Origin of the sequence: Arthrobacter sp. UYEF3, assembly GCF_040546245.1 — a bacterium.
GTDB lineage: Bacteria > Actinomycetota > Actinomycetes > Actinomycetales > Micrococcaceae > Arthrobacter.
Genome location: NZ_JBEPNK010000007.1, coordinates 57,672 through 170,045, shown reverse-complemented (window position 1 = coordinate 170,045; position 112,374 = coordinate 57,672). Strand labels below are relative to the sequence as shown.

Below are 112,374 nucleotides of genomic sequence, written 5' to 3'. Positions count from 1 at the left end.
CTCGGAGCATTCGAACTGGCCGCCGAACTTCGGCGCCTGGTACGCCGCGAACGTTTTGGACATCCTGACGTCCAACCCGGATGTCTGGAGCAAGACGGCAGTGCTGTTCATGTACGACGAAAACGACGGCTTCTTCGACCACATCGTCCCGCCCCACCCGAACACCCCGCAGATCCCGGGCGCCTCCACGGTCTCCACGGCAGGGGAGTGGTACGACGGTACCCCGACGTTCTACGGCAGCAAGGACGTTCCGGGACATTTCGGCCTTGGCGTCCGCGTGCCGATGATCGTGGCCTCGCCGTGGAGCATGGGCGGCTTCGTCTGCTCCGAGACCTTCGACCACACCTCCATCATCCGGTTCCTCGAGGCCCGCTTCGGCGTCGCGTCCCCGAACATCACGCCGTGGCGCCGCGCGGTCAGCGGCGACCTCACCAGCGCCTTCGACTTTTCCGACCGCGGCGGCGAGGCGCCGTCCCTGCCGGCCACCACGGCCTATAAGCCGGCTGACCATAACCGGCACCCGAGCTACGTTCCGACGCCCCCGGCGACGAATACGATGCCCGAACAGGAGAAGGGCACGCGTCCGTCCCGCCCGCTCGGCTACGCCCTCGACGTCGAGACGAAAGTCGACGGCGGTAAGCTCACCGCCCACTGGGCGAACCGGGGCACCCTCGGCGCGCACGTACAGGTCCGCTCCAACATGCTTCCGCAGGCCCCGTACTCCTACACCATCGGGGCAGCTTCCGCACTCGACGCGTCCTGGGCGCTCGGCACGGAGTACGACGTGCACATGCACGGCCCGGCCGGCTGGTACCGGCGCCTGGCCGGAACCACGGCCGAAACGGACCTCCGCGTCACCGTCACCACCGACGGCAAATCCCCGCACGCGAAGTTCCGGATCGAGAACACCGGCCCCGCGGCCTTAGCCGTGACCCTCAAGGACGCCTACGGCGCCGGCTCCCAGTCGCTCTCGCTCAACCCGGGCCAGGGCAAGGCCGTTGTCATCCCGACCCACGGCGGCTGGTATGACCTGATCATCACCTCGGCCGCCGACCCGAAGCTCATCCGCGTCCTGGCCGGCCGGCTCGAAAACGGGCGCCAGCTCACGAGCGATCCCCAACTGGGCCGGGGCGCGAACGAGCGTCAGAGCGAGGACTGAAAGCTTTCGTTTACTCAGCCGATACCTCGGCCCTACTTTGCTGCACTACCCGAGAAAAAGGTGCCCCGTCCGGGGCGTAACCCGAAAGGATTATTTAATGCTCAACATGCTGAAGAGCCGGAGGGCAGGCGCAACAGCGCTTGCTGCCACCGTCGCGTTCACCGGATTCGCAGCCGTCGGTGCGGCTGCGCCCGCGGACGCGCAGTCGACGTCGGGTGCTGTCGCCCAGGCCAACAAGCAGGGGGACGGGCAGTCCAGCGGGCAGGGGGAGAACGGTCCTGACCACGTTTTCGTCATCATGATGGAGAACCACGGCTACGACCAGGTCATCGGCAACACCGCCGACGCGCCGTACATCAATTCCCTTGCCCGGCGCTACAACACTGCGACGAACTATCACGGTGTGACCCACCCGAGCCTGCCCAACTACCTGGCCACCATTTCGGGAAGCTCGCAGGGCATCTGGGATGACTGCAAAGCCGGCGCAGATGTTACGTGTGCCCCCGAAGAGTTCGTCCCGGGCTCCAGCGACACGGCTGTCACCGGGAGCCTCACCCCTGCCCAGGTCGCCGGCGCTTCGTCCACTGCGCACATGTTCTCGGGCAAGAATATTGTTGACCAGCTCGAGAACAAGGGCCTGAGCTGGAAGGCATACATGGAGAGCCTCCCCAGGACCGGTTCCCAGGTCGAGTACGCGCCCACGATCGGCTCCTCAACGGTCAAGCTGTATGCACAGAAGCACAACCCGTTCATGTACTTCTCGGACGTCAACTACCCGGGCAGCCCGCGCCTTCAGAACATTGTGCCCCAGGAGAACAACCTCAAGGCCGACCTGGCCAGCAGCAAGGTGCCGAACTTCGTCTGGATCAGCCCGAACCAGTGCCACGACATGCACGGAATGTCCGCCTCCGGCGCTGCCCTCGTCGGGATGCCTAAGTGCGGTTACCCGGACTCCGGCCTGGACCACGGCGTGATCCAGCTCGGCGACGCCTACGTCAAGCAAACGGTCCAGCAGATCATGGACTCACCGACGTGGAAGACGACCAAGTCCAGCATTGTCCTGGCCTGGGACGAGAACGACTACTCCGGATCCGACGGCGGCCCGGGGAGCCCGGTCGGGCAGAACGGCGCCGTCCTCGGCGGCGGGCACGCACCCGCGATCGTGATTAACTCAGCGGAAGGCCCGCACAAGACGACCAACCAGGTCTCCGATCACTACACCCTGCTCTCCACCATCGAGCACATGTGGCACCTCGGCTGCCTGGCCAACACCTGCTCACCCACCACCTCGGGCACCTTCGAAGAACTCTTCAGCCAGACGGAGAACAACAACTCAGACACCAACACCGAGCGTCACAACGACAACGGACACGAAAGCAAGGACGGCCGGGACTCCGGGAACTAACCCCCAGCAGTCCTGCGAGCTCTGAGCACAGCCCGAGAGCGCTCAGGGAAATGCCACCCGGCTAAGGTGCCGGGTGGCATTTCTGTTCCCGCCTCAATAACTCAAAACCCAGGGGCAGGACCTGCAGAGATCCCGATCAAGTGCGTCAGGACGGCCGCATGCTGGGGGACCTTTACGGGTCAACCCTTTACTTCATATTCTGACGGTGTAAGAAGTGTTGGGCGGCCAGGTCGCCGAGGGTGACGTGCAGGGTTTGGGAGGTCTTGCCGCGCTGCACGTCGATGTCGACCTGCTGGCCGGGATCTTGTTTCCTGAGGGCGGCAAGCAGGTCTGTCACATTTGTCACCGGTGTCCCGGCGAACTTGGTGATGATGTCTCCGGCCTGCATGCCCGCCTGCTCGGCGGCGCCGCCTTGGGAGACATTGATGACCAGTGCTCCGGAGGATGCGGGAACGGAGAAGCGTTGGGCCAGCTGCGGGGTGATGTCGGTGGGGACTACGCCGAGGGCGGCGTGCTTGACGGTGCCGCTCTTGAGCAGCTGGTCGGCGACCTCGGTGACGGTGGTCGATGGGGTCACGAAGCCTATTGCCACCGCTCCGGAACTTGGTGGCAGGTATGCCTCGGAGAGTCCGATGATTTGCCCGCTGGAGTCGGCCACGGCCCCGCCGGAGTTTCCGGGGGAGATGGGCGCATCGGTCTGGAGCAGGTCGATAGCGCCGTGGGGGGATTCCTTGGAGGGCGGCATGTTCCGGTGCAGGCCAGAGACAATTCCGGAGGTGACGGTTTCCTCCAGCCCCAGCGGGCTGCCGATGACCACGGTCATCGAGCCCACCTCCGGGGTCGATTTGGCGAACTTCGCGGCGGGAAGGTCCGTGCGGTTGATTTTCAGGACGGCGACGTCGGTGACGTCGTCGACGCCGACGACGGTGGCCTGGGTCTGGGAGCCGTCCGCGAACTGGACTTGCACGTTTTTGAAGGGCTGTTTTTGTTGATCTTCGACGACGTGGGCGTCGGTGACGATTGCTCCGTCGCTGTGATAGACGACGCCGCTGCCCAGGCCCGCGGCGGTCCGGATCGTGACGACGGACGGCTCGACGTCTTTGACCAACCCGGTGATCGCGGGCAGGCCGGCCCCGGCGGCCAAAGCTGTCGCGGAAGAATCGCTTGGGGATGGCGCCGGCGAAAAAGAACCGTTCGTGGCGCTAGCCACAGGGTTACCGGTGTAACCGGTCAGCGTGAGCGCCGCTGCCGTCGCGCCGGCCGCCGGGCAGCCACCGCCGCTCAGTTTCGCCTCAGGAAGCAGCTCAGACCCAGGAATTCGACCTTGTTACCGGACGCAGAAGGACCCGCGAAGCCGGGGTTGCTTCGCGGGTCTTTCTATGTCGGCGGCGCCTGGGCTCAGCGCCACAGGCCGGTCTTTGCTTGGTCCGGCTGTGCGGCGGTGTTACCGGGAGCCGGGGGCGTCGCCGGGATCGGTGTGGTCACCGGTCTGTTCGACATTCGGCCCGGTATCACCGGGGGTTTCCGGAGCGTCTGCCTTTTCGGTGCCCTCGGCAGCGTCGGGGGCATCCGGCGTGTCACCGGGGGTTGGGGTGTCGACCGCGCCCGGTGCGTCTGCGACGTCGCCGGGGGTGGGCGTGTCCGCTGTGACGGACTGGGTGGTGGTCGGTGACGGGGTTGCTGCGTTCGCGGCCCCGAGGCCGAGCCCGGCCAGGCCGAGGACTCCTGCGCTGACGATGACGATTTTTGTCCTGGTTTTCAGGTCCTTGACGTTCATGTCCGGCTCCTTTCGTGGCGGCCTCTGAGCTCCGCCGGTGCCTCCCGGTGCGGGTGGCGATGGTTCAAGTGTTGCCTGCGGGACCTGAGAGGAGACTTAGCGTCCTTGAGGTCCGGCTGAGACAGGATAGCGGGACGGAGTTTGTTTCTCCCCGGTCCCCGGCCCATCCTTGGAACATGGATGCTGACCGGGTTCCGCCACTTCCCCGCCGTGCGCGCTGGGGTGTGCGCAAGCGTGCCACCGCAACCGCGGTCCTGGTCGTCGCGGCGGCACTGGTCGTCGGTGGCCTGGTCCTGCTCGTCCTGCTCCAGACCTCCCTTGTAGCCTCAACGGAAACATCAGCCCGGCGGCAGGCCGCGGACGTCATCGCACAGATTTCGGGACAGGACGTCGCAGAGGCCGGCCAGTACATTGCCTCGACCGCCCACACCGGCCAGTACGTCCAAATTCTGGCGCCAAGCGGGACGGTTTTCGCCGCTTCCGTGCCGGCAGCGAAGACCGTTGCACTCACCGCCCTGCGCCCGGGACCGGGAGAGACACTGACTCAGGACGTGTCCGGGCTGCCCAGCCTGCGTGACGGCGATGATTTCTTGATCGTGGCGACAGGCGTCGACGTTGGCGGCCGGCTCTACACGGTCGTCGTGGCCGCGACGGTGCAGGTCCAGGCTGACACGGTTTCCACGGTTGCCTGGTTCATCCTCGGGGCCACGCCGGCGCTGCTGGCTGTCGTGGGCGGTTCCGTCTGGGTGCTGGTGGGCCGGTCCTTGCGGCAGGTTGAACGGATCCGCGGTCAAGTCGCGGGCATCAGTGCCCGGAGTCTGGACGGGCGCGTGGATGTGCCGCCCACCGACGATGAGATCCAGGCGCTGGCTGAGACGATGAACATGATGCTGGGCAGGTTGCAGGCCTCAGACCAGGAGCAGCGCCGCTTCGTCTCGGACGCCAGCCATGAACTGCGCAGCCCGCTTGCGACCCTCAGTGCCGGAGTGGAGATTGCCGCCGCTGACGCCTCCGGCGCGACCTGGGAGCAGATGAAAACCGTTTTGGCAGGGGAAACAGCCCGGATGCGTTACCTGGTCGAGGACCTGCTGACCCTGGCCAAAACCAACGACGGGGGCCTGCGGCTCGAGACCACGGACGTGGACCTCGACGATGTGCTGAATGAGGAAGTGCTCCGGTTGCGTTCCACCAGTACCCGGAGGATCGAGGTCAGCCTTGAGCCCGTCAGGGTCGCCGGGGACCCGCGGCGCCTGGGCCAGGTCGTGCGTAACGTCCTGGACAACGCCGACAGGCACGCAGCTTCCCGGATCAGCATCCGGCTGCGCAACACCAACGAAGGGGCGCTCATCACGATCGACAACGACGGGGCGCCGGTGCCGGTGGTCGACCGGGAACGGATTTTTGAGCGGTTCGTCCGGCTGGATCAAAGCCGGTCTCGTGAAAGCGGTGGGAGCGGACTGGGCCTGGCGATCGCCGCAGGCATCATGGCAGCCCACCGCGGCTGGATCCGCACCGGCGAAGCCCCCGGTGGGGGATGCCGGTTCGAGCTGGGCATCAGGCAGGCCCACGCCACCGCCCGGCCACAAGTGGTGCCGGACCAGGCGGGGGACCCGCGGCACACCGACGTGCCGTGAAGGCGCCGTTTCCGGCTTCGCATGGCTCCGAATGCCTCCGGCACAGATCAACTGAGGCCTCGTCGGGCAAAAACGGGAGCGTTCTGCGGGGTGGGACGCGCACAGCGGTTCCTCAGGTGCAGTGCGGAAGAGTGGTCGGTATGAATCTTGGAAGCGCAACCCGCACCGCATTGGCGGCCGGCGTCGCGCTGACGCTCGGCATGGGTTCGGCGTCGGCCGCGGAGCACGGCAGTAGGTCGGTGACCGCCGCCAGTCCGGTCCGGACCGCGGGCCCGGTTTCGGCAGCGGCAGGCCGTGGTGGTGCGGATATGGATTTTCTCACCGGGTACCCCCGCGAGGTCCACACTGATGAGCGCATGATTGAGGAGAGGCTCGAATTCGGGGAAGCCGCCCCGCACACGCTAAGGCGGTTCCACGCCGGCAGCGCGTAACGCCCCGACCGGCCGGCCCGCGCGCCGACAATGCGTTTCAGGCGGCAGCTTACGCCGGGGTAGCGCTGCGGGAGGTTTCGGAGGGCCCCGGAGTTCCGCTTATTCCGGCCGGTCGGCGGTCAGCATGTATCCCATTCCCCGTACTGTTGTCAGGGTCTGCAGACCGAAGGGACTATCGATCTTGCGCCGCAGATACCCGATGTAGACTTCCACCACGTTGTCTCCGCCCTCGAAGGCCGGGTCCCACACGTTGTCGAGGATCTGGGATTTGGACACGACCTGGTCATGGCTGCGCATCAGGTAATGCAGCAAGCCATACTCCCTGGCTGTCAATGCAATCCTGGAATCGCCTCGGCGGACGCTGCGACTGGCGGGGTTCAGTGCCAGTGTCCCCAGGGTGAGGGTGACGGGCCGTTCGGGGGCCCCTCGGCGGATCAGGGCACGGATCCTGGCGACGAGGACGATGAAGCTGAAGGGTTTCGTCAGGTAGTCATCGGCTCCAAGATCGAACGCGTCCGTCTGGTCGTATTCTCCGTCCTTGGCAGTCAGCATCAGCACGGGGGTCCAAACCAGCCGCTCCCGGAGTTCTTTTAGGACGTCATACCCGTTTTTGAGCGGCAGCATCAGATCAAGCAGGATCACGTCATACGGGTTCTCCGTAGCGGCCCAGAGGCCGCTGACCCCGTCATGGGTTACGTCGACCACAAAGCCCTGGTTGATGAGTCCGCGCCGGACCGTCTCGGCCAGCACTTTTTCGTCCTCGACCAGCAGCACCCGCATGCCCGGCTCCCCTTTCGTTGGTACATGCAGTATCCCTCACACCCGTTGAGGGGAACCTGAGGAACGGCGGGGCAGCTCTCAGGTTTCTCTCAGCGCAGGTGCCGCAAGCTGGTGGCAAGCCCCGCGCGTCAGCGCTCATACCGTCAGGACTGCACCATGGATTCCTCCCTCGCCCGCCGGACCACAATTTTCCCGGGGCTGCAGTCCTGGTGGTGGGTCACCGCGGCCGCGTCTGTGTTCGCGGCCACGGCAGCGGCGGGGATGGCAGCGAAGTCTTTCGGACCGCTATCACCGGAGCTGGGCTTGGTAATTTCCCTCAGCCACGGCCGAAACAGTGCCCTGGTCGGATTGAGCGAGGGCATTCATTACGGACTGGGCCCGGTGGGAGCGGTGACGCTGGTGCTGGCCATCTGCCTGTATCTGCTGTGGTTCCGCCGCCGCCCGGTGCAGGCGGTCGCGTTCGGCTCCGTCGTGGCGGCAGGCTGGCTGGCCTCGTCCGCGGGCAAAGCGCTGGTGGGCCGCTCCCGGCCGCCGGGGGACGTGACGGCGGCTCTGATCGTCGAAACAGGCCACAACAGCTTTCCTTCCGGCCATACCGCCTTCGCGGTCTCTTTGGTGCTGGCGTCCGTGCTGGTTCTTGCCCGCAGCAAGGGCCAACGGCTGGCACTTCTGGCCGCAGGGTCTTTTTTCGTAGCGGTTGTGGCGTTCTCCCGGATGTACCTGGGGGTGCACTACCTCAGTGATGTGGCCGGTTCCGTGTGTATCAGCGCGGCCGCGGTCCTGGCCTGGTTGCCGGTCTGGAACAACCTCATTGCACCCCGGATTTCCAGGGTGCACCTGATTCAGAAGTTCGAAACCACGGCACCGAACCCGCGGTGAGCCGGCCCGGATCCTCCAAACGCTGAAAGGACCTTGTGTCTGCGCCGCGTCCGGACCCCGGAAAGCCGGTCTTCTCGAGTGCGCTGGCCTCCACGCTCCCGCGGCTGCGCCGAGCCCCCGTCAGACTGGGCTTGGTCCTCATCTTTTGGACCGCCGGAGTGTTGACTTCCGGCCTCATTAACGGCCCGGCCGGGCACCTGCGGTAGCACGGGGCGGCGACGGCCCAGTCTGTGCCCAGCAACTGGTGGGTGCTGCCGACTTCCGGGTTCTGGGCCCAGAACCTGGCAGGGTACCTACTGGGAAGTTCGGTCATCCTGGCCGCCGGGCTGGTCCTGGAACCCCGGATGGGGAGTGTGTGGTTCGCTGCGGCAGCCCTGGGCGCCCAGGCACTCGGAACTACCACTGCCCTCGGATTCCTCACCATCGCACGGCAGGTGATGCGGTCCTGGACCCGGAAAATGAGCGGGCACCTCTTACTCGGTCCCAGTGCACCCCTCACCGGTGACATCATGGCTGGCACTGCCGCAGCGCCTATCCCGTGGGGGCGCCGGATCCGCCTTGTTATCTTCGCACTGCTGATTCTTCTGGCCCTCTATAATGGCGTGTTCGTGGACCTGGTCCGGCTCGGCTCGGCGGGTGCCGGCGCCCTTCTGGGCCGGCCACGTACGGCAGAGCCCCCGGGTCGGACTTCCTGTCAGCTCCAGGCACGAAGGACGGGTTCTGATCGCGCTCCTGGTGGCCGTATCGGCCGTCGGTCCTGTCGTCGACGGCCTGGCCCCGCACGCCGTCGGGGCCTTATCGGTCGTGTAAAGCCTGCGTCGTTGCAGGGGGGCACCGCAGAAGTCCAGCCTCAGGAAACCGACCCGCGCTGGGCTACCTGCAGCACGTGACCTAGGATCTACCCATGACAACTCTTCAGGGTGCGGTTGTTCTGGTAGTCGGCGCCACCGGCGGGCTCGGTTCGCGCATCGCCGCCCAGCTGGAGAGTAACGGCGCCATTGTCGCCCGGTCGTCAAAATCTGCTGGGCACGATCTGCGCGCACCCTCTGTGATCCGGGAGGTGCTGGATGCCACGAATGCGCAGCACGGACGTCTCGACGGGCTAGTGGTTGCGTCCGGGGTCGTCGCCTTCGGCGCCGCATCAGACCTTGAACCCGCCACGGTGGACGAACTATTCGCTGTGAACACGACCAGTGCAATCCATCTGATTACCCAGAGCCGGCCCTACCTCGCGGCCTCGGCACATGACGGCCGGGAGCCCTTCGTGGTAACACTGAGCGGCGTTGTCGCTGAGGCACCCGTCGCCGGTCTGGCAGCATACTCGGCGTCGAAAGCTGGGCTCGCGGCCTTCGTTGTCGCAGCGGCGCGCGAGTATCGTCGCGCGGGCATCCGAATCGTGGACGCCCGCCCAGGCCACACTGGCACCGCGCTGTCCGAGCACCCGATCGCCGGGTCAGCGCCGCGATTCGGAGCGGCGCTGGATCCAGACCTGGTTGCAGCGCGGATCATCACCGCGATCGTCGATGGCGAGAAGGATCTGCCCAGCACCGCCTTCTAGGCTCGGCCGAGATGATGCAACTGAGGGCTAAGGAGTCTAATGGATTCCGAAGTGGGTTCATTGCTGAGAGCCGGGGCATCGAAGCCACCGTGCTCCGGCTCGGAACCGACCTGAAGCGTCGGACGTTCATTGCCTGCCGCTCGGGCATCAGCCACAGTGCTTGAGTAGATCGTGTTGTCAGCAGAGTCTAGGTCGACCGTGGCGCCGCCTCGCAGCGCTGGTGCACCGTCCCGATTTCGTCCACAACACCAGGTCCTGACCCATGGTCGAAACAACGAAGCGAAATGGAGCCCGCGGGCGGCACGCATATTCGGCGACGGGACGTGGTGGCGTTTAGATTCAATGTGTAGTTCCTGAGCTTCCTTGGGCCTATTGCGATAGCCGCTAAGTACAAGTGTTCTTGGCAGCTATCCCCTTTGCGATCGGCTCCTGCGGTGTCGCCGTAGCTGGCGTCCAAGGCCATGAGGGAGAGAATGCCTGAGGCGTCCACGGCTTCGTCCTCGTTGCTTCCGGCCAGGGCAATCGTGACGTCAATGTCGAATTAAGCGGCCGCTTCGGTGAAGAGGCTTGTACCTCTTAAGTACCCCCTGTTGAGGGTGGTGGCTGTCGGTTTGCGGTGGCATTGGGAGGGGCTGGGGTGGTTCCGGTTTTCGGCTGGGCGTCATGGCCCGTGAAAGAGATCGTCGCCCCCGGCCTGTCTTCCAAGCAGACCCGATTGAGGGAATTGGTGGCCGGGAGAGAACGGTGCGCAGCACCGGTTTTCGTCCCGGGCAGGCACCGGATGACGTACAAGCGCCGGAGCCGTATCCGAAGCTTCCTCAGCAGTTGCGGGCGTGTGAGGGAGGTCGCCGCCGTGCTCAAGTCAGCGCATGACGGTTCTCGCCAGGGGTGGACAACGCTGGCCTGGTGACTCGGCTGGTGGACCGGCAATGACGGGTTGTTCCATCGCGCGTATTCGATGCGAGGAGGAGAACCATCATGCAGTATCAGGATAAACCCGCGGGGATCGTGCGGGCAGTGGCAGGTATCGACGCGGCCATCGGCACCACATCGCAGTGCGGGAGTTTTTCGACGACGGAACAGAACATCTGGGCCGCTTCACTGTCGACCCGACACTCGCAGGGCTGGAAAGACCCTCACAGTGGCTGGCCGCAGTTCCAGCGCCGCTGACCGCGGTCGTGGAACGAACATTCGCGCTGCGAGCTGCTCCGGGTTTAGGGGTCCGTGAGCCAGCCCCTGAAGAGCGATGACGGTAGCGGGGGTCAGGCCGAGGCCCGCAATGGCTTTGTCCTGGCTGTCGAGAAGCTGGTGGGTCGTCCATAGGCCGGCGCCTGGATTGGAGGCCATCAGCGCACCCTTCTTACTTTGCTGACCGCCGGAGGCGGTCCGGAGGCAGGAAACCACACTAGAGGGGACGAAGGCAGGGCGCCCTCGTCCCCTCCGGTCGTTGCTGCAACGCGGGGATTGGTTAGCGGCGGGTGTCGTCGATGCCGTCGGTGTCGATGCGTTCCTTGCGGACTTCCTCCTCAACGGTGGCCTCGCCGCTGACGGTTTCCTTGCCGAGGCGGACCCGCTCGACCGGGACGGTTTCCTTTTCGACCACGGGGCGTTCCTCGTGGAGGATGACCTCGTGTTCTTCCTCGCTGATGTCGTGGCCGGACATCGCCTGGTCCCGGTTCGCATCGGTGATCGGTTCCCGTTCCAGTCTCACTTCTTCACGCTTCACCGGGACGGTCTGGGTGACGTTTTCCGTGGTTACGTACTTGCGCAACCGCACCCGGGAGGCTTCCTGCTTCTCGGTGCCCACGTTGAGGCGTTCCTCCGAACGGGTCATCGCATCATCCGTGGTGGGCCCGGAGGTGTCGTGGCCGACGGTGTCGGTCCTCTCCGGGTCCTCGTATCGGCCGGTGCCGGTGCCGGCCGTACGGGTATCCCGGTCAGTGGTGGCGTCCGTGTGGGTCCGGTCGCCGCCGCTGAGCTGGTAGTGCTGGTAGAGCCGGTCTTCCTCGGAGGGCTCCAAATGCCCGTCAACGTCCACGCGGGGGGCGTCCTTGACCTGGTCCTTGGTGTACGGAACTACGAGGTCGTCCCCCTGGATCTGGGCTCCCTCTAGCGGGACGAACGTCTCCGAGGTGCCAAACAGGCCGGTTTTGGCCGTGACCCAGGTGGGCTGGCCGTTGTCGTCGTCGGCGTAGACCTGTCCGATGGAGCCGATTTTGTTCCCGTCGGTGGAAAGGATGTTGCCGTTGCGGTTGAGCAGGTCATCGATGTGTTCTTTGGCGATCATGGTCACTCCTAAGGTGTTGAATCGGTTGTGGTGGGTTTTTCGTCATCAGGTCTTGCGGGGTCGACCGGCGGACTGGCGGCGGGTCAGGATCCGTTCCGGCCGGTGTTTAGCGCTGTTAGTACTGGTGTGAGCCCCGGGTCTGCTGCGGTTCTTCCGCTGGCACGTACTGGCCGGCGGCGTCCTTGATCTGTTCCGTCGCCGGGGGTGCCGCCTGGGCATGGGCCTTGATCTTCGGGGCTTCTTCTTCGGCGCGGTTCAGGTACTGCTCCCAGCGGGCGGACATCGGCTTGATCAGCCCGCCGCCCACTCCGACGACAACGACGCCGACGATGGCCGCCAGGACTGCGATCAGGATCGGGGTCGTTACCGTGGTGGCGATGTCGACCTGGTTCAGGGCCGCGATGATGCCTATGCCCAGGATGAAGATACTGGCGATATTGGCCAGGACCTTGCCGTAGGACAGCCCGCCAAGGGATCCCTGGATCAGGGTCTTCACGGCTGCGGCGATCGCGGCGCTGATGATCACGATGATGATCGCGACGACGACCTTGGGCAGGAATCCGATAATCGCAGCCAGCAGGACGCTCACCGGGTTCGGTCCGAAGACCCCGAACGCGAATTGCAGCACGAACAGGACCAGGGCGTAATAGACGATTTTGGCAATGATGTCACTGGCATCCAGTGAGGATTTCGCCAGCGCCTTTTTGATGCCGCCGCGTTCGACCAGCCGGTCAAAACCGACTTTGTGCAGCAGTTTGGACAGGGCCTTGGAGATTGCCTTGGCGATCAGCAGCCCCACAATCAGGATAACCAGGAACAGCAGGAACAGGGGTAGGAACGTTGCCACCACAGTCAGCCCTGCTTTGAGCGAGTCAAGAATGTCCAAGGGGAGCGCCTTTCGGGTCTGGGAGCCGGGAAGCAGTGCCCTCCGGACGGTCAAGGGCTTCCTGCGTGGCCTTCATCACAACTAACTAAGCATGCTTACTATCTGCTTGGCAAGGTGCTGCTCAAATTATTTTTCTCTCGGGGTCCGGCGTGGGATCCGGTCTTCTTGCTTGAGATCTGCCGGCCCAGGTTCTCTATAACGTGCTCAACCTTGTCCCGCTTGGCAGCTTCCCGTGCCGTCGCTGACCTGCACGGGCCACCCTTTTGGACGTCCAACTGAACCTGCCGGACGAACCCGATTGCGCTCCCGCCGGTGGACCGGACGACGAAGCTGCCCGTGGTGATGGTCTCGATGTCCTCGGTGCTGATCATTGGTCCTCCTTACGGTTGGTCCGGCGCGCTATTGGAGGACGGTGCCGGTGGAGTGCACCACGGTTCCAGTGGTCTGCGCATGCCCGCTGACGTCGATCTGCAAACGGCGCCGCTGCAGGGGAGCCTCTAAGGCTGTGGAAAGGTCCGGCAGTGCGGACCTATCCAACCGACGAAGCAGGTTTTGGATATCGGCCCGGTCATTGACGGTGACTTTCAGGGTCAAGTCCGGATCGTCAGCGGTGCCCCGCAACAGGGCTGAGGACGTCACGACGCCGGGGAGGGTGTTGACCTGGTTCTCTACCGCGCGGGCCAGAACGGACGGGTCACACAGGGTGCGGCCTGCGGCGCTCTCCGAATGTAACCGGTAAGTGTCGGCGGCGTTCGAACGGGGAATCTGCGCGATTATCCATGTCAGCGCGAGCACACTGATCAGGACTCCGAGAACCAGAAGGAGTCCTATCACCCATGGCTGCACGAAGAATGGATGCAGGTCACCTGGAATAACCTTGTCCCCCGCTTGGTGGGTAGCGGCGAGTGGGGGCAGGATGCCGGCTGCCTGTAGGAGCAAGACGATGCCGGCGGCCAGGAGGAGGATGCCGAGGATTGTCAGCCACGTGCGGTTCAGAGTTCCGGCTGTTTGTCGCATCGGAATCCTTCCTTTGATCGATGGAGCGTGAAAACGAACGGATGCTTCATCCCTTGGATTCGACGTTTGCGGTGATCCGGGGGAGCGGGTCAAGCCCGATTTCGTTCAGGCGGTCCAGGACACCGTCGGTGACGCGGGTACGCAGATCTCCGGTGTCCCGCAGGGTTGTCTTCACCTTGAGGTGCACACGCTTGCTGGTGGCTGTCGCTGTTGCCGTGCTGACGCCATCGATTTGGTCGCAGCACGCTTTCGCCAGGTGGGCGACGCCGCGGCGTGTCATCACGGTCTCCTGTTCCTCTACATCTGCTGGCCCGTGTGCGGCATCACGTTCAGCGTCGTTCCGGATGGTCAAGGCGGTGAATTCGCCGGGGATGAGGGCGCATAGCAGCAAGACCAGCCCGATGACGGTGGCGGCGACCCCGACCTCCCACGCAGCGGGACTGTTCCACGTCAGCGCGGTGAGCCACTCCCGGGGTCCTTGTAGGAGCGCGGGCCATGTGCCATCGATGAGGCGGGCAATGGTCAACCACACCAGGGCGACGCCGGCAGCCAACAGCAGGATCCCCACGATCAAGGCCGGAACCGTCCGGCTGGGGCGGCGCCGTAGGGGGGTGGAGCGTCCATTGTTGCGGCTCATAACAGCCTCCTGCGGCCGCCGGCGTCGCCGCCGGTGCTGGTCAGCCAGGAAACCTTGATGTCGACCTGGCGGACTTCAACGCCGGTCAGCTCCGTCACTCTGGTCCGGATCCGGCGCCGTAATGCCTCCGTCGCCTGCCGCAAGGGGACAGGGTAGAGCATGCCGACTTCGACGCTGAGGGTCGCGATGTTCCCGCTCAGCTCCACTGAGGCCTTGGGCCGGACGGACAGGTCCGCGTGGGTTCCGATGCCCAGGAAGCCCCCGGAGGAGCCACCGGCGACCGATTCCTCACTGACGACCTGGCTGGCAATCTTCTCGATCACTTTGTCCGCCAGCACGGTCTGCCCCCGTGAGTCGATGTCGGGTTCAAGGCGATCATCGACGTCGGTAGTGGGCAGCGCGTGAACTCCTGGCGGGGTCATCGGCTCGATGCTTTACCGAACAGGGCCGCCATGTCCAGCTTTCCCTCGGCGACCCGGCCGACCACCAACCCGAGGAAGCCCAGGACTACCGCGGACACCAGCGCCCACCAGCCGCCGAAAGCCAGAACAATTCCGAGTACCAGGCCTATCGCCAGGCACCACCGTGTAGTAGACATAGCCATCCTTTTTCTTTTCGGCCTTACTCGCGCACCGGTCGGGGGTTGCCGCCCGGTGCTGTGGAGTTACTGAAGTTCGGTCTTTTGGTCCTGTTGGCCTTGCTGGTCCTGCTTGTCGTCATCGGGCAGGTGCACGTCGGTGACGTTGACGTTCACTTCCAGCACCTCCAGACCGGTGGCGTGCTCGACGGACTGGATGACGTTGCGGCGGATGCCCTGGCTGACATCCACGATCGAGATGCCGTAATCCACGACGATCGAGACGTCGATGGCTGTCTGGCGTTCACCTTTTTCAACGCTGACGCCGCCGCTGACGTTGGTCTGCGATCCCGGGATGCGTTCGGCCAGGGCGCTGAAAGCCCGCCGCCCTGCACTGCCCATGGCGTATACGCCCGGGACTTCGCGGGTGGCCATGCCGGCCAGCTTCTGCACCACGGTTTCTTCAATTGTGGTGTCGCCTCGGTCCGTGTGCAGCGCATCGTGCCGTTTCGGCTGCTCCACCGATGCGTTACGTTTCTGCTCCTCGGGGGTGGCCACAACGCCGCTGGAAGCGCCGGGGGTATTGGGTGACTCTGCCATGAAAAACAGCTCCTTCTCGAAGATCGTGATCGTGCTTACATAGATAAAGACGAAGCCGATCCTGAAACGTCATGCCGTGGCGCGAAGTATTTTTCTCCAGAGATGACGTACCGGGGACGGTTCCCAGCTGATGCCCGGCTATGGCATATTGGGGCCAAGCGCCGGTACAGCACCGGACGGGACGGAAGCGCATGGATGATCAAGAACCCGCCTTCGACGCCGAACCCGACCTGGATGAAGGAAGCATCGTCGCGCGCGCCCAAGACGGCGACCTGGCGGCATTCGAACACCTGGTGATCACCTATCAGGACAGACTTTTCCGGCTGGCGTACCGGATGCTCAACGACCGCGGACAAGCCGAAGACATTGTGCAGGAGACCCTGACAACGTGCTGGCGCGGCCTGCACATGCTCGCTGACGTCAACGCTTTTGGCGGCTGGATCTACCGGCTGGCGACCAACAAATGCCTGGACCTCCTGCGCAAACGATCCACCCGTGCCGAGAACCTCACCAACCCGGAGGACATCCGCACGATCACCGAAACCGGCACCAACCGGGCGCCCGCCGGGACGGACCCGGCTCATGAGACGGAGTGGTCCGCGCAACAAAACGGCCTGACCGTTGTGCTGAACACGCTCCCCCCAACACAACGGGCCTGCTGGCTGTTACGGGAAATGCACGGCCGCACTTACGCCGAAATTGGTGCCACACTGAAGATCAGCCCGACAGCGGTCCGCGGCACACTCGCCCGGGCACGGCACCAGATAGCAGAAGGGATGAGCCAATGGAGTTAGGAGACATCCCCCGCCTGGGCTGCGGGCGCAGCATCGACGGGATCTGGGACACCATCAACGAGCCCCCCACCGCGCACGAGGCGCAGTGCGATCAATGCCGAACCGCCAGGACCCGGCTCAAAGGACTCCGTGAGGCAACGAGTGCACTACGCGAAGGCGACCTGGACAACCCCGCTCTCAAACCCCGCCCCGGACTCACGGACGCCATCATGGACGTCGCCCGCGCCGAGATCCGCCGCAGCAAAAGAATACTCCTGCACAGCACAGACAACGGCACAACCGAGATCAGTGAGCAAGCCCTGAGCTCCCTCATCCGCTTCGCGGCAACGACGATTCCGGGAATTCACTCGAGGCGCTGCCGCATCGAAATACGCTCCGCCGCCGATAGCCTGTCCGCTGAGGACCACCCGACCGGAAGCATCCGGACGAGCACCACTGCCGGCCCTCACCTCATAGTCAATCTCAGGGTTGCCGCTGCCGCGGGCATCGACATCCCCCTAACTGTTGATGCGCTGCGGCACGAGATCGGCAACGCCATTCCGGCCGGTGTCGGCATCGGTGCAGGAACCATCAACATCACAGTCGAGGACCTCTACGATGTCTGACGAAACCCTCCACGGCCAAGTAATCACCAGCCAGCTGATCGCCTCCCTCGCCGCCCGCACCGCCCTGGAAACGCGCGGAGTCCTCAGACTCGAACCCACCATCAAAGGTTTCCTGGCCCGACTGGGCCCCGCCGCACTGCAAAACCTCCGCAACTCCGGAAGCCAAAACGGCACCTACCGACACGACGGCGTCGCCGCCACGATCAGCGAAGGCACCGCGCACGTCCACCTCGACATTGCTACCGACATCGCCTGGACCGCCCTCACCGTCGCCGAAGCAGTACAACAACGCGTGCGTGAAAGGATCAGCCACACCGGCCTGACCCCAGGCCGCGTCGATATCTGCATTCTCGCAATTGAACCTCAATCGTTGAAAACGCCCGTATAACTGCGGTTCAAGAATGGAACCCGTCCGCTCGGCGGGGCCGCTTCCGTGACGGGCCAACAGGGAACGGCTGTTGATGGCGAGGACTGCGAGAGCGATGATGAGCCCTGCAGGTACGGCGATGGACAGTGAGCGTTTCAGGAATCCGGCCTGGTAGCGGCGGGTGTTCGGCATCAGTGGCAGAAAGCTCGCCATTGCAGCGCCCGGACCATGCCCTTCTTCTGGGCCGGTGTAGCCCGTCCGAACACGGTGTGGTGCTCCACCACATCAGCCAACTCTCCGGGCTCTTCGGGCAGCTGCCGGGCGTCGAAGCCGCCATCGGTGGCCACATCGACCTCCCGGGCAACCGCTGCAACGGTTCGGGGATCGTCCCTGGAAATGATCTTCAATTCGACGCCCTGAGCTTTATAGGACAGGGTCTGCGCTGCATCTGAACGGACCTGCAGGATTGTCAGTGACACGGCCTTGGCCAAGACCGTTCAATATCCGGTCATCGGGCGAACTGACGAGTTCATGTACCTGTGGTGGGGTCAGCTGTCAAAGCGCAGGATGATTACCAGGCTGATCAGCGCGAGCACGCCGGCCAGAAGCATCGCCGACGAGGGGTTGCCGAAGTTGAGGGTCCATCCGAGACCGAACCGGCGCGGGACCATCAGTGTGGGGTCTTCGCGGTTGATGTAGAAGAGGCCGCCGCGCCAGTGCTTGTCGTCGTCCCGGTGGGTCAGGCCGGTGTCCTTCTCGCCGACGTCGTGCTCCCGGTTGTTCCGGGCCAGGACGACGAGGGCCGCAACGACGGCGGCGAGGATGGGGAGCGCTACTACCAGCGGTGCCCACGACGTGACCGTGCCGGTCCACATCAGTAGCGAAGATCCGAGCATTCCCAGATCGATCATCGCAACCAGTCCGAGGAGTGCTTTGACGCCCAGGGACATGTACTGGCGGTACCAGCGCGAGGAGCCGACCGGGTGCGCCGGGTCGATGTCGGGGCGGCTGCGGTAGATGGCCGCCGCGATACCTGCGAGCAGCGCGGTCATGCCGAGCTGTACGAACACCAAAGAGAATGCAGTGCCGACTGACTTGGCGGCCATCCGGTCGGGGACGCCCTTTGCGCCGGAGTGCACCGCGAGTATCTCCGGCATCGACGGATAGCTGATCACGCCGATCACCACCGTAATGATCGTGATGATCAGGGCCGGGGCCAGCCAGAGCCAGGGAAACCGCGGTGGATCGGTACGCAGCCCGGTGTCGACTGCAATGCCCTGGTGCACGCCCTCGAACCATCTTTCGGCAGCCTTCGCGGCACGGATCTCGTTGTTTGCCACGAAGAAGCAGCCATACCAGATGCCGACGAGCACGAGCACAGACAACGGCAGCAGGAATGTTTCGCCCGTCACGCCGTAGACGGCGGCGCCGGCCCCGGTAACAACAATCCCTCCGGAGAGCACCCTCCGCCGGTAGATGCGGGTCTGCCTGAGCACCGCCGGGTCATGCGCATGCCGGGCCGGTACCCGGACCCCGAAGGGTACGGTCGGGCTGTTGATCGAGGGCAGCACCAGGGCGAGGACGACCACGAGGGTCAACAATCCGGAGGTCAGGAAGATGGTAGCGGTCATGGCGTGTCCTCTGACTGCGTTGCATTAAAGGAATCGAGTACGGACTCGCAGGTTGTGAGAACCTCGTCCGCCGGCACTCCCTGGGCGACGGCTTCGGCCAGCAGGGTCCGTGCCCTCGCGGTCCACTCCGAGCGGAACGGCGGGTCCGCTGAAGCAGCGATCACTACCGCTCCGGTCTTGCGGTTGAGCTGGATCAGGCCCTGCTGGCGCAGGAGGTCGTAGGCCTTGTTCACAGTGTGGAAGTTGATCCCGAAGTCCGCAGCAAGAGCCCTGGTGGCCGGCAGCGAACTGCCCTCGACCAGCACGCCCTCGGCGATCGCCTCCGTGATCCGGTCCCGAAGCTGCTGGTAGATCGGCACGGCACTGGCCAGATCGACGCTAAGGATCACTACGCCCACCTCCCGTCTTTACTCTATAAGTTATAGAACAAAGAGCTACCGGTGGCAACGCCAAACCTCCTGGCCGAGAACAGCCGCCGCCTGTGTCCTCCTTTCCTAGGCTTTGGCCGCCAACGATTTCCTCCGCACAGCCCCCCGCCGGCCGCCCGGACTGGGGGCGTCGCTGACAGTGCAAAGACAGACAGGAAGCGCCAGCGCGGAGGAATGGCGCTGTTATGTCACCGCCGTCGCCCCGGCTTAATGAAAGGCTCCGTGGGGACGACACCCCGGGGAGTCAGTTTTCATCAGCTCGCAGGAGTGAGGGTGCTGCGGCTGGTGATAGCGACCGCCGCCACCCCTTATAACGGCCTTCGTAGCCGTGTCGGCTTCAGCCTGCGTCAGCGCGCCATCCGTCGCGGACTTGTCCAGCCTGGTCTTCTGGGCGGCCGCGCGTTTAGCCTGCTTTGCGGTATGGATGTCCGTCAAGGCTGTCGCGATTTTCGCCTCGTCGATTTCCAGAGCCGTCGTCAGCGGCTTGGCCGTCGTTGCGTCGACGGCGGCGTGTGCAAACGCCAACAACATAAAAAGTCCCCGACAATTCAGACACCCGCCGATCGGTGCCCGTCCAATTCCGAGACCTCCGGTCCGGAAGAGTGCTATTTTCCGGTGCCCAGATTGCTATCCTTGGATTTCGCACTACCTGAATCCGCACGTGGACCGCGTTGTACGGATCAGGAGCGCTGGAGGGCCGGCGGTCGGTTACTGCGGCCCGGGCCGCGTTTGTCGTTCCCTGACCGCACTCAATGGCCTTGTTCCGGGCCTCCGGGCATGTGCCCCGGCGCGGCCACCGATTTGTCGATGCCGGCCGGGAGCGGGCCGGTTGCGTCGGGTCTGCGGGCGGCGTCGCTGATGCGCAGCAGGAGGGCTACGATGATCCAGTTCGCCAGGAGGGAGGAGCCTCCTGCGGAGAGGAACGGGGTGGTCAGTCCGGTGAGAGGGATGAGTCGGGTGACCCCTCCCATGATGATGAAGCATTGCAGTGCCATGGCGAAGGACAGGCCGCAGGCGAGGAGTTTTCCGAAGGGATCCCGGGTTCCGAGGGCGGCCCGGAACCCGCGGGTGAACAGCAGCAGGTAGAGCGCCACGATGGCGAACAACCCGATGAGTCCCAGTTCTTCGCCGAGGGAGGCGATGATCATGTCGCTGTTGGCGAAGGGAACGAGTTCCGGGCGCCCGAGACCGAGTCCGTTGCCGACGAGGCCGCCGTCGGCCATCCCGAACAATCCCTCAACAATCTGGGCGCTTCCGCCGGGGAACCGGGCGAAGACCTGCGGGTCGAAGGCGTTGACCCAGGCATCAATGCGCAGGCGGACGTGGGGGAACATATTTGCGGTTGCGTATCCGCCGCCGGCCATGAGGACCACGCCGAGGAGCAGCCAACTGGCCCGGCTGGTGGCGACGTAGATCATGACCATGAACAGGCCGAAGAAGAGGATGGACATCCCCAGGTCGTGTTGGAAGATGAGGACGCCGACGCTGACGGCCCACGCGGTCACCATGGGACCCATGTCCTTGACCCGGGGGAATTGCAGGGGGCCGATTTTCCTGCCCGCCAGCAGGATCAGGTCCCGGTTGACGGATAGGTATCCGGCGAAGAAGACGGCGAGGGTGATTTTGACGATTTCGCCCGGCTGGAACTGCAAAGACCCCAGCCGGATCCAGACGTTGGCGCCGTTAATGTCTCCGGCGGAAACGCCGGGGACCAGCGGCAGGATCAGCAGCAACGCACTGACGGCCAGGGAAATGAATGTGTACCGGCGAAGCATGCGGTGGTCCTTCAGGAACCACACGACGGCGGACGCGAAAAGGACGGACACGGCCGTCCACCTAAGCTGGTTGGCCCCGGCGTCGGTCCCGGTGGCCGCATCAAGGCTCTGAATCATGGCGATGCCGATGCCGTTCAGGGCCACCACGATCGGAAGGATCACCGGATCCGCGTAGCTGGCGCGGACCCGCAAAACCACATGGAAGACCATAGCCAGACCGGTCAGGGTGCCCGCCTGGAACCAGAAACCGGATCCCAGGGGCTCGTTCCTGTCGAGACTGACCATGGCGCCGGCACCGATCCCGATGCCCAGCGCGATGACAAGCAGCAGTGCCTCGACGTTCCGGCGCGGCCGCACGACGGCGATCTGCTGGCTCATCTACGGCCTCTTTCCGGGTGGGAAACACGTCTCGGGGCCTGATGGCCCGGCGGCGGAGCAGGCTGTGTGACGGGTCCGCAACATCGTCGTGGGATCACGGCAGCAGGCCCGGGGCAGTTGCCATTCTACCCGGGACCGGCCCGCGATGACTGCCACCCTCCGGGGGCGGGAGTAACAGGGATTCCTGCTTCGGTGCCGGGGCGACTGCGCCGGAGTATTCGTCCGACACGGGCTCGGAACGCCGGGGGTCCGCGACGGGGCCGGGCAGGGGACGTATCGTTTTTTTGGGGGGCCGGGTGTCCGTGCGACGGACCTGGCGGGGACCGAAGCCGAACGGAAGTCACGGAGCAATGAGATGACCACCGCCACCAACAGGCCGCTGCCGCACCGGAACCTGCAGGGTCGTTCGCCGGGCCGTTTTAGAAGATGGCTTGCGGACGAATCCACGGACCGGCAGGTGCCGGTCATCCTGGCCGTGGTTCTGACGCTGGCCGCCATCGGTCTGGTGGAGGTCGCCTCGGCCTCCTCGGTGGAGTCCGTCGCGTCCGGGATCAACCCTTACGACCTGCCCCTGAAGCAGGGTATGTGGACCGTCGCTGGGGTGGCAATCATGTTGGGTCTGGCCCGGCTGCCGGTCCGGTACATCCGAAAGCTGGCATGGCCCATGCTCATCGCCGCCACCGTTGCCCTCGGACTGGTATTTACGCCTTTGGGTCTGACGGTCAACGGCAACAGGAACTGGCTGAACGTTGGAGGTTTCACAGCCCAGCCCTCCGAATTCGCCAAGCTCGCGCTCATCGTCTGGGCCGCCTCCGTCCTATCCCGGAAGCAGAAACTACTGGGCCAGTGGAAGCACGCGGTCATCCCGTTGCTGCCCGTGGGCGCGGTCATCATGGCCCTAGTGGCCCTGGGCCATGACCTGGGCACGACCATGATCGTCATGATCATCCTCGCCGCGACCCTGTTCTACGGCGGTGTTCCGATCAGAGTCCTCGGAGTCGCCGCGGCGGCGTCGGCCGCGGCCGCGGTGATCCTGGCAGCGACCAGCGGCAACCGCATGGGCCGGATCTCTTCCTGGCTCGGTGCGGGTTCCACGGAAGATGCCCAGGGATTGGGCTACCAGGCACTGAACGGCCAGTACGCGCTGGCCTCCGGGGGCTGGTTCGGCGTCGGGCTCGGGCAGAGCCGGCAGAAATGGAACTGGATCCCGGAAGCCCACAACGACTTCATCTTCGCGGTGCTGGGGGAGGAACTCGGCCTTGCCGGCACGCTGCTGATCCTCGGCCTGTTCGCTGTGCTGGCTGTTGCCATCTTCAAGGTGATTGCACGCACCCGGGATACGTTCGCCCGTGTCCTTTCCTGCAGCATCGTCACCTGGATCATCGGACAGGCCGTGATCAACATCGCCATGGTCAGCGGGCTGCTGCCGGTCATCGGAGTCCCGCTGCCCTTCATCTCCTACGGAGGCTCGGCGATGGTCTCGTCCCTCGCCGGCATCGGAATGATCCTCGCCGTGACCCGCACCGGGCGAAAACCCGAAGACGCCCCGGCGTCCCGGGGCAAGACCACGCCGCTCGCGCCGACTCCTCCGCCGCGGCTGCCGGACCGTGGCCCGCACGTCCAGGACCGCATCCGCGCGATCCGGCCCGTGGTCCGCCGGCGGCATCCCTCAAAGACTCGTTAGCCCGGCAGCGAGCCCTGGGCAGCCTGTTCCGCCGCACGGTGACCGCCCGTGCCCCGCAGTACCCTGGCGATGGCCACCGCCAGGACTCCCCGGACCGGGACGCCCGTGGTCCCCTCGTGTAGAAGCCTGCGCACGGTTGGAGTCTTTGCGAAGCATCCCGGCCGTACGACTAACATCATGTTCGGTATTGATGCTGAAAAATTTCTTCATTTTGCTCATTATCGGGGTCATCGTCCTGGGGCCAGAGCGGATTCCCGGGTACGCCGCGCAGCTCGGGCGGATCGAAAGGAAGTCCGAAGGATGGCCGCCGGCGCCCAGGAACAACTTCGCGAAGAACTCGGCCCGGACTTAGAAGACATGAACTGGCACAAACTGGACCCGCGGCAGTACGACCCCCGCCGGATCATCCGGGACGCGCTTAACGAGGACACCGCCGGGCAGGAGCCCGGCACTCCCGCGACGAAACCGGCGACCGCCGCAACCCCGGTGCCCCGGCCGTTCGAACGCCTCGCGGCCGGGCAGGCGGCACCGTTCGATGCCGAAGCAACGTGATCTACGCCGACGCCAACGGCACCCTTCAGGGCGGCGTCGTTCCCTGCCTCTAATAAGATCGGCGGAGACCCGATCGCCGCCGCCGTTCCGTCAGCAAATCCCAAAGGACCCGTCGTTCATGTTTCGCAGCGCGTTTATCGTCATCGTTCTGATCAGTATCGCTTCCCCGCTCGTGCTTCTCAGCGCCGTCAGGGTAGTTAAGGCGCGGTCATGGGCGGCCCGGCTCAACAACGTGCTGATCGGGCTGGCCGGTGGGGTGTTGACTGCTCTCGCCGGGTTCTGGGGCCCGGTTGGGGTTGTTCCTGCAGTGCCGGTCCTGGCGCTGGCGGGAACCTGGTTCCTGTTCCAGGCGGCCTTCCACGATTGGCACATATTCCGGGCAACGGACAGGGGGCGCGCCGCGGCCCTGTATTCGGCCGCCGTTATGGCCGTAGGGGCCTGGGCCGCGATTTCAGCGGCCCAGGCCCCGGGCGCAGGCCAGGACCACCCTGCCCGTGAACTTGGCGTTATCCTCGTCGATCTCACAGGTGCCATCGCCCTGGTGGTGGCCGGTGCCGGGTGGCTGCTGGCGACCTTCGCTATACCCGCCGGAAATGGCATGACGCCCGTTCCCAGGACCCGCGGTCTACAGGAAGCCCTCCTGGCTATAGGCCTGGCGGTTGCCCTCTATGCCGTCTCCTAAGGCGCATGCGCCATCACTTCCGGGCACCCGGGGGCATTTAGACCTGGCCCAAGCGTCCCGGTTGGAGTCCTTTCCGCCTATTGAACGCAAGCGTGTGCCGACACTCCCTGGTCTAAGACCGGGCCGTCTGCGGCGTATTCGCTGCGGCACTGGCGCAGTACTTCCGGGGACGGGGCGCCGCGTACCCGGGGCAACTGGGGAGGCCGCGGCGCCAAGCTAACGGCTGTAGCCGCGGCCGGTGGCACGTGCGGGAGCGTCGGATTCCATGCCCGGCGGCGGGGCAGGACCAGGGACCAGAATGCGGAGCCCGCCTAGCCTCCCGGGTTGGTGGTCTGACAGGTCTGGTCGTTGGCTGTCTGGGCGACCACGCTGCCGGTGTCCTGAGCCGGGGGTGCAGGTTTTGTGCCTGCGGTGAAGTCTTGACCGGCGTAGAACTGGACGCCCTGGACGCCGGCTGCCTGCTGAACGCTCGCTGGCGGTAGCCCGAACAGCGCGGCGACGTCGGCGGCGACGTCGGCGAAGCCCGGGCCGTAATAAACCATGCTTTGTGATCGGGGCTGTGCCTGGATCCGGGCAAGTTTGGTGAACCCGGCGCCGCTTACGAGCGCCCCGATTTCGCTGCTCCTGCCGGGCACCCCAGTGCCGTTGGCGACGGTGACGGGCTGGAGTGCCTTGTCATAGCGTGGTTTTGCGGCCGCCGTGGACGGATCTGCGGAGGGGGACGCCGCGGCGGGTGGCTGGGTCAGGTCGGCGCTGCGGCGCAACGCGGCGAAGAGGTCCGTGGCTGCGGGTTCTTCCAGGTCCAGCCGGTTGGGATCCGAGGCGGCCGGCGCGGTCGGGACGGTGATGAAGTTGACTTTGGCCGGGTCGATGTTCTTGAGCCGGCCGGCGAGGGTCAGCATCGTCGGGACCGAGGCGAGCCCGTTATCGACGGTCAGGTTCTTTGTCATGGTGTCGGCAATGCTGAGGACCTTCTGCGGGTCGCTGAGTGTTCCGTCGGCCTTCAGCTTTCGGGTGAGGGAAGCCAGGAACGCTTGTTGGGCCTTGATCCGGCCCAGGTCCCCGCCGTCGGCGAAGGCGTGGCGGGTGCGCAGGAAAGCCAGGGCCTGGTCGCCCTGGACCTGGGAGGTCCCCTTGGGCAGGTGCAGCCCGGAATCGGGGTCCGAGACGGCAGTGTTGACGCAGACGTCCACGCCGCCGACGGTATTGGAGAGTTCCTTCACGGCGTTAAAGTCAGCCATCATGAAGTGGTCCACTTCCATGCCGGTGAGTTTGTTCACGGTGTCCACGGCGCAGCCGATGCCGGTGTCGGCCATGGCGCTGTTGATCATCACGTTGCGTCGTTCGCCGTGTTGCTGGTTTGTTGTGTGATCCGTGCAGGCCGGGACGTCGACAAGGAGATCCCGCGGGAAACTGATGACGTTGACGTGGTTGTTGTCCGCGGCGATGTCCAACAGCATCATGACATCGGACTGCCCGTAGCCTGAAGAAGCGTCCGCGCTGCCGTACTGCCCGTTCTTCCCGCTCCTTGTATCACTGCCCAGGACGAGGATCTGCAGGCGGTCTTTGCTGTCGTTCACGGGCCCTTCGGTCCGGAGGCCGCCGGCACCCAAAGCGGAGGTCGTGATGTTTGACTGGAGGCGCCAGAACCAGTAACCGCCGAAAGCGAGAACACCCAGCAGCACCACAGCGGCGGCGATACCGGTGATCTTCAGCCAACGGGGCCGGCTCCGGGTACGGTACTCGCGGCTGCTCTCAACCAGGGTGCCAAGGCCCGGGTAGGGGACGGGCGAGGACCCGTCCGATTTCGGGCCCGGCAAATCGTGACGCAATGCGGCTACCTCTCCCAGGACAATTAGATCCGCCAAGGATACTCACTCTTGCTGGGAACCCCGCCACTGGGGTTGAAACGCTTTTACCTCGTCGGAGGGGCGCGGGTTGGTGCAGCGGGATCGGATCTGGGCGGCGAAATGACGAGGAGGCGCGACACGCTGGGCGGGGAGGCTGCGCCACCTCTGGATGTCATGATCGGGTCATGAGTATTTCCAGATTCAGTGCCCCCATCCACCGGTCGGTCGTGCGGCTGGCCGCGATGGCGGCAGTAGGGCTGGCCGTTGCGCTGGCAGTCGGGAATATCGGTTCCTGGGCCTACGCCCCGGCCTTAGGCTGGGCGGCCGCGTCGTTGACCTACCTGATCTGGGTATGGTCGGTGGTCGGGCGCCTGGACGCTACGGGCACGGCCGCCCATGCCCGGGCCCGCGGGGAGGATCCGGGACGGCTCGTCTCCGACGTTCTGATCCTGGCGGCCGTGGCAGGGAGTTTCGGCGGGGTGGTCCTGATCCTGCTGGAAGCAGGTTCGGCCCAAGGCGGGCTGAAGGCGGCCCTCATTGCCCTGGCCCTGGGCAGCGTCACGCTGTCCTGGCTTCTGGTCCAGACACTCTTCACCCTCCGCTATGCCACAATCTATTACCGGGAGAGCGAGGGGGTGGACTTTAACGAAAAGAAGCCGCCCCGCTACGCCGACTTCGCCTACCTCTCCTTCACCATCGGCATGACTTTCCAAGTCTCGGATACCAACCTGACAACCGACACCATCCGATATACCGCCCTCCGTCAGGCACTGCTGTCCTACGTCCTGGGCGCCATCGTCCTGGCCACGGTCATCAACCTGGTCTCCGGACTCGTCCACTAGCCGGCTCTGGATGCTCCCTCAAACCAAAACGGCCAGCCCGTCGGCGTCGCTAGGCCGACGATGACAACAAGGTTGCCGTGCCCGTCGACGTAGTCCCTCGGTTGCTGGACAAACCGGGCAGTTACATCCAGCATTCGGCCTGGGGGATACCTTCACCTTCAGCCGCCACTCTGAACTGCGAAAAGACCGCATTCCCCGCCAACAGTGACAGCCAGGCGACCCATAGTCTGCTTCGCTGACCGAACGAAGCGATGCCCGCGCGGCTAAAGTTGTTGTGGCCCTATTGGGCGGCGGCACCGGTTAGAGGATGCGTTCGGTGATACGGTCGGCGACGCGTAGGGCGTTGGCGATAATGGTCAACGTCGGGTTCACCGCGCCGATGGAAGGCATGAAACTGCCGTCGACGACGTAGAGGTTGTCCAGGTCGAATGCCCTGCAGTCCAGATCCAGGGCTGCTTCTGTCGGATCGGTTCCAAATCGGACGGTTCCTGCCTGATGCGCGGTGGCTGCTACGTCCATGTCCTTGTGCGGGTAGATGCTGCGCGCAAAGGTGGTCGAGCGGGCATCGAGTCTGTTCAGAACGTCGTCGAACGTTTTCCGCAGCCGTTTGATGCCCTCGGTATTGTTCCCGGGCTGGAGCGCCAGTTGGATGGAGCCGTCGGCGCGCAGAGTCACCCGGCTCTCCGGCAAGGGAAGGTCTTCCCCGGCCAGCCAGAAGTCCATCGCGTGCGACGCGACCGCCCCGAAGACGGAGGACGGCCCGAGCCCGAACGGCCTCGGCGCTTCGGCTTTGATCTGCCAGTCGTCGGATTTTCCCAGCATCTGGATGTTCCCCATCGGGTAGTCCCAGTGGGCACTGGGACCGTAAAAGTCGTTCAGGGCCAGTGTTTTCTGGAACACCGTGGGGTTGGGGTCCCTGGACACGGCCATCAACCCGACGTTGTTGTGCCGCATGTAGTGCCGGCCGACGACATCGGAGCTGTTCCCCAGCCCGCGGGGGTGGCGGTCGCTGGCTGACTGAAGCAGCAGTACCGAAGAGAGGATCGATCCGGCCGAGAGGACCACGATGTCTCCGCCGAAGGTGCGGGTGCTTCCGTCCTTCATGGTGGCGTGGACCCCCGTGACGGTGCGGCCGGCGTCGTCAGTTGTGAGGCGTTCCACGGTAGCTCCGGTGATCAGCACCAGGTTCGGGTGGGCGGCCAGCGCGGGGCTCACCGCAGCTGTTTCCGCGTCGGCTTTGGCCCCCAGGAGGCAGGGGAAGCCGTCCACCCGGTCGCAGCGGATGCACCCGGACCCCACGGCGGCCGTGCCGTCCGGGTTCTGGTCAAGATTGATGCCCAGGGGCAGGTGGAAGGGGTGGAGCCCGAGTTGTTCGAGCCCGTCGGAGAGTTCCTGAATCCGTGGTTCATGTTTGACGGGCGGGTGCGCGTAGTCACGGCTGGATGGTCCGGCGAAGGGGTCCTCGCCGTGGCGCCCGTGGACCATGTACTGGTGTTCAGCCTGGACATAGTACGGTTCCATGTCCGCGTAACTGAGCGGCCATGCCGGGGAAATACCGCCGTGGTGGCGGATCTGTCCGAAGTCCGCCGGGGTAAGCCGGAAGAGTGCCGCGCCGTAGACCTTTGAGTTGCCGCCCACGAAGTAGTGCAGCCCGGGATGGAACGGTTTACCGGTCCGGTCATAGAACGTCTCGGCTGCTGTGTAACGGCCCTTTCCGAACACTTCGCGGGAGTCCCAGTTGGCCCGCTCGCGTTTGAGGTAGTCCCCGCGTTCCAGAAGCAGGATCCGCTTGCCGGTCCTGGCGAGCCTGCCGGCCAGGGTACCGCCGCCCGGCCCGCTGCCGATGACGACGACGTCGTACCGGTCCCCCGCGTCAGTGGAGGGCTCGTTCACAGCCCGACGCTCCCCTGCATGATGCCGCCGTCGATGAACACCGACGTCGATGTCAGATACGCGGCGGTGTCGGAGGCCAGCATAACGGCCATGCGGGCGATCTCTTCCGGCTTCGCCATGCGCCCGAGCGGGATGGCGCCGTCCAGGGACTTGAGCTTCCCGGGATCGGCCATGGTGGAGGCATTGATGGGGGTCTCCACCGCGCCGGGGCAGAGGTTGAGGACCCGGATGCCGTGGTGGCCCAGTTCGACACCTGCCGTGCGGGTGAGCATCCGCATCCCGCCTTTTGCGACACAGTAAGCGGTGTTGCCCGGCATCGGCCAGTCCTCGTGTACGGAGGAAATATTCAGAATCACCCCACCTGTGCCCTGGGCGATGAACTGCCTCGCCGCCAGCTGGGTGCCGAAGAACGCGCTCTTGAGATTAATGTCCAACACCTTCTGGTATTGCTCCTCGGAGGTTTCCAGCACGGAGGTGCGGGTTTCGATACCCGCGTTGTTGACCAGGACGTCGAGCCCCCCGAAGGTCTCTACGGCCTTCTGGACCAGCGCCTGCAGACCCGCGACTGTGCTGATGTCAGCCTCCAGCCCGACGGCTTTCCCGCCGGCTGCCTCGATGCGGGCGATCAGGGACGCGGTTTCCTCCGGGTGCGCTACATAGTCGATGACGATGTTGGCACCCGCAGCGGCGGCAGCGAGTACGATCGCCTCACCAATTCCGCTGTTGCCGCCCGTCACGATGACTGTCTTGTCTTTCAGCAGCATGGCTGTGTTCCGTCCTGTTGATTCCCCGGCCGGGGCCGGCGCATTACAGAGTCCCGGTCCGGGCGCGTGCGCCGGGTATGGGCGGCGTAGGGCTTATCCTACCCAGTCCTGCCGGGCGCAAATGAGGTGGGCGACCATGGCGGTCCAGCCGGTCTGGTGCGACGCGCCGAGCCCGGCACCGGTGTCACCGTGAAAGTACTCCGAGAAGGTCGGGTGGATGTCCCAGAGAGGACCCGTACCGAAATCGCGCGGGGTGCCGGGCCTGCGGTTATCTGTGCCCGGTCGGAAAAGTGACACTAAGCGGTCATGGAGGGAGTCGGCGACCGAGGACAGCGGCAGCAGCTGCGATGATCCGGTGGGGAACTCCACCTTGACGTCGGACGCCGGACCCTGGGCCAGGATTTTGAGGGCATCGGCCAGCAACACGTTGATGGGGAACCAGACAGGACCCCGCCAGTTCGAATTCCCGCCGAAGAGTGCCGAGTCGGACGCCTCTGGATTGTAGCGGATGCTCATCTGCTGGCCATTGACCTCGGTGCTGAACGGGACCCTGTACGCAGCCGAGAGCGCTCGCAGCCCGTGAGGTGAGAGAAATTCTCCCTCATCGAGCATGAACCGCAAGAGCCGGACGGTCCGTTCCCCGTCAAGGAGGGAAAGGGCCCGAGCCCCTGGGTCCGGGGCGCACCGGGCGCAGCGCCCTGCGGTGTTCCCGGCAGGGGCGTCCGGTCCGGCCGCCGTGGTTGTGGCCGGATCGCCGCCGGCCAGGTGCCCCTGGAGGACGTGAAGTTTCTCGAGGAAGCCGGGCATGCCGGCGAGGGAGCGTTCAGGGATCACGCAGACGGCCAGCAGCGGAAGCAGCCCCACCATGGACCGGATCCTGAGTTGTTCGAATGACCCGTCGGGACGTATCAGCACGTCGTAGAAGAACCCGTCCTCCTCATCCCAGAGCTCGGCGTTCTGACTACCGAAGTTCTTCATGGCCTCGGCGATCGCGTAGAAACGGTCCAGGAACGTGATGGCCATTTCTTCCCACACGGGATCTGTCCGGGCCAGTTCCACCGCGATCCGCATCATGCCCAGGCAGTAAAACGCCATCCAGCTCGTCGCGTCCGACTGCTCGAGCCGGTAGCCCGGCGCCAGGGGCGCGGACCGGTCAAAGAGCCCGATGTTGTCCATCCCGAGAAAACCTCCTTCAAAGAGGTGGTTGCCGTCGGCGTCCTTGCGGTTGATCCACCAGGAAAAATTCAGCAGCAGTTTGGTGAATATCCGGATCAGGAAGTCCGAATCCCGGCGACCGTCGAGCTGATAAACCTGCCACGCGGCCCAGGCCTGGACGGGCGGGTTCACGTCCCCGAGCGCCCATTCATACGCCGGGAGCTGGCCGTTCGGATGCATGGCGTATTCCCGGCAAAGCAACATCAGCTGGTCCTTGGCAAACACCGGGTCAATATGTGCCAGGGGGACGCAATGGAAGGCCAGGTCCCAGGCTGCGAACCACGGGTATTCCCATTCGTCGGGCATGGAGATGACATGGGCCAGTTCCAGGCCCCTCCAGGCAACATTCCGCGGGGATGCTGCGCCGGGCCTGTTCCGGCGCTCGACCGGGGGTACCGGCTGGGCCGGGTCCCCTTCTAGCCATTCCTCCACCGCATAGCGGTACAACTGCTTTCCCCACAACAGTCCGGCGAAGGCGCGGCGCGCAATGTGGGAGTCGACGGCGTCCGTGCCGGAGGGCAGCACGGAGGCATAGAACTCGTCCGCTTCCTCGCGCCGGGTGGCCACGAGTGCATCAAATTCCTGCCCAAAGGCGTTCTCAGGCATCGATCCGGAGCGCAGGCGCAGTTTCACCGAAACGGAACCGCCGCCGGGCACGGCATCAAAGTGATACCAGAGGGCAGTTTTCGTGCCGGTGTTCTCCGGGTTGGTCGCCCCGGCGTCGCGGTGGACGACAGCCTTGTTGATCCCGTCCTTCGGGTACGGGGAGGCATTCGACTGCGTACCAAAGAGCGCCACATCATCCGTCTCGTTATCGCAGAACAGCACCCTGGGCACGACCGGGCCGCCGGGACCGGCCGCGGCTTCCCCTGTCAGGACATACCCACCCATCGTGTGATGCCCGGCCTCCACCCGGACCGGACCGACATTGGGGGAACCAGTGTCTGCGGCGAGTTTCAGAACGGGTTTGCGCCCATCCCGGCCCCACGCCCAGGTATTGGTGAACCACAACTGGGGCAGAAGGTCCAGGGGTGCAGCCTCCGGACCGTGGTTGGTCGCGGTAATAGTAACGAGCACATCATCCGGGGCAGCTTTGGCATGGCAGACGACGACGTCGAAGAAGCGTTCCTCAGCCAGCACCCCGGTATCCGCGAGCTCGAACTCCGGGTCCTGACGGGACCGCCCCGCGTTCTCGCGGACCAGTTGCTCGTATGGAAACGCCTGCTGCGGGTAACGGTAAAGCCACTCACCAAAGGAATGCGAGGGAGTGGCATCCAGTGGCCACCAATATTCCTTGACGTCCTCGCCATGGTTGCCCTGGCCATTGGTGAGTCCAAACAACCGCTCCTTCAGCCGGTCATCACGCCCGTTCCACATAGCGACGGAAAAGTTCAGATACCCGTCAATGTCACAGAAGCCGCCCAGACCGTCCTCACCCCAGCGATATGCCCGGGCATGGGACTGATCAAAGGGAAAATAATTCCAGGCGTCTCCGTCAGCGGAATAATCCTCCCGGACGGTGCCCCACTGCCGGCCAGACAGGTACGGACCCCACAAACGCCAGGGGTTGCCAGCACCGGGACTGCCGGCGAGTCGATCATCTTCAACGCTCATTTCGGTAGTCTGCCACGGCTGGCCACACACCTCCGGACGCGGACGGCAACTTTGCGGCAGAACCGATTGTTCGGACCATGGCTGCGGCCCCACGGTTGTTCCCCGATGACCCGTCAGGGGGAGGGGAATCCGCCGCACGCGGTCACTGTGTCCGCTGGGGCGGTCTGGCCGAGCCTGAACAGTTCGCTTACGCGGCCATTGCCCGCCTGAAGTGTGCTTGATCTTCCTGCAGGCACCTGTTCCTTGAAGCAGGACGGAACGACGGCCGGCATCGCGCGCTACACAGCATAGGCCCGGAAAGCCCTGAAGCAAATGTGCCCGGCAGCCATTTGGTGCCTGAAATAAGTAGGAAACGTGTCTCAGGCACCGACTCCGCGGGTTCAGAAGACCATGCGTCCCGTGTCAACGACAGATCAGGAAGCCGCACCGTTGTCCTCAGGGCTTAGCGGTCGCAAGCTTGGACCGGACCCGCACGGGAGGTGCTTTCGGGTCCTGCGGTTGGGGGATAGCGGTCAGGGCGAACTGGTCGATGACGCCGGGCCGGAAGACCAGGCACTCCGTGGAGCCGCCGAACTGGAAGTAACCCAGCTCGTCGCCCTTATTCACGTGGTGGCCGGGGACGATCTCCGGATCGATGACGCAGGACGAGACCTCGATCATGCCCACGGGGATCACCGCCATGAGACCGATCACGGGGTCGTCGGCCTGGATCAGGATGATCGCCCGGGCCGCGACATGGGCCAAATATGATTGCGAGAGGGTCGGCTCGACGGCGTCGGCCCCCTCGGATTCCGCCTCGGAGAAGTACGTGCCGTCCTTGAGGTACGCCCGCACGATCGTTCCGGCGACGGGAGCGTGCCAGCGGTGATAGTTCAACGCGCTCAGGAACGCCTGGTACACGGTGCCGCCGACAAAGTGATCCACCGACTCGTCTCGGGCGAGCAGGTCCTCCAGTGAGTAGGGCTGGTTCTTGACCCAGAACCGGCTCTGGCGTTGAACGTCGGAACTGATCTTGAAGGGCGTCGATTCGCAGGCGCTGACGATGACCTTGTCGTCTTCGGGTGCGGCGACGGGTCTGGAAGTCGAGGTGAGCCGGCGGGCGAAGAAATCGTTCCACGACGTGAAGCCCCAGTGCTCGGCGAGGGAATCGTGTTGGTAGTCGTCCATCCCGACGATCTGCCGGGCCGTCTCCGACATCCACCCGGACGGCGAGTCGTTTAACACATACAGCGAGTCTTCGCTGGTCAGGAACACGCACCAGGCGTCCAGAACCTTGCGGAACATGGCGACGATCCGCGGGTCGCGGTGGGCCGCGAACCCGGCCTCGGTTCCCATGGTCCAGTCGAGGATCGCCGTCAACGGCGTGGTCACCATGCCGTTGACGCTGAACTCCGGTGCCGTCGTCAGGACCTCGTTGATCAGCCTGAGCATCTGGTTAACGCTCGTGAGGTGCCGTTTGCGGTAGGGCTTGGACTTCGGAACCTGCTCGATCATCTCCGTCATGTAGAGGCGGACGACCGGATCGCGGGCAATCAGTTCCTGGAACTCCACGATCACCGGGTGCAGGGGAACATCTTCGCCCCGCGCCTCCACCCGTTCCCTGTGGCCGGCGATCCATTCCTCGAGGTCGTCGTGGTTCTCGGGCAGCCAGCCACCGAGTCGTAGGACATGGCGGGATGAAGAGTTATTGGTCATAATGCCGAGCCTACGCGCCTCCTGAACGGCGGTTGCGGTTTACAGGGTCGGGGGACTGGTTCTAGTCCCATTGGCTGACGTCGAGTTCCAGGCGGGTGTCGTTGCCGAGCAGGGTCCGGCCGACGTCGGTGACCGGGATGCTTATATGCCACTGGCTGTCGCTGGTGTTTTCGGTTCCCCAGTCGAGCCGGTTTGCTAGTTCTGCCTGATCGGCGATGCGTCCGGGGAGGGTGCTGTTCCATTGCCAGGTAACGGTTCGCGCAGCACCCTCAGCGTTGAGCACGACATCCACGACCAGGGTGTCTTCCCAGTCGCCGATCTGCTCGAGGTGGTCGGCGAAACCCAGGATGCCGCCGGCTTCCTTGAGTGAGAGGACTTTCAGGTCCAATGCGTATCGGCAGACGGGCTGTTCCCGGGGTTGCAGGAAGATCGTCACCAGCGGCACCGGAGACAACGGTGTGGCGAGTTCTTTCGCTTCGGCATTGAGATCCACGGGACAGTAATGATCAGCTGTCTGTTCATGGATTAACACCGGGACCCCGCGCAAGGCCAGACAGACTTCCGCCTGCCAGATGCGGTCTGGCTGGTTTCCGAAGTCCAGCCCGTGCAGACCGACGTCCACCCGTAGGGCGCCGAGAAGAAACCGGCTGAGATTCTGGTAAGCCTCTTCGGAATTGACCAGCCCGTAACGGCCGGAATGGGAGCGGTGTACGTAGGCACGCGCGGACCCGTAGACGTAAGCGTTGCGGATGGCGACAAGACCATCGCTTTGGATGCCCATCAGCGTCGAGGACAAGCCCCGCGCCACGGCGTAATCCCCTGCGTTCGTGCCCACAATGCTCAGCACGCGAGCGGGCTTGAAAGGACCGATCATGCGCCGCGGGTCCCAGTGACCCGTCCGGGGATCAGTCTCACCGGCAGGGTCATGACCGGCCGGCAGCATGTATTCCTGCATGTGGCCGGGGGTGAAGACAGCAGAACCCATGGGTCCGAACGTGTTCATGATCCAGCCGCCGACAGGACCTCCCAGTTGCGGATCGATACCCCCATGAGGAGTGCCGATGGTGCACAACTTCGATACGGTTCCGACGGGATCTTTGAGTTCGCGCTGCAAGGCAGTTCTGCAGATCAGGCCACCCATGGAATGGGCAACCAGGTAAACCAGGGGCTCGCCCTGTGTTTTGGAGCGCACCAAGGCAATGAAATCAGCCAAGCCTGTCGCGGCGTGGCCTATATCGTACGGTTGTGGGTCGGCGCCGAAGGTCCCGGAGTCGGCATCATAGAACCGGTATACCCAGATTGAATCCGGGGCGAGCTCACCCGGAGCGGCGTCGAGCAGGACTTGCTGCTGGCTGCCGGCCAGGGCCAGATTGTAGTTGTGCTCCTTCATTAGCCGCAGGATCGGTCCCTCAAACTGATAGAACCGGGGCTGGCCTGCGGCGCCGACCCGGATGTGGGTCGATCCTTCATTGAAGCCGTAAAACGGATCGTCGACGGCGTCATCGATAGCATTCTGACCACCGGCGAACCCCCGGACATAAATAATTGGAAGTCGCTCACTCATTAGTAGCTCCAGTCCCGCATCATCGCTTATTTTGGCATTGCCGACTTATCCGCACAAGGGACCGATGACTCATCAGAGATGCCCGCGCAGCAGCCATCGAAGAAGGATTAGGGAGCTTCGTCGCGGAGGCCACTGGCGTGGCATTCTGCTGCTGCCGGAACTGGAGGCCCTTATTTTTCTTTGCGTCCGGGCCGTGAAAGTTGGGTGCGGGGTCAGGTTCTCCGGTCCGGCACCACTCGGATGTGAACACTTTCATAAAAGGCGGGCACCGTCAGGGCGCAAGGGGCAGTTTTCGGCATAGTGTCGTTGGTGACCGATTAAGCGCCGGGGTGACCTGGACGAAGAAACGGGGATGTCATGGCGAACAGCAGGGTCAGCCGCGTTGTGGTGATGGTCCAGGAAAACCACACCACAGACAATTACTTCAGGGCCCTGACGCCGTACGGTGCCAACGTCGCACCGGACTGGCCTCTTCAGGTCAACCCGCCCGCGTCGGATCAGCCCCACGACCGGCACGCGTACTACCGCTGGCTAACCGGTCATGGCAAGGCAACCCGGACCCAGTTCGACACTACGACGGCGGTCCCGTTCTACGCCTACCTGGCGCTGACCGGGGCGTTTCTTGAAAACCATTGCAGTGGCTTCGGCACCAACTCCACCCCGAACCATCTGCTGATCGTCGGAGGCCAGTCACCGACGTTACGCAACCCGTCCCGGACCCTGCCTCCGCCGCTGTGGGACATGCCCTCGGTCCCGGGCCTGGCAGCCGACGCGGGAATCGGCTGGGCCTGCTACACCGGCAACAGCAACTACCCGGTCGGATTCTACAAACAACTCGACGGCTCCAGGAACCTGATTCCCAACGCGCACTTCGTCGCGGACGCCGCCGCCGGAAAACTGCCGCCGCTGACCTACCTGTGGCATAACTCTCCCGAAGACGAACACCCAACCGCCGACGTTAATATCGGGATGAACAAGATCTGGGAATCCGTGGACGCCGTGGTCAAGTCCGGCGGCTGGGACGATACGGTGTTCCTGCTCACCTGGGACGACTGGGGAGGCTGGGACGACCACGTCGCTACCCCCAACGTCGAACACACCCCGGACGGGGTGCAACTCGCCTACGGTCCGCGGGTCCCACTTATCATTTTCGGCGGGCCGGTCAAGCCCGGCATCGACAGCCGCTGGTCCAACCACGCCGGCATCCCGAAGACCGTGATGCAGCTCCTCGGGCTTCCAAAACTTGGCGTGGACCGCGTTGACAACGACCCCGGTCTCGCGGACCTGATTGACCCCGCCCTGCACAACCCTGCACCGCCTGCCTACGGGTCGAAAGTTACCCTCCCTGCTCCGCCGCAGCCGGCCCGAAAACCCAACCCGTTGCCGGTACCTCCCGCGCCGGCATCAAGTCCGGTGGCACCGGTGGTCCTGCGTGGCGGCGGCACACTCCCGCCGCCGGACGACGTCCCCTTGGCAACAACGAAGCCCTGAACGATGACCGTCCTACGAACGGAGCACTTTCATGTCTGAACAGAACACCACACCGAACCCCGCCGACGGCAGGGTTCCGTTAGCAGGTTCGGAACGCCCGGCAGCAGCGCGGATCCAGGCAACGCTCGGCCCCGTCGACCCTTCCCGGAGGATCGAGGTGACCGTGATCCTCCGCCGCCAGGAGGCGCTTCCGGAGACGTCCGGTGAACCCATGTCGCGTGAAGACCTGGCTCAACGCCATGGCGCGTCCGCCGAGGACCTTCGGCTTGCCACCGGGACTTTCGCCCGGCTCGGGGCGGAAATTCTCGAGGCAGACCCGGCCTCCCGCCGCATCCGGCTGGCCGGGACGGTCCAAGAGCTGAGCCGGATTTTCGGCACCACCCTTGAAGAAGTGACAAGCAGCGGTCCGCACGGTCACGACGTCACCCACCGGCACCGGACCGGAGGGCTGCAGATCCCGGCGGAGTTGGACGGAATCGTCACGGCCGTCCTGGGCCTTGATGACCGCCCGCAGGCCCGGGCCCAGTTCCATGCGCTCCCGCTGGCCGCTGCCGGCACCAGCTACACCCCGCCGGAACTGGCCAGGATCTACAACTTCCCGGCCGACGCGGACGGCAGCGGCCAAGTCGTGGCCATTATCGAACTTGGTGGCGGCTTCGGTCAGGCGGACCTGGACGCCTATTTCTCAGGCCTCCGGATCCACGGGCCGAAAGTAACGGCTGTGGGTGTCGACGGCGCCGTCAACATGCCCGGACAGGACCCGACCGGTGCAGATGGGGAAGTGCTCCTCGACATCGAAGTGGTCGGCGCTTTGGCACCGAAGGCGGACATTCTCGTCTACTTCGCTCCGAACACTGACGCAGGCTTCCTCGACGCGGTCATCAACGCCTCCCACGCCGCGCCCACACCGGCCTCGATCAGCATCAGCTGGGGGCAGAACGAGGACGCCTGGACCGCCCAGGCACGGACCGCGTTTGATCAGGCCGTGGCCGACGCCACGGCCCTGGGCGTGACCGTCACGGCAGCGGCCGGGGACAACGGCAGCGCTGACGGTGCTACGGACGGCAAAGACCACGCGGATTTTCCGGCCTCCAGCCCGCACGTACTGGCCTGCGGCGGCACCCGCCTTGATGCCGACCCGGCCACCGGAATAATCCGGTCTGAGACCGTCTGGAATGACGGGCCGAAGTCAGCCACGGGTGGCGGCTATAGCGACACGTTCCCCGCCCCGGCCTGGCAGAGCGGCCTGCCCGCCCACGCGAGACACCACAAACCTGCGCCGAAGCCCACACCAGGGAGTCATGGCCGCGGCGTTCCGGACGTCAGCGGCGTCGCCGACCCCCAGACCGGGTACAAAGTCAGGGTTGACGGCAAGGACATGGTCATCGGCGGGACGAGCGCCGTCGCACCCCTCTGGGCAGCACTGATCGCCCTGTTCGCCCAGACGACCGGGCGGCGGTTCGGCCAGATCCAGCCCCTGCTCTACAGCCGGAGCGCCGGGTTCCACGACGTCACCTCCGGAAACAACGGCACCTACCAGGCCGCGCCCGGCTGGGACCCGTGCACCGGCCTCGGCAGCCCCGACGGGGCAGCCCTGCTCGCGGCGATCAAGTCGGGTCTGTAGTCGCGGCCGGCGACAGCAAACAGGCGGTGCCGGGTCAGGACACGCGCCGGAAGTGACCCGGCTTCACCTGGACCAAATGGGCAACGCCATCTGGACCGGAGCGGTGCCCGACTGGCTCGTCGAGCGGTTCGTTGATCGACGTCTGCCCTTCCAGTTCCAGGACGCGTCCCATGCCATGCTCGAACTGTAGGTTTCAGGAGAGCTTGGAGATGTCGGTGGTGTGGAGCTGGACGGCGATCTTGAATCCTTCGGCCATGGTTAGGTAAGGGCTCCACAGGTTTGCCACCTGCTCCACCGTCATCCTGGCTTCCAGGTTGTAGACCCCGGCTGCGGCGAGGTCTCCGGCGTCCTTCGCGACGGCGGTGATTCCCACGATCCGTCCGGTGTCGGCGTCGGTGACGATCTTGATGAAGCCGCGTGTGCCCGGTTCAGCAGGGCCCTGGGCGCATATTTCAGGGGCACGACCCGGCACTCGCACCGGATGCCGGCCTCGTCGGCTTCCTTGTTCATCATGCCGACGGCGGCGGGGGCCCATGCTTCCGATACAGGAAACCGTGGAGTCCTCACCGGACTCCAGGCCGCCCGCAAAAGGTCGGTGTTCCCTGTCCCAAGCCGGCACGCACGGTTTCCTGTACCGTTCGTGACCTTCCACTAAACTGGACGGTCACGAGGTGAATCCCACGTGACAAGGCGGGCAGGATGCTTATTGGCCAAACCGCAGTAACCGCCGGCATGACGGCCAAGACACTGCGGTTCTGCGAGGAACGCGGCCTCCTCCCTGCCGCCGACAGGGCACCGAACGGATACCGCGACTACGCCCAGGAAACAGTTAGCCGGCTGGAGCAGCGTAATCTGCCGGCACTCACGGCCCTTGCTTCTGTTTTTGCGTCCAAACCGCGACACGGCCACGTCCGTTGGATGCAAAGCTGGCGTTCTACTATTCACTCAGTGTATAGATTGAGGCGTGAACAACTCCCTCACCTTGCTGGGCCTCTTGAGCCGCGAGCCGAGCTACGGCTACGACCTCAAGCACTCTTATGACCGCTACTTCGGAGCCGGAAAGGCCTTGGCTTTCGGGCAGGTGTATTCCACCCTGGCCCGCATGGTCCGCGACGAGCTGATCCGGGCCCTGGGTGAGGAGACCGGCGGCGGACCGGACCGCAAGAAATACGAGATCACCGTGGCCGGCCAGGACAGGGTGCGCGAGTGGCTGTTCACTCCCGACGTTCCCTCCGAGTCCCTGCAAAGCGAGCTCTTTGCCAAGACGGTGATCGCCTTGTTGCTCGACGACGACGCCGACCGGCTGCTCGATGTGCAGCGCGGGAAACACATGGCCCGGATGCGGGAACTGACCCGACTGAAGAAGGACGCGGACCTGCTCCGGGTCCTGATGTGCGACCACGGACTGTTCCACATCGAAGCCGACCTGCGCTGGATCGACCTCACCAGCGCCCGCCTGACCCGACTCAAGAAGGAGCTCCAGAGCGCATGAGCACCCATGACACCGCTGCACCCATCCTCAGTGCCCGCGGCCTGCACCATTCCTTTGGTCAGACGGCCGCATTGCGGGGCGTCGACCTCGACGTCCACGCAGGGGAAGTATTAGCCGTCATGGGCCCGTCCGGATCGGGCAAGTCCACGCTGTTGCACTGCCTGGCCGGTGTTCTAGTCCCCGACGCCGGTTTGGTGACCTACCGTCCCGACGGGCGGTCGCCGATGGAGATCAGTGCCCTGGGGGAGCCGCAGCGGGCCCGGTTGCGGCTGACCGATTTCGGGTTCGTCTTTCAGTTCGGCCAGCTGCTGCCGGAGCTGACGGCGGCGGATAACGTCAGCGTCCCGCTGCTGCTGGCCGGGACCCGGCGACCGGAGGCGGTTCGCCGGTCCACGGAGCTGCTGGAACGCCTCGGCCTGGACGGGCTTGGGGCCAAGTTGCCCGGTGAACTGTCCGGAGGCCAGGCCCAGCGAGTCGCCGTTGCCCGGGCGCTGGTGACGTCCCCTGCCGTGTTGTTCGCCGATGAGCCCACAGGTTCGCTCGATTCCTTCGCATCAGAGAACGTACTGACTCTGATGCTCGAGTTGGTCCGCGAAGCGGGCACCACGGTAGTGATGATCACCCACGACGCTCGCACCGCCGCGTATGCGGACCGGGAAGTCATCGTGCGCGACGGCGCCATCGGTGCGGGCTACCGGGTGTCCGCGTGAATCCCGGGTTGCTCAAGCTGGCGGTGGTTGGCAGCCGGTCGGCCTATGGCAGGCTCGCCGGAATTGCCGGTGGGGTTGCCGTCGGAGTGTGCCTGTTGTTGTTGCTGTGGGGCGGCGCCAACGGCCTGAGCGCACGTGATGACCGCGGTGCCTGGCTGCGCGAAACCGGCAGCCCATCTGTGTCCAGTCCGGCGGTAGAGGACACCAATCCAGCCCATCCAGGGCCGGCAACGCCGGTGCCGCTGACAGCCGACACGGCGCTCATGGAGGCCAACCCGGCGGAGGTCTTCCGCGACCAACTGATTAACCGCCGCGATTTCGCCGCCCTGAGCTCGAATACCGTCAAAATCCCCGGGATCGGCGCCCCGCCAGCGCCGGGTAGCTACTATGCGTCCCCGGCACTGAAGCATCTGATCGAGTCAACGCCGCGGGATGAGCTCGGTGACCGTTTCGGGACGTTTGCCGGCACGATTGACGATGCTGCCTTACCCGGACCGGATTCCCTGATCGTCGTCAAGGGAGCAACGGAAGCCGAACTCCGCCAGAACGGCAGGGCCGTCCTGGCGTCAGACTTCACGACCAACCCCTATGGTGGCAGCGCGGCCGCCTACAACACGGCGCTGTCAATCGGGGCCATTGCGGTGTTCTTCCCCGTTCTGCTGCTGATCAGCATTGTCACCGGCCTGGGCGCCGCCCAGCGCCGGGAGCGCTTCGCGACCCTGCGCCTCATCGGCGCATCCCCACAGCTCATCTCCCGGATCGCCGCCGTCGAAACCGCCGCCCCCAGCCTGATCGGGGCACTGCTAGGCGTCGTGCTGGCCATCATGCTGAGGCCGGCTGCCGCGCAAATACGGGTCAACGGCACCACGATGTTCGCGGCCGACCTAACCACCGGATGGGCGGCCGTCGCCGTCGTCGTCGCCCTGGTGGTCGCGGCCTCGACGTTTGTCGCTGCGCACCGCACGGCCCGTGCCGGGATTGGCCCCCTGGGCGTGACGAGGGCCGTGCACGAAAAAACACCCACCATGTGGCGGGCCGCGCCCTTGCTGGCCGGACTCGCTGCCATGATCACGGCTGTCCTCGTGATCCGGACCGGCCACGCGGGGCTGCTCTGGCTGGCATCGCCGCTCCTGATCCTCGGCTTTCTGCTCATCCTCGTCGGCATCGTGGTCATCGGCCCCTGGCTGACCCGCCTGGTGAGCCGGATCGGACTGCGCCAGGCGCGAAGCGCGGCGGCAGTCATTGCCGCCAGCCGGATCCAAAAGACACCGGTCGCGACCTTCCGGTCCGTATCAGGGCTGGTCATCGCCGTGTTCGTTGTCTCCGTCTTCGCCGGAGGATCCAGCATCGTCGAATCCACTGAGGTGCGCCCGGCCCGCGCCGGCCTGCTTCAGCCCACCAGCCTCCACGCCACCATAAGCAGCGGACACACCCCGGCGAAGGCTACGGAGGCCGCCCGCCAGGCCAGGGACCTGCCCGGAATCCGCAGCGCCACCGTCGGCTACGGCCCGGCAGCTCTCTCCGAAAGGGGTGCCGGTTCTGAAATCTACTTTCGCGCCGCGGACGCCCCCGACCTCGGATTCGAGGACATCCCGGCCGCAGAGACGGTCGCCGTCGATACATCGTTCCTACACTACTGGACCACGCAACCACTGGCACTGACCCCGGCACCCGCCGCCAACCTCGACGGACTGGTTCCTGTAGTGATGGTGCTCGGCACCGACGGTACCCCGGAAGCTATGGACCGTGCCCGGACAGCACTAAACGGTTCAGGCATCACGGCCATCCCTGCCACCTCCCCGTTGGACCTCAAACTGCAGTCCACCGGCCGCCTGATTCAGGGCCTGGCCGTCCTTGCCTACCTCGGCATGTTCGTCGCGATCGCCATCGCCGGCCTCTCGCTGGCCGTCGCCACCGCGTCCGCCATCCTGGACCGGAAGAGAGTTCTCGGCCTGATGCGGCTGATGGGAATGCCGGTTTCCGTCCTGCGCCGCATCGTCACCCGTGAAGCAGCAGTCCCGCTCCTGGCCGTGCTGCTGCTCTCGGTCGGCCTCGGATTCCTCGTGGCCTGGCTGATGGTGACATTCATCAACGACACCTACAGGGTGACCTGGCCGTCGCCCGGCTACTTCGTGGCCCTGGGTCTCAGTCTGCTCCTGGCCCTCGGAGCAGTCACCGCGACCTTCGGCCTCATTCGGAGCAATACGGCAATGACGGCTACCCGCTTCGACTAATTGCGCCCCAGCCGGGAGCATCGGTTTCCACGAACAGGACGGGCAAAAGGCACCGTGCGAGCGTCCGTCCAATACGAGGGACGAGGGCGGCTCGCGTGTTGGAAGGGCCGCGGGTCCAGGCAACGGGCCCAAAAGCTGGCTCAAAGAATGAATCGTCTGGCTTTTAGGTTGAGATTGCCGCGATATGGAGAGAAGCACGTGATTGCCGTGGATATGGTGACTGGCATGGAACCAGTTCTGAATTTTGCACGACGTAGGGGCGCCCCCATGGCGGCGGCCGTCTTCTTCCCACTGTGGTGTGTGGCCGAGGCAGGACGAATGGGAGGGCCCTGGCTGTCATGGCCAGGGAGTTGGTCACTGTCCTTGACGATATGGTCGGGGACATGGGCCCTGGCTCTGATGACCTTGGCGATCGCCACTGCATCCTGGAAACCGCTGGTCTCCCTCGGGTTCACGGCGGCGTTGCTCTCTGGGCAGTTGAGCCATGCCCTGCCGCCGATGGAATCCAATCACTGGGCCATCTATCTGGGCTCGTTCATCGCGCTTGGCTTCATCGTGTGGACGGCCCCCCGGCGGATACGATTCATCGCCTCGGGCGCCAATCTGGTGTTCGTGGCCCTGATGACCGTCCTCATGCTCTCCTGGAGGTACGGCAACGGCGTCGGCTGGTTCATGCCCATGTCCGACGGTGACAGGCCGATGTTTATGAACTTCGGCTGGCAGTTATTCGCACTACTCCTGTTAATCGCGGGAGCCTGCGCCGCCGTCGGACTTCTGCTGGCGCTGTACCAGGAACGGGGCAGCCTGTTCCGGGCCCGGGAACTGGCCCAAAGCAACCTGAAGGAAACCGAGATCGCCCTGATCGTCGAGCAGGAACGGACACGCATCGCCCGGGATCTGCACGACGTCCTCGCCCATTCCCTCGCGGTCATCGCGGCCCAGGCCGACGGAACCCGGTACCTGAGCAAGGACCAGCCCAAAGCCGTCCTCAACGCCCTGGACACCATCGCCCGGTCAGCCCGCAGAGCCCTCGTGGATGCCCAACGCGTGATCGAGGGAGTCCGTGATGACGGGATGGTGACGCCCCAGCCGCGGCTGAGCGACATCCCGGCACTCATCGATGGGATGCAGCGCGGCAGCTTGAAGATCCGCCCCAGCGAGTCCGGGAAGCGCGTGGAACTCTCCACCGGACAGGAGATGGCCGTCTTCCGGATCGTCCAGGAGTGCCTGACCAATGCCCTCAAACATGGCGGACGCGGCACGGATGTGCGACTCCACTTTGACTGGAGCGGGCCGGGCCTGACCCTGCACGTGGCCTCGGCCGTCGCTCAAGGCGGCAAAGAAGACACTGCCGATTCGGCCAGACGCAGGGTCGGGCGGGGACTTCCCGGCATGCGCGAACGCGCCCACCTGGCAGGGGGCTGGCTGACGGCCGGACCGGACGGCGAACATTTCCGGGTGACGGTCTTCATCCCCTACGGAACCAGGGAAGCGACGGCCGCAGACGATACAGCCGGTGCTGAGGCCGGAGGCACTTTCGAGGAGATTTCGAGGGCGGGAGCCCAACCGGTGTCGGCCGCCGCAGGCCCGCCCCGGCCGGGTTCGAGTGCACGGGAAGCGGCCGACCGTGGCTAATGCCGGGACGGGCATCACTGTGGCCCTGGTGGATGACCAGCCCCTGTTCCGGGCGGGTATCCGCATGCTGATAGAGAGTCAGGAGGACTTGGAACTCTCGGGAGAGGCTGATGACGGGGAAGAAGCAGTGGCCCTGGCAATTGAACGGTGTCCGGACGTCATGCTGATGGACCTGCGGATGCCGGTTATGGATGGCGTCGAAGCCACCCGGCGGATCGTGCAGCACGCCGCGGGGGCCGGAACCGACAAGCCCAAGATCATCGCGTTGACCACGTTCAACCGGGACCAGGCCGTGGTCCAGGCCGTGCAGGCCGGGGCGAGCGGGTATCTGCTCAAGAGCGCGGAACCCGAATTCCTGCTGGCAGCGATCCGGACCGTCCACTCCGGCTACTCGGTGATCGCACCAGGATCCATCCATTCTCTCTTCCAGCATGCTGCCCGCTACGTTCCCGCAACCGGACCGGACTTGTCCGTGCTCAACGTCCTGTCCGTGCGGGAGCGGGACGTCTTTCTACTCGCGGCCAAAGGACTCAGCAATGGCGAAATGGCGGAGAGCCTGTTCGTCTCCGAAGCCACCATCAAAACTCACCTGCGCAGCGTGCTGGACAAGCTGGATCTCCGCACCCGGCTGCAGCTGGTCGCCTTCGCCCACGAACGCCGGCTACTGGGCACTTGAACTGGCAGCAGACAAACTCCCGGCGTCACGAACCAGTCATCCACATTTGGGGGATACTCGAATGTCACTGCTCGACGCCGAAGAAACACCGGCACCCCCTGCCGGGCCAGCCCGTCAGGTCGGCGCGGACCCGGACCGGACCGGGCTGAGGTCGGGCCGCAGGGCCGCAGGCACTGGCGCGTCGCGGCCGGCGCGCTTCGGCTAGCGACCCGTCTGACCGCGCCGCTGGCATTGCCGGGGTGGCGGCCCCGGCAGCTGTCTGGCTCGGCGTATGGTGAAAACAGGGCCTGGAATTCAACTCTTCAGTCTGCTGGCCCGGTTCCGGAAAAGCTCGCCCTGAACCTCTTCAACACCGCGGGCGTCGTTGTGGCGGTCTGTGTCGCCGTCCGCGCAGTTCGCTACTGGAATGCCAAACCGGACTGGCGCAGCACCTTCGCCGCAACCGGTAACCCCCTGGCTGCCGTCCTGCTGGTCCTGCCCGTGCTGAACCTCGGCCCGTGGCGCGAGACCCTCGCATTTGGCCTAATCAACATCTTGCTGATGGGCCTGATGGGCGCAGACCTGCTGGCCCGCACCGCCTTCCTGGTCGGAGTCGCAGCCGGCGCCGGCTATGTTGACAACCTGTCCATCAAAGGTGCGTTGCTGCACTTCGGCGTACCCGAAGCTGCCGCCACCGATCCTTGGATTGTGCTGAGCCTAGTGGTGGCGGCGCTGGCAGCCGTGATCATCAAGGCTGCCAATGATCAGGGCTACCGGGTGGTCGCTTCAGCGCAACCAGGAGGTAGTCGAGTCCCTGAATTACGGCCATGTGCCCACGATAGCGTGGAGCTGCGATTAAACCCCTAGGCAGAATCCCGCTGATTGAACGTCACCTCGGTGTGCGTCTCGACTGCCCGGCCCCCGCCGGAGTCCAGCCCAGCGCGGGACCCAATGTGGTGGTGATGTCGCTGAGGATTTGAACGTAGTCCTGATGCTCGAAGCTGAAGGGCAGCGCAAACGCCACCTCGTCGACCTCCTAAAACCCCGCGTGTGCGTACAGCTGTTCGGCAATCTGGTCGCTAGTGCCGATGAGATCGGGGGCGTACAGCATACCTTTCGGCCCCTGTGGCGCCCGGGTACGGGGAGTGCGCTCGTCGACGTATTATTGGTACTTTTCCCGCTGTTTCGCTGAAGCCGAATCGGTCGGGATCACCGCCAGGCCTTGCGAGACCCGGGCCGGTCCGTGCGCCTTAGCTGACGCCGCGGCAGCTTCACGATAGGCGCGGATTCGTGATTGCTGGATGCGGGCAAAATCCGATTCCTGATTGGGTTCGGCGAAAATCACCCTGCTGGAGAGCAAACTGAATCCGCTTACCCCGGCCCAGATGGCCGACTTGTTGCTTGCCGCCCCATACCGAAGACGTTGGCGCAGTCCGGAAGAGTGCGGCTCAACACGGTTGGCGAATTCCGCAACGACACCCTGCCTGCCGGAAATTTCCCGGACCGGTTGCCCTGCGATCAAACGGGCAAGCCGATCCACCCGTTCGTAGCTGAAGTCCTCCAGCTCGGCGGAATGCGGGTACAACTCGTGCTTCACCGTCTCGTAGTGCACTGGTTCACCCACGCTCAGGCCCGGGTTGATCCGACCGCCGGCGAGCAGATCAACGGTGGCCAGGTCCTCGGCCAGTCGCAAGGGGTTTTCCAGCCTATCGGTGTCACGGCGGTTCCACGCTCGATCCGGGAGGTGCGCTGGCTGGCCGCGGCCATAATCGCAATGGGGGAGGAGATCCCGAACTGCAGATGGCGGTGGCGCAACCAAGCGCTGTCGAATCCAAGCCACTCGCCCAGTTCGATCATCTGCAGCGTCGATTCGTGCCCCGCGGCCGGATCGGCCGGATCGAAGAGGCCGATAGTGAGGAAACCAAGTTTGCGTAGCGGTCGTGAAGTGACGTGCAATGGCTTCCTTCAGGACTCGGAGTACGGCTGATTCCCATGGTAAGTGGGGACCAGGTTCCCATACCGACAACGATGAGAAGTTACCCGGTACGACATTGACGCCCGAAGTGGACCCCTTGATCCGGAGGGTATCCGTGGCTGCGAACCCGCGATGGGCGGCAGCAACGAGGACCAGTAATGGTCGATTAACTCTAAAAAGCCCGATTCACATGATTCGGTGATTGCTGCTTTCTGTCCCTAACCCGAAGTTCCGCATCAGTCAATGACACGATTTTGCATAAGGAGCCATCGATTGTTGCAGCTCGATAACGAACTTTATCTTCGGTCAACTTTCCTGCCGTTCCGCCCCGCTGTGGTTTACGCTTCATGCCATGTGAGACGCGCCACGCTGCCGCTGGGGGAGTGTGGACGTCTGCCTGGTGCCTAAGGTGCCGGTCTCATCCACACCACAGAAACAAGGAGGCGGAATGCGCTTCGGTCGTATTTCCAAAGCAGTGGGGGTCGCGGCGGCAGCTGCACTCGCACTGAGTGCCTGCGCCGGCAACAGCGGCGGGACAACCCCGTCGACTGCTGCAGCAGCCGGCAAGACAGGCGGATCGGCAACGGTCGTCGAGGTGAACGCGTTCAACACGTTCAACCCCAACACCGCAGACGGCAACACTGACATCAACTCGAAGGTCAGCTACGCCACCCACTCTGGGTTCTACTACATCGACAACAAGCTGAACGTTGTTCGCAACGAGAAGTTCGGCAAGATGGAAAAGACTTCGGATAACCCGTTGACGGTCAAGTACACGATCAACGACGGTGTTAAGTGGTCCGACGGGACGCCCGTCACCTCCGCCGACCTCCTTTTGCAGTGGGCCGCTTTCTCCGGTTACTACAACGACGCGGACGCGAAGGCGAAAACCGGAACGTCCTACTTCTCCTATGCCGGCGACCCGACCGGCATCGCGCTGACCGACTTCCCGGAAATGGGCGCCGACGGCCGCTCCATGACCATCAAGTACTCCAAGCCCTTCGCTGACTGGGAGATCGCCCTCGGCGGCCCCGGTATCGACATCCCGGCCCACGTGCTCGCCAAGAAGGCCGGCCTGGCCGACACCAAGGCGTTCGTGGACCTGCTCAAGGGCATGCCGCGCGGCGACGCCAAGGCCCCGAAGCCCGCCAGCGCACCGCTGAAGGCCATGGCCGACCTATGGAACACCGGCTTCGACACCAAGACCCTGCCGGCCGATCCGAGCCTGTACCTCTCCAACGGACCTTTCATCGTCAAGAGCGTCAACCAGGACCAGTCCTTGACCATGGTCAAGAACAAGGACTACAACTGGGGTCCGGAAGCCAAGCTGGACGAGATCACTGTCCGCTACATCGGTGAGGCTCCCGCGCAGGTCCAGGCGCTGAAGAACGGCGAAGCCGACATCATCGCCCCGCAGGCATCGGCCGACACGGTGGAGCAGCTGAAGGCACTGCAGAGCCAGGGCGTCACTGTGGACGTGGGCAACCAGCTCTCCTACGACCACATCGACCTGAACTACAGTGGTCCGTTCGCTGACAAGAACGTCCGTGAAGCGTTCATGAAGGCCGTTCCTCGCCAGGACATCGTCGACAAGATCGTCAAGAAGCTTGACCCGAAGGCGGCCCCGCTCGATTCCCAGCTGTTCGTCCCGGACCAGGCTTCCTACGCCGATTCGGTGAAGAACAATGGTTCGTCAGCGTACAAGGCGGTCGACATCGACGGTGCCAAGAAGCTCCTCAATGGGGCCACCCCCGAAGTCCGCATCATGTACAACAAGGACAACCCCAACCGCGTCGACGCCTTCTCGCTGATCCGCGAATCCGCCACCAAGGCCGGCTTCAAGATCGTCGACGGCGGCCTCGGCAAGTCTGACTGGGGCAAGGCCCTGGGCAAGGGTGGCTACGACGCCACTATCTTCGGCTGGATCAACTCGGGCGTAGGCGTCTCCGGCGTTCCGCAGATTTTCAAGACCGGCAACGACTCCAACTTCAACAAGTTCTCGGACCCGGAAGCCGACAAGCTGATGGACGAACTGATTGTCACCACCGACAAGAGCAAGCAGGACGGCCTCATCGAGCAGATCGATAAGAAGATCTGGAGTTCCGCGTACGGCTTGCCGCTGTTCCAGTCAGTGGGCGTGGAAGCCTACAGCGACCGCGTCACCGGTGTGAAGTACATGCCGAACCAGACCGGTGTCTGGTGGAACTTCTGGGAGTGGGCACAGAAGTAGCCGACGACCGCAAGCAGCACTAGCTAGCTGAAGGCGTCGGGACCAGGGCTCTACGGTCCCGACGCCTTTCTAGCGACACCGACGATGGCCTGGCCGCCGCCGAATCCCCGCGGCACCCGGCCGAATCCCCGCGGCACCCCGCCGAACCCTGCGACCGGTCCTGGCAATCCCTGGGCCCGAACACCGAGGTTGTACTCCCATGGTGACTTACGTTGTCCGGCGGCTCATGACAGCCGCCCTCATTCTTCTCGGCGCTTCCTTCCTGGTGTATCTCCTGACAGCGGCGTCCGGTGACCCCCTCCAGGAATTCCGGGACAACAACTCGCCGCAAAAACAGGCGCTGATGGACGCGCGCACCCAACTTCTGCAGCTCGACGTCCCGGCCCCCCTCCGCTACTTCAAGTGGCTCGGCGGTGCGGCCCAGTGCCTTATCCCGTTCGCCAACTCTTGTGACCTCGGCAAGAACATCGCCGGGCAGCCCGTCACCGACGCGCTAGGCCACGCCCTCATCCAGACTTTGACGCTCGTCACCGGTGCCACGGTGCTGGCCATCCTGATCGGTATCACCCTCGGCATCATTACCGCCCTGCGCCAGTACAGCACCCTTGATTACGGCGTGACGTTCATGGCCTTCCTCTTCTTCTCGCTGCCGATCTTCTGGGTCGCCGTCCTGCTCAAGGAATTCGGCGCCATCGGCTTCAACAACTTCCTGCGGAACCCGGACGTGCCGCTGCCCGCGGCACTGGGGATCGGTGTCGGGCTGGGGATCGTGGCCGCCGTCGCCGCCGGCGGGAACCCGAAGCGGCGCGTGACCGTCGGCAGCGTGGTCTTCGCCTTCGTCAGTGCGGTGCTCACCTACTTCTCCGCCACCGACTGGTTTAAGACGCCGGGCCTTGGCCCGGTCGTCATCGCCATCGCGGGCGTCGGCATCGCCTTCGCCGTTACCTTGTTGTCCGCCGGACTCAAAAACCGCAAAGCACTGCAGTCGGCACTGATCGCCGTCGGCGTCGGCGTCGTCCTCTACTTCCTCGGCCAGCCGCTGCTGAACGACGCGACGTTCCTGATGATCGTGCTGCTGGCCGTTGCTGCCGTCGTGGTGGGTCTGGCGATCGGCTACGTGATGGGCGGCTACGACCGCGGCCAGTCCATGCGTGCTGCGGCCCTCACCTCGTTCCTGGTCGGGTTCCTGATCCTGCTGGACCGGTTCATGCAGGCCTGGCCGAGCTACTTCAACAACAGCCGGGTCCGTGGCCGCCCGATTGCGACCATCGGTGCCAATACGCCGAACATCGAAGGCGACTTCTGGGTGCTGGGCCTGGACTCCTTCACCCACCTGATCCTGCCCACGATGGCCCTGATCCTGATTTCCCTGGCCAGCTACACGCGGTTCACCCGGGCTTCGATGCTGGAAATCATGAACATGGACTACATCCGGACCGCACGGGCCAAGGGCGTCTCGGAGCGCACCGTCGTGATGCGGCACGCCTTCCGCAACGCGCTGATCCCGATCGCCACCATCGTTGCCTTCGACATCGGCGGCCTGATCGGCGGCGCGGTCATCACCGAGTCGGTCTTTTCGGTCCGGGGCATGGGCTTCCTCTTCCTGGACGGCATCTCCCACATTGACCCCAATCCGGTGATGGGCGTTTTCCTCTGTGTGGCTATCACGGCCATGGGTTTCAACCTCATTGCGGACCTTGCGTACTCCGCACTTGATCCGCGCGTAAGGGTAAAAGCATGAGCCAGCCAAGCCAGCAGGACGAAATTATGGCCGAAGACGCGGCATTGCAGCCCCGCCCCGCGGCCGGCATCGAGCCCGTCCTCGAAGCCAAGGGCCTCAGCCAGGGCCAGATTGTCCGCAAACGCTTCCTCGGGCACACCGGCGCGATCATCGGCCTGGCGGTCTTTGCGCTGATCTTCCTGCTCGCCTTCACCTCGGTGGGCTACCTGGGCCTCCCCGGCTGGTGGAAATACAACCACGAGCAGGTCTCGCCGCTCGTCAACGACGGCGCGCCCACCTCCTCGCTCTGGCCTCTGGCCTGGGGCGAGCACCCCTTCGGCCAGGACCGGATCGGCCGCGACCTGTTCGCGATGACCATGCGCGGCGCGCAGCAGTCCATCACCGTCATGGTCGTGATCGGCCTCATCGCCGGCCTGATCGGCGTTCTGGTAGGCGCCATTGCCGGGTACTTCCGGGGGTGGGCCGAGGCCATCCTGATGCGCCTGACCGACGTCATCATCATCATTCCCGCCCTGCTGCTGGCGGCCGTCATGGCGCAGCTGGCCGGCCGGCGTGACTCCGGCAGCTGGTTCGCGTCGTTCGCGAGTACCAACGGCGTCCTGGCCCTGGGCATCTTCCTGGGCCTGATCAGCTGGGTCAGCCTGGCCAGGCTGATGCGCGGCGAGTTCCTCTCCCTGCGCGAACGCGAGTTCGTGGATGCTGCCCGGATCTCCGGCGCCAGCAACGCGCGGATCATCTTCAAGCACATCCTGCCCAACGCCGTCGGCGTGCTGATCGTGAACGTCACGCTGACCATGTCCGCCGCGATCCTCACCGAAACGGCGCTGAGCTACCTCGGCGTGGGCGTTAAAGCCCCGGACACGTCCCTGGGCCTGCTCATCTCGCAGAACCAGCAGGCCTTCTCCACCCGGCCCTGGCTGTTCTGGTTCCCGGGCCTGTTCATCGTGCTGATCTGCCTGAGCATCAACTTCATCGGCGACGGGCTTCGGGACGCCTTTGATCCGCGGCAGAAGAAGTTCAATTCCAAGAAGGCGCGCGACGACGGGGGGCCGGCTGCGGGGACGCCCCCAGGGACGCCCGGAGGGAAAAGCGCGGTCAGCGCTTTCGACGGATCCAAGGACAGCTAGATGCGCTGCAGCTTCGCGCGGGCGGGCGGCCTGCGGGGCGGCCGGCTACAGGGCGGCGACCGTCCAGTAGCTCGCCGCGAGCAGGACCACGACGGCGCCGGCCGCGGCCCAGCGGGGCCTCACTGCCGCTGTGGTGGAGCCGGCCTCCCCGGCGGAGAGGGTGCCGCTTTCCACCAGTTCCTGCCAGCGCGTTCGCACCAGGCGGGCGGCCTGGCCGGAATCGGTTGTCCTGAGGTCACCGGGCCGCACGGATTTGGCGGGGCCGTAGCTGATGTCCGGGAGCCCGTGCAGGTCTTCTGGGCGGGCATTGCGTCCGCCCCAGATTCCGGGCGCCGGCGCGGCCCAGGCGGCGTAGCTCTTTTGCGCCGTGACGAGCGTCAGGGCATAGCGGGTGTCCACGTGCACCAGGGCCGCCCAGGGCACCAGGACGGTACGGAACGGGTTCTCCAGGGTGACGCCGCCGTCGTGCACCACGACGGCGGGCATCCAGAAGAACTGCCAGCCCAGGAACGCAACCAACAGCAGCGGCGCCACGCTCAGCAGTCCCTCAAGGCCGGCCGAGGCGACGGTGGCCGCCACGCCGAGGCCTGCCACCGCCCAGGACAGCCAGGCGAACCACTTGTTCGTCCGGGCCTTGAAGATTTCAACGTTTCCGGCGTAGGGCACAGTGCTCATGCCCCCCATAATTCAGTATTCCGGGTCACAGCACTAATCACCGGTGCGACGGCGGCCCGGGCGGAAGGAAGAACCCAACATGACTGACTTCATCACCCTGGATCCGGCCCCGGCTCCCGTGCCTGGAAAAGGTGACATCGTCCTGGAGGTCCGCGATCTCAGCGTCGACTTTGGCGTGGACAAGAAGTGGGTTCCCGCGGCGATCGGCCTCAACTATGAGGTGCGTGCCGGCGAAGTCCTGGCGATCGTGGGGGAGTCCGGCTCCGGCAAGAGCGCCAGCTCGATGGCGTTGCTGGGCCTGCTGCCGAGCAACAGCCGGGTCAGCGGCAGCGTGAAGCTCGCAGGCAAGGAACTGCTCGGCGCCAACGAAGCGAACATCCGCGCGGTCCGCGGCAAGGACGTCGCGGTCATCTTTCAGGAGCCCATGACCGCCATGAATCCGGTCTACACGGTGGGCGCGCAGATCGTGGAGACCATCCGGCTGCACAACGAGGTTTCGCCGGAGCAGGCACGGGAACGTGCCCTGCGGATGCTCGAACTGGTGGAGCTGCCGGACCCGGAGAAGGCCTTCAAGTCCTACCCGCACCAGCTGTCCGGCGGGCAGCGGCAGCGCGCCATGATCGCCCAGTCGCTCTCCTGCGACCCCAAGCTGCTCATCGCGGACGAGCCCACGACTGCCCTTGACGTCACCGTCCAGGCGGAAATCCTGGACCTCATGCGCAACCTGCGCAACAAGCTGGACAGCGCGATCGTCCTGATTACCCACGACATGGGCGTGGTGGCGGACCTGGCGGACCGGATTGCTGTGATGCGACGGGGGCGGATCGTGGAGACCGGCACCGCGGGGGAGATTTTCCACAACCCGCAGCACGAGTACACCAAGGCCCTGTTGGCTGCCGTCCCGCACCTCGGACAGGGCGGTGAAAGCGACGATGACGTGGATGTCACTGCCGCCCTCGCAGCCGCCGCCCAGGCCGAGATCCAGGCCGTACCGCGCTCGGAGCTGCTCCGGCGCGAGCGCGATAACGCGGCCGCGCTGGCCGCCGCGGAAACGGTCAAGCCGCAGGGAGAACCCGTCCTGGAGCTCACAGACGTGGCCATCGAGTATCCCAAGCAGGGGCGGGTGCCGGCGTTCCGCGCCGTCGAAGGCGCCAGCCTCGCGATCTACCCGGGCCAGGTGGTTGGCCTCGTGGGCGAATCAGGCTCGGGCAAGACCACGATCGGGCGTGCCGCCGTCGGACTGCTGCCGGTGGCCGCGGGCACAATGAAGGTGGTGGGCCAGGATATTTCCGCCGCGAAGAAAAACGGCCGGCAACTTCACGAGATGCGCCGACATGTCGGCATGGTCTTCCAGGACCCCTCGTCATCACTCAACCCGCGCCTGCCAATCGGCGAAAGCATCGGCGAGCCAATGTTCCTCGCCGGGGTGGCGAAGGGCGCCGAGCTTCAGGCCCGGATCGAAGCCCTGCTGGATCAGGTGGAGCTGCCCCGCGACTACCGCAACCGCTACCCGCACGAACTGTCCGGCGGCCAGAAACAGCGCGTCGGCATCGCCAGGGCCCTGTCGCTGAAGCCGAAGCTGATGGTTGCGGACGAACCCACCTCGGCGCTGGACGTCTCGGTCCAGGCCAAGGTGCTCGAACTGTTCCAGAACCTGCAAAAGGAACTCGGCTTCGCCTGCCTCTTCGTCACCCACGACCTGGCAGTGGTCGATGTGCTGGCCGTCCGGATCTGCGTCATGCAGAGGGGCAGGATCGTCGAACAGGGCAGCCGGGACCAGATTCTGCGGAACCCGCAGGAGCCGTACACCCAGCGGCTCCTTGCAGCCGTCCCGCTGCCGGATCCGGAGAAGCAGCGCGAGCGGAGGGAGCTCCGCGCCCAGCTCCTCGCAGCCAGCGCCGGTTAATCGCCTGTAACCGGATTCGACGGTCCGGCGTATCCTACCAGCCGGTAGCTTTGACTTCGAAAAATTTGACACTGGAGCTATAACTCGAAATTTCCGCCGGTCACGGCTTGGCAACAGAGTTCCATCATTCGGACATTTTGCGGTTATGCTACTTCCATATGTAGGCCACGTCACAGGGATTCCCCTATGCCCGGGCCTACCGGGAAGCATAAGTCTCTCCCGCACGAACTCCCACAACTCTTAGGAGGCGGAATGCGTTTCTCGCGCACTTCCAAAGCACTGGGCATGGTGGCTATCGCCGCTTTGGCCCTGACCGGTTGCGGCGGAGGCGGTTCCAACACCGCCGGCGGCAGCACCGGTGGCGACGCCAGCAAGGTCATCATCGCCGATGGCTCCGAGCCCCAGCGTCCGCTGATGCCGGCCGACACCAACGAAGTCGGCGGCGGCAAGGTCATTGACATGATGTTCGCCGGCCTGGTCAGCTATGACCCCAACGGTAAGACCGTGAACGAACTGGCCGAGTCCATCGAAGGCAAGGACGGCCAGCACTTCACCATCAAGATCAAGAAGGACCAGAAGTTCTCCAATGGCGAGGCCATTACGGCCAAGACGTTCGTTGATTCCTGGAACTTCGGCGCGGCTGCCAAGAACGCCCAGCTCAGCGGCAACTTCTTCGAAAGCATCAAGGGTTACGACGAGGCCAGCGCCAAGGGCTCCACGGTTGAGACCATGTCCGGCCTGAAGGTCGTCGACGACCAGACCTTCACCGTTGAACTCGCGCAGCCGGAATCCGACTGGCCGCTGCGCCTCGGCTACACTGCCTTCTTCCCGGTTCCGTCCGGCGCCCTGAAGGACCCGAAGGGCTTCGGCGAGAAGCCGGTCGGCAACGGCCCGTACAAGATGGCCGACGGCGGCTGGCAGCACAACGTGCAGATCCAGCTCGTTCCGAACCCGGACTACGCCGGCCCGCGCAAGGCCAAGAACGCCGGCGTGACGTTCAAGATCTACCAGAACGACGACGCCGCGTACCAGGACCTGCTGTCCAATAACCTGGACATCCTGCAGACCATCCCCACGAGCGCCCTGAAGAACTTCAAGTCCGACCTGGGTGACCGCACCATCAACAAGCCGTACGCGGGCAACCAGACCATCGCGATCCCGGAGTACCTGCCGGAGTGGAGCGGTGACGCCGGAAAGCTTCGCCGCCAGGCGCTCTCCATGGCCATCAACCGTGATGAGATCACTAAGGTCATCTTCAGCGGCGCACGGCAGCCGGCCAAGGACTTCACCGCCCCCGTCCTGGACGGCTACAGCGACTCGATCCCGGGTTCCGAGAACCTGAAGTTCGACGCAGAGAAGGCCAAGGCCACCTGGGCCAAGGCTGACGCCATCCAGAAGTGGGACGCGAACAAGACCTTCACCATCGCCTACAACGCCGATAAGGGCGGTCACAAGGCATGGGTCGAAGCTGTTGTGAACCAGCTCAAGAACACCCTCGGCATCAAGGTTGAAGGCAAGCCGTACGCTACCTTCAAGGAAGTCCGCAACGACGCAACCGCAGGCACCCTCACCGGCGCGATCCGCGCCGGCTGGCAGGCCGACTACCCGTCGCTGTACAACTTCCTCGGGCCGATCTACAAGACCGGTGCCGGCTCCAACGACGCCCGTTACGCCAACCCGGCGTTCGACAAGGCGCTCTCCGACGGTCTTTCCGCTTCCTCCGTCAGCGACGGAAACAAGGCCATGAACAAGGCCCAGGAAATCCTCCTGACCGATCTTCCGGCCATCCCGCTGTGGTACCAGGTTGCCCAGGGCGGCTGGAGCGATAAGGTCACCAACGTTGACTACGGCTGGGACGGCGTCCCGCTGTACTACAACATCTCTGGCAAGTAACAACTGAACAACGGCGGGGGCTGCCTGGATTGGGGCCTCCGCCGTTGTTTTGCTTCCACACTTATTTATCCCTGACGGCCCAAGCCTCGGGCGTACTTTCGCAGACCCCGCGACCGTGGTGACTGTCCCGTCGTCGGACTGCATTCATAGTGAAAAGGTTCTTTGATGAACAACTCCGCCGCATCCCTGGACCGGATGCCTGCTGACAAGGGTGTGCTTCGCTGATGGCGACTTACATCCTCAAGCGCTTTCTCCAACTGATTCCCGTCTTCCTGGGTGCCACGCTGCTGGTCTACTTCCTGGTCTTCAGCCTCCCCGGCGACCCCATTGTCGCCTTGTTCGGCGACAAACCGGTGAACGAGGTCGTCGCCGCCAAGCTGCGCGCCCAGTACCATCTGGACCAGCCGTTCTGGATCCAATACCTGCTCTACCTGAAGAGCATTTTCACCTTCGACCTCGGCCAGGACTTCTCCGGCCGGCCGATCGCCGCCGTTCTTGGCGAGGTCTTCCCGGTCACCGCCCGGCTGGCCGTGATGGCGCTGGTCTTCGAGGCCTTCTTCGGCATCATCTTCGGCCTCATCGCCGGCCTGCGCAAAGGCAAGTACTTCGACGCAACCGTCCTGGTAGCCTCGCTGGTCGTCATCGGCATTCCCATCTTCGTCCTGGGCTTCCTGCTGCAGTTCACCATCGGCGTGCAGTTGGGCTGGGCGAAACCGACTGTCAGTTCGGCTGCCACGGTGCAGGATCTGATCCTGCCCGCCATCGTGCTGGGTCTGGGCTCCTTCGCCTACGTTCTGCGCCTGACCCGCACGAGCGTCATCGAGAACATGAACGCCGACTACGTCCGCACCGCCACGGCAAAGGGCCTGTCCCGCTTCCGCGTGGTCCGGGTGCACATCCTGCGCAACTCCCTGATCCCCGTCATCACGTTCCTTGGCGCTGACCTGGGCGCCCTGATGGGCGGCGCCATCGTCACTGAAGGCATCTTCAACGTACCCGGCGTCGGCAACCGGCTTTACCGGGCTGTGCTGTCCGGCGAAGGCCCGACGGTGGTCTCGATCGTCACCGTGCTGGTGCTGATCTACTGCCTCTCCAACCTGCTCGTTGACCTGCTGTACGCCTGGCTTGACCCGAGGATCCGCTATGACTCCTGAACCCAACACCGCACAGCAGGATGCTTCGGCGCCCGGCACGCGCCACATTGAGCACTACGTTGCCGACTTTGCCGAGACGCCGCTGCAGGCGACGGACAAGGTCAAGGAGGACCAGGCACCGCTCAGCCTGTGGGCCGAGGCCTGGCGGAACCTGCGCAAGCAGCCGCTGTTCCTGATTTCCGCGTTCCTGATCCTGGTGGTCGTCGCTGTGTCCCTCTTCCCGGGGCTCTTCTCGTCAATCGACCCGACCTCCGAGGCGTGCCAGCTGGCAAACTCGGACGGTGGACCCACGTCGGGCCACCCGCTCGGCTTCACCCAGCAGGGCTGCGACGTGTATGCGCGCGTCATCTTCGGCACCCGCTCGTCCGTGACCGTCGGCCTGTTCACCACCATCGGCGTCCTCATCATCGGCGGCATCATGGGTGCGCTGGCCGGCTACTACGGCGGCTGGGTTGACGCCGTGCTGGCACGCATCAATGACATCTTCTTCGCCCTGCCGTTGATCCTCGGCGCCATCGTCGTCATGCAGCTGCCGATGTTCCGGGCGAACCGGACGGCATGGACCCTGGTGCTGATCCTGATGACCTTCGGCTGGCCGCAGATCGCCCGGATCACCCGCGGCGCCGTCATCGAGGTGCGCAACGCGGACTTCGTGACCGCGGCCCGGGCCCTGGGTGTCTCCAAGTTCGGCGCCCTGATGCGGCACGTCCTGCCGAACTCACTGGCCCCGATCATCGTGGTGGCCACGATTTCGCTCGGTACCTTCATCGTCGCGGAATCCACGCTGTCCTTCCTCGGAATCGGGCTTCCGCCCAGCGTGATGTCCTGGGGTAATGACATCCAGGCCGCGCAGGCGTCCCTGCGCTCCAACCCGATGCCGCTGCTCTACCCGGCCATCGCCCTCTCCATCACTGTCCTGAGCTTCATCATGCTGGGCGACGCCCTGCGCGATGCTCTCGATCCCAAAGCGCGCAAGCGATGAAAGGGGATGCCATGAACGCCCCTGTTGAAATCCGTGAAGAAGGCACAGGCGCCGGGCGTCCGCTCCTTGAGATCAGAGACCTGGCCATCAGCTTCAACACCAGCGGCGGCGAAGTCAACGCCGTCCGCAACGCCCACCTGACCGTGATGCCGGGCGAAACCGTGGCAATCGTGGGGGAGTCAGGTTCCGGCAAGTCGACGACGGCCCTGGCCGCCATCGGCTTGCTGCCCAGCAACGGCCGGGTCTCCGCGGGCCAAATCCTCTTTGACGGCGAGGACATTTCCCACGCCAGCGAAAAGCGGATGATCGAACTGCGCGGCAACAGCATCGGTATGGTCCCGCAGGACCCGATGTCCAACCTGAACCCGGTCTGGAAGATCGGCTACCAGGTCCGCGAGACGCTCAAGGCCAACGGCCTGCCGGACAGCGCGGACGACGTCGCCAAGGTGCTGTCCGAGGCCGGCCTGCCCGATGCGGCCCGGCGGGCCAAGCAGTACCCGCATGAGTTCTCCGGCGGCATGCGCCAGCGGGCCCTGATCGCCATCGGTCTGTCCTGCCAGCCGCGCCTGCTCATCGCCGATGAGCCGACGTCGGCCCTGGACGTGACCGTGCAGCGGCAGATCCTGGACCACCTGGACAAAATGACCACCGAACTCGGAACGGCCGTCCTGCTGATCACCCACGACCTGGGCCTCGCCGCCGAACGTGCGGACAAGGTCGTGGTGATGTACCGCGGCCAGGTGGTGGAATCCGGGCCGTCCCTGGAACTGCTGCAGAACCCGCAGCACCCGTACACCAAGCGACTGGTCGCCTCGGCGCCGTCTCTGGCGTCGCGCCGCATCCAGTCCGCCAAGGAACTCGGCGTCGAATCCGATGACCTACTGGCGCCCGACGAGGACGTCGTCGCCGCAGCTGCCATGCCGGATGAGGTCCTGCAGATTGAAAACCTGCGCAAGGTCTTCAAGCTGCGTTCCGGCCTGGGCCGCTCCACCGACTTCACCGCGGTGGACGACGTCTCCTTCAGCGTCAAGCGCGGCACTACGACGGCGATTGTGGGGGAGTCTGGTTCCGGCAAGTCCACGGTGGCGCAGATGGTCCTGAACCTGCTCCAGCCCACCTCCGGCCGGATCGTGTTCGACGGCGTCGACACGTCCACGCTGAACAGCAAGGAGATCTTCGCGTTCCGGCGCCGGGTGCAGCCGATCTTCCAGGACCCGTACGGTTCGCTCGACCCGATGTACAACATCTTCCGGACCATCGAGGAGCCGCTGCGGACCCACAAGATCGGGGACAAGGCCAGCCGCGAGAAGAAGGTCCGGGAACTGCTGGACCAGGTGGCGCTCCCGCAGTCCACCATGCAGCGGTACCCGAACGAACTCTCCGGCGGCCAGCGGCAGCGCGTCGCGATTGCGCGTGCCTTGGCCCTCGACCCCGATGTCATCATCTGCGACGAGGCCGTGTCTGCCCTGGACGTGCTGGTCCAGGCGCAGGTGCTGAACCTGCTCGCAGAGCTGCAGTCCCGGTTGGGCCTGACCTACCTGTTCATCACCCATGACCTCGCGGTGGTGCGGCAGATCGCCGACCACGTCTGCGTGATGGAGAAGGGCAAGCTCGTCGAGACCGGCTCCACGGACGACGTGTTCGATGCGCCCCAGCAGGATTACACCAAGGCCCTGCTCAATGCCATCCCCGGCGCCGGCCTCATGCTTCCTCCGGAAGCGGCCTGATCCGGCAGGTGCCTTAAGCAAAGGAGCCGGTGTCCACCCCGCGGGGCGGGCACCGGCTCCTTCCTTTTACGCCCTCTGTCTTGGCGGGGTGGCGGGTGCGCCGGCACTCAGCCGGCGGCCGCGGCGTCGTCCGCCCGTATCCCCATGTCCTGCAGCCGTTTGCCGAGCAGCACGCCGAGGGCGACGTTGCCTTCGGCGTTCATGTGCACGCCGTCGACCAGCAGCCGGGTGAGGTCGTACTTGGTGAGCCAGTCGCCGACGCTGACGAAAGGGATTTCCTGCCTGGCGGCGATGGTCCCGAGCAGCGTGTCCACCTGAGTGCGGCGCCCGCCGCCGTAGTTCGCGCCGCGGGCCAGCGTGCCGATCATGAGCATCTTGCTGCCGGGGTAGCGCTGCCGGAGGGCCGCGACGAGGCGGTCTGCATTGGCGGCGATCTGGGCGTCGGTGGCGCCGCGGGCGGCGTCGTTGCCGCCGCCCTGGATCACCACCAGGGGCGGGGCACCGTAGGGCAGCTTCCAGTCACCGCGCTGCAGGGCGTCGATGTAGTTTCCGGTCTTGCCGTTCGCCGCGACGAATCCGGTGCCCCCGAGGCCGCAGAAGAACACGCCGTAGCCGGCCCGGCCGAGGCCCTGGCGGGTCCAGCCGGTGACGGGCTCGGACTGCGAGTCGCCGATCAGCACGGCAGTGTGCCGGATGTCCTTGACGATCACCTCGTCGCGGCCGTTAACGGGGTTACGGTATAGGGTGCCGGCGGGCATCGATTCGGGATCCGAACCGGGGAGGAGCCGGGACATCGGGGCGGCCCCGGCCGCGACGGGCTCGCCAGGGGCGCCGGCTGGAACACGGCCGGCCTTGCCGCTGGCAGCGGGCACAGTGCTGGCGCCGGAGGCGGGTGGGGTGTTGGAGGCGGGGGCGGTGTTGGAGACGGGGGCGGTGTTGGAGGAGGGGGCTGGGTCGGATTGGGACTGGGTCTGGCCGCAACCGCCCATCAATACGCCTACGGCGATCATCGGTGCGACGATGCGGAACAGGGCCGAGGCGTTGTGCATTGCTGTCTCCGGGCTGGCGTGCTGTTATCACAGCCATCATGGGGCATGGCGGGATCAAAACAAAGTGACCTTGCTCACTTTTGTGGGCGTGTTCCCCTCCCTGCGGCTGGTGCCGGGGTTGTGCGGCCGCTTCGGTTTTTAGGCCAATAAATGCCCGAGCGTCTAGAATGGGGGGAAGGAGCCCTGTCTTTATGGGTTCATCCGTCGTGCGTTCCGGTTGGAAATGTCGCGATACAACAGCTGACTTCACCACTGAATCGAGCAATAACGCATGTCTGAAACCACCACCAACACCGCGGTAGCCACTGCATCGCGCAGTGACCTGCGCAACGTCGCGATCGTGGCCCACGTTGACCACGGCAAGACCACCCTGGTCGACGCCATGCTCAAGCAGACCAATTCCTTTGCCGCGCACAACCACCTCGAAGACCGGGTCATGGACTCCGGTGACCTCGAGCGCGAAAAGGGCATCACCATCCTGGCCAAGAACACCACCGTGGCCTACAACGGACCGTCCTCCCAGGGCGAGACCATCACCATCAACGTCATCGACACCCCCGGCCACGCCGACTTCGGCGGCGAGGTCGAGCGCGGCCTGTCCATGGTCGACGGCGTCGTCCTCCTCGTCGACGCATCTGAAGGCCCGCTGCCCCAGACCCGCTTCGTCCTCCGCAAGGCCCTCGCCGCGCACCTGCCGGTGATCCTCCTGGTCAACAAGACCGACCGTCCCGATGCCCGGATCGAAGAAGTAGTCCACGAGTCCATGGACCTGCTCCTGGGCCTGGCCTCCGACCTCGCCGACGAAGTTCCGGACCTGGACCTGGACAAGATCCTCAACGTCCCGGTCGTCTACGCCGCCGCCAAGGTCGGCCGTGCGTCCCTTGAGCAGCCGGCAGACGGCTCCGCTCCGGAGAACGAGGACCTCGAGCCGCTCTTCAAGGCCATTATTGAGCACATCCCGGCGCCGACCTACAACCCGAACGGTGTCCTCCAGGCGCACGTTACCAACCTGGACGCCTCCCCGTTCCTGGGCCGCCTGGCACTGCTGCGCATCTACAACGGCACCCTGCGCAAGGGCCAGACCGTTGCGTGGGCCCGCGCCAACGGCGAACTGAAGAACGTCAAGATCACCGAACTGCTGGCCACCAAGGCACTGGACCGTGTGCCGACCGAGTCCGCCGGCCCCGGCGAGATCGTCGCCGTCGCCGGTATCGAGGAAATCACCATCGGTGAGACCCTGACCGACGTCGACAACCCGCAGCCGCTGCCGCTGATCACCGTCGACGACCCGGCCATCTCCATGACCATCGGCATCAACACCTCGCCGCTGGCCGGCCGGGTCAAGGGCGCCAAGGTCACGGCCCGCCAGGTCAAGGACCGCCTGGACAAGGAACTGATCGGTAACGTCTCCATCAAGGTCCTCCCCACCGAGCGCCCGGACGCCTGGGAAGTCCAGGGCCGTGGCGAGCTCGCGCTGGCCATCCTGGTGGAGCAGATGCGCCGCGAAGGCTTCGAGCTGACCGTGGGTAAGCCGCAGGTTGTCACCAAGACCGTCGACGGCAAGATCCACGAGCCGATGGAACACATGACCATCGACGTGCCCGAAGAGTACCTGGGCGCCGTCACGCAGCTGATGGCAGCCCGCAAGGGCCGCATGACCAACATGGCCAACCACGGCACCGGCTGGTGCCGCATGGAGTTCATCGTTCCTGCCCGTGGCCTCATCGGTTTCCGCACCAAGTTCCTCACGGACACCCGAGGCGCCGGCATCGCCGCCTCAATCTCCGAGGGCTACGAGCCGTGGGCCGGTCCGATCGAGTACCGCACCAACGGTTCGATGATCGCCGACCGCGCCGGTGTTGTGACGCCGTTCGCCATGATCAACCTGCAGGAGCGCGGCTCGTTCTTCGTGCGCCCCACCTCCGAGGTCTACGAAGGCCAGATCGTCGGCGAGAACTCCCGCGCTGACGACATGGACGTCAATATCACCAAGGAAAAGAAGCTCACCAACATGCGCGCCGCTTCCTCGGACACCTTCGAGAACCTGACGCCGCCGCGCGACCTGACGCTCGAGGAATCGCTCGAATTTGCCCGTGAAGACGAGTGCGTCGAGGTCACGCCGGATTCCATCCGCATCCGCAAGCTCATCCTGGACGTCAACCAGCGCGCCAAGTCCAACCGGGCACGCGCCAAGGCCTGATCCCGGCTTCCGGGCTCCGGCTGCGACATGACCACGAGAGCTGCCGGTAGGGCAGGCGGTATTGCCGCCGCCCTGCCGGCAGCTCTTTTTGTTGCCTTGGCCGGCACCGCCCTGCACCGGCAGGATATGCCCGTAGGCGGAGTCGAGCTGCCTTGGGGCGCCGTGGCCGCGCTGGTGTTGCTGGCGTCCGTGGAACTGCTGCTGGGGGCAGCGTTTAGGTCCGCTGTCCCGACGGCCGTCTGCGGAGCGGGATGCTACGCGCTCACCGGCTGGTGGTCCACCCTGGAGCCGGGCCGCCGCCTGATCCTCGGCGACCTGGCCGGCAACCTGTGGATCTTCGGGATTGCCGTGGTCACGGTGGGCATGCTCGCCTGGTGCCGCCGCTACGCACGCCGCGGCTAGCCAGCTGTGCGCGGGGGATTCGTTGCGCGGCTACGGCACTCGTGGGACATGCCCATTCCCTGCCTGCCCGGTGGACATGCTCATTCTTGAGGCCCAGGGCTGGGCATAACGGGCATATGCTCTTCGCTCACGCCCCGCGACGGACATGTCCGGAGGCGATCGTTGGAGATGCCCGTTCCCGGCGTGCCCGGGTGGACATGCTTATTTTTCAGACCCGGGGTGAGCGTCTCGGGCATATGCTCATCGCTCACGCCCCGCGACGGACATGTCCGGAGGTGATCGTTGGACCTGCCCGGTGCAACTTTCCGCCGCTGGACAAGTGGTTGTGCACATAGCGCCGTTCCCGGCTGCCGCCGTTCGACCCGGGAGCGTCACCATGTCCCTATGGTCAAAATCAACGAAGTCATTGCCGAATTCGACGGCGTAGCCCGGGCTAAGCATCTGGCCGCGGCAGGGGTTTCCAGCGCCCAGCTCCACGCCGCCATGGCCGGCGGCACCCTGACCCGGGTTGCCCGGGGGGTCTACGCGCTGCCCGGCGCCGACCCGCAACTGATCGCCATCCGCTCCCTGCCGGGCGAGCCAGCATGCGTCAGCGCAGCCGAACTCCGCGGGCTTTGGATTGTGCGAGTACCGAGCCAGCCCCACGTCGCATTGACGCACAGCCGCTCTTACCCGGGCTTCGTCTGCCACCGGATTGTCGCGCCGCCGACACTTGCGGACACCGTGATCCAGAGCCTGCGCTGCCTGCCGGAACTGGACGCTCTCGCCATTGCGGAATCCGCCGTCGTACTCAAGGACCTGCCGCTCTCGGAGCTGCGCCAGCGACTGACCGGCCGAAATGATGCCCGCGAACGACGGATCGTAGCGTCCATCGTCCCGCAGTCACAGTCCGTGATCGAGTGTTTGGCCAGGTTCCATTTGCGGCGGGCCGGCTACCACGTCGAATCACAGGTAAATATCCCGGGCATGGGACACCTGGATCTCATGGTGGACGGCCGACTTGGCATCGAGACCGATGGTGCCGGGTTTCATATGGACCGGGCAAGTTTTGAGGAAGACCGACGCCGGTGGAACGTCACAACCCGTCTGGGCGTGCCTACCCTGGTTGTGAGCTATCCGTTGCTTAGGTACCGGCCACAGGAATTCATTGCACTGGTAAGCGACACGCTGAACAGGCTCTCTGTGGCCGCCTAAGGATGGGCATGTCCCGCTGTCAAAGGGCGCCCTGGGACGGCCGAAGCCGGACATGTCCCGCGCGTGACCCAAGGGATGGGCATATAGACATTATGTCCATTGCCCAAAGGCAGGGGAGGGCATGTCCGCTGGAGGGGGTTAGGGGAGGGCATGTCCCCGGGGCCGGCGCGGAGGGGCGGGCGGAACCTGCTTGGCGGCCACGACGAGCACGAGCGGGATCACGACGTCGGCGCGCCGGGTGCGGACGGTACAACCGCCGTCGGCTCTGGCCACGAGCTCGCCGAGGGCATCCGTGACGCCGCCCTCGATCCGGTAGCGCACCACCACGCGGGTGCCCAGGGGCGCGTCGGAGAGGAAATGCTGCGGCCCGGGCGTCGCTAATGTCACGTGTCCATAGTAGGGGGGGCCGGGCACTGTGACGCCCGGCTAGGTTCGCGGGAACTGCCTGGGAGATAATAGGCTCAGAAGTCAGCAGCCCGGCGCCCAAGCCGGGAGCAAAACCGGCGGGATGCCGGAACCAACGTGGAGAGGCCAGGGACGTGACGTACGTAATCGCGCAGCCGTGTGTAGATGTCAAGGACAAGGCATGTATTGAAGAGTGCCCCGTCGATTGCATCTACGAGGGTGAGCGTTCCCTGTACATCCACCCGGACGAGTGCGTGGATTGCGGCGCCTGTGAGCCGGTCTGCCCGGTGGAGGCGATCTACTACGAGGACGACACCCCGGATGAGTGGGCCGAATATTACAAGGCCAACGTCGAGTTTTTCGACGTGCTCGGCTCCCCGGGCGGCGCCGCCAAGATCGGTAACACCCACACGGACCACCCCATGATTGCCGCCCTGCCGCCGCAGAACCAAGACGACTAGGACGGCGTAACAGTGAGTTCTGCGGTGCGTAGCTTCGGCCTTAGCCTGCCCGACTACCCGTGGGAAGCGTTGGCGCCCTATCTGGCGCGCGCCGCCGAACATCCCGGGGGCCTGGCCAACCTCTCGATCGGCACCCCCGTGGACGACACGCCCGCCCTGGTGCAGGAAGCCCTCCGCGCGGCGGCCAACGCCCCCGGCTACCCCACGGTGCACGGCACGCCGGCCCTGCGGGAGGCGGTTGTGGCCTGGTTTGCCCGACGCCGCGGCGTCCCCGGACTGGATCCGCAGCATGTGATGCCCACCGTCGGATCCAAGGAACTCGTGGCGTGGCTGCCTTTCCTGCTCGGCCTTAAGCCGGGCGACGTCGTCGTCCGGCCCACCGTCGCCTACCCCACGTACGACATCGGGGCCACCTTCACCGGCGCCGAGCACGTGGCCGCGGACGACCTCGACGAACTCGACACCGCCACCCGGCGCCGCGTACGCCTCGTCTGGGTGAATTCGCCGGCCAATCCCACCGGCAGCGTCCGTGACGCCGCGTCGCTGAAACGGATCGTCGACCAGGCCCGCGAGCTCGGTGCCGTGGTGGCCTCGGACGAGTGCTACGCCGAACTCGGCTGGGGCGACTGGGACGTCCAGCGGGGTGGCTCGCCGGTCCCCAGCATCCTTGACCCGCGGGTGGCCGGGGGCTCCCACGAGGGTCTCCTGGCGGTCTACTCGCTCAGCAAACAGTCCAATCTGGCCGGCTACCGCGCCGCCTTTGTGGCCGGCGACGGCGCGATCATGGCCAACCTGGTCAACAGCCGCAAGCACGCCGGCATGATCGTGCCCTACCCGGTCCAGGAAGCCATGCGGGTGGCTCTCGGGGACGATTCCCACGTTGCGGCCCAGAAGGACCGGTACCGCGGACGGCGCGAGCGGATCGTCCCGGCGCTGGAGGGTTTCGGCTTGACCATCCATGAATCCCGTGCCGGGCTCTATCTCTGGGCCACGGCAGGAGAGCCGACCTGGGACACCGTCGGCAGGCTCGCCGACCGGGGAATCGTCGTCGGCCCGGGCGTCTTTTACGGCGACGCCGGCAACGGCTTCATCCGGGTGGCGCTGACGGCCACCGACGAACGGATCGACGCCGCCGTCGCGCGGCTGGCCCCGGGACCGTAACAATGACGTGATGCGGGCCACAAGAGGCGCGATCTGCGCGCCCTGAAGGGCCCCCGGATTAGTGCCACCCGCGAACTCCCGGTAGTTTTTAACTGACTATCAATGGTGGCTTTCCACAAGAAGGCAGCGCAGCCATTGGAATCCGTGTTCAGATACAGGTTCCGTGGACGGCTTTACCAGATGTTGGATCAAGCTTTCAACAGGGGCCCTGACGCCCCATGAGGAGAATCCATGACTGAGACCACCAGCGCTACCCTGCGTTTTGACGGCGGCGAGCTCGAGCTCCCGCGCATCAAGGTTGTTGAAGGAAACGAAGGCTACGACGTTTCCAAGCTGTTGAAGCAGACCGGCGCCGTGGCCTTCGACCCCGGTTTCATGAACACCGCGGCCACCACCTCGGCTATCACCTACATCGACGGTGACGCCGGCATCCTGCGCTACCGGGGCTACCCGATCGAGCAGCTCGCCCAGCACTCGAGCTTCCTCGAGGTGTCCTACCTGCTGATTTACGGAAACCTCCCGACGCCGGCCGAGCTGGACGCATTCGACCAGCGGATCCGTCACCACACCCTGCTGCACGAGGAGCTCAAGGGCTTCTTCAGCGGCTTCCCGCGCGACGCCCACCCGATGCCGGTGCTCTCCTCGGCAGTGTCCGCACTGTCGACCTTCTACCAGGACTCGCTGGACCCGTTCAACCCCGAGCACGTTGAGGTTTCCACCTACCGGTTGCTGGCCAAGATGCCGGTCATCGCCGCGTACGCTCTGAAGAAGTCCGTCGGCCAGCCCATGCTGTACCCGGACAACTCGCACAACCTCGTGGAGAATTTCCTGCGCCTGAGCTTCGGTCTCCCGGCCGAGCAGTACGAGGTGGACCCCGTGGTGGCCAAGGCCCTTGACCTGCTGTTGATCCTGCACGCGGACCACGAGCAGAACTGCTCGACCTCCACGGTCCGGCTGGTCGGCTCCTCCAACGCCAACCTCTTTGCCTCCGTGTCCGCCGGCATCAACGCCCTCTTCGGCCCCGCCCACGGCGGCGCCAACGAGGCAGTGCTCAAGATGCTCCGCCAGATTCAGGCCGACGGCATCAAGCCCGAGGACTACATGGAGAAGGTCAAGAACAAGGAAGACGGCGTCCGCCTGATGGGCTTCGGGCACCGCGTCTACAAGAACTACGATCCGCGTGCCAAGATCGTCAAGGCCACGGCCCATGAGATTCTCGGCAAGCTCGGCGGCAACGACGAACTCCTGGAAATTGCGCTCCGCCTGGAAGAGAAGGCCCTGGGCGATGACTACTTCATCCAGCGCAAGCTCTACCCCAACGTGGACTTCTACACCGGCCTGATCTACAAGGCCATGGGCTTCCCGGAGAAGATGTTCACCGTGCTGTTCGCGATCGGACGCCTGCCGGGCTGGATTGCCCAGTGGCGTGAAATGATTAGCGACCCGAACACCAAGATCGGCCGCCCGCGCCAGCTCTACACAGGAGAGCCGGAACGGGACTACCCCGCCGTCTGACGCGTGACCCCAGACTGAGAAGGACCCACGACGCCGGCCGCGCACCTCGAGCATGAGGTCCGCGGCCGGCGTCTTTTGTTGCGGCAGCCACGGTATGGGAAGACACGGTGCTGGAGTTGCTCCTGTGACTGGCGCGGGGTCAACGCGAGAGAGCTCATCCGTGCTAAAAAGGAGCAATGCCCAAATTTGTCGACGCCGCTTTGCGGCGCCAGGACGTTGTCGAAGCCGTGTTCCGGATCGTCGCGGCGGACGGGCTCGAACGGGCCTCGCTCCGCGAAGTGGCGGATGAAGCGGGGCTGGCCGTGGGCTCCGTCCGGCACTACTTCGCCAGCAGCGACGAACTCCTGGCCCACTCCTTCGGCGTAGTGGTGGACCGGATCGCCGGGCGGCTCGGGGCCGCCGAGGCAAGACTGGCCGGTGCCGCCCCGGGATCCGAGGAGCACCGCCGGGGCGTGTTAACCCTGCTGGGGGAATTCTTACCCCTGGACGATGAGCGCGCCGTCGATGCCTGCGTCTGGATGGCTTTCAAGAACGCCGCCCGGACCCGGCCGTTCCTGGCCCCGGAGGCTGACCGCAGCCACCGCACTGTGGCCGCCGTCGTCGGCCGGCTGATGATGGACCTGTCCCAAGGCGCCGGTGGCGGGGTCGCCGCCCCGGAAGGCCCGGACCAGCAGCAGTTGGTTACCGAGGCGGAGAGGCTGCTGGCGACCCTGGACGGCCTGACCATGCATGCGCTGCTGCAGCCGGAGTGGATGACTGCGCAAATGTGCCACGATGTGCTCGACGCCCATCTGACCAGCCTCGACAGCCGCGCTGCCGCACCGTTGACCCATTAACCTGCGCCCGCTTCAGGAATAGACTGGAAAACACGGCTTGTCAAGGGAGGCAATCGGATGCATCATACCGGCGGACCCGGCTGGCGGATCACTATGGACACCTCAGGTCCCATGCTCATTGCACTGTATGTTCGCGACGCGGCCGGCCTGGACGCCGCGGGACATCCTGCCCTCTGCCACGCAGCCCCGAAGATCCGGCCCTCCGACCATGCGCACCTCGTCGATGAGGTGGGCGGCGTCGGTGCCTTGAAGACCGAATGGGAGGCGTGGTGGGCCCAGCTGCTGAAATCCCAGCCCGAAATGGAACCGGATCTTGGGCCGCCGGGATTTCGCGAGTTCGGGAACTCGCCAGCCCTCCGGCGCGTGCTCCAAGCGCACTTCGGCGCAGCCCTCAACTGGGCCCGCGAACGCCGGGGGGAGTACTTGGCCCTCGAAGCCGAGCGGGACGCCAACGGTGCCACGCAACTGCTGGCCGACCTGGTGGACGACCGGCTGCTGGAAGTCGGTCGGGCCGCGCGCGATTTCGAACTGACTATTATCGAGCTGCCCCTCGCCGAACCGCGGGCCTGGTTCTTGGAGCCGGACAGGATCGTTATGAGTTCTGCGTTGCTTTCTGATCCGGAGCTGTTCAGAAGTTATGTCCGGCCGGTCGTCGAGCTGTTGGTCTGAACCTGCGGCACGGCCAAACCGCGCGGCCGCTCCGGCACGGGGCCGAAGCGGACAGCTAAGCCGCCGGGTCAGCGGCCACGGTGATGGTGACCTGCCCGGCGGGCGCGTTCGCGGCCTGCCAGCCGTTGTGCGAGAGCCGGGTCCAGCTATGCCCGTCCACCCGGACCTCGGTGATGCCAAGCGCCTTCGCATTGGCCACCGCCCACTGGGCCACGGCCCATGCCTGGGTGGCCTCGGCCGAAACGGTCACCGTCCGGCCTGCCGTCGTCGCCGGGATGGCGCCGAAGGCCGAAGCCAGCCGCTGCTGGATCTGGCCAGGGTCGCCGGCTGTCTCCGGCTTGCGAAGCGAGCAATCGAGGCCCGGCGCGGTGTAGCCGGTCAGGGCCGAAGCGAAAGCCCGGGCCATCGGCTCATGTTGGGCGTACGCCCCCGGGTACGCCGAACGCTGGACCTCCTGGGCGGCCTCGGTGATGGGAAGCGACTCATAGCCGGGAATCTTCACGAGCGCATCGTAGAAGGCGTTGGCGGCATGAACCGGGTCCATCACTTCCTGCTCGGTGCCCCAGCCCTGGGAGGGCCGCTGCTGGAACAGGCCGCGGGAATCTGGGCCCGCCTGGTCGCCGTGGCCGATGTTGCGGAGCTTTGATTCCTGCATGGACGTGGCCAAGGCGATGCTTGCCGCGCGTGCGGGCAGCCCGCGGCGAACGGCGATGGCACTGATGAGTGCGGCGTTCGCCGCCTGGTCGGTGGCGAGGTCCTCGCCGCCGGCCCCCGTCGCGGTGCAGCGCTCGGTGACGAGTGTCTCCGAGCGTTGCAGGAATCCAACGGCCGTGTAGATGGCGCCGGCCACCAAGGCCAGGGCCAGCAACAGCACGGCCCCACGGCGCCAGCCCCCTCTGCGTGCCACGTAACTACTCCCTCGGGCCCCGAGGGGCCGGTCTATTCCTGGGCCGGCCGGTTTCTGGCCGGTGCCTAGTTGGCGTGCAGAGCCTCGTTGAGCTCAACGGTCTGCCCCCGGCGGGGGAGTACTTCCACCTCGCCGCTGGTGGAGTTGCGGCGGAAGAGGAGGTTGGGCACGCCGGAGAGCTCGAGCGCCTTGACGATCCGGCTGGTGTCCCCGCCGTCGTCGTCCTTGGGCCCGATCACGCGGACCCGGGTGCCGGCCGTGACGTAGAGGCCGGCCTCGACGACGGAGTCGTCGCCGATGCTGATGCCCACGCCGGAGTTGGCGCCGAGCAGGACCCGTTCGCCCAGCGAGATGGTCTCCTTGCCCCCGCCGGAAAGGGTGCCCATGATGGAGGCCCCACCGCCGACGTCGGAGCCGTCGCCGGCTACAACACCGGCCGAGATGCGGCCTTCGACCATGGAGGCGCCGAGCGTGCCGGCGTTAAAGTTCACGAAGCCCTCGTGCATGACCGTGGTGCCTTCGGCCAGGTGCGCGCCAAGGCGGACCCGGTCGGCGTCGGCGATCCGGACGCCGGAGGGGATGACGTAGTCGACCATCCGCGGGAACTTGTCCACCCCGTACACGGTGACGGCGCCGCGCTGGCGCAGCCGTGCCCGGGTCAGTTCGAAGTCCTCGACGGCGGCGGGGCCGAAGTTGGTCCACACGACGTTGGGGAGCTTGCCGAAGATTCCATCCAGGTTGATGCTGTTCGGCTGCACGAGGCGGTGCGAGAGCAGGTGTAGGCGCAGGTACGCATCAGCGGTGTCGGCCGGGGACTCATCGAGGTGGATCTGGACGAAGACCACCTTCTGCTCGGTACCCCTGTCGGGGTCGCCGCCGTGGGCGGCGATGTCGAGTAGTGACTGGTCCGCGTTGGCGACGTCGCTCAGGCTTTCCGCCGCGGTCCCGAGGGCCGGCGCCGGGAACCAGACATCCAGCACGAGGGCATTGCCGCCGCGTGTGGCGATGGTTGCGACCCCGTAGCCGTAGGCGGAGCGGGCGTCGTCGGGCACAGCGGAAGCAGCGGTTTCAGTCATACCCCCAAGTCTATAGAGGGCCCCGGCGTCCACCGAAACCGGTGACTGTCCGTCGGGGCGAGCGGGCGGGCATATACAGTGGAACGGTGACTGAGCCTACTGCCCCCGCCCGCCTGGACCTGCGCCGCGACGTCGCCCTGTTGACCGCGGACATCATCGATATTTTCAGCGTGTCGGGGGCGGAACGCCGGCTGGCCGACGAGGTGGAGCATGCCATCCGCTCCGTCCCGCAGCTGGAGCTGACCCGCGACGGCGATGCGCTGATCGCCCGCACCAACCTGGGCCGGGCCGAGCGGGTCATCCTCGCCGGCCACCTCGACACCGTCCCGCTGCCGGCCACCGAGGGCTCGCTGGGCACCGTTCCCTCCTTCTGGCCCTCCGGGGCGCCGGGAGAGGGCCTTCTGTACGGCCGGGGCGCCACCGACATGAAGGGCGGCGTCGCGGTACAGCTCGCGCTGGCGGCCGGACTGTTCGACGGCGGCGCGGAACCGGACAAGGACGTCACCTTCGTGTTTTACGACCATGAGGAAGTCGAGGGGGTCAAGAGCGGCCTGGGCCGGCTGGTCCGGAATCACGGATTCCTCCTCGAGGGCGACTTCGCCATCCTGCTCGAACCCACCGACGGGACGGTGGAGGGCGGCTGCAACGGCACCATCCGGTTCGAGGCGAGCACCCGCGGCGAGGCCGCCCACTCGGCCCGGGCCTGGATGGGCAGCAACGCCATCCACGCCGCGGCGCCGATCCTCGCCAGGCTGGCCGTCTACGAACCGCAGACCGTCGCCGTCGACGGCCTGGACTACCGCGAAAGCCTTAACGCCGTGCGGATCAACGGAGGGACCGCGGGCAACGTCATTCCGGACCGCTGCGTGGTGGAGATCAACTACCGCTTCGCGCCGGACAAGACCCTGGACCAGGCCGAGGAGCACGTACGCGAACTGCTGGCCGGCTTCGAGCTGGTCCGCACCGACGGCGCCGCCGGTGCCCGCCCGGGGCTGAACCACCCCGCCGCCGCCTCCTTCGTCGCCGCCGTCGGGGCCAAGCCGAAGCCGAAGTACGGCTGGACCGACGTGGCGCGGTTCAGCGAACTGGGGGTGCCCGCCGTCAACTTCGGCCCGGGAGATGCGCTGCTGGCGCATACGGATGACGAACACGTCGACGCCGCGGCCGTCCGCGAGTGCCTGCGCGTGCTGCGGAGCTGGCTGGGCGTGTAGCACCGCCCAACAACGCAATAAGGTCCGGAACCAGGGTTCCGGACCTTATTGTGCATTGCTAAGTAACTATTTGGCGTCGATGCCCGCCGGGATCTTGGCCATCCCGCCCGCGGCTTTTTTGGAACCCCGGCGTTCGATCCAGATCGCCAGCCGGGACACAGCCAGGTTGATCGCTATGTAGATGGCGGCGGCCACAAAAAAGATCGGAAAGAGGAACTGAGGGCCCAGAAAGTCAGCCATGACCTGCACGGCGCGCAGGAGCTCACCGTACGCCACGATGTATCCCAACGACGTGTCCTTGAGCAGCACCACCAGCTGGGCCACAAGCGAGGGAAGCATCCGCCGGATCGCCTGCGGCAATTCGACGAACAGGCGGGACTGGAAGCTGGTCAGGCCGATGGCCAGGCCTGCTTCGCGCTGGCCCTTGGGCAGCGACTGGACGCCGGCTCGGATGATCTCCGCGAAAATGGCGGCGTTGTAGAGCACGAGCCCTGCAACGACGGCGACGTAGGAACTGGTCCCAAACACCAGCAGCACAAAGAACATCATCAGCACCACAGGCATGCCGCGCAGGAACTCAAGGACAACCCGGATCGGAATGCGGATGGCCGGAACCAGCGAAATCCGCAGCAGGCTGATCATAAGCCCCAACGGGAAGGCAATAACAGCTGCGACGGCCGCCGCTGTCAGGGTGGCCCCGAGTCCGTTGCCAATGAGTTTCCAGACGTCGGGGTTGCCGAAAATCTCCCAGCGCCGCGCTTCGAAGATCCCCTGCGTGGCGAGCGTCACGACGGCGATCGCCAACAGGCCCGCGATCAGGAGTGCACCGATGACCGATGCGATCAAGGAGATGCGGCGGGCCTTGGGCCCGGGGACGTCGTAGAGAACGGAAGTCATCGGGCGATCGCCACCTTTCGTTCGACGCGGGCAGCAAAGATACCGAGCGGGACAGTGATGAGGAGGTAAAAGAAAGCCACGCCGACCAGGACCCAGAGGACCTTGTCACCGTTAGCGTTCGCCAGCTGCTTGCCCTCACCGAACAGTTCGAGGACAAAGAACGCACCGGCCACCGAGGAGTTCTTGACCAGGGCGATCAGGATGTTGATCATCGGCGGAATCACGGTGCGCAAAGCCTGCGGCAAAACGATGTAGGACAGTACTTGGCCGAAGCCCATGCCAATGCTGCGGGCCGCCTCGGCCTGGCCCACCGGAACGCTGTTCACGCCTGACCGGACGGCTTCGGCGATAAAGGCCGAGGTGTAAGCGCTCAGGGCTATGATTGCGGCGACTTCAAACTGCTGGAAAGTCACACCCAGCCGGGGCAGCACAATGGCTGCGAAGAAGAAGGCGATGGTCAGCGGGGTATTGCGGACGATCTCTACATAAAACATGCTGAATCCCCGCAACGCCGTCACCGGGGAAACCCGGGCTGCCGCCAGCAGGGTTCCGACGATCAAGGAAATAATGCCGGAAACGACGGCCAGAAAAAGGGTTCTAAGAAATCCGTCCCAGTAAGCCGGGAGGTTTTCAATAATAACGTCCATAGGGTCCTTCAGCTGCGTTGAGGGGGCCGAGCAGAAGACGGCAGCGGCGGCCGGTGCCGGTCAAGGCACCGGCCGCCGCCAAACCGGCTAGTAGCGGTTGATGGCCGGAAGTTCCGGGACGGTCTTGATGACCTTGCCGGCGGTAGCTTCCCAGGCCTTCTTGTAGGTACCGTCCTTGGCGAACGCTTCGAGCTGGTCGTTGATCCAGCTACGGAAAGCGGTGTCGCCCTTTTTCAGGCCGATGCCGTAAGGCTCCTTGGTGAACGTCTGGTCCGAAGCGAGCTTGAAGGCCTCCGGTTCCTTGTCCACGAAACCGGCGAGGATCACGTTGTCGGTGGTGATGGCTTCAACCTGCTTGTTGCGCAGCGGCTCCAGGCAAGCGGAGTAGGTTGCCGCCGGGACGAGCACAGCTCCATACTTCTCCACGATGGTGCTGGCAGGCGTTGAGCCGGTCACGGAGCAAACTTTTTTGCCCTTGACGTCTTCGGGCTTGGTGATCGTGGTGTTGTCCTTGTTCACCATCAGGGCCTGGCCGGCTTCGTAGTACGGTCCGGCGAAGTCAACCTCGTTTTTACGCTTATCAGTGATCGTGTAGGTAGCGACGATGATGTCGACCTTGCCCTGCTTGATGAATTCCTCGCGGTTGGCGGAGACGGTTTCCACCCACTCGATCTTGTCGGCGGGGATGCCCAGCTTGCCGGCGATGGCCTTGCCGATCTCGACGTCGAAGCCTACGGGCTTGCCGTCCAGGCCTTTCTGGCCGAACAGGGGCTGGTCAAACTTGCTGCCGATGGTGATCTTGCCGGCAGAAGCCAGCTTGGCCATGGTGGTATCGGCGGCGAAGCTCGGCTTTTCGGCAACGGGCGGCGCGCTTGAGCTGCCACCGCTGCCGCCGCCACAGGCGCTCAGGCCGAGGGCCACAGCAGCGGACGCCGCAATCAGAAGGGATTTCCTGCGGGTCATAAATGCCTTCATGGCATTCCTTTCATTGAAGGGCTGTTGGTGGACAGCCCGGGTGCGAATCGAGAGATCGATTAGTGGGTCAGCAGCTTGGACAAGAAGTCCTTGGCGCGGTCGGTCTTGGGGTTGGTGAAGAACTCTTCGGGCGTGGCGTCCTCGATGATTTCGCCGTCGGCCATAAACACCACCCGGTCCGCTGCCTTGCGGGCGAAGCCCATCTCGTGGGTCACCACGATCATGGTCATGCCTTCCTTCGCCAGCTGGATCATCACGTCGAGGACTTCGTTGATCATTTCCGGGTCCAAGGCCGAGGTGGGCTCGTCGAACAGCATGACCTTCGGCCTCATGGCCAGGGCGCGGGCGATCGCCACACGCTGCTGCTGGCCGCCGGAGAGCTGGGCCGGGAGTTTGGGAGCCTGGTGTCCGACGCCGACACGCTCCAACAGCGTCATGGCTTCTTTGTCGGCCTGGGCCTTGGGCTCACCCTTGACCTTGATCGGCCCGAGCGTGATGTTCTCCAGAATCGTTTTGTGCGCAAAAAGATTAAAGGACTGAAACACCATTCCGACGTCGGCCCGGAGCTTGGCGAGGTCCTTGCCCTCGGCCGGCAGTTCGTTGCCGTCAATGCTGATGACCCCGTCATCGATGGTTTCGAGCCGGTTGATGGCTCGGCAAAGCGTTGACTTGCCGGAACCCGAGGGGCCGATGACAACGACCACCTCGCCTTTGCGGACGTTCAGGTTGATGTTCTTGAGGACGTGCAGCTGGCCGTAATGCTTGTTGACGGCATTCAGGGAGACGAGGGCATCGCCGGGCACTTGAGTAGTCATAGGAAGAATCTAGCGAACATTAGCGGAATATGACGCCAATCACTGAGAGTTGATCCACATCGTGACCCAAGAGATATCCGCAGGTCAGCATCATGCCGCGCCGCGATCAGGGCCGAGGCGGAGCGGCTCCGGACCAGAAGATCCACGCTAGCCTATGGGGATGAGTACCGAAGCGCAGCCCACCCCAGAGCAGAACCCCGCGGGGACCGCCGGTCCCGGACGGCGGGATGTCCCGCCCGCCAACGGCATCCGGCATAAGGGTCCACTGGAGCTGCGACGCAAGGCAGCGAAGGTCACGATGTCGGACCGGACACTGCTGGACACCCAGGGCCCCGGACAGTTTGTGCACACAGATCCGTGGCGGGTGCTGCGGATCCAAAGCGAATTCGTGGAAGGTTTCGGTGCGCTCGCCGACCTGGGGCCCGCGGTCAGCGTGTTCGGTTCCGCCCGTACCCAGCCGGGCAGCCGCAACTACGAACTGGCAGTCGACGTCGGGCGCAGCCTGGCCGAAGCAGGTCTGGCGGTCATCACCGGCGGCGGTCCGGGCTCGATGGAAGGGGCCAACAAGGGAGCGGTCCAGGGCAACGGGGTCTCCGTGGGGCTCGGGATTGAGCTGCCGTTCGAGCAGGGCATGAACCAGTGGGTGGACCTGGGCATCAACTTCCGCTACTTCTTCGCGCGGAAGACCATGTTCGTGAAGTACGCCCAGGGATTCATCGTGCTGCCCGGCGGCCTGGGCACCCTCGATGAGCTCTTCGAGGCCATGGTCCTGGTCCAGACCCGGAAGGTGACGTCCTTCCCGATCGTGCTGATCGGCACGGCCTTCTGGAGTCCGCTATTGGAGTGGATCCAGTCCACCCTGGTTGCCGAGGGCATGATGGCGGCGGAGGACCTCGGCCTCGTGCAGGTGGTCGATGATCCGGCTCTCGCCGTGGAGCTCATAGTCGAAGGCGCCGCCCGCCACCGCGACCCGAGCGGGAACGGCACCGCCGGCAATGGCAGTCCGGTGAGCGGCCCCGCCGGTAACAGCCCGCTGGCCTGAGCCGTGCGCCCTGCCGCGTCTGGCACGATGGAGCTGTGAGTTTCTTCCTGGTGTTCGTGGCGATCGTGCTGGCCGCCGTCGCCATCCTCGTGGGTACCGATCTGGCGCCGCGGATCTTCCGCAGCCGCGCCGGCGAACAGCCCTTCGAGGACGGCTTCGACGAGCCGGTCGCTTCGCTGCCCGCCGTGCTGCTCCCCGCTGACGCGGTACCGGCCGACGTCGACCGGATCCGCTTCGCCGTCGGCGTGCGCGGCTACCGGATGGACCAGGTGGACCAGGTCCTCGACGAATTGCGGGATCAGATCGCCCGGAAGGATAGCGAAATCGCCGCCCTCCGGACCGAGATCAGTCAAGCACGGCTCAGTCAACCTCGGCCGGGACGGGAACCCGCCACGGCGCCGGACCCTGCACCGTGAACGGAACAGCGCAGGACGGCCGGACCGCAGCCGTTCGAAGCCGGATTGCGGCCGCCGGTGCCCGTACCGCCCGCTGGCCCTGGTGGCTGCAGCTCGGTGGCCTGTACCTGGCCGCCCGCCTGGTCAGCGCCTGCATCTTCATGGCTGCAGCCCTGCAGCAGGGCGTGAATCCGTGGTTCCCGCCGAAGCCGGACTACTGGAACTTCATCAACATCTGGGACGCGCGCTGGTATGCCGAAGTTCTTGGCAACGGCTATCCCGTCGCGCTGCCAACCGACGACGCCGGCAATGTACAGGAAAATGCGTGGGCTTTCTACCCGCTCTTCCCGCTACTGGGCCGTTCGCTCACTGCCCTGACCGGGATCGCCCCCGCCGCCTCACTGACGGTCATCGCCATGCTCTCCGGGTTGGCGGCGGCACTGGTCATCTACCGGTTGTTCCGGCACCGCGCCTCGCAGCGCACGGCGCTCTGGGGTGCCGTGTTCGTTTCCACGTTTCCGGTCTCGCCGGTCCTGCAGGTACCGTACGCCGAATCGCTGAACCTGCTGCTGCTCGCCTCGGCCCTGCTGCTCGTGGTGCGCCGGCGTTACCTGTGGGCCATGCCGGTGGTGCTCCTGATGTGCCTGTCGCGGCCCACCGGCGTGCCCTTCGCGGCGACGGTCGGCCTGCTGTTCCTGTACCGCGTCTATCCGCACCTGCCGACCCTGTCCCGTGGCGGCCGGCCTCTGACGGCCGCCGCGGGCCCCGCGGGCGCGACGCCTCCCGTCACCGGCATGGCGGCGCCCGCCGTCCCCGGGGCCGGGGAGCACAGCCGTGGCGAGCTGTGGTCGCTGGCCGGGCTGACCGCCGTCAGCGGGCTCGGCGCGCTGCTGTGGCCCGGTATCGCCTGGGCCGTCACCGGCGACCTTCAGGCCTATACCAAGACCGAGACTGTGTGGCGGGGCCACGACCTGGTGCCCTTCAAGCCCTGGTTCGACACCGGCGTCCAGCTCTTCGGACCGGTCCTCGGGCTGGTGGCGCCGTTCGTCTTCGTGGCCGCCTTCGTCGCCCTGCTGAGGTCCCGGCCCGTGGTGGCGCTGGGCGCCGAGCTTAGGCTCTGGTGTGTTTGCTACCTGGTCTACCTGCTGGTCTTCCTGCACCCGCAGACCAGCACCTTCCGGATGCTGCTACCGCTGTTTCCGCTGGCACTCAGCGCAGCCTTCGTTTCCCGCTCCCGGGCCTACCGCGGGACGGTTGTTGTGATGTTTATGTTGCTGCAGCTGGTCTGGGTGGTGTGGCTGTGGGCATGGGCCCAACTGCCCGGCGGCGGCGACTACCCACCGTGATGCCGGACACCTTCGCGGGCCGTCGGCGCGGCATTCCCGCGAGCCGGAGAAAAGTCCAACGATTAGCTACAAGTGCGTAATTACGGGATAATAGGCATTAAGCAACGGAAAACTGAGTGTTGCGTCACGGCGGCGTCCATCACGGTCGCCGGGCGGCATGTTTGACCAAGCGGACACAGCCCGGCCGGGCTGGTAAGTCACTGGACTACTGGAGGGGATATTCCTTATGGCGGCTATGAAACCACGCACCGGCGACGGACCTATGGAAGTGACCAAAGAGGGCCGCAGCCTGATCATGCGTGTTCCGCTCGAAGGCGGCGGGCGGCTTGTGGTTGAACTCAACGCTGCAGAAGCGACAAACCTCAAGGAATGCCTGGTAGGCGTTACCGAATAGCTTTGGCGTCGCATGAAAGAGGGGGCCCGTTGCCATTAGGCGGCGGGCCCCCCTTTCCGTATGTCCGGGGGCTATTTACGGACGGGGCTATTTCTTCACTGCGACCAGCAACCCGTCGCCGGTGGGCAGCATGGCGGAGGCGAGGCGGTCGTCGTCGCGGATGGACTTTCCGATTTGCCGCAGCACCACGGTGGTTGACTCCCGCGCCGCCGGGTTGGAGACCCGGTCCTTGTCCAGGGCGTCGTTGACGATCAGCAGGCCCCCGGACTTCAGCAGCCGGATGGCCTGTTCCACATAGCTCGGGTAGTTAGGCTTGTCCGCGTCGATGAACACCAGGTCGTAGGCGCCGTCGGTCAGTCGCGGCAGGACATCGGCGGCACGCCCGGAGATGGTGCGGGTGCGGTTGGCCGGGCTGCCGGCCTCGTGGAAGGACTCCCGGGCGGCACGCAGGTGCTCGACGTCGACGTCGATCGTCGTCAGGACGGCCTGCGGGCCGAGCCCCCGCAGGATGCACACGCCGGAGACACCGGCGCCGGTGCCGATTTCCACCGCCGTCTGCGCTTTGGAGGCGGCGGCGAGTACTGTGAGGACGGCGCCGACGCCGGGCCCGATGGGGGTGACGCCAAGTTCGAAAGATCGTTCGCGCGCGTGCAACAAGACCTCATCCTCGGCAGGCAGATCTTCTGCGTAGGACCAGCTCGTGGACTTGTCGGCGCTCATGGGTATCGCTTTCCGGGCAGGAGGGGAGTGTCTCATACAGCGTACTGTGTTCATTGCGTTCTTCCGGTGCTGCCTTGTGGTTCCGGGTCCGGGCGCGCTCCGTTCCGCCGTCGGCGGAAGAAGCGCCGGCGTCAGGAAATTCCCAGTTATTTTTGAAATGATGGTGATCCGCTCATCCGCGTGGTGATCGGCGTCGAATCAAGGGTGCAGGCGCTTGCAGCAGCAAGCCCGTCCGGGCGTAAGGATCATCCGCGAGGGGAGTGGACAATGTCGGTTGTGGCAGCTGTCCCTGTAAATAACGAGTCCCAGCCCACGGCCGAGGCCGAGTGGGTCAGGCCGACGTGGGAAGAGGTAGTGACCAACCACTCCGCCAAGGTGTACCGACTGGCGTACCGGCTCACCGGCAACAAGTTCGACGCCGAAGACCTCACCCAGGAAGTCTTTGTACGGGTTTTCCGCTCACTGGAAAACTTCAAACCCGGGACCCTGGACGGCTGGTTGCACCGCATCACCACCAACCTCTTCCTCGACCAGGCCCGGCGCAAGAGCCGGATCCGCTTCGATGCCCTGGCCGAGGACGCCGAGTCTCGGATCCCCGGACGAGAGCCGGGACCCGAACAGAGTTTTGAGTTCAACAATCTTGATCTCGACGTGCAAGCTGCCCTCGAAGAGCTGCCACCGGACTTTCGCGCGGCCGTGGTGCTGTGCGACCTCGAAGGCCTCTCCTACGACGAGGTCGCCGCGGCGCTGGACGTCAAACTCGGCACCGTCAGGTCACGGATCCACCGCGGCCGGACAATGCTGCGCGAGAAGCTCGCCCACCGTGACCCTAGGCCGAAGGCCGCCGCCAAGCAGTCCTTGAAGCCGCGGCTCAAGATGCCGCGCATCGCCGGCCTCCTCTAAACAGGCAATGGGGCAACCGAAACACTTCCTCGGTGGACTTTCGTGCAGGTACCTCGCCCGGAAACCCGGGAGCATCCGGCTCGGCTCGGTGCCGCTGAACGGCAGGGCCCAGGCACGGCGCCTGCAACACCTTGAACGGTGCGCAGCGTGCCGCGTCCGTTCAGAGCGGGAAAAGGCATACCTGCAGCGGCTGCGCGGCGCTGCTGTGCCGGCAGCCAGCGGAGATCTCACCGCCCGCCTGCTGGCCCGCACGGAGGAACTGGCCGCCGGGCCGGGGTGCGAACTCCCCGGCACCGCATCCGAGCGGCAGGCGGCTCCGGATCCGCAGACCGCGCCGCGCCAGACCTTCCAGCGCCGTAGCCTGCCGGCACGCAAACGCCCAGCGGGGTCTGCGCCCCTGCGGGTTGTTGTCCGGATTGCCGGCGGTGTCGCCGCGACAGCGGTCCTGATGGGCGGCGCCGCGTACGTCGTGGGCGGCGCCGCCGCGCCGTCGGCCGACGGCGCCTTCAGCTCGGCCTTCGCCGGGCCGTTGACCGTCCCGGCACTGTCTTCTGAAAACCTCGCCGGGGCTGCTTGGTCGCTCAGCGGCGAACCCGACGTCGCGCCCGCAGGTTCGCTGAGCTCCGGGCAGCTTACGGCGTTACGCGCCCGGGGCTGGGCGTGCCCGGAACTGCGGGAACTCGGTTACCACCTGGTCTGGGCCCGCGGCGGGGTCGCCTTCGGCACGGAGGTGCTGGCACTCAGCCTCACCGACGGCAGACACTTTGCCACCGTCCTGGAGCAGCATGCAACAGCACGCCCAGGGGGCGGCGGGGAAACCGGGGCAGGCCAGCCGGACCCCGCCACGCCGGTCAACGTCCTCACCGGGCATCAGGCCAGCGCGGACGGATTCGTAAACGCCAGGCCGGGCCCCGCCAGGCCGGGCCCCGCCAGGCCGGCTGCCGCCGGGCCGGGCGCCGCCGGGCCCGGGGCTGCAGGACCGGACGGCGCTGCGCAGCCGCAGGGCCCCGCCGCGGCGGCCGGCGTGCTCTGGGTCAACACGCAGACCCCGTTCCGGGCCATTTACCGCACGCCGGAGGCCACCTTCACCTACATCTCGGAGCTTCCGGAAGAGCAGGCTGACGACGGTGTCGGTGCGTTGGTGCACGCAGGCTCCGGCCCGCCCGCTGCATCACGGAACGACGAGGAGATAGCGGCCCGGCTGGAGCGGGGACTGGGACGGATCGCGCAGTTGCTGGCCCGGTGAGGGGACACAACGGCCCGCCGCATGGCGGGCTCCGCCGGCCGGGTTACGGCCGGGGCTTCGCCGAATCGTCGCACGCCGGATTGAGAGGGTAATCTTCCTAGAGTGTTTGGAATCAACGGACCGGAGTTCATTCTTCTGCTGATCATCGGCCTATTGGTGATCGGTCCCAGCAGGTTGCCCGAATACACCCAGAAGCTGGCGAACATCGTCAAGGAAGTCCGCCGAATGGCCTCCGGGGCGCGGGAGCAGATCAAGGAAGAAGTCGGCATCGACATCGACGATGTGGACTGGAAGAAATACGATCCCCGGCAGTACGACCCGCGCCGGATCATCAAGGAAGCCCTCCTTGAGGATGACAGCAAGCCCGTGAGCGCCGGAGCCCCGGCCGCCGTCGCCAACGCCAATGAGCGTCCCCCGGCCCGCGTCGTCGAGCGGCTTCCGGCGGGCGAAGCAGCGCCGTTCGACTCTGAAGCCACCTAGGGGCAGCCCGGCCGGTCCGGTTCTGCGTCAGCGGGGCTGAAGGCCCAGCGACATGCCCTTTAGCCCGCGCGGGCTGGTCGCCAGCGTCCCGGCAATCTCCGCCAAGACGACTGCTGCCGGTGTTTCCGGGCGGCCGAGCACCAGCGGGACGCCGGTATCCCCGCCTTCGCGCAACAGCATGTCAAGCGGAATCTGGCCAAGCAGCGGCACCGTTGAGCCCACCGTCGCAGAGAGCCGCTCGGCGAGCACGGCGCCCCCGCCGCTGCCGAAGAGTTCCATCCGCCCGCCGTCGGGCATTTCCAGGTAGGACATGTTCTCCACCACGCCGGCGACGGTCTGGCCGGTCTGGACCGCGATCGCGCCGGCCCGCTCGGCGACGTCCGCGGCGGCGGCCTGCGGGGTGGTGACCACCAGGAGCCGGGCGTTGGGCAGCAGCTGGGCCACCGAGATGGCGATGTCGCCGGTCCCCGGGGGCAGGTCCAGGAACAGCACGTCCAGGTCGCCAAAGTAGACATCCGTGAGGAACTGCTCGAGGGCGCGGTGCAGCATCGGTCCGCGCCAGGCCACCGGCTGGTTGCCCGTGACGAACATGCCGATCGAGATGACCTTGACGCCGTAGGCCACCGGCGGCAGGATCATGTCGTCCACCCGGGTGGGCGCTTGGCTGATGCCCATCAGCGCGGGGACGGAGAACCCGTACACGTCCGCGTCGACGATGCCCACCCGCAGCCCCTGCGCCGCCAGGGCGCAGGCGAGGTTCACGGTGATCGAAGATTTCCCCACGCCGCCCTTGCCGCTCGCCACGGCGTACACCTTGGTCAGTGAGCCGGGAGCATTAAACGGGATGCCGCGGCGGCCGCCCGGTCCGCGCAGCTGCTCCTTGAGGGCCTCGCGCTGTTCCTGGTTCATCACCCTCAGTTCGACGTCGACGCCGGTGACGCCCGGCACCGCGGCCAGCGCCGCCTGGCAGTCGGCCGTGATGGTGCCGCGCAGCGGGCAGCCGGCGATGGTCAGCAGCACGGTGATCCGCGCCCGGCCGTCGACGGAAACGTCCACCGCTTCCACCATGCCAAGCTCGGTGATGGGCTGTCGCAGCTCCGGGTCGATCACGGTGGCCAGTGCCGCGTGAACGGCCCGTTCCAGGGGGGACGCCCCGGATGGTCCCTGCGGGGTGATCATTGCTCGCCTTGTTCGGCTGTCGGGGAGGTGCGTGGTGCGGACGGCGGCGTCTGTTCCGGGCTGGTCTCGGGCCGGACGGCGGGCCGGGCATCGAGCCGGCCTTCGGCTCCGGCTTCGCTCCGGACGCGCGGAATCTGCTGGGTGCGGGGGCTGCGCTGCTTGTCCCGGCGTTCCTTGAGCTTGTCTTTGACCTTGTCGCGCGGGGTCTCCAAGGGGCCGGTGGGGGAGCCGTGGCCGCGTAGTTCCTCCTGTGCCTCCAGCATGTCTTCGAGCAGGCTGCGCAGCTCGGCGCGGACATAGTCGCGGGTGGCGACCTCGCGCAGCGCGATGCGCAGCGAGGCCAGTTCCCGGGTCAGATACTCGGTGTCGGACAGGTTCCGTTCGGCGCGCTGCCGGTCCTGCTGGAGGGTGACCCGGTCCCGGTCGTCCTGCCGGTTCTGCGCGAGCAGCAGGAGCGGGGCGGCGTAGGACGCCTGCAGGGACAGCATCAGGGTGAGCAGGGTGAAGCCGAGGTCCCTGGAGTCGAACTGCCAGGCAACCGGCGCCCAGGTGTTCCAGACGAGCCAGAAGACGCAGAACACCGACATGTAGACGAGGAACTGCGGGGTGCCCATGAACCGGGCAAAGCCTTCGGTGGTTTGACCGAAAGCATCGGGATTCGGGGAAAACTTCGGCAGGATCCGCTGTCGGCCGCTCAGCGGAGTGTCGAGACTGCCGCCTGTCCGTGGTCCGGGGCCGGCCGTGGAGTTCCGTGGCGTGTTGAGATCAGCCAATGCGGCCTCCTAGCTTCCTTATCGGGGCGTCGTCCTCGTGAGCGCGCCAGTCATCGGGTAACAGATGATCAAGCACGTCATCAACAGTCACCGCCCCGACGAGCCGGCCGTCCTCGTTGACCACGGGGAGCGAGTTCAGGTTGTAGGTGGCCAGGGCGCGGGCTACCTCACTGATGTGGGCCTGGTCCGAAACCGGTTCCAGGTTCTTGTCCACCAGGTTCCCCAGCGGCTCCGGCGGAGGGTAGCGCAGCAGCTGCTGGATGTGCACGACCCCGAGGAAACGCCCCGTCGGCGTCTCGAGCGGCGGGCGGGCGATGAAGATCGAAGAGGCCAGCGCGGGCGAGAGCTCCTCGCGCCGGACGTGGGCGAGGGCCTCGGCGACGGTCGCTTCCGGGGGGAGGATGACCGGGACCGGGGTCATCAGGCCGCCGGCGGTGTCCTCGTCATATTCGAGCAGCCGGCGCACGTCCTCGGCGCCCTCCGGTTCCATCAGCTGCAAAAGTTCCTCGGCCTGGGCGCTGGGGAGCTCGGCGAGCAGGTCGGCGGCGTCGTCGGGGTCCATCTCCTCCAGCACGTCGGCGGCGCGCTCGACGTCCAGTGCGGAGAGAATCTCCACCTGGTCGCCCTCCCGCATTTCCTGCAGCACGTCGGCAAGCCGTTCGTCCTGGAGTTCACTGGCGACCTCGAAGCGGCGCTTGTCGCTCATCTCCTGGAGGGCCTCGGCAAAGTCGGCCGGCTTCAGGTCCTCATGCGTGGCGACGAACTGGGTGGCGGCCTGGGGCTCGGTCTTGGCGCCCTGCTGGGCATCGGCCCAGTCGATGATCAGGGTCTCGTTGCGGCGCAGCCGGCTCAGCGGGGAGAGCGAGTGGCCGCGCCGGACGAAGAGCTTGCTGACGATCCAGTCGCCCGAGCGGTGCCGGTCCATGGCAATATCCTCGATGGTGGCGTCCCCGCTGCCGTCGGCGAGCGTCACCCTGCGGTCGAACATCTCGGCGACCACGAGGGTCTCCGCGCCGCGCTGTTCGAACCGGCGAAGGTTCACCAGCCCGGTACAGATGACCTGGGTCTGGTCGATCGAGGTGATACGGGTCATCGGCACGAAAACACGCTTCTTGCCGGGGACCTCGACCACGATGCCGACCACGTGCGGGGCTCCCCGGTTGCCGCGGGAGAGCACCACGACGTCGCGCAATCGGCCCAGCCGGTCGCCCAGCGGGTCGAAGACGTCCAGTCCGAGGAGGCGCGCGACAAATACGCGCGAAAGTGTTGTGCTCACTCCTACAGGCTACCGAGTCTGCTCTCTTTTAGCTGAATTTGCAGGCGCCGCCCAGCCCGATGGGCGAGAATGGGCGTATGTCAAACATTTTTGGTGGTCCAAAGGCCGGCGCCCCCGGCGGGGCGGACGAGTCACGCGCTGTCCCCAAGGGTGACACCGTCGGTTCCTACAACTCCTACCTGGACGCCCAGAAGGCGGTGGACTACCTGGCGGACCAGCAGTTCCCGGTGCAATTGGTCTCGATCGTGGGAAATGACCTGAAGATGGTGGAACGCGTCACCGGCCGGCTCACCTACCCCCGCGTGGCGCTCTCCGGAGCGCTGAGCGGGATGTGGTTCGGGCTCTTCGTCGGCGTCATGCTGTCCTTTTTCTCCACCACGCCGGGGTACTTTTCGATCGTCACCTCCGTCCTGATGGGTGCGGCGTTCTTCATGCTTTTCGGCATCGTTACGTATGCCATGCAGCGCGGCAAGCGCGACTTCACGTCGACCAACCAGGTGGTGGCGACCAACTATGACGTCGTGGTGGCTTTCGAAGCCGCGCATGAGGCCCGCCGCCTGCTACACCAGTTGCCGATGACCCGGAACGACGCCGCCGCGCCGGGCTTCCAGCACTATGACCAGCAGAACCAGCAGAACCAGCAGAATCAGCCGAACCAGCAGAACCAGCCGTTCCAGCCGGGTCCGCAGCAGCCGGGGCAGGGTGTGGCGCCGGAGCGACCCGGGCAGGGTACGGCGCCGCAGCGCCCCGCCGGCTGGAACGACCCCTATGGTCAGCGGACCCCCGAGACCGGCCAGCAGCAGCAGCAGGCCGCCGGCGGCTACGCGGCGCCGGAACCCGAGCCGGCCCGCCCCTCTGGCGTCAGCTACCCGGACCTGCCCGACGGACGCCCGCAGTACGGCGTCCGGGTCAACGAGCCTGCGCCGGCCCCGGCCCCGCAGGGAGGAAGTCAGCAGGGAGGAAGCCAGCAGGGCGAAGCCCGGCAGCCCGAAACCAGCCAGGACGCCTCCCGCGCCGAGGGCGAGCAGCGCTAGCAGCACCCAGGCATGACTAAGGGAGGGCCACCGATGGTGACCCGCCCTTAGTCTTGCCCTTACGTAGCCCCGCGGGACCGCCAGGCTACAGCCCGCCGGGCTACGGCAGCTGGGCCTCGACTTCCTGGTAGATGCCCGCCATCCAGGACTCGACGTCGTCGGCCTTGCGGGGCAGTGCAGCGCTGAGGTTGACCGGGCCGTCCGCGGTCATCAGGATGTCGTCCTCGATCCGGACGCCGATACCGCGGTATTCGGCCGGGATGGCGAGATCGTCCGCCTTGAAGTACAGTCCGGGTTCGATAGTGAAGATCATGCCCGGGGTGAGGACTCCGTCCAGGTACAGCTCCCGCTTGGCCTGGGCGCAGTCGTGCACATCAAGGCCCAGGTGGTGGCTGGTGCCATGCGGCATCCAGCGCCGGTGCTGCTGGCCTTCTGCGCTGATGGCCTCATCGACGGAGACCGGCAGCAGGCCCCATTCGGCGAGCCGCTCGGCCAGCACGGTCGTCGCCGCGGTGTGGATGTCACGGAACTTGATTCCGGGCTGGGCGGCGGCAAAACCGGCGTCGGCGGCGTCGAGCACTGCCTCGTAAACCTTGCGCTGGATCTCAGAGAAGGTGCCGTTGGCCGGCAGAGTGCGGGTGACGTCGGCGGTGTAGAGCGAATCGGCCTCGACGCCGGCGTCCAACAGCAGCAGTTCGCCGGCGTTGACCTTGCCGGTGTTGCGGGTCCAGTGCAGCACGGTGGCGTTGTTGCCGCCGGCGGCGATGGTGTCGTAGCCGAGTTCGTTGCCTTCCTCGCGGGCACGGGCGAAGAACGCGCCCTCGACCACGCGCTCGCCGCGGGGGTGCGTAAGGGCCCGCGGGAGGGCCTTGACCACCTCGGTGAAGCCCTGCACCGTGGCGGCCACGGCCGTCTTCATCTGCTCGACTTCCCACTCGTCCTTGATCAGGCGCAGCTCGGAAAGGGCCTCGCTGAGCTTTTCATCGAGCGCGTCCAGGACGCCCAGGTCCAGGTTCTCCGGGTCCTTGGCGGTGTTGTAGCGGGCGGTGTCGACGAGTGCGTCGATGTTCTCGTCGACCTTGCGCACCAGGCGGATGGAGATGCCGCCGATCTCCGGGGCGCCCACGTTCTTGGTGATGGCCAGCTCAAGCTCTGCCAGGTCCGCTGTCTCCAGTCCGAGCTGGGCCTTGAATTCGGCGAGGGTGGGCCGGGCGCCGATCCAGAATTCGCCCGAGCGCGAGTCAGCATAAAACTGCTCGGTGTCCCGGCCGGCCAGCGGGCGGAAGTACAGGGTGGCGCGGTGGTGGCCGCCGTCGTCGCCGTTGCCCTCATCCGAGGGCTCCAGGATCAGCACGGCGTCGGGCTCATGGTCCAGGCCCAGGCCAGTCAGGTGCGCGAAGCCCGAATGGGGACGGAACCGGTAGTCACAGTCGTTCGAGCGGACCTTCGGCGGGCCGGCGGGTATTACTAGGCGTTCACCTTTGAACAGCTCGGAGATGGCCCGGCGGCGGCCGGCGGCGTGGCCGGCGACAGCGTCTAGTTCGGGAAGCTGCTGTCGGGACGGGGCCCAGTTGCTGGCCATGAACGCCTTAAAGGCGTCGGAGCTGGGCCGCTGCGAGCGGTTGTTGACGCGCTCCTCAAGGGGCTGGGAAGCGGAGGCTTGGGTGTTATCTGCATCGTTCACGCATCCATCGTCTCACCAGCAGCGCGGCTTAGGCCACCAAGCCGCCCCGCGCTGATCTACTACGCTGGGCAGGTGAGGATTGACCTGCATGCCCACTCGAATGTTTCCGACGGCACCCAACGGCCCGCGGACGTGATCGCGTCAGCGGCGGAAGCCGCGCTCGACGTCGTCGCCCTGACCGACCACGACTCCACTGACGGCTGGGCGGAGGCCGCCGCCGCGGCCCGGGAGCTGGGCGTGGCACTGGTCCCAGGCATGGAGATTTCCTGCCGGACAAGTGAGGGCATCAGCGTCCATCTGCTCAGCTACCTGCACGATCCGGACCACCCTGGGCTGCTGGAGGAAATCACCAAGGCCAAGGACGCGCGCTTCATACGGGCCGAGCGGATGGTCAGCCTGCTCGCCGAGGATTACCCGCTGAGCTGGGATGACGTCATCCACCATGTGGCCCCCGGCGCCACCCTGGGCCGGCCGCACATCGCCGACGCCCTCGTGGCCGCGGGCGTCGTCGCGGACCGCAGCGAAGCTTTTGACACGATTCTGACCTCGCGGTCGCGGTACTGGGTGCAGCACTACGCGCCGGACCCGGCCTACGCCGTCGCACTGGTCCGCGACGCCGGCGGCGTGCCGGTGTTCGCACACCCGGTGGCGTCCTCCCGCGGGCGGATTGTGGGGGATAAGACCTACCGCGAAATGATCGACGCCGGGCTGGCCGGGCTGGAGATCGACCACCGGGACAACCCGGAGGAGGGCCGGGCCTTCCTGCGCCGCCTCGCCCAACGGCACGGGCTGCTGGTAACCGGGTCCTCCGACTATCACGGGACCGGGAAGCCGAACCTGCTGGGGGAGAACCTGACCGCGCCGGAGGTGTTGGCCCGGATCGAGGAACAGGGCACCGGATCGTCGGTGGTGCGCTGACGGGGTGGATCGACCTGCAGCTCCTCGCCGCCGGGGACGCCGCTGATGGCCGGCCCGGGCGCGCCCGTGGCAGTCATGGTGTCCGTCCAGCGCTCCAGCAGCATGGCGCAGTCTCTCCAGGATTGCCGGCCGGGTCCGCGGGCACGACGGCGAAGTGCGCGTGCGCGCCGAGCCGCTTGGCCATCACGTCGATGGCGGCCGGGTTCTGGTCCACGCAGACGAACTTCCGTCCGAGCTTCGCGGCCACGGCGCCGAGCGTGCCGGAGCCGGCGAAGAAGTCCAGGCACCAGTCGCCGGGGCGGCTGGAGGCGGCCACCACCCGGCGGATCAGCCCCTCGGGTTTCTGCGTCGGGTAGCCGGTCTTCTCTTTGCCCGTGGGCGAGACGATGGTGTGCCACCAGACGTCGGTAGGCAGCTTGCCGCGTTCGCGCTTCGCCGGTGTGACCAGGCCGGGTGCCATATACGGCTCCCGGTCCACCTCGGCGCTGTCGAAATGGTATTTCGCCGGGTTTTTCACGTACACGAGGATGTTGTCATGCTTGGTGGGCCACCGGTACTTGGCGCGGGCGCCGTAGTCGTAGGCCCAGATGATCTCGTTGAGGAAGCACTCGCGGCCGAAGATTGCATCCAGCATGACCTTGGCGTAGTGCACTTCGCGGTAGTCGAGATGCAGGTACAGGGTGCCGTCGTCGGCCAGCAGCCGCCACGCCTCGACAAGACGAGGCTCCAGGAAGGACCAGTAGTCGCTGAACGCGTCGTCGTAGCTGTGTAGCGCGCCCTTGATGGTGTCGTAGGAGCGGCCTTTGAAGCCCACCCGGTCGCCGGCGCCCCCGGCGTTTACCACCATCTTGGTTTCCTGGCGCTTCTGGACCCGGCCGGTGTTGAACGGCGGATCCACATAAATGAGTGTGAAGGCGCCGTCCGGCAGCGTCCGGAGATATTCCGCGTTGTCCGCGTGAACCACCAGATTGCTGCCGTCCGGCGCCCAGACGGTATCAGTCATGAAGGGTTCAGGCCTCGGCGCTGCGTGCCGGGGAGCTGCCCTGGGCGTCGCCGGCCACTACTTCGCCGTTGTGGCGGCGAGTGCGGGTGCGGCGGCGCGCCCGGGTGGCCCGGTCGACCTCGGTCGGAGCGCTGGCCCGTGCTGCCGGGGCGGTTTCCTCAGCCGGTCCGGCTGCGGTTTCCTTCTCGGGGGAACGACGACGTCGCTCGCCCGAACGCCCGCTGTCGCGTCCCGCTTCGCGGGAGCCGTCACGTCCGCCGTCGCGGGAGCCGGCGCGTCCGCCGTCACGTCCCGCTTCGCGGGAGCCGGAGCGGCTGCCGTCGCGTCCGCCGGTCTTGGCGCTGTCCCGGCCGCTGTCCCGACCTCCGTCCCGTCCGCCGGAGCGGGGGTTCTTCTTGCCGGTTTCGCCCAGGTCCTCGAGGACTTCTGCGTCGACGCCGGCGAGCACCCGCTTGTCGCGGGGCAGCCGGCCCTTGGTTCCTGCCGGGATGTCCAGCTCCTCGAAGAGGTGCGGGGAGGATGAGTAGGTCTCGACAGGCTCGGGGTAGCTCAGGCCCAGGGCCTTGTTGATCAGGCCCCAGCGCGGCATGTCGTCCCAGTCAACGAAAGTCACGGCCGTGCCCTTGTTGCCTGCGCGGCCGGTGCGGCCGACCCGGTGCAGGTAGATTTTCTCGTCTTCGACGCACTGGTAGTTGATGACGTGCGTGACGTCGTCGACGTCGATGCCGCGGGCGGCGACGTCGGTGGCTACGAGGACGTCCACCTTATTGTTGCGGAAGGCGCGCAGCGCCTGCTCGCGGGCGCCCTGGCCGAGGTCGCCGTGGATGGCGGCCGCGGCGAAACCGCGATCAACCAGTTCCTCGGCGACCTTCGCCGCGGTGCGTTTGGTCTTCGTGAAGATGATGGTACGGCCGCGTCCGCGGGCCTGCAGGATACGCGCCACCACCTCGACCTTGTCCATGCTGTGGGCACGGTAAATGAGCTGGCGGATGTCACGCTTCGTCAGGCCCTCATCGTCGGGGTCGGCAGCGCGGATGTGGGTTGGCTGGCTCATGTAGCGGCGCGCCATCGCGATGACCGGGCCGGGCATGGTGGCGGAGAACAGCAGGGTCTGGCGGACGGCGGGGGTGCCGGCGATGAGGGTCTCGACGTCCGGGAGGAAGCCGAGGTCCAGCATCTCGTCGGCCTCGTCGAGGATGACCATCTTGACGTTTTTGAGGACCAGGTGCTTCTGCTTGTACAGGTCGATCAGGCGGCCCGGGGTGCCGACCACGACCTCGACGCCCTGCTGCAGCGACTCAATCTGCGGTTCGTAGGCGCGGCCGCCGTAGATCGTGGCGATGCGGGCGTTGCGCTTGCGGGCCGCGTTCTGCAGGTCGCCGGCGACTTGGACCGCGAGCTCGCGGGTCGGGACGATCACGAGGGCCTGGGGTGCGCCGGGGGCCGGCAGCGCGGCATAGCCGGCGTCGTCGCGTCCGACGACCCGCTGCAGGGCCGGGATGCCGAATCCGAGGGTCTTACCGGTGCCGGTCTTGGCCTGACCGATGATGTCGTGGCCGTTCAGCGCGACGGGCAGGGTCATTGCCTGGATCGGGAACGGGTGGGTGATGCCGGCGTCGGCAAGGGATTCAACAATGTCGGCGCGGACGTTATAGTCCGCGAAGGACTTTTCCGCGATTTCGTGCGGAGCCTCGTCGGAGATGATGGTCTCTTCCGGAACGATCGATTCCATACCGGATTCGTCGGTCAGAAGCTGGTGCGTGTGCAATTCACTCACAGGGAGTTTCCTTCTTCATTTGGGCTGCGCTGCTTGCTCGACGGGCCGGCCGCGGGGCCGTTCCGGAGCACGCTCAGGCGCGCGAGCAGGTCCAGTGGAAGCCGATCGCGGGCTATCTGAATGCTGGCACTGGGACCAGCGGGTCTGTCTCAAGATCGCGTAGGGGCGGGCTTGTTGAATTCGAAAAACTTGGAAATCAACGACCGGGCATCCATTACTACCCTTCCAGTCTAGCTGTTCGCCGTTCGGAACCTCGACCGGGGCCCGCAGTGCGGCGCGGCAACGTCGCCGCAGCCTCTAACTGCCGGGCCGGCCGGCCGAACGAACCCCGCCGGCAACAGGCCCGCAACTGATACGGAAAATCAGCCGACGAGCTCCAGCCGGACTTCGCGCAAGGCGATGTCCGAGGAGACGACCCGAACCCGGACCTGGGTGCCCGACTCCAGCTCGCCGGGGCAGCGCGCCGTCACCGCGGGCTCGGCGATCTGCACGATCCCCGACGGGCCGGTGCCGTTGGCTTTCCCGGTGCCGTTGGCCTTCATATTCCCGTTCCCGTTGCCGTTCTTTGCCGGTTTCGAGCCGGAGATGACGACGGCGTCAAACTCCTGCCCGATGCGGTTGCTCAGCAGGGCGGCCTCCACGGTGTCCAGGGCGAGCCGCTCCAATTTGGCGGCCAGCTGGTCCGAGGCGGCCATGATGGCAGGCAAGGAGGGGAGGGCTTCGCGGGCCCAGCCCGGAACCTCCGCGCCGTTGGAGAGGGCCTCGCAGATCACCAGGACGAAGCGGTCGATGAGGCGCCGCAGCGGGGCGGTGGAGTGGGCATAGGCCGCGCCGATGGCCGACTGGACGGCGTCCTCGGGGACGGCGCCGTCGAACGGGGTATAGCCGGCGCCGCGGAAGAGCATGCCCGCGGAGTGCAGGATCGCCAGTTGGCGGGGGTCGGTGGGGTCCAGGGTGCGCAGGTACTCCCCATAGCTGACCTGGCCGTCCCAGGCCTTTCCGAGCGCGCCGGTCTGGCGGCGGAAGTGGCGCAGCGAGCTCTCGTCCGGAGCGGGCATGGTGCGCAGGATGCCGACCTTTCCCCGGAGCATGAGCTCGGCTGCGGCCATCCCGGTCATCAGCGAAATCTGGGCGTTCCAGTCCTCTACCGGCAGTGGCGGGGCGGCGACGATCCGGTAGCCGCCGTCGGGGAGCTGCTCGATTTCCTGCTCCGGCATGTTCAGGCTGGCCCCGCCGCGCAACCGTTCCAGTTCCACCCGTTTGCCGCCGACTTCCTTGAGCAGCTGCAGCACCGGGTCCGCGGTGCCGCCGTCGAGTTCGGCCTGCACGCCGTGGTAGCTGAGCTTGGCCCGGCTGCGGACCTGGGCCCGGCGGAGCAGAACGGAGGACACCTCGGCAGCGCCGCCGAGCTCGAACTCCCAGACAAAGGCCGCGCAGAGCTGGCCCGCCAGCAGGCTGCCGGCCGCCTCGCTGATGACCTCGGGATGCAGCGGGATGCGGCCGTCGGGGGTGTAGAAGGTCTGGCCGCGGCGGCGGGTCTCGGCGTCGAGCGGGCTGCCGGGTGCCACGAAGGACGGCACGTCCGCGATCGCATAAAAGACCTTGTACCCGTCGCCGGCGCGGTCAATGTAGAGGGCCTGGTCCAGGTCCGTCGAGGACGCCGGATCAATCGTCACGAACTCCAGATGGGTCAGGTCCAGTTCCGGCAACCGGTGGCCGGCCACGGCGGCTTCGGCATCCCGGAGTACGTCCTCAGGAAAGGGCCCCGGCAATTCCAGCGTGGTCCGTAGTGCGTTGAGTGCCTGGGCAAGCTGGTTCGGCTGCTGAAGCACTGTTGGAGTCAGGCGATGATGAGACACGAAAATCAGGTTAGCCCGAATTCCGCCATTAATCGTGAAACCAGGCTCGCCGGCTAGTCTCCGGCGCCCGCGGTGGCGTGTGCGTCGAGCGACGCCCCGGCGTCGAGGGCGGCGAGCAGGGCCCGAGCCGCCGCGGCCGGATCGTCGGCCTCGGTAATCGCCCGGACCACCACGACGCGCCGGGCGCCGGCGTCGACGACCTGCTCCACGTTGCCCAGGTCGATGCCGCCGATCGCGAACCACGGCACCGCCCCGGAATCCCCTCCGGCGGCCCCGGCCCCGTGGCGATCGCTCGCGCCTGCGGCGTAGCGCACCAGATCCAGCCCCACAGCGGCGCGGCCCGGTTTCGTGGGGGTGGCCCAGACCGGCCCCACGCAGAAGTAGTCCAGCCCGCTTCGATCGTTGGCGGCGGCGAGGGCCGCATCGACCTGATCCGGGGTGTGCGTGGACATGCCGATAACGGTGCTCGCGCCAAGGAAATCCCGGGCCGCGGCCAGCGGGATGTCCTTTTGCCCGATGTGGAAGACGGGGGCGCCCGCCAGCGAGGCGAGGTCGGCGCGGTCGTTGACCGACCAGAGCCGGCGGTGCCGCAGCGCCACGGAGTGCAGGACTTCAAGCAGTTCAAGTTCCTCGGCTGCCTCCAGCGACTTGTCCCGCAGTTGAATGATGTCCACGCCCCCGGCAAAGGCGGCGTCAACGAAGTCTTCGAAGTCGCCGCGCTCCTTCCTAGCATCGGTGCACAGGTACAGGCGGGCGGTGGTGCGGACTTCCTGGCTCATGACCCCAGCCTAGTTCCTCTAAACTGGTCTCATACCGCGGGAGCCCGCAGAGCCGTCACACGACGGAAGGGCTGAGAGGGCGTCAGAGCCGACCGCTTGACCTGATCCGGTTAGTACCGGCGTAGGGAAGGAAGCCATGGTCTCACCAGCTGTCACATCCGCCGCACCACCGGGGCCTTACGACGTTGCCGTGATCGGCGGCGGGGTAATCGGGCACGGCATCGCGTGGGAAGCGTGCCGGTCGGGCCGCTCCGTCGCACTGGTCGATGACGCCCCCGGCACCGGCGCCAGCTGGGCAGCCGCCGGCATGCTGGCGCCTGTGAGCGAACTCCATTACCAGGAAGAAGAGCTGCTGGCCCTCATGCTGGAAGCTTCAAGGCTCTGGCCCGGCTTCGCCGCCGGACTGGGCGGCGGCAGTGCTGACGCGGACGGCCAAGCAGACGCGGGCGGTACCGGGTACCGCACGACGCCGACTCTCGCCGTCGGCGCAGACGCGGCCGACCGCCGGGCGCTCGCCGACCTGCGGATTGTGCAACAGGCCTGCGGCCTGGCCGTGGAACCACTGACAGTGCGCGAGGCGCGCAGGCGCGAACCCCTGCTCAGCCCGGGCATCTCCTGCGCTTTCGACATCCCGGCCGACCACCAGGTGGACCCGCGCCGGCTGCTGGCCCGGATCGGCGAGCTCCTGGCCCGCGACGGCCGCTACACGGCCGTGCCCCGACGCGCCGCCGGACTCCGTTGGCAGGGCGGCCGCGTCTCCGGGGTCAGCCTCGAGGGCGGCGGGGAGATCCGCGCCCGCGAGACGATCGTGGCCAACGGCCTCGGGGCGGCCGGACTGCAGGGATTGCCCGGCGGACTGACCCTGCCACTGCGGCCGGTTTACGGCGATATTCTCCGGCTCCGCGTGCCGCAGCCGCTCCGGCCGCTGCTGCGCTGCACCGTGCGGGGCCTGGTCCGCGGGATCCCGGTGTACATCGTGCCGCGGGAGGACGGCACAGTGGTGATCGGTGCAACCCAGCGGGAGGATGCCCCTTCAGACCCCGGCGCTGTCTCCGCCGGAGGCGTCTACCAGCTGCTTCGTGACGCCCAGCAATTGCTCCCGGCCGTCGCCGAGCTGGAACTGCTCGAGGCCACGGCCCGGGCGCGGCCGGGCACCCCGGACAACGCCCCGTTGCTGGGGCGTGTGGCCCGCCCTGGGTCGGGGCAGGACTTCGAGGGACTGATCATTGCCACCGGCTTCTTCCGGCATGGCGTCTTACTCACCCCGGTGGCTGCCGCCGTCTGCCGGCACCTGTTGGATGGAGAACCGGATCCCCGCTGGGCCGGTTTTCGCCCGGACCGCTTCTCCGATCGCCTCCTTGACTCTCCGGCCGCCAACAGGACACCGCGGGCCACCGCAACGAAAGACAGGAAAACACTATGAATATCAGGCTCAACGGAGCGCCGCACGCGGTCGCCGACGGCGCCACCGTCAGCGCCCTGGTCAGCACGGTCACGGGCCGCACGCTGGCTGCGGACGGCCGGGCCACGGACGGCCGGAAGCTCGGCGTCGCCGTCGCCCGCAACGCCGAGGTGGTGCCGCGCAGCCAGTGGTACGCGACTGCGCTCGCCGAAAACGACGACGTCGAACTCGTCACGGCCGTCCAGGGAGGATGAACAACATGGGCGTAACAACACTCGCGGCAACACAGCCGGCACGCCGGGACCCGTTGACGGTCGACGGCGTGGAACTGGGCTCGCGGCTGATCATGGGCACCGGCGGTGCGCCGAGCCTGGACGAGCTCGGCGCCGCGCTGGTGGCCTCCGGAACGGAACTCACCACCGTGGCGATGCGCCGCTACTCGCCGGCCGAGAGCGGCTCGCTGTTTCAGCTGCTGGCAGAGCGCAACATCCGGGTGCTGCCCAACACGGCCGGCTGCTTCACGGCCCGGGACGCCGTCCTCACGGCCGAACTGGCGCGCGAAGCACTGGAGACCGACTGGGTGAAACTCGAGGTGATCGCGGACGAGCATACCCTGCTGCCGGACGCGGTGGAGCTTGTGGAGGCCACCGAACAGCTTGTGGGCCGAGGCTTCAAGGTCTTCGCCTACACCAACGACGACCCGGTGCTGGCCCTTCGGCTGGAAAACCTCGGCGCCACCGCCGTCATGCCCCTCGGCGCCCCCATCGGCACCGGCCTGGGCATCCTGAACCCGCACAACATCGAGCTGATCGTTTCCCGGGCGTCGGTGCCGGTGGTGCTCGACGCCGGCATCGGCACCGCCTCCGACGCCGCCCTCGCGATGGAGCTGGGCTGCGACGCCGTGCTGCTGGCCACTGCCGTGACCCGCGCCCAGGACCCGGCGCTGATGGCTGCGGCGTTCAAGCACGCCGTCCTCGGCGGCCGGATGGCGAGGCTGGCCGGCCGGATCCCGCGCCGCGAGCATGCCTTGGCCTCCTCCGCCATGGAGGGCCGGGCAGAGTTCCTCTAGCGGCCCGGGCCGGCCGGCCGGCAGCGCCGGGGCCTCCGCCGCGTCGGCCCGGGGGACCGGCAACGCCCGGCATCTATGCACTGTTGAAGAATTAATCAAGTGTCTATCCTGTTGCTAACGACCGCGCGACACACGGTCCGCAGGCCGCCGGCACGTCCCGGGAACCCTTCCCGCTCCGGGGCCCGTCTCAACGAGGAGGCGTCGATGTCCAGTTCCGATCTGCCAACGCGGGGCCCGGCCAGGCCCGGACCCTATGTGGTGTCAGGAATCCTTTTGCTGGCCGCCATTGTGGTGCCCTTGTTTGTGCCCGCGTACTCGCATGTTGAACCGCGTTTGGGCGGCATCCCGTTCTTTTACTGGTACCAAATGGCGTGGATTCCGGTCACTGCGGCCCTGGTGGGAATTTCCTACCGGCTGGTCACCAAGGAGGATCGCCGCCGGCGTGCATCCGTGCGCGGTGCGGCCGGCGCGGGGGAGGAGCGGTGAACGCGGCCTCCGTGCCGCTGGCAGTCCCGGACCGCCCGGTCAACGGCGTGGCACTCACCATTGTGATCATCCTCTTCGTCCTGGTGGCGGTCCTGGGATTCTTTGCGGCCAGGTGGCGGCGGGAAGAAACCACAGGGCTGCACAGCCTGGACGAATGGGGACTCGGCGGCCGGAGTTTCGGCACCTGGGTGACCTGGTTCCTGCTCGGCGGCGACCTCTACACGGCCTACACGTTCGTGGCCGTACCGGCAGCGATGTGGGCCACGGGATCCGTGAGCGGCTTCTTCGCGGTGCCCTACACGATCGTGCTGTATCCCATTGTGTTCCTGTTGATGAGCCGGCTGTGGTCCGTCTCGCACCGGCATGGGTTCGTCACGCCGGCTGACTTCGTCGGCGGCCGGTACGGCAGCAAGGCCCTGACCCTGGCGGTGGCCGTCACCGGCATCGTCGCGACCATGCCCTACATCGCGCTGCAACTGGTGGGCATCAAGGCCGTGCTCACCGTGCTCGGTCTGGGCAGCGCGGAGAACGTGCTGCTGACCGACCTGCCCCTGATCATCGCGTTCGTGGTCCTGGCCGCCTATACGTACATGTCGGGCCTGCGGGCTCCGGCCCTGATCGCCGTGGTGAAGGATCTGCTGATCTACCTGGCGGTGATCGTCGCCGTAATCTATTTGCCGATCAAGTTCGGCGGCTGGGGCTCAATCTTTGACGCCGCGGAGGCGAAGCTGGGGACGGTCAACCCGGCGACCGGCAAACCGGTGGGAGTCTTCATCCCGGGCGCCTCAAGCTACTCGGCTTACTGGACGCTGGCATTGGGTTCCGCCTTGGCGCTGTTCATGTACCCGCACTCGATCACGGGCGTGCTCGCGACCAAAAGCAGGAATACCATCCGCAAGAACGCTGCAGTGCTGCCGCTGTACTCGTTGATGCTGGGTTTCCTGGCGCTGCTCGGATACGCGGCCATCTTCGCGGGAACCAAGCCCGTCGACTTGAACGGCACCGTCAATCCGCAACTGGTGGTGCCGCAGCTGTTCCTGGACCACTTCCCGGCCTGGTTCGCCGGCATCGCCCTCGCCGCCATCGCCATCGGCGCGTTGGTCCCGGCGGCCATCATGTCAATCGCCGCAGCCAACCTGTTCACCCGGAACATTTACCGGGACCTGATCAAGCCCGACGCGACGCCCCGGCAGGAAGCCAGCGTTTCCAAGGTGGCGTCCCTGGTGGTGAAGTTCGGTGCATTGATCTTTGTCATTGCCATGGACCAGTCGGCGGCCATCAACATGCAGCTCCTGGGCGGCATCTGGATCCTGCAGACCTTCCCGGCGATCGTGGCCGGGCTGTACACCCGCTGGTTCCACCGGTGGGCGCTCTTTGTCGGCTGGGCGGCCGGCATTGCCTATGGCACCATCTCGGCCTACAACGTGGTCAACCCCGTCACGAAAGCCCACTTCGGCGGCTCCATCGCCGCTATCCCCGGCACGGACGTGCAGGTCTACATCGCTGTCGTGGCCTTCGCCATAAACCTCGTCGTCGCGGCGGGCCTGTCCGTGCTCTTCCGCGCTATCAAGCTCCCGGATGGAAAAGACATCACCCGCACCTCGGACTACGGCGCCGACGAGAACGATCCGAAGGTGGCCCGGATCCAGCGCGAGCACCCGCTCGCCGAGCCCGGGACGCCCACGTTCTAAACCACCGGTTTCGAGGAATCCGGGGTACTGTGATGCGCATGGAGATGCGCCTTGAGGTCGTACAGGTACCGGTCGCCGACGTCGACGCGGCCAAGTCGTTTTACACCGACCGGCTGGGTTTCGACCTGGACCACGACGTGGAATACATTCCAGGCATGAGGGTCGTCCAACTCACCCCGCCGGGCTCTGCGACCTCCATAGTCATCGGCACGGGTATGACCAGCATGGCCCCGGGGAGCTTGGAAGGCCTGCAACTGGTGGTTCCGGACATGGCCACCACCCGGGCTGAGCTCCTCCGGCGCGGGGCGGAGATCAGTGAGGTCCAGGACATGGGCGGGATAGCCTTTGCTTATTTCAATGACCCCGACGGCAACCAATGGGTCATTCAGGAATCCACCACTCCGGACGTCAAAGAAGCCTTTCAGCGTTAGCGAACAGCGGTGTCGCCACTCACCCGAGGGGGAGTGGCCACACCGCTTTAAGGCTACAACCGCTTTTAGAGGCGCAGGATGGCGGTCATCCGCGCGGTGTCCTGCCGGGTGCGGGACCTGCCCAGGTAAAGCACGGTGCCCGCGGCCGCGGCAGCGCCTAACAGCAGAGGCAGCACCCACGGGATCCAGGTCAGGCCGGGCTGGTAGCTGAAACCGGCCGCCAGGAAGATGATCCAGCTCAGCATCCCGACCCCCAGGGCAACCCCGGCGGGCACGGCGATGCCGTACTTGGCGTGCCGCTTGTCGTTGGCCCAGACCACGAAACCCGCGGCCATGGCCACCATGGCCACCACAATCAGGGACAGCATTCAGACTCCTTCGTGAACTGCTGGTTGAACGGCAGGGGTGCGGATTGCGGGGACGGGTTCCTAGAGGGCGCCGAACCCGACCCGGCGTACCTCTTCGGCGCCGATTTCCACGTAGCCCAGCACGCCGGCCGGGACGATGATCTGGCGGCCCTTTTCATCGGTCAGGCGGAGCTCGGTGCCCTTCGCCAGGGCCTCGCCCACCAGCTTCGCCACAGCGTCGGCGTCCTGGTCCGATTCCAAGGCAATTTCGCGGCCGATGTTCTGAATGCCGATCTTTACTTCCACAGCAAGGCCTCCCAGCCAATCAAAGTGTTCAAGTTTTCTCTACGAGGTGTTCTCTATTTGTAGTCTAGGACTCTTTGGGGAAGCGCGAGATTCCGCGCCAAGCTAAACGGTAAATCAGGTCGCTGGCCACATCGAGGTCAAGATTCCCGTTGGTTTCCCACCAGTACCGGGCGCTGACCTGCGCCATGCCGGACAATCCCCGGCCCAGGAGTTGGGCCTCGAGGAGCGGCAGCTTGGTGTCCTCGGCGATGACCCGGGCAATCGCATCCGCGAAGGTCTTGTTGAAGGCCTCCAGCCGCGCACTCACCTCGGGGTCGTTGACCAGACCCGATTCGAAGACCAGCCGGTGGGCCTGGTCGTCGCTCGCGATGAAGTGGTAGTAGGCCCGCATGACGGCCTGGACGCGCTCATCGTTGTCCGTCGTCGAATTCAAGGCCCCCAGCAATAGCTCTGTCAGGGCCGACAGATGGCCGTCCAGCAGCGCAAGGTACAACTCCCGCTTGGACGGGAAGTGCTGGTACAGCACCGGTTTGCTCACGTGCGCCGTCTCGGCGATTTCGTCCATCGCGGCGCCGTGGTAGCCGTTGGCCACGAAGACCTCCTGGGCAGCGGCAAGCAGCTGGGCGCGCCGTTCATCGCGCGGCAGCCGCGCCGAGCGGGCGGTCCCGCTCCGTTCGCGGCCGGCCAACGTATTCCCGGCATCGCCCCGCTCAACCGGTGCCTGATCAACCATAGTCGGTCTTCTTTCCCTCGCTGTTGGCTCCACTTTACGCGCGGGTAATATGACCTGGCGGCATCTTCGGGCATACATTGAACTATGCCTTCGACGTTAACCGCAAACGACCCCCCCGCAACCCCGGCACCGGTCCCCGGACCGCTGGTCGAACCGGCAGAGGGCCTGACGCCGGACGAGGTGGAACGCTACTCACGGCACCTGATCATCCCCGAAATCGGATCGCTCGGGCAGCGCCGCCTAAAGAACGCCCGGGTCCTGGTGATCGGCGCCGGCGGGCTCGGCTCGCCCGCGCTGCTTTACCTGGCCGCCGCCGGGGTGGGGACCCTGGGGATCATCGACGACGACAGCGTGGACCTGAGCAACCTGCAGCGCCAGGTGATCCACGGAGTGGCCGACGTCGGCCGGCCCAAGACCGAGTCAGCCCGCGATGCCATCGCCGCGCTGAACCCTTTGGTCGACGTCCGGCTGCACAACGTCCGGCTCGATGCCTCCAACGCCTTGGAGCTCTTCGCCGGCTACGACCTGATCCTCGACGGAGCCGACAACTTCGCCACCCGCTACCTGGTCAATGACGCCGCGGCAATCCTCGGCAAGCCTTACGTGTGGGGCTCGATCTTCCGCTTCGACGGTCAGGTCAGTGTCTTCTGGGAACAGCACGGGCCCACGTACCGCGACCTGTATCCGGAGGCGCCACCCGCGGGCTCGGTGCCGTCCTGCGGGGAAGGCGGCGTGTTCGGCATGCTGTGCGCCGCCGTCGGATCCCTGATGGTGACCGAGGCTGTCAAACTGATCACCGGCGTCGGACGTTCGCTGCTGGGACGGGTGGCGCTATTTGACGCGCTCGGCGGCAGCTGGCGGGAAATCAAGGTCGCCAGGGACCCGGAGGCGGCGCGCATTACCGAGCTGACCGATTACGAGGCCTTCTGCGGCATTGCACCGGCCCCGGACGCCGGGACTGAGCACACCGTCACCGCGACCCAGCTCGCCACCATGCTGGCCGCGCGGAAAGCGGGGTTGAAGAATTTCGAGCTCGTGGACGTCCGTGAGAGCGGGGAGTTCGAGATCGTCCGCATCGAGGGCGCCAGGTTGATCCCGCAGGGCCGGATCCTGGCCGGCGATGCGTGGGCCGAGCTGCCGCGGGACACGGACATCGTGTTCCACTGCAAGGGCGGGACCCGGTCCGCGACGGTGCTGGCCGCCGCGCGTGCGGCCGGCTACGAACGGGTCAGCCACTTAGAAGGCGGGATCCTAGCCTGGGTGCGCGAGGTGGAACCGGACAAGCCGGTCTACTAACTCTGGACTGAACCAGCGGTACCGGCCCCCGGGCCCTCAGCTGAAAGGCGCTGCGATGAGCCAAGACACCGCACTGACCCCGCAACACAAGATCGGTTCCGGGTTCGGCCCGCACTCGACGGCGGCGGAGGTGCTAGCCGGTTTGGACCTCAACGGAAAAACCGCCCTCGTCACCGGAGGCTACTCCGGTCTGGGCCTGGAGACGGTGCGGGCCCTGGCGTCGGCCGGGGCTCGGGTGATGGTGCCGGCGCGGCGCCCCGAACATGCCAGGGAGGTCCTGGCCCGGGCCGGACTGGACGGCGTAAGCGTCGCCGGCCTGGACCTCGCCGAGCTGGCCGGCGTTAAGGATTTCGCAGCCGGTTTCCTGGCCTCTGATTTCCTCGGCGAACGTGCCAGCCTGGACATCCTGATCAACAACGCTGCCGTCATGGCAAGCCCGGAACGGCGCGTGGGCCCGGGCTGGGAGTCACAGTTCGCCACCAACCACCTGGGCCACTTCGCGCTGACCAACCTGCTCTGGCCCGCGCTGTCCGCGGGGACGGGCGCCCGTGTGGTCGCCATGTCCTCCACCGGCCACAAACTTTCGCCCATCCGCTTTGACGACATTAACTTTGAAGCGGGCTACGACAAATGGAAGGCCTACGGCCAGGCCAAAACAGCGGACGCGCTGTTCGCCGTGCATCTGGACGCGCTCGGGAAGGGTGCCGGCGTGCGGGCCTTCGCGGTCCACCCCGGAGGCATCATGACCGAACTGCAGCGCCACCTGCCCCGGGAAGAAATGATCGCCTCGGGTTGGATGGACGCGGACGGCAAGCTCAACGAGCGGTTCAAGACGCCTGCCCAGGGTGCCGCCACCTCGGTCTGGGCGGCCACCTCCCCTCTCCTTGCGGGCAAGGGCGGCGTGTACTGCGAGGACTGCGACATAGCCGAGCCGACGGAACACGGAAACCCGGAGGCGCGGATCAGGGGAGTGGATGACCACGCCGTAGACCGGGCAGACGCGGAACGGCTGTGGCGGTTGTCCGCCGAATTGACGGGCATCAACGCCTTCGCCGGCTAGTGCGGGAAGGCGCCGGGGCTGCGGGCAGGGTGGCTAAGCGGTTTCCCGTTTGCGGTCGTGGGCGGCCGGGAGCGTAGCGTGGTCGACCGGGCACTCGGCTTCCGCACCGCGGGCCGTTGGCTGTTCGACCGTGATGCCGTAGAGGGCCTCGAGGCCGGCCACGTAGTCGTCCTGCTGGCCGTTCGCGGCGAGTTCGCGGGCGCGGACGGTGGGCACGTGCAACAGCTGCTTGACCATCCGGCGCAGCGCGAACTCCACTTCCTCGGCCGCAGCGGTGCAGCCGTGGCGGGCGCGCACCTTTTCCATTTCGGCCTCAAGCACGTCCATGGTGTGGCGGCGCAGGGCGACGATGGCCGAGTCGACCGAGCGTGCCTCGCGTTCCTGCTCGAAAGCGGTAGCGGCTCCGGCGACGATGCCGCTGGCTTGGTGCAGGGACTCTGCCTGCTCCTGCGGGGCTGCTAGCCGGACCGATTCCAGCGTGAGCAGCTCGACGCCGTCCAATTCGGCGACGGCGGGGTCAAAATCGTGCGAGAGGGCCAGATCGATCGCGATCAGCGGCTGCGGCGACGCTGAGCGGATCCGGGCCAGCTCGGGAGCTTCGACGCGGCTGTCCGAACCGCTGCAGCCGATCATCACGTCGGCGGCAGCGACGGCGGCCGGCAGGGACCCGTTGTCCAGGGCGGTGCCGCCGCGGCTGGCGACAAAGCCGGGGGCGCGGCCGGAGGAGGAGAACACGGCGATTTCAGCGCAGCCCCGTTCGCGCAGCAGCGACATGGTGGCGCCGGCATAGGCCCCGGTGCCGAAAACGACGACCTTCTTGCTGGACCAGTCGGGGTTTTCGGACAGGTCGGTGGCGAGATCCAGGGCGACCGAAACGATCGAGAGCCCCTGCGAGCCGAGCGCGGTCTGCGAGCCGACGTCCTTGGCTGTCTTGGAAGCCGCCTGGAAGAGCCGCACGAGGCCGGAGCTGGCAGTGCCTTCGTGCTGGGCGCTGATCAGTGCGCGCCGGACCTGACCGGCGATTTCCCGTTCGCCGACGACGGCGGAGTCCAGGCCGGAGCTGACGGCAAATAGGTGCCGGCTGACCTCGGGGCCGGTGCGCGTATTGAAGGCGCGGGAAACGAGCTGTTCGTTGAGACCGCTGGCGCCGCTGATCTGGGCGACCAGCGCGGCGCGGGCAGCCTCGACGTCGTCCGGGTGCGGGGCCTCGCCGTAGATTTCGAAGCGGTTGCAGGTGGCCAGCACAACTGCACCCGCCACTGCCGGCGATTCGGCGAGGGCGGATGAGGCGAGCCCGGAAGCGCCGGTGCTCAGTTGAGCAACGGTCTCGAGATCGATGTCGGCGTGTGTAGCCACCAATGAGAAAAGAACCACAGCATGACAATCATAGCTTTTTCGTGCCCCGGTAGAACAACTACCGGACGTGGGGCTGGCCACCACGGGCTGTGATGACCGCCACCCCTGGCTCCTGCCGCGGTCCAGCTGACAGGTTGTCGTTATCTTTTGGGGCCGATTTTCGGCACAATCGATGGCATGACTCCTAGCGCGGCGGCAACGAACGGCACGGCAACGAACGGCATGTCAACGAACGGCACGGCAACGGGCGGCCTCGACGCCGGCCACCCCCTGATGGACGGCCGCACGGCCGACTCCCCGCTGATTACCGCCTACCGCGGCGGCAAGCCTTCCCGCCGCCCGGTCTGGTTCATGCGCCAGGCGGGCCGCTCGCTGCCCGAATACCTGAAGGTGCGCGAGGGTGTTGCCATGTTGGACTCCTGCCTGCGGCCCGAGCTCGCCTCCGAGATCACGCTTCAGCCCGTGCGCCGGCACGACGTCGACGCGGCGATCTTCTTCTCGGACATCGTCATCCCGCTCAAACTCGCGGGCGTGGGCGTGGACATTGTTCCGGGTGTGGGTCCGGTGCTGGAGAAGCCGGTGCGCACCGCCGCTGACGTCGCCGCCCTGCCGCAGCTGACCTGGGAAGCCCTGGAACCGATCCGCGAAGCCGTCCGGCTCACCGTGGCGGAACTCGGGACCACCCCGCTGGTCGGCTTTGCCGGCGCGCCGTTCACCCTGGCCGCGTACATGGTGGAGGGCAAACCGTCCCGAGACCACCTCGGCCCCCGCACCATGATGCACGCGGATCCGGAGGCCTGGACCGCCCTGGCGAACTGGGCAGCGGACGCCTCCGGGTTGTTCCTCCGCGCGCAGCTGGAAGCCGGCGCCTCGGCCGGCCAGCTCTTCGACTCCTGGGCCGGCTCCCTGGGCCTGGCCGATTACACCCGTTTCGTGGTCCCGGCGTCCACCCGGGCCCTGGACCACGTCCGGCACCTCGGAGCACCGCTGATCCACTTCGGCACCGGAACCTCGGAACTGTTGGTCGCGATGCACGACGTCGGTGTCGACGTCGTGGGGGTGGACTACCGGCTGCCGCTGGACGAGGCCAACCGCCGGCTGGGCGGAACAGTGCCGCTGCAGGGCAACATTGATCCGGCGCTGCTCTCCGCGCCCTGGGAGATCCTGGAGGCCCATGTGCGGGACGTCATTGCGGCCGGTGCTTCGGCCCCGGGCCACGTCCTGAACCTGGGGCACGGAGTTCCCCCGGAGACCGACGCGGCGGTGCTGACCCGGGTCGTCGAATTGATCCACTCGATCGCCCCGGAGTAGCGCCGTGGCAACCGACGCTGACGCGGACGCCGTCGCATCGACTGTGCCGAGCCCGGCAGCGGCCCCGGTGCCGACCGCCGTCGTGGTGGGCGGAGGCATAGCAGGCCTGCTCGCTGCCCGCGAGCTCGCCCGGGCCAGCGTCCGGACCACGGTGCTGGAAGCCGCTGAGGAGTGGGGCGGCTGCGTGGGCAGCCACGTGGTGGCCGGGTTGACCCTGGACAGCGGCGCCGAATCTTTCGCCACCCGCACCGCCGCCGTGGCCGGGCTCGCCGAGGACCTGGGCCTCGGCGCGGAAATCGTGCCGCCGAACCCTGGCGGCGCCTGGGTCCAACTCCCCGAGGGGCCACGGGAGCTGCCTAAGACCGGAGTGCTGGGCATCCCCGCCAACCCCTGGGACCCCGAAGTCCGGCGTTCCCTCGGCCTGCTCGGATCCGTCCGCGCTTCCTTGGACGCACTGTTGCCCGCATCCGTGGGCACGGCCGCCGGGGCCACCAGCGTTGCCGCCCTGGTCCGCGCCCGGATGGGCCGGCGCGTGCTGGACCGGCTCGTGTCGCCAGTGGTGGGCGGCGTGCACTCGGCCGACCCGGCACTGCTGGACGTGGATATGGTGGCGCCCGGACTGCGTGCCGGAATCCGAACGCACGGTTCGCTCGCCGCCGCCGTGGCCGCACAGCGCCGGGGGGCCGCGCGGCCGGGCGCGGGGCAGCCGTTTGTCCGGCAGGGCGCGCGGCGCCCAGGCCTGCAGAAGGCGGGTTCCGCCGTCGCCGGCCTCCGCGGCGGCATGCACACCCTGGTCACCGCACTCCTCACGGAGCTGCGCGGGCTGGGAGTGACCCTGGTCGGCGGGACCCGTGCCGGTGAGGTGCAGCGCATCCCCGGCGGCTGGCGGGTCACCGCGGGCCGCTCCGTGTTTGACGCCGAGAGGCTGGTCGTCGCCGTCGAAGGTCCGGCCGCCGTCGCGCTGCTCGCCGGCGCGTTGCCCGCGCTGTCCGCCCTGCGCCCGGCGGCGGGCCCCGACGTGCGGCTCGTGACCCTGGTGCTGGACTGCCCGGCCCTCGACTCCGCACCGCGCGGCACCGGCGTCCTCGTGGCCCCGCAAAGCCCCGGCATCCGCGCCAAGGCCCTGACCCATGCCACCGCCAAATGGGCCTGGCTGGCCGAACGCACGGCGCCCGGCCGGCATGTCCTGCGCCTGTCCTACGGACGCGGTGACAACATCCAGACCGGCCGGGTACGCCCGGAACCCGGCACCGACGAGGAATTGTTCGACGCCGCACTGGAGGATGCCGCCACCCTGCTGGCGGTCCCGTTGTCCCGGTCCGACGTCGCCGGCTGGGACGTGGTCCGCTGGTCCGGGGCGCTGCCCTTCGCCTCGCTAGGCCACAAGCGGCGGGTCGAGGAGGTCCGGCGCCTCTGCGCGGCCGAGGGAAGCCTCGTCGTCGTCGGCGGCTGGCTCTCCGGAAACGGTCTGGCCGCGATCGTTGCCGACACCCCCACGCAAGTCGCCGCCCTGCTGCCTTGACCTCCGCTGAAGCCGCCGGGGTGCGGTTTCAGCCCGGCCCCTGACCGGGCCACGTACCCCGAAAACAGCCGTTTCGGCAAATTTTCCCTGCAGGCCTAGGGCAGCTAAGGTCGATGACCATGGTTATGCACAGGTCCGAAGTTCCAGAAACGCCGGCCGGTCACCATGGGGGACTCCGGCGCGGCGCGGCAGCAGCAGCGCTAGGAGCGGTACTGGCACTCAGCGCAGGGGTTCCTGCCACCCAGGGTGCGACGCCCACACCCAGCCCGACGGGCCCATCCGCGGCTATTTCCGTCGGCCTCGACGACCTGATCGGCGGCCGGCTGGGATCCCCGACGCCGACGCCGACGCCGACGCCGACGCCGACGTCGACGTCCGGCTCGGCCAGGCCCACCCCGACGCAAAGCACGGCCCCGCCGACGTCGACCGCTCCGGCACCAAGCCAGAGCCCGGATCAGCGCGCTTCCCGGCGGGGCGCCGTTCCGCGTGCGGCGCCCACAACCTCCGCGCCGGAGCCGGTCCAGTCCGACTCCCCGACGTCGACGCCGGTTGCCGGCCAGCCGACCGGCAGCCAGCAGGCCCCGGGCCAGGTGCCGGCCCGGGATGCACCCGGCACCGTGGCCCCGACCGAGGGCGCGGACGCCGCCGCCCCCGGCAGCACCACCCCCGGCAGCACCACTTTCGGTAGCACCACCCCCGGCTGGGCGGAGGGCACGCCGTCGGCCCCCTCCACCGGAACGCCCCGGACCGGCGCCACGACGGCTGCAGCCACGGCAGCATCACCGGCGGCCACAGCCAAGTCCGGGGACAGGATGCAGTCCGTGTCCAACGTCCAGCCGGCCGGCCCCTCCGCCCTGGTGGGCTGGGGAATCTGCCTGGTTGCCGTGTCGCTGGGCGCCGGCGCCGTCGTCCTCCGGCTGCGCAGGATCTAAGGGCAACGCCGGTCCGCAGACCGGACCACGGGACAGAAGTGTGAAATTCAGCACTTCTACGCGCTGTAGAAGTGCCCCGTTTCGACTTCGCTCCGGGGAGGGGGCAGACTGGTATCTATGAGCCACACTTCTGCCGAATCTGTCACTAAAACCGGAAAAACAGCAGCCGAGGAATCAACCGGGCAGTTCTTCACGCTCTGGACCGTCTTCAAGCGCTCTGCCAACGTCCTGCGCAGCGGCGACGCCGCCGAGGACTTTGAGGCACTCCTCGACCGGCTGGCGGAGGACGGCGTCGTCCACCGCGGCAGCTACGACGTTTCCGCGATGCGTGCGGACGCCGACATCATGATCTGGCTGCACGGGCCGAAGCCCGAGGCCCTCCAACGGGCGGTCCGGGACATTCGCCGCAGCAAGCTGTTCACCGGCAGCGAAATTGCTTGGTCCGCCATGGGCGTGCACCGCGAAGCCGAATTCGCCAAGAACCACACCCCGGCGTTCTCCCGCGGCGTGGAACCGGCCCAGTGGCTCTGCGTCTACCCCTTCGTCCGCTCCTACGAGTGGTACCTCCTGCCGGACGCCGAGCGCGGCGCGATGCTCCGCGACCACGGGCTGCTGGGCCGCGACTTCCCGCAGGTCATCTCCAACACCGTGTCCTCCTTCGCGCTGGGGGACTGGGAATGGATCCTGGGCCTGGAGGCACCCGAGCTCGAGGACCTCGTGGACCTGATGCGGCACCTGCGCGCCACCGAGGCCCGCCACCACGTGCGGGAAGAAGTCCCGTTCTACACCGGCCGCCGGGTGACCGCCGTCGAGATCGCCGAGGTCCTCGCATGAGCCCGCTCGACCCGCAGGGTCCTCAGGAGAGCACAACCACTGCCGTGAACCCCGTCACCGAGGCAGGCCGGCTGGCCCCGAAGGACTACGACGCGGTACTCCTCGCTTCCTTCGGCGGCCCCGAAGGCCAGGACGACGTCCTCCCGTTCCTGCGCAACGTCACCCGCGGCCGCGGCATCCCGGACGAGCGGCTCGAAGAGGTCTCGCACCACTACCGCGCCAACGGCGGCATCAGCCCGATCAACCAGCAGAACCGCGAGCTCAAAGCCGGCATCGAGGCCGAACTCGCAGCGCGCGGCATCGGCCTGCCGGTCTTCTGGGGCAACCGCAACTGGGCCCCGTACATCCCGCAGACCCTGCAGGACATCTACGACGCCGGGCACCGCAAGGTCCTGATGGTCACCACCAGCGCCTACTCCTGCTACTCCAGCTGCCGGCAGTACCGCGAGGACATCGGCCTGGCGCTGACCGACACCGGGTTGGACGGCAAGCTCGAGGTGGACAAGGTCCGCCAGTACTTCGACCACCCGGGCTTCGTTGAGCCGTTTATCGAGGGCACTGCTGCCGGCCTCGCCGACGTCCGCGCGCAACTGGCCGCCGCCGGCACACCGGACGCGCCGGTCCACATCCTGTTCGCCACCCACTCCATCCCCACCCGCGACGCCGAAGCGGCCGGCCGCTCGGACTCCGAACCCCGCCAGTTCGAGCAGGACTCCGCCTACGTGGCGCAGCACCTGGCCACCGGCACCGAGGTCATCCGCCGGGTCGAATCAGAGACCGGCCTGAGAGCGCCGTGGTCCCTCGTGTACCAGTCCCGTTCCGGTGCCCCGCATGTGCCGTGGCTTGAACCCGATATCAACGACGCCATCGAGGAGCTCGCCGGCCAGGGAGTCAAGGGCGTCGTGATCGTCCCGCTGGGCTTCGTCAGCGACCACATGGAAGTTGTCTGGGACCTCGATACCGAGGCTCTCGAAACCTGCGGCAAGCTGGGCCTCGCGGCCGCCCGTGTCCCCACGCCGGGGACCCACCGCAAGTTCGTGTCCGGGATCGTGGACCTGATCAGCGAGCGGACCGCCGCTAACAACATCTCCGACCGGCCGCACCTGACCAAGCTCGGCCCCTGGTACGACGTCTGCCGGCCCGGCTGCTGCGCCAACTT

108 protein-coding genes, 3 pseudogenes and 1 riboswitch (2 of these 112 running past the window's edge) are annotated in these 112,374 nt (G+C 66.2%); of the genes and pseudogenes, 64 read left to right on the top strand and 47 right to left on the bottom strand.

Features of this window, described 5'->3' with window-relative positions; translation table 11 throughout:
• Both ABIB14_RS07610 and ABIB14_RS07605 read left to right on the top strand, forming a co-directional pair.
• Positions 1–1,159 carry the 3' portion of a phosphocholine-specific phospholipase C gene (locus ABIB14_RS07610; RefSeq protein WP_354235273.1) on the top strand. Its footprint begins 929 nt before the window's first position, so the window shows 1,159 of its 2,088 coding nt (coding positions 930–2,088); the start codon falls outside the window, past its left edge; it ends in the stop codon at positions 1,157–1,159.
• 97 nt (positions 1,160–1,256) lie between these two features.
• Positions 1,257–2,564: an alkaline phosphatase family protein gene (locus tag ABIB14_RS07605; RefSeq protein WP_354235272.1), complete on the top strand. Its 1,308-nt coding sequence runs from the start codon at positions 1,257–1,259 to the stop codon at positions 2,562–2,564.
• 187 nt (positions 2,565–2,751) lie between these two features.
• On the opposite strand, the gene ABIB14_RS07600 is transcribed toward ABIB14_RS07605, so the two are convergent.
• Both ABIB14_RS07600 and ABIB14_RS07595 read right to left on the bottom strand, forming a co-directional pair.
• Positions 2,752–3,708 carry a S1C family serine protease gene (locus ABIB14_RS07600; protein ID WP_354235271.1) on the bottom strand — a complete coding sequence of 319 codons (957 nt, stop codon included), beginning with the start codon at positions 3,706–3,708 and terminating at the stop codon, positions 2,752–2,754.
• A 300-nt stretch (positions 3,709–4,008) separates the two neighbouring features.
• The gene (locus ABIB14_RS07595; RefSeq protein WP_354235270.1) at positions 4,009–4,341 is read right to left on the bottom strand and encodes a hypothetical protein; all 333 of its coding nucleotides are present in this window, start codon (positions 4,339–4,341) and stop codon (positions 4,009–4,011) included.
• Positions 4,342–4,517: 176 nt separating this feature from the next.
• On the opposite strand from ABIB14_RS07595, the gene ABIB14_RS07590 reads away from it, so the two are divergent.
• A complete protein-coding gene (locus ABIB14_RS07590) occupies positions 4,518–5,975 on the top strand; it encodes a sensor histidine kinase (protein ID WP_354235269.1) in 1,458 nt (485 codons plus the stop codon).
• A gap of 140 nt (positions 5,976–6,115) precedes the next feature.
• A complete protein-coding gene (locus tag ABIB14_RS07585; protein ID WP_354235268.1) occupies positions 6,116–6,406 on the top strand; it encodes a hypothetical protein in 291 nt (96 codons plus the stop codon).
• A gap of 99 nt (positions 6,407–6,505) precedes the next feature.
• Here the strand turns inward: ABIB14_RS07585 and ABIB14_RS07580 are convergent, their stop codons facing one another.
• The gene (locus ABIB14_RS07580) at positions 6,506–7,186 is read right to left on the bottom strand and encodes a response regulator transcription factor (protein ID WP_354235267.1); all 681 of its coding nucleotides are present in this window, start codon (positions 7,184–7,186) and stop codon (positions 6,506–6,508) included.
• A gap of 156 nt (positions 7,187–7,342) precedes the next feature.
• Between ABIB14_RS07580 and ABIB14_RS07575 the strand changes: the two genes are divergently transcribed.
• From ABIB14_RS07575 to ABIB14_RS07565, 3 genes are all read left to right on the top strand, one after another.
• A complete protein-coding gene (locus ABIB14_RS07575) occupies positions 7,343–8,065 on the top strand; it encodes a phosphatase PAP2 family protein (protein ID WP_354235266.1) in 723 nt (240 codons plus the stop codon).
• A gap of 904 nt (positions 8,066–8,969) precedes the next feature.
• Entirely contained in the window at positions 8,970–9,623 is a 654-nt protein-coding gene (locus ABIB14_RS07570; protein WP_354235265.1) for an SDR family NAD(P)-dependent oxidoreductase, read from the top strand.
• A 978-nt stretch (positions 9,624–10,601) separates the two neighbouring features.
• Positions 10,602–10,793: a hypothetical protein gene (locus ABIB14_RS07565; protein ID WP_354235264.1), complete on the top strand. Its 192-nt coding sequence runs from the start codon at positions 10,602–10,604 to the stop codon at positions 10,791–10,793.
• A gap of 298 nt (positions 10,794–11,091) precedes the next feature.
• On the opposite strand, the gene ABIB14_RS07560 is transcribed toward ABIB14_RS07565, so the two are convergent.
• From ABIB14_RS07560 to ABIB14_RS07525, 8 genes are all read right to left on the bottom strand, one after another.
• A complete protein-coding gene (locus ABIB14_RS07560) occupies positions 11,092–11,910 on the bottom strand; it encodes a PRC and DUF2382 domain-containing protein (protein WP_354235263.1) in 819 nt (272 codons plus the stop codon).
• A 115-nt stretch (positions 11,911–12,025) separates the two neighbouring features.
• Positions 12,026–12,796 (bottom strand): mechanosensitive ion channel family protein, encoded by a 771-nt coding sequence (locus ABIB14_RS07555; protein ID WP_354235262.1) that lies wholly within the window; start codon positions 12,794–12,796, stop codon positions 12,026–12,028.
• Between the two features lie 98 nt (positions 12,797–12,894).
• Positions 12,895–13,167, bottom strand: a complete 273-nt coding sequence (locus ABIB14_RS07550) for a hypothetical protein (RefSeq protein WP_354235261.1) — start codon at positions 13,165–13,167, stop codon at positions 12,895–12,897.
• Between the two features lie 28 nt (positions 13,168–13,195).
• Positions 13,196–13,813 (bottom strand): Asp23/Gls24 family envelope stress response protein, encoded by a 618-nt coding sequence (locus ABIB14_RS07545; RefSeq protein WP_354235260.1) that lies wholly within the window; start codon positions 13,811–13,813, stop codon positions 13,196–13,198.
• Positions 13,814–13,859: 46 nt separating this feature from the next.
• Positions 13,860–14,450 (bottom strand): DUF6286 domain-containing protein, encoded by a 591-nt coding sequence (locus tag ABIB14_RS07540; RefSeq protein WP_354235259.1) that lies wholly within the window; start codon positions 14,448–14,450, stop codon positions 13,860–13,862.
• Positions 14,447–14,872, bottom strand: coding sequence for an Asp23/Gls24 family envelope stress response protein (locus tag ABIB14_RS07535; RefSeq protein ID WP_354235258.1), 426 nt, complete (start codon positions 14,870–14,872; stop codon positions 14,447–14,449). The genes ABIB14_RS07540 and ABIB14_RS07535 overlap by 4 nt, the downstream gene beginning before the upstream one ends.
• Positions 14,869–15,048, bottom strand: a complete 180-nt coding sequence (locus tag ABIB14_RS07530) for a hypothetical protein (protein WP_354235257.1) — start codon at positions 15,046–15,048, stop codon at positions 14,869–14,871. Before ABIB14_RS07530 ends, ABIB14_RS07535 begins: the two co-directional genes overlap by 4 nt.
• Positions 15,049–15,114: 66 nt before the next feature.
• Positions 15,115–15,627, bottom strand: coding sequence for an Asp23/Gls24 family envelope stress response protein (locus ABIB14_RS07525; RefSeq protein ID WP_354235256.1), 513 nt, complete (start codon positions 15,625–15,627; stop codon positions 15,115–15,117).
• Between the two features lie 191 nt (positions 15,628–15,818).
• On the opposite strand from ABIB14_RS07525, the gene ABIB14_RS07520 reads away from it, so the two are divergent.
• From ABIB14_RS07520 to ABIB14_RS07510, 3 genes are read left to right on the top strand one after another with little or no spacing between them, the layout of a single operon-like run.
• Complete coding sequence (locus ABIB14_RS07520) at positions 15,819–16,421, top strand: RNA polymerase sigma factor (RefSeq protein ID WP_354235255.1); 603 nt, start codon at positions 15,819–15,821, stop codon at positions 16,419–16,421.
• Positions 16,412–17,026, top strand: coding sequence for an Asp23/Gls24 family envelope stress response protein (locus ABIB14_RS07515; RefSeq protein ID WP_354235254.1), 615 nt, complete (start codon positions 16,412–16,414; stop codon positions 17,024–17,026). Before ABIB14_RS07520 ends, ABIB14_RS07515 begins: the two co-directional genes overlap by 10 nt.
• Positions 17,019–17,414 carry an Asp23/Gls24 family envelope stress response protein gene (locus ABIB14_RS07510; RefSeq protein WP_354235253.1) on the top strand — a complete coding sequence of 132 codons (396 nt, stop codon included), beginning with the start codon at positions 17,019–17,021 and terminating at the stop codon, positions 17,412–17,414. Before ABIB14_RS07515 ends, ABIB14_RS07510 begins: the two co-directional genes overlap by 8 nt.
• A gap of 185 nt (positions 17,415–17,599) precedes the next feature.
• Here the strand turns inward: ABIB14_RS07510 and ABIB14_RS07505 are convergent.
• The 5 genes and pseudogenes from ABIB14_RS07505 to ABIB14_RS07485 form a co-directional block, all read right to left on the bottom strand.
• Positions 17,600–17,854, bottom strand: a pseudogene (locus ABIB14_RS07505) (cation-translocating P-type ATPase); the annotation flags it as partial.
• An 87-nt stretch (positions 17,855–17,941) separates the two neighbouring features.
• The gene (locus tag ABIB14_RS07500; protein WP_354235252.1) at positions 17,942–19,024 is read right to left on the bottom strand and encodes a DUF1648 domain-containing protein; all 1,083 of its coding nucleotides are present in this window, start codon (positions 19,022–19,024) and stop codon (positions 17,942–17,944) included.
• On the bottom strand, positions 19,021–19,422 hold the full coding sequence (locus ABIB14_RS07495; RefSeq protein ID WP_354235251.1) for a GntR family transcriptional regulator: 402 nt from the start codon (positions 19,420–19,422) through the stop codon (positions 19,021–19,023). The genes ABIB14_RS07500 and ABIB14_RS07495 overlap by 4 nt, the downstream gene beginning before the upstream one ends.
• Positions 19,423–19,659: 237 nt before the next feature.
• Positions 19,660–19,983: a hypothetical protein gene (locus ABIB14_RS07490; RefSeq protein WP_354235250.1), complete on the bottom strand. Its 324-nt coding sequence runs from the start codon at positions 19,981–19,983 to the stop codon at positions 19,660–19,662.
• A gap of 218 nt (positions 19,984–20,201) precedes the next feature.
• On the bottom strand, positions 20,202–21,605 hold the full coding sequence (locus ABIB14_RS07485) for an FtsW/RodA/SpoVE family cell cycle protein (RefSeq protein WP_354235249.1): 1,404 nt from the start codon (positions 21,603–21,605) through the stop codon (positions 20,202–20,204).
• 355 nt (positions 21,606–21,960) lie between these two features.
• Here ABIB14_RS07485 and ftsW point away from each other — a divergent pair, with 355 nt between their 5' ends.
• Positions 21,961–23,289, top strand: a complete 1,329-nt coding sequence (gene ftsW, locus ABIB14_RS07480) for a putative lipid II flippase FtsW (RefSeq protein WP_354235248.1) — start codon at positions 21,961–21,963, stop codon at positions 23,287–23,289.
• Here the strand turns inward: ftsW and ABIB14_RS07475 are convergent.
• Positions 23,286–23,423, bottom strand: a complete 138-nt coding sequence (locus ABIB14_RS07475) for a hypothetical protein (protein ID WP_354235247.1) — start codon at positions 23,421–23,423, stop codon at positions 23,286–23,288. The two genes, ftsW and ABIB14_RS07475, sit on opposite strands and share 4 nt — an antisense overlap.
• A 56-nt stretch (positions 23,424–23,479) precedes the next feature.
• Here ABIB14_RS07475 and ABIB14_RS18750 point away from each other — a divergent pair, with 56 nt between their 5' ends.
• From ABIB14_RS18750 to ABIB14_RS07465, 3 genes are all read left to right on the top strand, one after another.
• Positions 23,480–23,641, top strand: coding sequence for a twin-arginine translocase TatA/TatE family subunit (locus ABIB14_RS18750; RefSeq protein ID WP_502909628.1), 162 nt, complete (start codon positions 23,480–23,482; stop codon positions 23,639–23,641).
• Positions 23,590–23,841 (top strand): Sec-independent protein translocase family protein, encoded by a 252-nt coding sequence (locus ABIB14_RS07470; RefSeq protein WP_354235246.1) that lies wholly within the window; start codon positions 23,590–23,592, stop codon positions 23,839–23,841. Before ABIB14_RS18750 ends, ABIB14_RS07470 begins: the two co-directional genes overlap by 52 nt.
• A 118-nt stretch (positions 23,842–23,959) precedes the next feature.
• On the top strand, positions 23,960–24,523 hold the full coding sequence (locus ABIB14_RS07465; protein WP_354235245.1) for a hypothetical protein: 564 nt from the start codon (positions 23,960–23,962) through the stop codon (positions 24,521–24,523).
• A gap of 311 nt (positions 24,524–24,834) precedes the next feature.
• On the opposite strand, the gene ABIB14_RS07460 is transcribed toward ABIB14_RS07465, so the two are convergent.
• On the bottom strand, positions 24,835–26,391 hold the full coding sequence (locus tag ABIB14_RS07460) for an LCP family protein (RefSeq protein ID WP_502909627.1): 1,557 nt from the start codon (positions 26,389–26,391) through the stop codon (positions 24,835–24,837).
• Positions 26,392–26,558: 167 nt separating this feature from the next.
• Here ABIB14_RS07460 and ABIB14_RS07455 point away from each other — a divergent pair, with 167 nt between their 5' ends.
• On the top strand, positions 26,559–27,215 hold the full coding sequence (locus tag ABIB14_RS07455) for a DUF1345 domain-containing protein (RefSeq protein ID WP_354235244.1): 657 nt from the start codon (positions 26,559–26,561) through the stop codon (positions 27,213–27,215).
• Between the two features lie 300 nt (positions 27,216–27,515).
• Here the strand turns inward: ABIB14_RS07455 and ABIB14_RS07450 are convergent, their stop codons facing one another.
• The 5 genes from ABIB14_RS07450 to ABIB14_RS07430 form a co-directional block, all read right to left on the bottom strand.
• Entirely contained in the window at positions 27,516–29,108 is a 1,593-nt protein-coding gene (locus ABIB14_RS07450) for a GMC family oxidoreductase (protein WP_354235243.1), read from the bottom strand.
• A complete protein-coding gene (locus ABIB14_RS07445) occupies positions 29,105–29,872 on the bottom strand; it encodes a glucose 1-dehydrogenase (protein ID WP_354235242.1) in 768 nt (255 codons plus the stop codon). Before ABIB14_RS07445 ends, ABIB14_RS07450 begins: the two co-directional genes overlap by 4 nt.
• Positions 29,873–29,965: 93 nt before the next feature.
• Positions 29,966–32,701: an MGH1-like glycoside hydrolase domain-containing protein gene (locus ABIB14_RS07440; RefSeq protein ID WP_354235241.1), complete on the bottom strand. Its 2,736-nt coding sequence runs from the start codon at positions 32,699–32,701 to the stop codon at positions 29,966–29,968.
• A 435-nt stretch (positions 32,702–33,136) separates the two neighbouring features.
• The gene (locus ABIB14_RS07435; RefSeq protein WP_354235240.1) at positions 33,137–34,396 is read right to left on the bottom strand and encodes a phosphatidylserine decarboxylase family protein; all 1,260 of its coding nucleotides are present in this window, start codon (positions 34,394–34,396) and stop codon (positions 33,137–33,139) included.
• A gap of 61 nt (positions 34,397–34,457) precedes the next feature.
• Positions 34,458–35,960 carry a hypothetical protein gene (locus tag ABIB14_RS07430; RefSeq protein WP_354235239.1) on the bottom strand — a complete coding sequence of 501 codons (1,503 nt, stop codon included), beginning with the start codon at positions 35,958–35,960 and terminating at the stop codon, positions 34,458–34,460.
• Between the two features lie 357 nt (positions 35,961–36,317).
• On the opposite strand from ABIB14_RS07430, the gene ABIB14_RS07425 reads away from it, so the two are divergent.
• From ABIB14_RS07425 to ABIB14_RS07415, 3 genes are read left to right on the top strand one after another with little or no spacing between them, the layout of a single operon-like run.
• Entirely contained in the window at positions 36,318–37,451 is a 1,134-nt protein-coding gene (locus ABIB14_RS07425) for an alkaline phosphatase family protein (RefSeq protein WP_354235238.1), read from the top strand.
• Positions 37,452–37,482: 31 nt separating this feature from the next.
• On the top strand, positions 37,483–39,075 hold the full coding sequence (locus tag ABIB14_RS07420; RefSeq protein ID WP_354235237.1) for a S53 family peptidase: 1,593 nt from the start codon (positions 37,483–37,485) through the stop codon (positions 39,073–39,075).
• Positions 39,076–39,127: 52 nt separating this feature from the next.
• Positions 39,128–39,265 (top strand): hypothetical protein, encoded by a 138-nt coding sequence (locus ABIB14_RS07415; protein WP_354235236.1) that lies wholly within the window; start codon positions 39,128–39,130, stop codon positions 39,263–39,265.
• Between the two features lie 3 nt (positions 39,266–39,268).
• On the opposite strand, the pseudogene ABIB14_RS07410 reads toward ABIB14_RS07415, so the two are convergent.
• Positions 39,269–39,606 (bottom strand): annotated as a pseudogene (locus tag ABIB14_RS07410) (oxidoreductase dimerization domain-containing protein); the annotation flags it as partial.
• A gap of 168 nt (positions 39,607–39,774) precedes the next feature.
• On the opposite strand from ABIB14_RS07410, the gene ABIB14_RS18745 reads away from it, so the two are divergent.
• The 7 genes from ABIB14_RS18745 (at position 39,775) to ABIB14_RS07375 (ending at position 46,668) form a co-directional block, all read left to right on the top strand.
• The gene (locus ABIB14_RS18745) at positions 39,775–40,116 is read left to right on the top strand and encodes a MerR family DNA-binding transcriptional regulator (RefSeq protein ID WP_502909626.1); all 342 of its coding nucleotides are present in this window, start codon (positions 39,775–39,777) and stop codon (positions 40,114–40,116) included.
• Entirely contained in the window at positions 40,040–40,567 is a 528-nt protein-coding gene (locus tag ABIB14_RS07400) for a PadR family transcriptional regulator (RefSeq protein WP_354235235.1), read from the top strand. The genes ABIB14_RS18745 and ABIB14_RS07400 overlap by 77 nt, the downstream gene beginning before the upstream one ends.
• Positions 40,564–41,277 carry an ABC transporter ATP-binding protein gene (locus tag ABIB14_RS07395; protein WP_354235234.1) on the top strand — a complete coding sequence of 238 codons (714 nt, stop codon included), beginning with the start codon at positions 40,564–40,566 and terminating at the stop codon, positions 41,275–41,277. Before ABIB14_RS07400 ends, ABIB14_RS07395 begins: the two co-directional genes overlap by 4 nt.
• Positions 41,274–43,511: an FtsX-like permease family protein gene (locus ABIB14_RS07390; protein ID WP_354235233.1), complete on the top strand. Its 2,238-nt coding sequence runs from the start codon at positions 41,274–41,276 to the stop codon at positions 43,509–43,511. Before ABIB14_RS07395 ends, ABIB14_RS07390 begins: the two co-directional genes overlap by 4 nt.
• A gap of 399 nt (positions 43,512–43,910) precedes the next feature.
• Positions 43,911–45,146 (top strand): sensor histidine kinase, encoded by a 1,236-nt coding sequence (locus ABIB14_RS07385; RefSeq protein ID WP_354235232.1) that lies wholly within the window; start codon positions 43,911–43,913, stop codon positions 45,144–45,146.
• Positions 45,139–45,822, top strand: coding sequence for a response regulator (locus tag ABIB14_RS07380; RefSeq protein ID WP_354235231.1), 684 nt, complete (start codon positions 45,139–45,141; stop codon positions 45,820–45,822). The genes ABIB14_RS07385 and ABIB14_RS07380 overlap by 8 nt, the downstream gene beginning before the upstream one ends.
• Positions 45,823–46,188: 366 nt before the next feature.
• The gene (locus ABIB14_RS07375; RefSeq protein WP_354235230.1) at positions 46,189–46,668 is read left to right on the top strand and encodes a glycosyltransferase 87 family protein; all 480 of its coding nucleotides are present in this window, start codon (positions 46,189–46,191) and stop codon (positions 46,666–46,668) included.
• Between the two features lie 22 nt (positions 46,669–46,690).
• Here the strand turns inward: ABIB14_RS07375 and ABIB14_RS07370 are convergent.
• Positions 46,691–47,757, bottom strand: a pseudogene (locus ABIB14_RS07370) (LLM class flavin-dependent oxidoreductase).
• A gap of 467 nt (positions 47,758–48,224) precedes the next feature.
• On the opposite strand from ABIB14_RS07370, the gene ABIB14_RS07365 reads away from it, so the two are divergent.
• The 3 genes from ABIB14_RS07365 (at position 48,225) to ABIB14_RS07355 (ending at position 52,874) form a co-directional block, all read left to right on the top strand.
• Positions 48,225–50,006, top strand: a complete 1,782-nt coding sequence (locus ABIB14_RS07365; protein ID WP_354235229.1) for an ABC transporter family substrate-binding protein — start codon at positions 48,225–48,227, stop codon at positions 50,004–50,006.
• A 199-nt stretch (positions 50,007–50,205) separates the two neighbouring features.
• On the top strand, positions 50,206–51,747 hold the full coding sequence (locus ABIB14_RS07360) for an ABC transporter permease (RefSeq protein ID WP_354235228.1): 1,542 nt from the start codon (positions 50,206–50,208) through the stop codon (positions 51,745–51,747).
• A 26-nt stretch (positions 51,748–51,773) separates the two neighbouring features.
• On the top strand, positions 51,774–52,874 hold the full coding sequence (locus ABIB14_RS07355) for an ABC transporter permease (RefSeq protein WP_354235285.1): 1,101 nt from the start codon (positions 51,774–51,776) through the stop codon (positions 52,872–52,874).
• A gap of 45 nt (positions 52,875–52,919) precedes the next feature.
• On the opposite strand, the gene ABIB14_RS07350 is transcribed toward ABIB14_RS07355, so the two are convergent.
• Positions 52,920–53,549, bottom strand: a complete 630-nt coding sequence (locus ABIB14_RS07350) for a PH domain-containing protein (protein WP_354235227.1) — start codon at positions 53,547–53,549, stop codon at positions 52,920–52,922.
• Positions 53,550–53,628: 79 nt separating this feature from the next.
• Between ABIB14_RS07350 and ABIB14_RS07345 the strand changes: the two genes are divergently transcribed.
• From ABIB14_RS07345 to ABIB14_RS07325, 5 genes are all read left to right on the top strand, one after another.
• Positions 53,629–55,455, top strand: a complete 1,827-nt coding sequence (locus ABIB14_RS07345; protein ID WP_354235226.1) for an ABC transporter ATP-binding protein — start codon at positions 53,629–53,631, stop codon at positions 55,453–55,455.
• Between the two features lie 252 nt (positions 55,456–55,707).
• The gene (locus ABIB14_RS07340) at positions 55,708–57,348 is read left to right on the top strand and encodes a peptide ABC transporter substrate-binding protein (RefSeq protein WP_354235225.1); all 1,641 of its coding nucleotides are present in this window, start codon (positions 55,708–55,710) and stop codon (positions 57,346–57,348) included.
• Between the two features lie 224 nt (positions 57,349–57,572).
• On the top strand, positions 57,573–58,502 hold the full coding sequence (locus tag ABIB14_RS07335) for an ABC transporter permease (RefSeq protein ID WP_354235224.1): 930 nt from the start codon (positions 57,573–57,575) through the stop codon (positions 58,500–58,502).
• Positions 58,492–59,484, top strand: coding sequence for an ABC transporter permease (locus ABIB14_RS07330; RefSeq protein WP_354235223.1), 993 nt, complete (start codon positions 58,492–58,494; stop codon positions 59,482–59,484). The genes ABIB14_RS07335 and ABIB14_RS07330 overlap by 11 nt, the downstream gene beginning before the upstream one ends.
• 11 nt (positions 59,485–59,495) lie before the next feature.
• A complete protein-coding gene (locus ABIB14_RS07325; protein WP_354235222.1) occupies positions 59,496–61,211 on the top strand; it encodes an ABC transporter ATP-binding protein in 1,716 nt (571 codons plus the stop codon).
• A gap of 107 nt (positions 61,212–61,318) precedes the next feature.
• Here the strand turns inward: ABIB14_RS07325 and ABIB14_RS07320 are convergent, their stop codons facing one another.
• Complete coding sequence (locus tag ABIB14_RS07320) at positions 61,319–62,260, bottom strand: SGNH/GDSL hydrolase family protein (protein ID WP_354235221.1); 942 nt, start codon at positions 62,258–62,260, stop codon at positions 61,319–61,321.
• Between the two features lie 271 nt (positions 62,261–62,531).
• Here ABIB14_RS07320 and typA point away from each other — a divergent pair, with 271 nt between their 5' ends.
• The 3 genes from typA (at position 62,532) to ABIB14_RS07305 (ending at position 66,056) form a co-directional block, all read left to right on the top strand.
• On the top strand, positions 62,532–64,460 hold the full coding sequence (gene typA / locus ABIB14_RS07315; protein WP_354235220.1) for a translational GTPase TypA: 1,929 nt from the start codon (positions 62,532–62,534) through the stop codon (positions 64,458–64,460).
• Positions 64,461–64,487: 27 nt separating this feature from the next.
• On the top strand, positions 64,488–64,862 hold the full coding sequence (locus ABIB14_RS07310; protein ID WP_354235219.1) for a hypothetical protein: 375 nt from the start codon (positions 64,488–64,490) through the stop codon (positions 64,860–64,862).
• 384 nt (positions 64,863–65,246) lie between these two features.
• The gene (locus ABIB14_RS07305; protein ID WP_354235218.1) at positions 65,247–66,056 is read left to right on the top strand and encodes a type IV toxin-antitoxin system AbiEi family antitoxin domain-containing protein; all 810 of its coding nucleotides are present in this window, start codon (positions 65,247–65,249) and stop codon (positions 66,054–66,056) included.
• Between the two features lie 138 nt (positions 66,057–66,194).
• Here ABIB14_RS07305 and ABIB14_RS07300 read toward each other — a convergent pair whose 3' ends face one another.
• Positions 66,195–66,443 (bottom strand): putative acetyltransferase, encoded by a 249-nt coding sequence (locus tag ABIB14_RS07300; protein ID WP_354235217.1) that lies wholly within the window; start codon positions 66,441–66,443, stop codon positions 66,195–66,197.
• Between the two features lie 152 nt (positions 66,444–66,595).
• Between ABIB14_RS07300 and fdxA the strand changes: the two genes are divergently transcribed.
• The 5 genes from fdxA (at position 66,596) to ABIB14_RS07275 (ending at position 71,103) form a co-directional block, all read left to right on the top strand.
• Positions 66,596–66,922 (top strand): ferredoxin, encoded by a 327-nt coding sequence (gene fdxA / locus ABIB14_RS07295; protein WP_354235216.1) that lies wholly within the window; start codon positions 66,596–66,598, stop codon positions 66,920–66,922.
• Between the two features lie 12 nt (positions 66,923–66,934).
• Positions 66,935–68,083 carry a succinyldiaminopimelate transaminase gene (dapC, locus tag ABIB14_RS07290; RefSeq protein WP_354235215.1) on the top strand — a complete coding sequence of 383 codons (1,149 nt, stop codon included), beginning with the start codon at positions 66,935–66,937 and terminating at the stop codon, positions 68,081–68,083.
• Between the two features lie 231 nt (positions 68,084–68,314).
• Positions 68,315–69,598 carry a citrate synthase gene (locus ABIB14_RS07285; protein WP_354235214.1) on the top strand — a complete coding sequence of 428 codons (1,284 nt, stop codon included), beginning with the start codon at positions 68,315–68,317 and terminating at the stop codon, positions 69,596–69,598.
• Positions 69,599–69,774: 176 nt separating this feature from the next.
• Positions 69,775–70,434 (top strand): TetR/AcrR family transcriptional regulator, encoded by a 660-nt coding sequence (locus tag ABIB14_RS07280; protein ID WP_354235213.1) that lies wholly within the window; start codon positions 69,775–69,777, stop codon positions 70,432–70,434.
• 57 nt (positions 70,435–70,491) lie between these two features.
• The gene (locus tag ABIB14_RS07275) at positions 70,492–71,103 is read left to right on the top strand and encodes a hypothetical protein (RefSeq protein ID WP_354235212.1); all 612 of its coding nucleotides are present in this window, start codon (positions 70,492–70,494) and stop codon (positions 71,101–71,103) included.
• A 55-nt stretch (positions 71,104–71,158) separates the two neighbouring features.
• Here ABIB14_RS07275 and ABIB14_RS07270 read toward each other — a convergent pair whose 3' ends face one another.
• The gene (locus tag ABIB14_RS07270; protein WP_354235211.1) at positions 71,159–72,010 is read right to left on the bottom strand and encodes a hypothetical protein; all 852 of its coding nucleotides are present in this window, start codon (positions 72,008–72,010) and stop codon (positions 71,159–71,161) included.
• A gap of 65 nt (positions 72,011–72,075) precedes the next feature.
• Complete coding sequence (gene dapD, locus ABIB14_RS07265; protein WP_354235210.1) at positions 72,076–73,086, bottom strand: 2,3,4,5-tetrahydropyridine-2,6-dicarboxylate N-succinyltransferase; 1,011 nt, start codon at positions 73,084–73,086, stop codon at positions 72,076–72,078.
• An 86-nt stretch (positions 73,087–73,172) separates the two neighbouring features.
• On the opposite strand from dapD, the gene dapE reads away from it, so the two are divergent.
• Positions 73,173–74,297 carry a succinyl-diaminopimelate desuccinylase gene (gene dapE / locus ABIB14_RS07260; RefSeq protein ID WP_354235209.1) on the top strand — a complete coding sequence of 375 codons (1,125 nt, stop codon included), beginning with the start codon at positions 73,173–73,175 and terminating at the stop codon, positions 74,295–74,297.
• A 66-nt stretch (positions 74,298–74,363) separates the two neighbouring features.
• Here the strand turns inward: dapE and ABIB14_RS07255 are convergent, their stop codons facing one another.
• The 4 genes from ABIB14_RS07255 to ABIB14_RS07240 form a co-directional block, all read right to left on the bottom strand.
• Entirely contained in the window at positions 74,364–75,194 is an 831-nt protein-coding gene (locus tag ABIB14_RS07255; RefSeq protein ID WP_354235208.1) for an amino acid ABC transporter permease, read from the bottom strand.
• A complete protein-coding gene (locus ABIB14_RS07250) occupies positions 75,191–75,841 on the bottom strand; it encodes an amino acid ABC transporter permease (protein ID WP_354235207.1) in 651 nt (216 codons plus the stop codon). The genes ABIB14_RS07255 and ABIB14_RS07250 overlap by 4 nt, the downstream gene beginning before the upstream one ends.
• A gap of 87 nt (positions 75,842–75,928) precedes the next feature.
• On the bottom strand, positions 75,929–76,816 hold the full coding sequence (locus ABIB14_RS07245) for a glutamate ABC transporter substrate-binding protein (protein ID WP_354235206.1): 888 nt from the start codon (positions 76,814–76,816) through the stop codon (positions 75,929–75,931).
• A 59-nt stretch (positions 76,817–76,875) separates the two neighbouring features.
• The gene (locus ABIB14_RS07240) at positions 76,876–77,631 is read right to left on the bottom strand and encodes an amino acid ABC transporter ATP-binding protein (RefSeq protein ID WP_354235205.1); all 756 of its coding nucleotides are present in this window, start codon (positions 77,629–77,631) and stop codon (positions 76,876–76,878) included.
• Between the two features lie 154 nt (positions 77,632–77,785).
• On the opposite strand from ABIB14_RS07240, the gene ABIB14_RS07235 reads away from it, so the two are divergent.
• From ABIB14_RS07235 to ABIB14_RS07220, 4 genes are all read left to right on the top strand, one after another.
• Positions 77,786–78,673 carry an LOG family protein gene (locus tag ABIB14_RS07235; RefSeq protein ID WP_354235204.1) on the top strand — a complete coding sequence of 296 codons (888 nt, stop codon included), beginning with the start codon at positions 77,786–77,788 and terminating at the stop codon, positions 78,671–78,673.
• Between the two features lie 35 nt (positions 78,674–78,708).
• Positions 78,709–79,089: a DivIVA domain-containing protein gene (locus ABIB14_RS07230; RefSeq protein WP_354235203.1), complete on the top strand. Its 381-nt coding sequence runs from the start codon at positions 78,709–78,711 to the stop codon at positions 79,087–79,089.
• Entirely contained in the window at positions 79,086–80,414 is a 1,329-nt protein-coding gene (locus ABIB14_RS07225) for a putative hexosyltransferase (protein ID WP_502909625.1), read from the top strand. The genes ABIB14_RS07230 and ABIB14_RS07225 overlap by 4 nt, the downstream gene beginning before the upstream one ends.
• 226 nt (positions 80,415–80,640) lie before the next feature.
• Complete coding sequence (locus ABIB14_RS07220; RefSeq protein ID WP_079550332.1) at positions 80,641–80,808, top strand: DUF3117 domain-containing protein; 168 nt, start codon at positions 80,641–80,643, stop codon at positions 80,806–80,808.
• Between the two features lie 87 nt (positions 80,809–80,895).
• Here ABIB14_RS07220 and ABIB14_RS07215 read toward each other — a convergent pair whose 3' ends face one another.
• Positions 80,896–81,528 carry an O-methyltransferase gene (locus tag ABIB14_RS07215; RefSeq protein ID WP_354235202.1) on the bottom strand — a complete coding sequence of 211 codons (633 nt, stop codon included), beginning with the start codon at positions 81,526–81,528 and terminating at the stop codon, positions 80,896–80,898.
• Positions 81,529–81,795: 267 nt separating this feature from the next.
• Between ABIB14_RS07215 and sigE the strand changes: the two genes are divergently transcribed.
• From sigE to ABIB14_RS07200, 3 genes are all read left to right on the top strand, one after another.
• On the top strand, positions 81,796–82,431 hold the full coding sequence (gene sigE, locus ABIB14_RS07210) for an RNA polymerase sigma factor SigE (protein WP_354235201.1): 636 nt from the start codon (positions 81,796–81,798) through the stop codon (positions 82,429–82,431).
• A 7-nt stretch (positions 82,432–82,438) separates the two neighbouring features.
• Positions 82,439–83,677 carry a hypothetical protein gene (locus ABIB14_RS07205; protein ID WP_354235200.1) on the top strand — a complete coding sequence of 413 codons (1,239 nt, stop codon included), beginning with the start codon at positions 82,439–82,441 and terminating at the stop codon, positions 83,675–83,677.
• Between the two features lie 102 nt (positions 83,678–83,779).
• The gene (locus ABIB14_RS07200) at positions 83,780–84,157 is read left to right on the top strand and encodes a twin-arginine translocase TatA/TatE family subunit (RefSeq protein WP_354235199.1); all 378 of its coding nucleotides are present in this window, start codon (positions 83,780–83,782) and stop codon (positions 84,155–84,157) included.
• Positions 84,158–84,184: 27 nt separating this feature from the next.
• Here the strand turns inward: ABIB14_RS07200 and ABIB14_RS07195 are convergent, their stop codons facing one another.
• The 3 genes from ABIB14_RS07195 to ABIB14_RS07185 are packed head-to-tail and all read right to left on the bottom strand — an operon-like array spanning position 84,185 to position 87,385.
• Positions 84,185–85,336 carry an Mrp/NBP35 family ATP-binding protein gene (locus ABIB14_RS07195; protein ID WP_354235198.1) on the bottom strand — a complete coding sequence of 384 codons (1,152 nt, stop codon included), beginning with the start codon at positions 85,334–85,336 and terminating at the stop codon, positions 84,185–84,187.
• Positions 85,333–86,109, bottom strand: coding sequence for a DUF1003 domain-containing protein (locus tag ABIB14_RS07190; RefSeq protein ID WP_354235197.1), 777 nt, complete (start codon positions 86,107–86,109; stop codon positions 85,333–85,335). Before ABIB14_RS07190 ends, ABIB14_RS07195 begins: the two co-directional genes overlap by 4 nt.
• Positions 86,102–87,385 carry a magnesium transporter MgtE N-terminal domain-containing protein gene (locus ABIB14_RS07185; RefSeq protein ID WP_354235196.1) on the bottom strand — a complete coding sequence of 428 codons (1,284 nt, stop codon included), beginning with the start codon at positions 87,383–87,385 and terminating at the stop codon, positions 86,102–86,104. The genes ABIB14_RS07190 and ABIB14_RS07185 overlap by 8 nt, the downstream gene beginning before the upstream one ends.
• A 77-nt stretch (positions 87,386–87,462) precedes the next feature.
• On the opposite strand from ABIB14_RS07185, the gene ABIB14_RS07180 reads away from it, so the two are divergent.
• A complete protein-coding gene (locus ABIB14_RS07180) occupies positions 87,463–88,419 on the top strand; it encodes a YflT domain-containing protein (RefSeq protein ID WP_354235195.1) in 957 nt (318 codons plus the stop codon).
• Between the two features lie 100 nt (positions 88,420–88,519).
• Here ABIB14_RS07180 and ABIB14_RS07175 read toward each other — a convergent pair whose 3' ends face one another.
• Entirely contained in the window at positions 88,520–90,103 is a 1,584-nt protein-coding gene (locus ABIB14_RS07175) for an aminopeptidase P family protein (protein WP_354235194.1), read from the bottom strand.
• A 72-nt stretch (positions 90,104–90,175) separates the two neighbouring features.
• Here ABIB14_RS07175 and ABIB14_RS07170 point away from each other — a divergent pair, with 72 nt between their 5' ends.
• Positions 90,176–91,021 carry a PHP domain-containing protein gene (locus tag ABIB14_RS07170; protein WP_354235193.1) on the top strand — a complete coding sequence of 282 codons (846 nt, stop codon included), beginning with the start codon at positions 90,176–90,178 and terminating at the stop codon, positions 91,019–91,021.
• 73 nt (positions 91,022–91,094) lie between these two features.
• Here ABIB14_RS07170 and ABIB14_RS07165 read toward each other — a convergent pair whose 3' ends face one another.
• The 4 genes from ABIB14_RS07165 to thiE all read right to left on the bottom strand — a co-directional run bounded on the left by ABIB14_RS07165 (position 91,095) and on the right by thiE (position 96,439).
• On the bottom strand, positions 91,095–92,024 hold the full coding sequence (locus ABIB14_RS07165; RefSeq protein WP_354235192.1) for a DNA-methyltransferase: 930 nt from the start codon (positions 92,022–92,024) through the stop codon (positions 91,095–91,097).
• Positions 92,025–92,031: 7 nt separating this feature from the next.
• The gene (locus ABIB14_RS07160) at positions 92,032–93,801 is read right to left on the bottom strand and encodes a DEAD/DEAH box helicase (RefSeq protein WP_354235191.1); all 1,770 of its coding nucleotides are present in this window, start codon (positions 93,799–93,801) and stop codon (positions 92,032–92,034) included.
• Positions 93,802–94,163: 362 nt separating this feature from the next.
• The gene (locus tag ABIB14_RS07155; protein ID WP_354235190.1) at positions 94,164–95,660 is read right to left on the bottom strand and encodes an RNB domain-containing ribonuclease; all 1,497 of its coding nucleotides are present in this window, start codon (positions 95,658–95,660) and stop codon (positions 94,164–94,166) included.
• 53 nt (positions 95,661–95,713) lie between these two features.
• The gene (gene thiE, locus ABIB14_RS07150; RefSeq protein ID WP_354235189.1) at positions 95,714–96,439 is read right to left on the bottom strand and encodes a thiamine phosphate synthase; all 726 of its coding nucleotides are present in this window, start codon (positions 96,437–96,439) and stop codon (positions 95,714–95,716) included.
• A 26-nt stretch (positions 96,440–96,465) separates the two neighbouring features.
• A riboswitch (TPP riboswitch) is annotated at positions 96,466–96,585 on the top strand.
• Here thiE and thiO point away from each other — a divergent pair.
• From thiO to ABIB14_RS07120, 6 genes are all read left to right on the top strand, one after another.
• The gene (thiO, locus tag ABIB14_RS07145; protein WP_354235188.1) at positions 96,576–97,862 is read left to right on the top strand and encodes a glycine oxidase ThiO; all 1,287 of its coding nucleotides are present in this window, start codon (positions 96,576–96,578) and stop codon (positions 97,860–97,862) included. Its footprint overlaps the riboswitch before it by 10 nt.
• Positions 97,859–98,095, top strand: a complete 237-nt coding sequence (thiS, locus tag ABIB14_RS07140) for a sulfur carrier protein ThiS (protein ID WP_354235187.1) — start codon at positions 97,859–97,861, stop codon at positions 98,093–98,095. Before thiO ends, thiS begins: the two co-directional genes overlap by 4 nt.
• Positions 98,096–98,100: 5 nt before the next feature.
• Positions 98,101–98,910, top strand: coding sequence for a thiazole synthase (locus ABIB14_RS07135; protein ID WP_354235186.1), 810 nt, complete (start codon positions 98,101–98,103; stop codon positions 98,908–98,910).
• A 204-nt stretch (positions 98,911–99,114) separates the two neighbouring features.
• The gene (locus ABIB14_RS07130) at positions 99,115–99,396 is read left to right on the top strand and encodes a DUF3311 domain-containing protein (RefSeq protein ID WP_354235185.1); all 282 of its coding nucleotides are present in this window, start codon (positions 99,115–99,117) and stop codon (positions 99,394–99,396) included.
• Complete coding sequence (gene mctP / locus ABIB14_RS07125) at positions 99,393–101,087, top strand: monocarboxylate uptake permease MctP (RefSeq protein ID WP_354235184.1); 1,695 nt, start codon at positions 99,393–99,395, stop codon at positions 101,085–101,087. Before ABIB14_RS07130 ends, mctP begins: the two co-directional genes overlap by 4 nt.
• A 38-nt stretch (positions 101,088–101,125) precedes the next feature.
• The gene (locus tag ABIB14_RS07120) at positions 101,126–101,518 is read left to right on the top strand and encodes a VOC family protein (protein WP_354235183.1); all 393 of its coding nucleotides are present in this window, start codon (positions 101,126–101,128) and stop codon (positions 101,516–101,518) included.
• 65 nt (positions 101,519–101,583) lie between these two features.
• On the opposite strand, the gene ABIB14_RS07115 is transcribed toward ABIB14_RS07120, so the two are convergent.
• From ABIB14_RS07115 to ABIB14_RS07105, 3 genes are all read right to left on the bottom strand, one after another.
• Positions 101,584–101,886, bottom strand: a complete 303-nt coding sequence (locus tag ABIB14_RS07115) for a hypothetical protein (protein WP_354235182.1) — start codon at positions 101,884–101,886, stop codon at positions 101,584–101,586.
• Between the two features lie 60 nt (positions 101,887–101,946).
• A complete protein-coding gene (locus ABIB14_RS07110) occupies positions 101,947–102,171 on the bottom strand; it encodes a DUF3107 domain-containing protein (protein ID WP_354235181.1) in 225 nt (74 codons plus the stop codon).
• Between the two features lie 64 nt (positions 102,172–102,235).
• Positions 102,236–102,904, bottom strand: coding sequence for a TetR/AcrR family transcriptional regulator (locus tag ABIB14_RS07105; RefSeq protein ID WP_502909624.1), 669 nt, complete (start codon positions 102,902–102,904; stop codon positions 102,236–102,238).
• Between the two features lie 84 nt (positions 102,905–102,988).
• On the opposite strand from ABIB14_RS07105, the gene moeB reads away from it, so the two are divergent.
• Together moeB and ABIB14_RS07095 are read left to right on the top strand one after the other, a co-directional pair.
• Entirely contained in the window at positions 102,989–104,200 is a 1,212-nt protein-coding gene (gene moeB / locus ABIB14_RS07100; RefSeq protein ID WP_354235179.1) for a molybdopterin-synthase adenylyltransferase MoeB, read from the top strand.
• Positions 104,201–104,255: 55 nt separating this feature from the next.
• On the top strand, positions 104,256–105,260 hold the full coding sequence (locus ABIB14_RS07095; RefSeq protein ID WP_354235178.1) for an SDR family NAD(P)-dependent oxidoreductase: 1,005 nt from the start codon (positions 104,256–104,258) through the stop codon (positions 105,258–105,260).
• A 33-nt stretch (positions 105,261–105,293) separates the two neighbouring features.
• On the opposite strand, the gene ABIB14_RS07090 is transcribed toward ABIB14_RS07095, so the two are convergent.
• Positions 105,294–106,634, bottom strand: a complete 1,341-nt coding sequence (locus ABIB14_RS07090) for a glutamyl-tRNA reductase (protein ID WP_354235177.1) — start codon at positions 106,632–106,634, stop codon at positions 105,294–105,296.
• 159 nt (positions 106,635–106,793) lie between these two features.
• On the opposite strand from ABIB14_RS07090, the gene hemE reads away from it, so the two are divergent.
• The 5 genes from hemE to ABIB14_RS07065 form a co-directional block, all read left to right on the top strand.
• On the top strand, positions 106,794–107,927 hold the full coding sequence (gene hemE / locus ABIB14_RS07085) for a uroporphyrinogen decarboxylase (RefSeq protein ID WP_354235176.1): 1,134 nt from the start codon (positions 106,794–106,796) through the stop codon (positions 107,925–107,927).
• A gap of 43 nt (positions 107,928–107,970) precedes the next feature.
• Entirely contained in the window at positions 107,971–109,449 is a 1,479-nt protein-coding gene (gene hemG, locus ABIB14_RS07080; RefSeq protein ID WP_354235283.1) for a protoporphyrinogen oxidase, read from the top strand.
• 119 nt (positions 109,450–109,568) lie between these two features.
• Positions 109,569–110,381: a hypothetical protein gene (locus ABIB14_RS07075; RefSeq protein WP_354235175.1), complete on the top strand. Its 813-nt coding sequence runs from the start codon at positions 109,569–109,571 to the stop codon at positions 110,379–110,381.
• A 117-nt stretch (positions 110,382–110,498) separates the two neighbouring features.
• A complete protein-coding gene (gene hemQ / locus ABIB14_RS07070; RefSeq protein ID WP_354235174.1) occupies positions 110,499–111,215 on the top strand; it encodes a hydrogen peroxide-dependent heme synthase in 717 nt (238 codons plus the stop codon).
• A protein-coding gene (locus tag ABIB14_RS07065) for a ferrochelatase (protein WP_354235173.1) crosses the window boundary here: on the top strand, positions 111,212–112,374 show its 5' portion. Its footprint extends 112 nt past the window's final position; only the first 1,163 of its 1,275 coding nucleotides appear in the window; it begins with the start codon at positions 111,212–111,214; its stop codon lies off the right edge, out of view. The genes hemQ and ABIB14_RS07065 overlap by 4 nt, the downstream gene beginning before the upstream one ends.

Excerpts from the sequence above, each read along its gene's own strand:
- ABIB14_RS07605 (WP_354235272.1), top strand. The coding sequence starts at position 1,257 with ATGCTCAACATGCTGAAGAGCCGGAGGGCAGGCGCAACAGCGCTTGCT.
- ABIB14_RS07595 (WP_354235270.1), bottom strand. The coding sequence starts at position 4,341 with ATGAACGTCAAGGACCTGAAAACCAGGACAAAAATCGTCATCGTCAGC.
- ABIB14_RS07590 (WP_354235269.1), top strand. The coding sequence starts at position 4,518 with ATGGATGCTGACCGGGTTCCGCCACTTCCCCGCCGTGCGCGCTGGGGT.
- ABIB14_RS07585 (WP_354235268.1), top strand. The coding sequence starts at position 6,116 with ATGAATCTTGGAAGCGCAACCCGCACCGCATTGGCGGCCGGCGTCGCG.
- ABIB14_RS07580 (WP_354235267.1), bottom strand. The coding sequence starts at position 7,186 with ATGCGGGTGCTGCTGGTCGAGGACGAAAAAGTGCTGGCCGAGACGGTC.
- ABIB14_RS07575 (WP_354235266.1), top strand. The coding sequence starts at position 7,343 with ATGGATTCCTCCCTCGCCCGCCGGACCACAATTTTCCCGGGGCTGCAG.
- ABIB14_RS07570 (WP_354235265.1), top strand. The coding sequence starts at position 8,970 with ATGACAACTCTTCAGGGTGCGGTTGTTCTGGTAGTCGGCGCCACCGGC.
- ABIB14_RS07565 (WP_354235264.1), top strand. The coding sequence starts at position 10,602 with ATGCAGTATCAGGATAAACCCGCGGGGATCGTGCGGGCAGTGGCAGGT.
- ABIB14_RS07560 (WP_354235263.1), bottom strand. The coding sequence starts at position 11,910 with ATGATCGCCAAAGAACACATCGATGACCTGCTCAACCGCAACGGCAAC.
- ABIB14_RS07550 (WP_354235261.1), bottom strand. The coding sequence starts at position 13,167 with ATGATCAGCACCGAGGACATCGAGACCATCACCACGGGCAGCTTCGTC.
- ABIB14_RS07545 (WP_354235260.1), bottom strand. The coding sequence starts at position 13,813 with ATGCGACAAACAGCCGGAACTCTGAACCGCACGTGGCTGACAATCCTC.
- ABIB14_RS07540 (WP_354235259.1), bottom strand. The coding sequence starts at position 14,450 with ATGAGCCGCAACAATGGACGCTCCACCCCCCTACGGCGCCGCCCCAGC.
- ABIB14_RS07535 (WP_354235258.1), bottom strand. The coding sequence starts at position 14,872 with ATGACCCCGCCAGGAGTTCACGCGCTGCCCACTACCGACGTCGATGAT.
- ABIB14_RS07530 (WP_354235257.1), bottom strand. The coding sequence starts at position 15,048 with ATGTCTACTACACGGTGGTGCCTGGCGATAGGCCTGGTACTCGGAATT.
- ABIB14_RS07525 (WP_354235256.1), bottom strand. The coding sequence starts at position 15,627 with ATGGCAGAGTCACCCAATACCCCCGGCGCTTCCAGCGGCGTTGTGGCC.
- ABIB14_RS07520 (WP_354235255.1), top strand. The coding sequence starts at position 15,819 with ATGGATGATCAAGAACCCGCCTTCGACGCCGAACCCGACCTGGATGAA.
- ABIB14_RS07515 (WP_354235254.1), top strand. The coding sequence starts at position 16,412 with ATGGAGTTAGGAGACATCCCCCGCCTGGGCTGCGGGCGCAGCATCGAC.
- ABIB14_RS07510 (WP_354235253.1), top strand. The coding sequence starts at position 17,019 with ATGTCTGACGAAACCCTCCACGGCCAAGTAATCACCAGCCAGCTGATC.
- ABIB14_RS07500 (WP_354235252.1), bottom strand. The coding sequence starts at position 19,024 with ATGACCGCTACCATCTTCCTGACCTCCGGATTGTTGACCCTCGTGGTC.
- ABIB14_RS07490 (WP_354235250.1), bottom strand. The coding sequence starts at position 19,983 with ATGTTGTTGGCGTTTGCACACGCCGCCGTCGACGCAACGACGGCCAAG.
- ABIB14_RS07485 (WP_354235249.1), bottom strand. The coding sequence starts at position 21,605 with ATGAGCCAGCAGATCGCCGTCGTGCGGCCGCGCCGGAACGTCGAGGCA.
- ftsW (WP_354235248.1), top strand. The coding sequence starts at position 21,961 with ATGACCACCGCCACCAACAGGCCGCTGCCGCACCGGAACCTGCAGGGT.
- ABIB14_RS18750 (WP_502909628.1), top strand. The coding sequence starts at position 23,480 with ATGCTGAAAAATTTCTTCATTTTGCTCATTATCGGGGTCATCGTCCTG.
- ABIB14_RS07470 (WP_354235246.1), top strand. The coding sequence starts at position 23,590 with ATGGCCGCCGGCGCCCAGGAACAACTTCGCGAAGAACTCGGCCCGGAC.
- ABIB14_RS07465 (WP_354235245.1), top strand. The coding sequence starts at position 23,960 with ATGTTTCGCAGCGCGTTTATCGTCATCGTTCTGATCAGTATCGCTTCC.
- ABIB14_RS07455 (WP_354235244.1), top strand. The coding sequence starts at position 26,559 with ATGAGTATTTCCAGATTCAGTGCCCCCATCCACCGGTCGGTCGTGCGG.
- ABIB14_RS07445 (WP_354235242.1), bottom strand. The coding sequence starts at position 29,872 with ATGCTGCTGAAAGACAAGACAGTCATCGTGACGGGCGGCAACAGCGGA.
- ABIB14_RS07440 (WP_354235241.1), bottom strand. The coding sequence starts at position 32,701 with ATGAGCGTTGAAGATGATCGACTCGCCGGCAGTCCCGGTGCTGGCAAC.
- ABIB14_RS07435 (WP_354235240.1), bottom strand. The coding sequence starts at position 34,396 with ATGACCAATAACTCTTCATCCCGCCATGTCCTACGACTCGGTGGCTGG.
- ABIB14_RS07430 (WP_354235239.1), bottom strand. The coding sequence starts at position 35,960 with ATGAGTGAGCGACTTCCAATTATTTATGTCCGGGGGTTCGCCGGTGGT.
- ABIB14_RS07425 (WP_354235238.1), top strand. The coding sequence starts at position 36,318 with ATGGCGAACAGCAGGGTCAGCCGCGTTGTGGTGATGGTCCAGGAAAAC.
- ABIB14_RS07420 (WP_354235237.1), top strand. The coding sequence starts at position 37,483 with ATGTCTGAACAGAACACCACACCGAACCCCGCCGACGGCAGGGTTCCG.
- ABIB14_RS18745 (WP_502909626.1), top strand. The coding sequence starts at position 39,775 with ATGCTTATTGGCCAAACCGCAGTAACCGCCGGCATGACGGCCAAGACA.
- ABIB14_RS07395 (WP_354235234.1), top strand. The coding sequence starts at position 40,564 with ATGAGCACCCATGACACCGCTGCACCCATCCTCAGTGCCCGCGGCCTG.
- ABIB14_RS07385 (WP_354235232.1), top strand. The coding sequence starts at position 43,911 with ATGACCTTGGCGATCGCCACTGCATCCTGGAAACCGCTGGTCTCCCTC.
- ABIB14_RS07365 (WP_354235229.1), top strand. The coding sequence starts at position 48,225 with ATGCGCTTCGGTCGTATTTCCAAAGCAGTGGGGGTCGCGGCGGCAGCT.
- ABIB14_RS07360 (WP_354235228.1), top strand. The coding sequence starts at position 50,206 with ATGGTGACTTACGTTGTCCGGCGGCTCATGACAGCCGCCCTCATTCTT.
- ABIB14_RS07355 (WP_354235285.1), top strand. The coding sequence starts at position 51,774 with ATGGCCGAAGACGCGGCATTGCAGCCCCGCCCCGCGGCCGGCATCGAG.
- ABIB14_RS07350 (WP_354235227.1), bottom strand. The coding sequence starts at position 53,549 with ATGAGCACTGTGCCCTACGCCGGAAACGTTGAAATCTTCAAGGCCCGG.
- ABIB14_RS07345 (WP_354235226.1), top strand. The coding sequence starts at position 53,629 with ATGACTGACTTCATCACCCTGGATCCGGCCCCGGCTCCCGTGCCTGGA.
- ABIB14_RS07340 (WP_354235225.1), top strand. The coding sequence starts at position 55,708 with ATGCGTTTCTCGCGCACTTCCAAAGCACTGGGCATGGTGGCTATCGCC.
- ABIB14_RS07335 (WP_354235224.1), top strand. The coding sequence starts at position 57,573 with ATGGCGACTTACATCCTCAAGCGCTTTCTCCAACTGATTCCCGTCTTC.
- ABIB14_RS07330 (WP_354235223.1), top strand. The coding sequence starts at position 58,492 with ATGACTCCTGAACCCAACACCGCACAGCAGGATGCTTCGGCGCCCGGC.
- ABIB14_RS07325 (WP_354235222.1), top strand. The coding sequence starts at position 59,496 with ATGAACGCCCCTGTTGAAATCCGTGAAGAAGGCACAGGCGCCGGGCGT.
- ABIB14_RS07320 (WP_354235221.1), bottom strand. The coding sequence starts at position 62,260 with ATGCACAACGCCTCGGCCCTGTTCCGCATCGTCGCACCGATGATCGCC.
- typA (WP_354235220.1), top strand. The coding sequence starts at position 62,532 with ATGTCTGAAACCACCACCAACACCGCGGTAGCCACTGCATCGCGCAGT.
- ABIB14_RS07310 (WP_354235219.1), top strand. The coding sequence starts at position 64,488 with ATGACCACGAGAGCTGCCGGTAGGGCAGGCGGTATTGCCGCCGCCCTG.
- ABIB14_RS07305 (WP_354235218.1), top strand. The coding sequence starts at position 65,247 with ATGGTCAAAATCAACGAAGTCATTGCCGAATTCGACGGCGTAGCCCGG.
- ABIB14_RS07285 (WP_354235214.1), top strand. The coding sequence starts at position 68,315 with ATGACTGAGACCACCAGCGCTACCCTGCGTTTTGACGGCGGCGAGCTC.
- ABIB14_RS07280 (WP_354235213.1), top strand. The coding sequence starts at position 69,775 with ATGCCCAAATTTGTCGACGCCGCTTTGCGGCGCCAGGACGTTGTCGAA.
- ABIB14_RS07275 (WP_354235212.1), top strand. The coding sequence starts at position 70,492 with ATGCATCATACCGGCGGACCCGGCTGGCGGATCACTATGGACACCTCA.
- dapD (WP_354235210.1), bottom strand. The coding sequence starts at position 73,086 with ATGACTGAAACCGCTGCTTCCGCTGTGCCCGACGACGCCCGCTCCGCC.
- ABIB14_RS07255 (WP_354235208.1), bottom strand. The coding sequence starts at position 75,194 with ATGACTTCCGTTCTCTACGACGTCCCCGGGCCCAAGGCCCGCCGCATC.
- ABIB14_RS07250 (WP_354235207.1), bottom strand. The coding sequence starts at position 75,841 with ATGGACGTTATTATTGAAAACCTCCCGGCTTACTGGGACGGATTTCTT.
- ABIB14_RS07245 (WP_354235206.1), bottom strand. The coding sequence starts at position 76,816 with ATGAAGGCATTTATGACCCGCAGGAAATCCCTTCTGATTGCGGCGTCC.
- ABIB14_RS07240 (WP_354235205.1), bottom strand. The coding sequence starts at position 77,631 with ATGACTACTCAAGTGCCCGGCGATGCCCTCGTCTCCCTGAATGCCGTC.
- ABIB14_RS07235 (WP_354235204.1), top strand. The coding sequence starts at position 77,786 with ATGGGGATGAGTACCGAAGCGCAGCCCACCCCAGAGCAGAACCCCGCG.
- ABIB14_RS07220 (WP_079550332.1), top strand. The coding sequence starts at position 80,641 with ATGGCGGCTATGAAACCACGCACCGGCGACGGACCTATGGAAGTGACC.
- ABIB14_RS07215 (WP_354235202.1), bottom strand. The coding sequence starts at position 81,528 with ATGAGCGCCGACAAGTCCACGAGCTGGTCCTACGCAGAAGATCTGCCT.
- sigE (WP_354235201.1), top strand. The coding sequence starts at position 81,796 with ATGTCGGTTGTGGCAGCTGTCCCTGTAAATAACGAGTCCCAGCCCACG.
- ABIB14_RS07205 (WP_354235200.1), top strand. The coding sequence starts at position 82,439 with ATGGGGCAACCGAAACACTTCCTCGGTGGACTTTCGTGCAGGTACCTC.
- ABIB14_RS07195 (WP_354235198.1), bottom strand. The coding sequence starts at position 85,336 with ATGATCACCCCGCAGGGACCATCCGGGGCGTCCCCCCTGGAACGGGCC.
- ABIB14_RS07180 (WP_354235195.1), top strand. The coding sequence starts at position 87,463 with ATGTCAAACATTTTTGGTGGTCCAAAGGCCGGCGCCCCCGGCGGGGCG.
- ABIB14_RS07165 (WP_354235192.1), bottom strand. The coding sequence starts at position 92,024 with ATGACTGATACCGTCTGGGCGCCGGACGGCAGCAATCTGGTGGTTCAC.
- thiE (WP_354235189.1), bottom strand. The coding sequence starts at position 96,439 with ATGAGCCAGGAAGTCCGCACCACCGCCCGCCTGTACCTGTGCACCGAT.
- thiO (WP_354235188.1), top strand. The coding sequence starts at position 96,576 with ATGGTCTCACCAGCTGTCACATCCGCCGCACCACCGGGGCCTTACGAC.
- thiS (WP_354235187.1), top strand. The coding sequence starts at position 97,859 with ATGAATATCAGGCTCAACGGAGCGCCGCACGCGGTCGCCGACGGCGCC.
- ABIB14_RS07135 (WP_354235186.1), top strand. The coding sequence starts at position 98,101 with ATGGGCGTAACAACACTCGCGGCAACACAGCCGGCACGCCGGGACCCG.
- ABIB14_RS07130 (WP_354235185.1), top strand. The coding sequence starts at position 99,115 with ATGTCCAGTTCCGATCTGCCAACGCGGGGCCCGGCCAGGCCCGGACCC.
- ABIB14_RS07120 (WP_354235183.1), top strand. The coding sequence starts at position 101,126 with ATGGAGATGCGCCTTGAGGTCGTACAGGTACCGGTCGCCGACGTCGAC.
- ABIB14_RS07115 (WP_354235182.1), bottom strand. The coding sequence starts at position 101,886 with ATGCTGTCCCTGATTGTGGTGGCCATGGTGGCCATGGCCGCGGGTTTC.
- ABIB14_RS07105 (WP_502909624.1), bottom strand. The coding sequence starts at position 102,904 with ATGGTTGATCAGGCACCGGTTGAGCGGGGCGATGCCGGGAATACGTTG.
- moeB (WP_354235179.1), top strand. The coding sequence starts at position 102,989 with ATGCCTTCGACGTTAACCGCAAACGACCCCCCCGCAACCCCGGCACCG.
- ABIB14_RS07095 (WP_354235178.1), top strand. The coding sequence starts at position 104,256 with ATGAGCCAAGACACCGCACTGACCCCGCAACACAAGATCGGTTCCGGG.
- hemE (WP_354235176.1), top strand. The coding sequence starts at position 106,794 with ATGACTCCTAGCGCGGCGGCAACGAACGGCACGGCAACGAACGGCATG.
- ABIB14_RS07075 (WP_354235175.1), top strand. The coding sequence starts at position 109,569 with ATGGTTATGCACAGGTCCGAAGTTCCAGAAACGCCGGCCGGTCACCAT.
- hemQ (WP_354235174.1), top strand. The coding sequence starts at position 110,499 with ATGAGCCACACTTCTGCCGAATCTGTCACTAAAACCGGAAAAACAGCA.